This is a genomic window from Pseudomonas sp. Irchel 3E13 (assembly GCF_900187455.1).
Classification (GTDB): Bacteria; Pseudomonadota; Gammaproteobacteria; order Pseudomonadales; family Pseudomonadaceae; genus Aquipseudomonas.
Genome location: NZ_FYDX01000007.1, coordinates 113,845 through 229,187, shown reverse-complemented (window position 1 = coordinate 229,187; position 115,343 = coordinate 113,845). Strand labels below are relative to the sequence as shown.

Below are 115,343 nucleotides of genomic sequence, written 5' to 3'. Positions count from 1 at the left end.
CTCATCAGCATCAGCGCGAAGTACAGCGCCGGGCTGATCAACTGCTGTTGCAGGAGCAGGTTGAGAAAGACGATTTCGCTGAGGCCGCGAATGTTCAGCAGCAGGGTTTCCCGCCACTTGCTCGCGCCCTCGAACGAAGGTCCCGCCCAGCCCAGGCCGAGCCAGTTGCCCAGCAGTTTGCTGACGATCGGCAGCAAGAGCAGGGCGGCCAGATGTACCGCATTGAAGCCTTGCAGGACGTGATGGATGTCAATCTGGATGATGCCGAAGGTGAGGATCAGCGGAATCGCCACGCCGTTTTGCAGGCGCTTGATCCACCGCGCCGGCAGCGGCATGCGCAGCGGCAATTTGAGCCAGGCCAGGCAGCACAGGTAACCGATGCCGAAGATCAGCGCGTTGAGGCGGTAGTGCTCGGCGACGAAAAGCAGGGCCAGGAACAGCAGCCCGTAGAACCCGGGCCGGCGCAGGCCGAGGGCGTACAGCGGCAACGGCAGGCAGGCGCCGAGCAGCGGCAGGATCAGGCTCAGCGGTTGCAGGCTGCCCTTGCCCAGGCCGAACAGCAGCCAGCAGACCACGTCGATCATGATCGCCGCCTGCATCAGCCGGCGCGTGGCGGCGGGCGGGTAGTCGATATTGCTCAGGTACAGGTACAGCACCGGAATGGCGGTGATGGCGAAGACCAGGCCGAGGGCGAGCGAAGTCAGCCACGGCTGTTCGGGCAGCAGCCACGCGCCGCAGGCCAGGCCGCAGGCGAAAGGCACGAGGAAACTGGGCAGGGCGATCTTCAGGCTCTGCCGGTCGAATTTCAGCTCCACCACATCCGAGAGGATGTGCCCCAGCAGCAGGGCGAAGCTCATGCCGTAGAGGGTTTTCAGCCAGCCGGGCGCGACCAGTTCCGCGCCGCTGAGCTGCCAGTTCGGCTCGACCCAGAACAGCATCAGCAGCGGCAGGCCGAGGGTCGCCAGCAGCAACTGGCTGACGATGCTGATCAGGCCCAGGCGCCGGCCAATCTCGCTGGCGATCAGGAACAGCAACAGGGCCAGGGCCCAGAACAGCAGAATGGTCATGCCGACGTTTCCCTGTGGCGGCTGGCGGCCCAAGGGGCCAATACGAAACTGAAGGCCAGGCCGAGGCTCACGGCCAGGCCGAAATTGCTCACCGCCGGCGTGCTCGACACCGCCAGCAGGCCGAACGACAGCCAGGTGGTGGTGGCCGCCAGCAGGGTGCCGAGCAGGCTGACGGCGCTGCCGCCGATGTGCTCGTGCATGAGGATCGAGTAATCGACGCTGATGGCGGTGACCAGCAACAGGCCGAACAGGCTGAACAGGGTCAGCGGCTGGCCCAGCCAGCCGAGGCTGGCCAGGCTGCACAGCGCCGCCAGCAGCGGCAGGGCGACGATGCGCAGGGCGCCGCCGAAACCGAACGGCAGAATCAGCAGCAGGGCGATCAGCACGCAGGACAACAGCTTCAACTCGGCGGCGCTGATCTGGGTCGCGGCGAACAGGCGGTTGAGGTCGCCGAGGCGGTCCACCAGTTGCACGCCATCGAGGTCCACGACTTGCTCGCGCAGCAGGGCCGGATCGCTCAGGCCCTGAAGGCTGACGATGGCCGCCATGCCCTGGTCGTCGGCACCCAGCCAGAGCGGACGCCAGGCTTCGCCCAGCGGACCGGCCAGGACCTGATCGATATCCAGCGTCGGCAGGGCTTGCAGGTTTTTCAGTTCGTTTTCCAGCGTGGCGGGCGGCACGCCGACGTCCAGCAGCGGCTGCCAGTGTTCGGGCAGGCGGGCCAGCGCGTCGCGCACCTGTTGCTGATCGGCGGGGCTGGCGATGGCCTGGCTGAGCGCCATGTAACCCTTCAGCGTGCCGGCCTGGACTTGTTGGTCAAGGCGCGTGCCTAGTGCCTGCAAGCGCGACAGCAACTGGCCCTGGTCGGCGCCGCGCACCAGATAGAACTGGCTGGTGGGTTGGTAGCCGGTGATGCGCGCGACGTCCTTGGCCTCTTCCAGCAGACGCGGCGAGCTGCCGACCCACTGGCGGATGTCGTTGCGGGTGTCCAGGTGCCACAGGCCGCCGAGGCAGAACAGCAGCAACAGGCCGAGCAGGGCCGGGCTCGGCACCCGGCGCAGAAGTGCTTCGCGCAGGTTGACCAGCGCGGTGGCGAGGGTCAGCGGCCATTGCGCCGGTTGCAGCTCGACGCCGTTGAGCAGCGCCGGCAGCAGGCACACCGCGCTCAGGTAGGCGCCGATCAGGCCGGCGGCGGAAAAGGCGGCAATCTGGGTCAGCGCCGGGAACGGCGTGAATGCCAGCGCCAGGTAGCCGATGCAACTGGTGGCCAGGCTCAGGCTCATGCCCGGCAGGGTCAGCCGCACCGCGGGCCAACTGTGCCAGGGGCGCAGGCTCCAGCTTTTCGACAGGTAGTGCAGCGGGTAATCCACCGCCACGCCGATCAGGCTGGAGCCGAGGACGAGGGTCATCACATGCATCTGGCCGAACAGGGCGACGCAGGCGGTGGCGCCGAACAGCATGCCCACCAGCACCGGGACGAAGGCCAGCAGCGCCCGTGGCCGACGGAACGCCAGCAGCAACAGCAGAATGATGCCCAGCGTGGCGCCGCCACCGACCCAGGTCATTTCGCGCTGCGCCTGCTGCTGGCCGTCGGCGGCGTAGAGCAGGCCGCTGGCGGCGATCAGCCGGGCGCCGTGCTGGTCGGCGCGGTGGCGACCGTCGGCGAGCAGCCCGGCCACCTGCAACGGCAGTTGCATGTCGAAGGCGTTGCCTTGGGTGCGGGCACGCAGCAACACCCAGTGCTGGCCGTCGGCCTCGGCGATCAGGCTGCCGCTGGCGGTATCGAACTGGACCGCCGCCGGGCGCGGCTGGCTGTTCTGGATACGCCCGGTCAGGCCGAGCCAGTCGTCTTGGCTCGGCACCAGGCTGAAGCCGGAAAAGGGGTCGAACAGGCTTTGCACGCGCTGTTGGATAAAGGTCTGTGGCGCTTCCACCAGCGTGCGCCGGTCCGCCGCCGCGAGCATCGCCAGACGGCCTTGCAGCAATTGCGCACGCAGCGCGGCGAGGTCGGTCTGCAAACTCCACTGGACCTTTTCGAACAGGCCGCTGGCCTGCCAGTGCTCGCCCAATTGCGTGGCGAGGGCGATGGCTTTATCGCGTTCGGGATGACCGACCAGCACCAGCATCTCGCGGTTCAGCGGTTCCTGCATGCGCTGCTCGGCGCGTTTGACCAGCGGGTCTTCGGTGGCGCCGGGGACCAGGCTCATCAGGTCGGCGGACAGCGGCGCGCCGCGATGCCACTGCCAGCCCGCCAGCAGCAGGACGGTGCAGAGGATCAGCAGAAACAGTCGCGGCAGCAGGCGCTCAGTCGACAAGGTCGTGGCGCTCCGCGTCGGTCAGGCTGGCGCTGGCGCTCGAGGGCATGCGCAGCACCGTGCTGTCGCCCTGAGTCTCCTGCAACTGGATGCGCTCGACGTAGCGGCCGCCGTCGATGTCGATCTGGTTGAAGATCTGCTTGATCAGCAGCGACTTCGGCACCAGCCGCAGTTGCCAGTGCTGCGCGTCGCCTTGCAGGCTCAGCTCGAAATCCCGCTCCAGGCCGCTGCTGTCGCCTTGCAGCACGGCGAAGAACAGCTTGTTCTGCTCGGTGCCGGCGGTGCGCGTCGGCAGCATTTGCCAGCCGGACGCATCGCGGCGGGCGATGCCCTTGGCGTTGAGCCGGTAATCCTGTTGCAGCGGCGTCTGCAGCAGCCACAGCAGGCCGTGGTCGCGGGCCAGGACGAAGCGGCCCTTGCTCAGCAGCGGCTGGGGCAGGGCGCGCAGGTGTTTTTCCTGGATGAACTCGCCCTTGATCACTTCCGGCGCGCTCAATTGCGTGCGCAGGTCGTTCAGGTCGAACGCCTGGGCCAGCGCACTGGCGGTCAGCAGGCCGAGGCAGAGCAGGCTTCGCAGCAGCGGCTTCATGACAGCACCTTGTTCACGGCGTCGAGCATCACTTGCGGCGAGGCCAGTTGCATCTCGCGGCTTTCGATATGCACCGCGACCTGCACCGAGCTGGCGCGGGTCATGCGCTCGCCGGTGGCGGCGTCGCTGATCAGGTAGTTGATCTTCAGCCGGTTTTCCCACTCCACCAGGCTGGCGCGCACGTTCAGGCGCTGGCCGAACACCGCGCCGCGCACGTAGCGCAGTTGCAGGTCGATCACCGGCCAGGCGTAGCCCGAGGCGAGCATCTGCTGGTAGTTGTGGCCGAGGTGGTCGAGCAGGGCGCAGCGCGCCACTTCCAGGTATTTGACGTAATGCCCGTGCCAGACCACCAGCATGCTGTCGACGTCGAAGAACGGCACCAGCACTTCGGTGTCGACGTGCAGGACTCCCTGACTACGCATGCAGCCTCCAGTGTTGTGCGGCGATGCGTTGCAGGCACAGGCGCAGGTCACTTTCCAGCGCGCGGTCCTCGGTCACCGGGGCGAAGTCGCCGAGCAGTTGGTCGTGCATCGCCGCCAGCGCGGGCGGCAGGTCGCGGGCATCGGCTTCGCGACCGCGCAGCCAGACGCCCTGGTTGGCGGCCAGCAGGGTGGCGGCGGCGACCTGTTCGGTCAGTTCCAGCACCCGCAGCGCATCGCGGGCGGCGATGGTGCCCATGCTCACCTTGTCCTGGTTATGGCACTCGGTGGAGCGCGAGAACACGCTGGCCGGCATGGTGTTTTTCAGCGCCTCGGCGGTCCAGGCGCTGGCGCCGATCTGCACGGCCTTGAAGCCGTGGTTGAGCATGGCGCGCTCGGCGCTGGCGCCGGACAGGTTGCTCGGCAGGCCGTGGTTGTAGCGCACGTCCACCAGCAGGGCGAGCTGACGGTCGAGCAGGTCGGCGACGTTGGCCACCAGGTTTTTCAGGCTGTCCATGGCGAAGGCGATGTGCCCGCCATAGAAGTGCCCGCCGTGCAGGACGCGCTCGGCTTCGGCGTCGATGATCGGGTTGTCGTTGGCGCTGTTCAGTTCGGTTTCGATGAAGCCGCGCAGCCAGCCCAGCGAGTCGGCCAGCACGCCCAGCACATGCGGCGCGCAGCGCAGCGAGTAGCGGTCTTGCAGGCGGTGCAGCGGCGCGGTCGGCGCGTCGATGGCGAGGTCCTGGCGAATCCAGGCGGCCACTTGCATCTGGCCCGGGTGCGGCTTGGCGGCGAACAGGCGCTCGTCGAAGTGCTCCGGGTTGCCTTGCAAGGCGACCACGTTGAGCGCGGTGATGCGGGTCGCCAGTTTGAGCAGGTAGTCGGCGCGGGCGAAGGCCTGGCAGGCCAGGCCGGTCATCACCGCGGTGCCGTTCATCAGCGCCAGGGCTTCTTTCGGGCGCAGCACCAGCGGCGCCCAGCCCAGCTCGCGGTGCACGTCCGCGGCCAGGCGGCGCTCGCCGCGGAACAGCACTTCGCGCTCGCCGGAGAGCGTCGCGGCGACATACGACAGCGGCGTCAGGTCGCCGCTGGCGCCCACCGAGCCTTCTTCCGGGATCAGCGGCAGGATGTCGTGGGCGAGAAACGCCTGCAGGCGTTCCAGCAGTTCGATGCGCACCCCGGACACGCCGTGGCACAGCGACTGCAAGCGGGCGGCGAGCACGGCGCGGGTCGCCGGGGCGTCCAGCAGGCGGCCCAGTCCGCAGCCATGGAACGTGTAGAGGTGGCGTGGCAGCGCCTCGACGTGTTCCAGCGGCACGGCCACCACGCAGGAATCGCCGTAGCCGGTGGTCACGCCGTAGATCACGCCTTCCTTGTCCAGCAGGGTGTCGAGGAACTGCGCACCACGGGCGATCCGCGCGCGGTAGTCGGCGTCGGCCTGCAGGCGCGATTCGGCCTGGCGCTGGCTCACGGCCTGGATGTCTTCGATTGAAAGCGGCGACTCGCCGAACGTTACAGGCTCATGCGGATACATCGTCATCGGTCTTCCAGAAAGGGTAGAAGTTGAACCATTGCCGAGGCGCTTGCAGGCAATAGTGGCCAAGGCGGTCGGCGTAGCGTCCGGCCCAGTCGGCGATCACTTGATCGCGCTGGCCACGGCGCCATTCGATGGCCGGGGCGAAGGGTTCGAGGATCACTTGGTAACGGCCATCGCGCTTCAGGCAGAAGAACAGGTTCGTCTGGCATTTGAGCAGGCCGGCCAGCAGCCATGGGCCTTGCGGGAAGGGCGCCGGATGGCCGAGGAAATCCACCGTGACGGTGCGCCCGCCATGCAGCGGCACGCGGTCGCCGGCAATCGCCAGCCACTCGCCGCGTTCCAGGCGCTGGCTCAATTGCAGCATGATCGCCGGGTCCAGCTCGCTGACCTGGATCAGCCGCAGGTTGGTCGCCCCGGCTTCGCCCAGCAGGCGGTTGAAGCGCTCGGCGTGTTTGGTGTGAACCAGCACGTTCATGGTCACCTGTTCGCCCAGTTCGGCGAGCGCCCGGCACACTTCGAGATTGCCCAGGTGCGCGCCCACCAGCATCTGCCCGCGCTCGGCGCGCAACTGGCTGCGCAGGTTGCCGGGGTCGACGATCTCGATCTGCTCCAGGCCGAGGCGGCCGTTCCATACGTCCAGCTTGTCCAGCAGGGCATCGGCGAAGGCCATGAACTGGCCGAACACCCGACGATGGCTGGGCCGCAGTTCTGGCTGGCCGCTCCACTGCGCCAGGCGCTGCTGGTATTGCCAGGCGCTGTGGCGGGCGCGGCGGCCGAACAGGAAGAAGTACAGGACGATGCCGTAGAGAATCGGGCTGAGCAGCCGCCGGCCCAGCAGCTTGACGCCGAAGGCGGTGAGCTTCATCAGCAGGAAGCTGCCGCGTTCTTCGTGGGCGGCCCAGTGTCGCTCGCTCATGCCCGCCACCGCCGCCAGAGAATGACCGGCGCGCGCAGGAGCATGCCGAAGAACAGCTTGGTGTGCATTTTCGAGATCAGCGCGTTGTCGTGGAACAGGCGGAAATGCGAGAGGCCGTCTTGCGGGTAATGGACCTTGGTCGGCAACCAGCGCATCGGCTGGTTGCGCCACACCAGGCGGACGAGGATTTCCGGGTCGAAGTCCATGCGCCGGCCAAGGCTGACCGCGTTGATCAGGGCCAGCACCGGCGGCAGCGGGTAGACGCGAAAGCCGCACATCGAATCGGGAATGCGCAGCGACAGGCTGTTGATCCACACCCACACGTGGGTCAGGTAGCGCGCGTACAAGCGGCCTTTCGGCACGCTTTCGTCGTACTGCGGATAGCCACAGATCAGCGCTTCGGGATGGGCGCGGGACTGTTCGAGAAAGTGGCTGACATCGGCCAGGTCGTGCTGGCCGTCGGCGTCCACCTGCAGGGCGTGGCTGAAGCCCAGCCGCGCCGCTTCACGCAGGCCGGCCATGACCGCGCCGCCCTTGCCCTGATTGACGGTCAGGCTGACCAGAAACACCTGATCCTGCTCGGCGAGCTGTTGCAGCACGCGGGCGCAGGCCGGGCTGCTGGCGTCGTCCACCAGCACGCAGGGCAGGCCGGCGGCGCGCAAGTCGGCGACCACCGCCGGCACCGCGCCTTCGTGGTTGTAGACCGGGATCACCGCGCAGGGCTTATGCATCGCTGGCCTCCAGCAGGATCCGGCCGCTGGAGCACGGCGCGCCGGCGTTGCTGTAGGCGAAGTAGAGCTTGCCGCGTTCGGCGTCGAAACGCAGGGTCAGCAGCAAGCGATCGCCGGGGCGCACCAGTTGCTGGAACTTCAGCACTTCCATCCCGGCGAAGTGCCGTGGCCGGTCCAGCAGTGCCTGGCCGAGGGCGATGGCCCAATCGACCTGGACCACACCGGGCAGCACCGGGGTCTGCGGGAAATGGCCGTTGAAGTACACCAGGTCGCCGGAGATCGCCAGGTGCAGGTGGGTTTCGTCGCCCTGCTGCTCTTGCGACAGCACGTCCGGCCCGTGTGGCCGCGGCGCCTGCAACAGCGCATCGACCGTGGCCTGGGGCAGTTTGCCCTGGGCGGTGTAGGGCAGTTGTCGCAGCAGCCGCCAGCGCCGCGGCAAGGCCAGGGCTTCGCAGTGCGGGACGAGGTGCGCACGCAGGGTTTCGGTGACGGTGCGCCGGCCTTGGTTGCGCAAGGCGTGCAGGCCGGCGGCGCTGAGTTGCACCAGCGCGCCGAGGAAGGCCCGGCGTTCCTGGATCATGCCCAGGCGGGTGTCTTCGACCCACGGGTGTTCCAGCAACGCCTGTTCCAAGGTCGGCAGGGCGATGCGTTTTTCTTCCAGTTTGACGATGCGGTCCAGCCGGCCAAGCAGGCGGAAGTGCCCGCGTGCGTCGAACGACACGGCGTCGGCGCTCTGTTCCACATGGCCTTCGGGCAGGTAGGGCGACTCGATACGCAGCGCGCCTTCGTCGCTCTGGCTCAGGTGGATCCCGGCGAACGGCTGCCACAGGCTGTCGTCCTGGCGCCAGGCGATACCGCCGGTTTCCGAGCTGCCGAGGATTTCCGTCGGCCGTTGCCCGAGGCGCTCCTGCAAGGCCTGCGCGGCGCTGGCGGTGAGTTCGCCACCGGAGGAAAACACCCGGCGCACCGGGCTCAGCGCCGGCCAGTCGAGGTTGTCGCCCATGCGTTTGAGCAGCGCCGGGCTGGCGACCCAGGCGAACGCCGGGTGCTCGCGGCTGGCGCGTTGCAGGTCTTCGGGGAACGGCAGTTGCCGGCGCACGAACGGACGACCAGCGCACAGCGGCCAGAGCACGCGGAACAGCAAACCGTAGATGTGCTGGGTGGCGACGCTGCCGATGATGCAGGCCGGGCCGAGGTCGGCGCCCCAGAGGTCTTCCAGCACCCGCACTTCGGCGGCCAGTTGGCGCAGCTGCTTGTCGATGCGCTTGGGTTCACCGCTGGAGCCGGAGGTGCACAGGCTGACATGGCAGTCGCGCAGGTCCAGTTCGGCCGGCGCCAGCGGGGTGTCGAACAGCGATTGCGGGCTGTGGTCCTGCTCGCTGATCCACAGGTCGACCTGTTCGGCCCAGCGTTGGCGGGTCTGCGCCTGCAAGTCCGCGGGCAGCAAGACCCGGACCCCGGCGCGCCAGGCACCGAGCAAGGCCACGGCGAGTTGCGCGGCGTCTTCAAGGTGCACGGCGACCTGGCGAATGCCCCGGCGTTGCAGGCCCGCGGCCAGTTGCAGGGCGTGTCCCGTCAGGTCGGCGTGATCCAGCGCCGGGGCGAAGGTGACTGGCCGCGCGGCGTCAGCCGGCAGCAACAGTCGCTCAAGGTTGATCCATTTCATGAGCGTCCTCGCACACGTTGTCTTATCAGCCATTCAATGGCGAACAGCAGGCCCATCAAGCCGTAGGCGATCAGGCCGTTGTACAGGGTCCACCAGCTCAGCGGCGCCCACAGGGTCAGCGCCGCGGCGACCAGGCCGTTGGCCAGGAAGAAGCCGCTCCACACCCAGGTCACCCGGCGGGTGTAGCGGATGGCGATGTCCGGAAGCTGCGGGTCGGTCAGGCGCGCCAGGCGCTCGACGATCGGCGGCCCGAATTTCAGGCTCAGGCCGAACAGGACCAGCATGAACGCGCTGACCAGCACCGGGTACCAGCGCAGCAGCGCCGGGTCGTCCAGCACCGCCAGCAGCACACAGAAACCGATCGCCACCAGGGCCATCCAGCGTCCGCCCTGGTTGTTCGGCTGGGTCAGCGCCCGCGCCAGCCACAGTCCGCCCAACAGCAGGCCGAACTGCCACGGGGCGAAATGCTCCATGCCGAAATGCACCGCGAACGGATAAAGCAGACCGGCCAGGACCAGCCCGAGGCCGATCAGGCGCTTCATGCTTCCTGGGCGACCAGGCGGTACACGGCTTCGACCACGTCGTTGACGGTGCGCACGGCCTTGAACTCTTCGGCGGCGATTTTCTTGCCGGTCTGGCGCTTGATGTGGTCGATCAGGTCGACGGCGTCGATGCTGTCGATTTCCAGGTCCTGGTACAGGTTGGCGTCCAGGGTGATGCGCGCGGCGTCCAGTTCGAACAGTTCGACCAGCGCGTCGCGCAGGATGTTGAAGATGTCTTCGCGAGTTTGCATGGTGCGGTCTCAGGCTGCCTGTTTGGCGGTGACGAAAGCCGCAAGGCTGGCCACGCTGGTGAAATGGTTGCGGGTGTCCTTGGCGTCGGCGTCGATCTTGATGCCATAGCGCTTCTGGATGGCCAGGCCCAGTTCGAGGGCGTCGACCGAATCCAGGCCGAGGCCTTCGCCGAACAGCGTCTGGTCGTCGCCGATGTCTGCGGCGCTGATGTCTTCCAGGCCGAGGGCCTCGATGATCAACAGCTTGATGTCATTGTTCAGGTGGGTTGGATCGCTCATCTTCGGCGAGCTCCTTGATGAAGTACTGGTGCAGATGGTCGTTGAGTTTGCGCGAGGCCTGGGGTGCCGGGCCTTGGCTGGCGAAATCCTGGATGGCGATATCGGCGCCGACGCGCAGGCTGAAGTGCACCCGGCGCGGCGGTATCCGGTACCAGGGCTCGGCCTTGGTCAGGGTGCTGGGGCTGACCCGGATGGTGACCGGGGTAATGAATTGCGCACCGCGCAGGGCGATGGCCGCGGCGCCACGGTGGAAGGCCGGGGCCTCGCCGGGCACGGTGCGGGTGCCTTCGGGGAAGATGATCAGGGTCTGGCCGCTTTGCAGGGCGCCGACCGCGGCGTCGAGCATGTCCATGCTGCCGTCGTTGCTGATGTACTGCGCCGAGGACACCGGGCCGCGGGTGCACGGGTTCTGGAACAGGCTCTGCTTGACCACGCAGTTGGCCTGGCGCACCAGGCCGATGAGGAACACCACGTCGATCAGCGACGGATGGTTGGCGATGATCATCTGGCCGGGGCGGCCGAGCTTTTCCGCGCCGCTGACTTCATAGGTGAGCACGCCGCAGGCGGCCATGAACCGGATGAATCGCCAGAACAGCCAGCTTATGGTGTGGCGCGCGCGTTGCCGGTGGCGGACGCTGTCACCGGGCAGGCAGGCCAGCAGCGGAAACACCAGCAAGCGCAGGCACAGCCCGCCGACGCCGAACAGCAGGAAGCTGATGGCGGTGGCGACGAGGCGCCAGAGGTAGGCGTCCTTCGGACGGCTCAGGCCTTGCGTTGCCAGTTCCATGTGCGGCCCTTCAGCGAGTGTTGGAAAGCGGACTGGTCATCGAGCCGGCTGCGCAGCCAGCTCAAGGCGTGAGGTTCGGCGACGCCGGCGCTGCCCGATGGCGGGGCCAGGGACAGGCTCCAGTCGTCGCCCGGGGTCAGCAGCAGGCCGACGGCGTAGGCGAACGGCACATCGGTGATCCACGGGCGATAGGCTTCGGGCGGTGTTTCTTCGGCCACGATCAGCAGCACGGCGGGCGCGCCGTCGTGCAGCAGGCCGGCGGCTTCCAGCACGCCCTGCTCGAAACCGTCGTCGGCTGCGGCGATGGCGCTCATCTCGCTGCGTTCGCCGCGCAGGATCGACCACAGGCCGATCACGGCGTTGTGCACTGACAGGCTGAACTGGGTGGGCGACAGTGGTTCGCCGTTGGCGAGGTCGCTGAGGATGTCGAAGGTGCGGGGTGTCTCGCCATGGCGGGAGACGAAGACCAGCGGCAGGTCGTCCAGGCCCTCGGCCAGCGGCCAGCCCACGGCGAACGCCATGCGTGCCAGGCGGCTGAGGCGACGGCGCTGCATGGCCGGCAGGAACGACACGTCGGGTGCTTGTTCGCCGTCATCGGCGATGCTGGCGCCCTGGCTCCATTGCTGCCAGTCGCCCACCGTTTGAAGGCCCGGCGCCCAAGCGCGCCACTGGCTGATATTGAAATTGATCACGGTGTTGATTCTCGCCCTGAGGGACTTCCTTGCCGAGGGGGGACTCGGAGCAACAGCCAGCAGGGGCGACACTATCGCCGAGTGCCGCGCATTATCCGGGTGCAGTGGGTTCGTAGCAAACAAACTGTCAAATAAAATGGCTTGACTGGGACCGTCAGACCCCAGCTTGCCCGTGGTATTTCCGGGCGCGGGGCTTTCCCGACAGGCGGTGGTATCGGGTTGTCGGTCGGCTACCCCGATTCTTGAGCGTCACAGCGCTGGTCAAGTCGGTGGCGGAATCACATACTCGGACATTCCCTGATACACGGAGGTCTTTCCATGCGGCGCGTGGTGTTCAATCAGAAAGGTGGCGTGGGCAAGTCCAGCATCGCCTGCAATCTCGCGGCGGTGAGTGCCAATGAAGGCTATCGGACCCTGCTGATCGACCTGGATGCCCAGGCCAACTCCACCCAGTACCTCACCGGCCTCACCGGCGACGACATTCCCATGGGGATTGCCGACTTCTTCAAGCAGACCCTGTCTTCCGGGCCGTTTGCCAAGAAGAACAAGGTCGATATCTACGAAACGCCGTTCGACAACCTGCACGTGGTTACCGCTACCGCGGAGCTGGCCGACTTGCAGCCCAAGCTTGAGGCCAAGCACAAGATCAACAAGCTGCGTAAGTTGCTCGATGAGCTGGCCGAGGATTACGACCGGATCTACCTGGATACCCCGCCTGCGCTGAACTTTTATGCGGTGTCCGCGCTGATTGCTGCCGACCGCGTGTTGATTCCCTTCGACTGCGACAGCTTCTCGCGCCAGGCGCTGTATGGGCTGCTGGCGGAAATCGAAGAGCTGAAGGAAGACCACAACGAAGACCTGCAGGTCGAGGGGATCGTGGTCAACCAGTTCCAGCCCCGTGCGAGCCTGCCGCAGCAGATGCTTGATGAGCTGCTGGCCGAGGGCTTGCCGGTGTTGCCGGTGTACCTCAATAGCTCGGTGAAGATGCGTGAGTCACATGAGGCCAATCTGCCGCTGATTCACCTTGAGCCACGGCATAAGCTGACTCAGCAGTTTGTTGAGTTGCATTCGTTGCTTGAGGAGAACGCTTGAGAGCTGTTTTGTCCTGAAGATCGATCGCGAGCGAGCTCGCTCCTACAGGATTCTGAGCTGGTGTGACCTGTAGGAGCGAGCTTGCTCGCGATTTGCGGATGGCGCAGGGGCGCAGGTTTGTAGGAGCGAGCTTGTCGGGGCGCCGAACCGTCGCGATGTGCGGTCGGCGCTAGCTCAGGAAGAACAACTGATCTCCAGATGCTTGCCCCACTCCGGCGGCCGCTCGGCATAGGCTTCCATCCCCGGTTGTTCCTCGAACGGCCGGGTCAGCACTTCATGCAGCCGCCGCACTTCCGAGAAATCCCCGCCCTGCGCCGCTTCGATGGCGCGCTGCGCCAGGTAGTTGCGCAGGATGTACAGCGGGTTCACGGCATGCATCCGCTCGCGCCGCCCGCTGGCGTTATCGGGTTCCCGCGCCACGCGGGCCAGGTAATCCGCCGACCAGCCATCAAAGCCCGCCAAATCAATGAAATCATCCCGCACCACGTTCAGCGCCTGTTCCACCGGCTGGTCACCCAGCTTGCGGAAGAACAGCGTGTAATCCACCGCGCCGGGCTGCATCAGGCTCAGCAGGCGCTGGATCAGCACCTTGTCGTCATCTTCCGCCGTGGTCAGGCCGAGGCGGCGGCGCATCAGGTCGAGGTAGTGCGCTTCGTACAGCGGCAGGAACAACCCAAGGCTTTCCTGCAACGCCTCGACGCTGATGAACGGCGTCAGCGCCTGGGCCAGCGCGCTGAGGTTCCAGTGGGCGACCGGCACCTGGTTGCTGTAGCTGTAGCGGCCCTGGTCGTCGGAGTGGTTGCAGATGAAGCCGGCGTCGAAATCATCGAGGAAGGCGAACGGGCCGAAGTCGAAGGTGATGCCGAGGATCGACATGTTGTCGGTGTTCATCACGCCATGGCAGAAGCCGTAGGCCTGCCACTTGGCAGTCAGTTCGGCGTTGCGTTCGACGATGGTGCGGAACATCGCCAGGTAAGGCTCGTCCGCGTCGCGGCATTCCGGGAAATGCAGGTTCAGCACGTGCTCGGCGAGGATGCGCTGCTGCTCCGACTGGCGGGTGTAGTAGAAGTATTCGAAGTGGCCGAAGCGGATATGGCTCGGTGCCATGCGCAGCAGCATGGCCGCGCTTTCCTTGGTTTCGCGCCACACCGGGGTGCTCGAACCGATCACGCACAAGGCCCGGCTGCTGGGGATGCCCAGCGCGTACAGCGCTTCGGAGGCGAGGAACTCGCGGATCGACGAACGCAGCACCGCGCGGCCGTCGCCCATGCGCGAGTACGGTGTCTGGCCGGCGCCTTTGAGGTGCAGGTCCCAGGTGTCGCCGGCGTCGTTGCGCACTTCACCGAGCAACAGCCCGCGCCCGTCACCCAGGCGCGGGTTATAGGAGCCGAACTGGTGGCCGGAATAAACCATCGCCCGCGGCTCGGCTTCGGACCACAGCTTGTGGCCGCTGAAGATTTCGGCGAAGACGGGGGAATGGGCCTCGGTGGGTTCGAGGTCGAGCAGGGCCATGGCGGCCTCGCTGACGACCACCAATTGCGGGTCGTCCAGCGGCTCGGGCAGCACCGAGGTGGAGAACGCATCGCCCAGGCGGGCGAAGCGATTGTCGAAGGTCAGTTCGTCGAGGGCTTTCAACGGCCATCTCCTTGGGAAAACCTGAGCATTCTGCAAGGGTATGGCCGTTGGCGTCCAGTCAGGCGGGCTTGTTGTCCGCCGCGCCGTCGTGGTTTTCCGGTGGCGGCAGGATGGTTTTTTCCTTGGCTTCGGTCGGGACCAGCTTGTACTCCTGGCCCTGGGTGTTCTTCAGGTAGATCTCCATCTGGCGGAACGAGATGTTGATGTGCTGGCGCTTGAACTCTTTGTTGATGTAGCGGTTGATCTCGTCCAGCACCGGGTTGCGGTCGCCGAGGTCACGCACGTGCATGCGCAGTTCGTGGTCCAGGGTGCTTTCGCCGAAGTTGAGGAAGTAGACGATCGGCGCCGGCTCCTTGAGCACCCGCGGGTTTTCATTGGCCGCCTGCAACAGCAGGGTGCGCACCAGGTCCAGGTCCGAACCGTAGTCGACGCCGAGCTTGAGGGTCACCCGGGTGACCGTGTCGGTCAGCGACCAGTTGATCAACTGGCCGGTGATGAAGGTCTTGTTCGGGACGATGATGTCCTTGCGGTCGAAGTCGGTGATGGTGGTGGCGCGGATGCGGATCTTGCTCACCGTGCCCGACAGGTTGCCGATGGTGATGGTGTCGCCGATCCGTACCGGGCGCTCGAACAGGATCATGATGCCGGAGATGAAGTTGGCGAAGATCTCCTGCATGCCGAAGCCCAGGCCCACCGACAGCGCGGCCACCAGCCATTGCAGTTTGTCCCAGCTCACGCCGAGGGCCGACAGGGTCGAGACGAAACCAACCCCGGCAATCACGTAGGAGAGCAGGGTGGTGGTGGCGTAGGCGCTGCCTTGCGCCAGGTTCAGGCGTGACAGCACCAACACTTCCAGCAGCCCCGGCAGGTTGCCGGCCAGGGCGATGGTGATGCCGATGATGACCAGGGCGCCGATCAGGTCGCCGAGGCTGATTGGCACCATGCTCATGCTCGCGCCGGTGCCGCTGGTGTATTCGTACAGGGTGATGTTGTCGAGGTAGGCGAACACGCTGATCAGGTCGGCCCAGACCCAGTACAGCGCGGCGAGGAAGCCGCCGAGCAGGGCCAGGCGGATCAGGCGCAGCGACTGCTGGTTCACCTGTTCGATGTCCAGGGTCGGTTCTTCCACCACCACTTCGCCGTCCAGGCCTTCCTTGACCGCCTGGCGCTTGCTCAGCGCCCGCTGGTAGGCCAGGCGCCGCGCCGCCACGGCGAGACCGCGGACGAAGGCGGCTTCGATCACCAGCCAGAACATCAGCAGGTACAGGGTGTCGATCAGCCGGTCGGTGAGTTTCAGCGCGGTGTAGTAGTAGCCGAAGCACACGGCGACGAACAGCGCGATCGGCAGTGCGGTGAACGCCACGCCCACGGCCTTGCGGAACAGCGAGGTGTTGCGGTGGGTCGGGCTGCTCAGCAGCAGGCGGCTGAGCAGCCAGGCCATCAGTGCGTAGCAGGTCAGTACGACGCCGATGCCCAGCACGTCATCGGCCAGCGCCGACGGCTGGTGCTCGGCCACCGCCACCACGCCGACCAGGGCCAGGACCACGGTGCCGAGGCGGCGAATCCAGCTACGCAGGAACTCGACCTGCGGTTTTTCCCAGCGGAAATGCAGCTCGGCGACGCCGCCCGGGGCCAGCACCCGATAGGCGGTGTAGAACACCAGCCAGGCCTGGGCGATCTGCCAGAGCGCGGCGCCGAGGTTGGCGTTCTGGCCACGGGCGTCGATCTGCAGCGCGTAGCCGCACAGCGCCAGGAACAGGCTGACCGGCAGCGCCAGGAGGATGTTGATCAGGATTGCCTGGGGCGTATGCCATTGGCTGTCGCGCTTGAAGTGGCCGACGTCGCCGTGGACCTTGCTCAGTTGCTGATACAGGTATTTGCGCCGCCAGAGCAGCGCGCCGATCAGCAGCAGCAACGGCAGGAACAGCAGCGGGCGTTGCAGCAGGCCGTCGGCCAGTTCGTTGATCCCGGCGCCCCACGGCAGGCTCACCACCTGTTTTTGCAGGCGCTCGGGGACGCTGCGCAGCCATTCCAGGTCCAGCGGCTTGTTGCTGGGAATCCAGAACATCTGCTCGTCGAGGGTGGCGCGCAGGTTCTGCGCGGTGCTCAGCAGTTGCTTCTGGTTCAGTTGCAGGGTGATGGATTCGTTGAGCAGCGCGCTCAGTTCGCGGTTCAGCCGTTCCAGCAGGTCGGAGCGGGTGATCGCGACTTCCAGCAGGGCCTTGCGCAGGTTCGGCGTGACCTGTTCGGCCGGCTGGTTTTCCAGCAGTTTGTCGACGTACTGGCTCGGCGTGCTGATCTGTTCGCGCTGCTGGTTGACCTCGAACTGGTAGAGGCGGATGTCGGCGATCTGGTCGGCCAGGTCGCGGTCGAGCTTGAGGTGCGGCAGCGCCTGCTTCTGTTTGTAGAGGATCTTCGACAGCAGCAGGCTGCCCTTGAGCACGCTGATCTGCTCGTCGAGGGCCTGGTCGGCCTGGGTCAGGCTGTCCAGTTGCTGCTTGGCCTGGAGGTTCTGTTGGGTCAGCTCGTTGAGGCGGTCGGTGCTGCGCAGCAGGTAGTCGGAGAGCTTCAGGTTGGCGGCGCTTTCCGTCGCCAGCAGCGTGCTGCCGCCGGCCTTCTGCGCCTCGATCGACTGCTCAGTGACGGTCTGCTGCGACTGGGCCAGGCGCTTCTCGTTGATCAGCGTCTGCAGGTCCTGGATTTCCTGTTCCATGCGCGCGGCGCGTTCGATCAGCAGGTCGTGCTGGCTGTTGCCGAGGTCTTGCAGCAGGCTGTTGCCGGCCAGTTCCTGGCGGCGCAGCAGGGTCAGGGCATTGAGCGAAGCCAGCTCGGCATTGAGCTGATTGCGTTGGTCGGCGGAGAGGGCTTTACCACCTTCCTTGCCGAGCTTGAGACTGGTGTTGATCTGCTGGCTGCGGGTCTGGTTGTTGCTGATCTCGGCCTGGGCGCGCTCGGGGCGGGTCTGGGAATTGATGATCAGGCTGTTGGCTTCGGACAGCGCCTTTTGCAGTTCACCTTGCTCGGTGGTGCGCTCGGAGAGCACCTGTTCCAGCTGCGGCACGCTCATCGCGGCGTAGCGCTGGGCCACCGGGACCGACTTGCTGGCCAGCAGCCTGGCCAGTTCGCGCTGGTTCTCGGCGGTCTGCTTCGGTGCGTCGGCCAGTTGCTGCTTGAGCGCGGTCAGGCGCTTGTCGTAGTCGTCCTTGCTGGCCAGAAGCGACAGGGTCTGTTCGAGCACCTGTTGCAGCGCTTTCTGGTCGGCCTCCGGCAGTTTGCGCTCGGCGATCTTGTCGAGGCTGTGCTGGACGCTGGCGGTGGTGGGTGGCTCCGCCGCGAAGGCGAAGGAGAGAGACAGGCACAGCCCGAGCAGGGCCGCGCAGGAGAGTGTGCGCAGGGACATAGGCAGAGAATTCGTGCAACCAGGCTGGAAAGACTGAAGTTTAGAGGAACAACCCGGGGCCGGGTCGGCTACCTTCCGGGAATTTGATCCCCACTTTCTGGATCTTGTTCCCTTCCATCAGAGCAACGGTCCAGGTCGTGTTGTTCCACTCGATCTGGTCACCGACGATCGGCGCACCGCCGACCTTCTGCTGGATGAAGTGTGCCAGCGGCATTTGCGGGTCCTGGCCGTCGAGTTGCAGACCGTACAACGCGGCTACAGCCCCCAGTTCTGCGTCACCTTCGAGCACGAAGTCGCCGAAGAAGCGCAGGTCGAGGCCACGTTGCGGCGCCTGGCTGAACAGTTTTCCGAGGGCCGAAAGGTTGTGTTCGTGACCGATCACGCAGAGCAGGTCGCCGACTTCGAGCACCGTACTACCCGACGGATGGAGCAGTTGCTGGCCGCGAAACAGGGCGGCGATGCGGGTGCCTTCGGGCATTTTCAGCTCGCGCAGGGCAGCGCCGATGCACCATTTTTCCGCGCCGAGGCGGTAGACGAACAACTCCCACTCGCTGGTGATGTGCACTTCCAGGGCCGAACGCGAGATTGGCGCCGGGTCCGGCGGTACGGTCACTTTCAGCAGGCGCGCGACCCACGGCAGGCTGGTGCCCTGCACCAGCAGCGAGACCAGCACGATGAAGAACGCCAGGTTGAAGTACAGCTGGGCCTGGGGCAGGCCGGCCATCAGCGGGAACACGGCGAGAATGATCGGCACCGCGCCGCGCAGGCCAACCCAGGAAATAAAGGCTTTTTCGCGGCCATGGAAGGCCTTGAACGGCAGCAGGCCGACCAGCACCGAGAGCGGTCGGGCGAACAGGATCATCCACAGCGCCAGGGCTAGCGCCGGCAGGGCGATGGGCAGCAGGTCGTGGGGCGTGACCAGCAAGCCGAGGACCAGGAACATGCCGATCTGCGACAGCCAGGCCATGCCGTCGAGCATGTGCAGGATGCCGTGGCGGCTGCGGATCGGGCGGTTGCCCAGCACCAGGCCGAACAGGTAGACGGCAAGGAAGCCGCTGCCGTGCAGGGCGTTGGTCATGGAGAAGATCACCAGGCCGCCGGCGATCACCAGAATCGGGTAGAGGCCGCCGGCCAGGTTCATCCGGTTGACCAGTTGCAGCATCAGCCAGCCGCCGCCCAGGCCGAGCACGCCGCCGATGCCGAATTCGCGCACCAGGTGCAGCAACAGGCTCCAGTGCAGGCCGGTCTGGCCGCTGGCGATCATGTCGATGAGGGTGACGGTAAGGAACACGGCCATCGGGTCGTTGCTGCCGGACTCGATTTCCAGGGTGGCGGTGACCCGTTCGTTCAGGCCCTTGCCGCCCAGCAGCGAGAACACCGCCGCGGCGTCGGTGGAGCCGACGATGGCGCCGATCAGCAGGCCTTGCATGAGGTTCAGGTCGAATAGCCAGGCCGCGGCCATGCCGGTGAGGCCGGTGGTGATAAGCACGCCCACCGTTGCCAGCGACAATGCCGGCCAGAGTGCCACGCGGAAACTTGCCACCCGGGTGCGCAGACCACCGTCCAGCAGGATCACGGCCAGCGCCAGGTTGCCCACGAGGTAGGCGACGGGGTAGTTGTTGAAGATGATCCCGCCACCATCGACACCCGCGACCATGCCGACCGCGAGGATGATGACCAGGATAGGGATGCCCAGCCGTGACGACAGCGAGCTGACCAGAATACTTGCACCCACCAGCAAAGCGCCGATCAAGAACAGGCTGTTGATGGTGCTCGCATCCAAAGGCGTTACTCCGGGACATCGCGGGGAAGAGGACCTGACTGATAAGCAGGTCGCGTGCCAACCGATTCTAACCTGATGAATTGGCGGGCTGTAAAGCGTTTCCGCAGATGTAGAAAAGGCACCTGTGCAAGGTGCCTTGTTCTTGTGCTGCTTACACCGGCCCTATCGCTGGCAAGCCAGCTCCCTCGGGGTCAGCGAGGGATGGGGTCATCGGATTTCGCGCATGGCCTTGCCCTTGACCGGTGCGTCACCCGCCACATGGTACTTGGCGGTGCTGCGCGGCAATGGCTGGCGATTGCGGATCTTGTCGGCGATTTTCTCGGCGATCATGATCGTGGTGGCGTTGAGGTTGCCGGTGATGATGATCGGCATGATCGACGCATCGACCACCCGCAGGCCTTCCATCCCGTGCACTCGGCCCTGGCCGTCTACCACCGCCATCTCGTCGTCGCCCATCTTGCAGGAGCAGGACGGGTGGAACGCGGTTTCGGCGTGCTCGCGGATGAACTGGTCCAGTTGCTCATCGGTCTGCACGTGCTCGCCCGGGCTGATTTCGCGGCCACGGTAAGCGTCGAGCGCCGGCTGAGCCATGATTTCGCGGGTCAGGCGGATGCCGTCGCGGAATTCCTGCCAGTCCTGCTCGGTTGCCATGTAGTTGAACAGGATGCTCGGGTGCTGGCGCGGATCCTTCGACTTCAACTGGATACGGCCACGGCTCGGCGAGCGCATCGAGCCCATGTGCGCCTGGAAGCCATGTTCCTTCACGCCATTGGAGCCGTTGTAGTTAATCGCCACCGGCAGGAAGTGGTACTGGATGTTCGGCCATTCGAATTCCGGACGGGTACGAATGAAACCACCGGCCTCGAACTGGTTGCTGGCGCCGATACCGGTGCCTTTGAACAGCCACTCGGCACCGATGGCCGGCTGGTTCCACCACAACAGCGACGGGTACAGCGACACCGGCTGGGTGCAGGCGTATTGCAGGTACAGCTCCAGGTGGTCCTGAAGGTTTTCGCCGACGCCCGGCAGGTCATGGACCACCGGAATGTCGAAGCTTTCCAGCAGCGCGCGGGCGCCGACGCCGGAACGTTGCAGCAGTTGCGGCGAGGCGATGGCGCCGGAGCAGACGATGACTTCCTTGCGCGCGCGGGCTTCCACGCGCTCTTCGCTGGCGCCGACCAGGTAGGTCACGCCAACGGCGCGCTTGCCTTCGAACAGCACGCAGTCGCTCAGGGCGTGGGTGACGATGGTCAGGGTCGGGCGCTTCTTGGCGGTGTCCAGGTAACCGCGGGCGGTGCTAGAGCGACGGCCGTTCTTGGTCACGCTGCGGTCCATCGGACCGAAGCCTTCCTGCTGGTAGCCGTTGAGGTCTTCGGTGCGCGGGTAACCGGCCTGCACGCCGGCTTCGACCATGGCGTGGAACAGCGGGTTGTTGCCGGCTTTCGGCGTGGCCACGCTGACCGGGCCGTCGCCGCCGTGGTAGTCGTTCGGGCCGATGTCGCGGGTTTCCGCTTTGCGGAAATACGGCAGGCAGTCCAGGTAGGTCCAGTCTTCAAGGCCGGGCAGCTTGGCCCAGCCGTCGAAGTCCAGAGCGTTGCCGCGGATGTAGCACATGCCGTTGATCAGCGAAGAACCGCCCAGGCCCTTGCCGCGACCACATTCCATGCGGCGGCCGTCCATGTGCGGCTCGGGATCGGTCTCGTAGGCCCAGTTGTAGCGGCGGCCTTGCAGCGGGAAGGCCAGCGCGGCGGGCATCTGGGTGCGGAAGTCGGCGCGGTAGTCCGGGCCGCCGGCTTCCAGCAGCAGGACGGTGACGCCTTCGTCTTCGGTCAGGCGGGTCGCCAGGGTGTTACCGGCCGAGCCGGCACCGACGATGATGTAGTCGAAAATATGGGACATGTTCAGTTCCCTCATTGGGCAGTAGGCGGGGAGAGCGGGAGGCGCCCGGTCAGCACGGACCGGGCGCGGCTACAAAAGGGCGCTTAGAACACCGAGGTGTAGGAACCCAGCTCGACCTGTACCGACTTGATGCGGGTGTACTGGGCCAGCGAGCTGACGCCGTTTTCGCGGCCGACGCCGGATTGCTTGTAGCCACCGACCGGCATTTCCGCCGGCGACTCGCCCCAAGCGTTGATCCAGCAGATGCCGGCTTCGAGCTTGTGGATGATGCGGTGGGCGCGGCTGATGTCGTTGGTGCAGACACCGGCGGCCAGGCCGTATTCGGTGTCGTTGGCGCGACGGATCACTTCGTCTTCGGTTTCGTAGCTGAGGATGCTCATGACCGGGCCGAAGATCTCTTCCTTGACGATGGTCATGTCGTCACGGCAGTCGGTGAACACGGTCGGCGCGACGAAGGCGCCCTTGGCGAATTCGCCGTCGGTCAGACGCTCGCCGCCACACAGGACGCGGGCACCTTCTTCCTTGCCCTTGGCGATGTAGCCGAGGACGTTTTCCAGGTGCGCGAAGCTGACCAGCGGGCCGAAGTTGGTGTTCTCGTCTTCCGGGTTGCCGACGCGGATGCGGGCGACACGTTCAACGATTTTCGCTTCGAAAGCGGCCTTCAACGACGCCGGAACGAACACACGGGTGCCGTTGGTGCAGACCTGACCGGAGCTGTAGAAGTTGGCCATCATGGCGATGTCGGCGGCCTTGTCCAGGTCGGCGTCGTCGCAAATGATCAGCGGCGATTTGCCGCCCAGTTCCATGGTCACTTCCTTCAGCGAGGAGCTGGAGGCGCTGGCCATGACTTTCTTGCCGGTGACGGTGCCGCCGGTGAAGGAGACTTTCTCGATGCGCGGGTGCTCGGTCAGCCAGGTGCCGACTTCGCGGCCGCTGCCGGTGAGGACGTTGAACACACCGTCCGGCAGGCCGGCTTCGGTGTAGATCTCGGCCAGTTTCAGGGTGGTCAGCGAGGTGACTTCGCTCGGCTTGAAGATCATCGCGTTGCCGGCGGCCAGGGCCGGGGCGGATTTCCACAGGGCGATCTGGATCGGGTAGTTCCACGCGCCGATACCGACGGTGACGCCCAGCGGCTCGCGACGGGTGTAGACGAACGACGATTCGCGCAGCGGGATCTGCTCGCCTTCGATGGCCGGGACCAGGCCTGCGTAGTATTCCAGCACGTCGGCGCCGGTGACGATGTCGACGTAGCGGGTTTCCGAGTAGGACTTGCCGGTGTCCAGGGTTTCCAGGGCGGCCAGCTCGTCGTTGCGCTCGCGCAGGATGTCGACGGCGCGGCGCAGGATGCGCGAACGCTGCATGGCGGTCATCGCCGCCCAGACTTTCTGGCCACGTTCGGCGCTTTCGACGGCGCGCTCGACGTCAGCCTCGGTAGCACGTTGCACATGGGCGAGGACTTCGCCGTTGGCCGGGTTGATGGCTTCGAAAGTGGCATCGCTGCCAGCGTCGACATAACCACCATCAATGTAGAGTTTTTGCGTTTCGAAACGGGCCATAGTGTCCTCGCAAGTGCAATGTGTTTTGGCTATCCGGCGGCGACTCCCGATGTCTTTCGGGTCTTGCTGCGCGGGGTTTCAGAGGCCTGGTTCTGTACGTCCGGGCTCGTCTGTTTCGCCAGTTGTAGATCCATGTATTCGTAAGCGATTTGTTGCGCCTGGGTGGTGTCGAAGGCGTCTCCGGACAGCGCACCGCGCAGCCACAGACCGTCGATCAACGCTGCCAGGCCGCGGGCTGCGCTGCGTGCTTCGGGCAGCGGCAACACTCGGCGGAACTGGCTGCACAGGTTGGAATACAGGCGGTGATCGTTGATCCGCTGCAACCTGTGCAAGGACGGCTGGTGCATGCTGGTGGCCCAGAACGCCAACCAGGTTTTCATTGCCGGGCCATTGACCTGGCTGGCGTCGAAGTTGCCTTCGATGATCACCTGCAGGTGGGCACGCGGGCTGTCGTCCGTGAGTGCCTGGCGGCGGGCGGCGACGCCCTCGCTCAACACCGTCATCAAATATTGCATGGTCGCTGCGATCAGGCCGTTCTTGTCCTGAAAGTAGTGACTGATGATGCCATTCGACACACCGGCCAAACGGGCGATCAGCGCAATGCTGGCATCACCCATGCCGACCTGATCGATAGCCGTGAGTGTGGCTTCGATCAACTGCTGGCGGCGAATGGGTTGCATACCGACCTTGGGCATCTGGCAAATCTCCTCAGGCCTGCGAGCAGACGACAAGCGGCTGACTCGGCGAAGGCCAGTCTATTTTGTTTTGATTGAACGTTCAATCAACAAAGAATAAGCTCTGCGACAATTTGTGCCATTGACAGGATTTTGAGCCCGTCAGAAGGCACGAATTGGCACCCCGGAAAGCCGTGGAGCCCCGTAAAACATGGTGTTTCACGCGCATAGACGCACCGTTGAACAGCGTTGCCGTCCGGCCAGTGGCCGCGCGGCGCAACCCTCGAGCCGGGGTTTTCAGCCTGTTTTTCAACGCATTCGATTTGGGACCACGGTTTTTCAAGGTGCTTTTATAACACCTGACGCAATAGGGCTATTGCACCAATTGCGCGGGTGAACGGGTCGTTTCACTTTTTCTCACGCACCGCCTGGAGCATCCGTGCAATGAGTTCTGCCTCCCTGATAAAGACCCCCGTCGAGAGGGTCCGGGTCAACAGCGTGGTGTTTTTCACCTCCACCCTGCTGATCCTGTTGTTGACTGCCTTGCTGATCGCAGTTCCGGAAACCGCAGGCCACGTGCTCGGTGAGGCTCAGGCCTGGCTGTCGCGCAGCTTCGGTTGGTATTACATGCTGGTGATCGGTGGCTACCTGGTGTTCGTCATCGCCATCGCCTTTTCGTCCTACGGCAAGCTCAAACTTGGCGGCAAGGATGACAAGCCGGACTTCAGCTACGGCGCCTGGGCCGGCATGCTGTTTTCTTCCGGCATCGGCATCTCGCTGTTGTACTTCGGTGCTTCCGAGCCGCTGGATCACTACTACAATCCGCCCGAAGGTGCTTCGGCCAGCCTGCAGTCGGCCCGCGCTGGCCTGCAACTGACCTTCCTGCACTGGGGCCTGCACGGCTGGGCGATCTACGCGTTGGTCGGGTTGGCCGTGGCCTACTTCGCCTACCGTCACAACCAGCCGCTGGCCCTGCGCTCGGCGCTGTACCCGCTGGTCGGCGAGCGTTGGGTCAAGGGTGCCGCCGGACATACCGTGGACATCTTCGGCATGTTCGTGACCCTGCTGGGGCTGGTGACCAACCTGGGCATCGGTTCGATGCAGGTGTCGTCGGGTCTGGAATACCTGTTCGGCATGGAGCACAGCAACACCAACCTGCTGATCGTGATCCTGGTCATGAGCACGGTGGCGACCATCGCCGCGGTGTCGGGTGTGGAGAACGGCATCCGCCGCCTGTCCAACCTGAACATCATTCTGTTCAGCGGTCTGCTGCTGTTCGTCCTGCTCAACGGCCCGACCCTGCACCTGCTTAATAGCTTCGTGCAGAACATCGGTGACTACCTCAACGGCGCGATCCTCAAGACCTTCGACCTCTACGTCTATGAAGGCGATGCGGCCAAGTCCGAACGCTGGCTGGGTCTGTGGACCGTGTTCTATTGGGCCTGGTGGATTTCCTGGGGCCCGTTCGTCGGCATGTTCATCGCCCGGATCTCCCGCGGCCGCACCGTGCGCGAACTGGTAGCCGGTGTGCTGCTGATCCCGTTGGGCTTCACCCTGGCGTGGCTGTCGATCTTCGGTAACACCGCCCTGGACCTGGTGATGAACCACGGCGCGGTGGAGCTGGGACGAACGGCGCTGGAGCAGCCGTCGATGTCGATCTATCAACTGCTGGAGCACTTCCCGGCAGCCAAGATCGTCGTGGGCGTCGCCGTGTTCGTCGGCTTCGTGCTGTTCCTGACCCCCGCCGACTCCGGCGCGGTGATGATGGCCAACCTGTCGTGCAAAGGCGGCAGCGTCGACGAAGACGCGCCGCACTGGCTGCGTATCCTCTGGTCCGCGATCATCACCATCGTCACCGTCGGCCTGCTCTTCGCCGGCAACTTCGAGGCGATGCAGACCATGGTGGTGCTGGCCGGCCTGCCGTTCTCGGTGGTGCTGGTGGTGTTCATGTTCGGTCTGTACAAGGCCATGAAACAGGACAGCCAGGTCGAGCAGGAACAGGCCGAACTGGCCGCGCGCGGTCGTCGTGGTTTCAGCGAGCGGCTGAGCCAGCTCGACCTGCAACCGACCCAGGCGATGGTCCAGCGCTTCATGGACAAGCAGGTCAGCCCGGCGCTGAAAGACGCCGCCGAGCAACTGCGCAGCATGGGTCTGACGGTGGAGACCCGCGTCGGTCAGTCCCGTTCGTCCCTGGGCCTGCGCGTGACCATGGAAGAGGGCAACCCCTTCGTCTACGAAGTGAGCCTGGACGGTTACCTGGCCGCGCCGAACGAAGCACCGGCGGAAGGCGAGAGCGAAGTGCGCCAGCGCTTCTACCGCGCCGAGGTCTACCTGCACAACGGCAGTCAGGAATATGACCTGATGGGCTTCACGCCCGACCAGATCACCCGTGACGTGCTGGATCAGTTCGACAGCCACCGCCAGTTGCTGGGGCGGGTGTATAGCTGATCGCCGATCGCTGAAATGAAGAAAGGGCCTTGCCGGTGACGGTGAGGCCCTTTTTTTCATTTATGGCGGCGGAGGCTGTGGGACGCCGCTACCCCACCACCCGATTACGCCCGCCCTGCTTGGCCCGATAGAGGTTCTCGTCCGCTTGCTTGAGCACTTCGGCGGCGCTGTTCGCGTGCGGTCCGCGGCAGCCGACGCCGATGGACAGGGTGATGTGACCAACCCCGGTCACGGCGGTGGTCTCGATGCTGGCGCGGATCCGCTCGGCAATGGCGCAGGCCGCGCTGAGGTCGGTGTCTGGCAGCAGCAGGACGAACTCTTCGCCGCCCGCGCGGCACGCCAGGTCCCCGCTGCGGGAGTGCCGGGCGATGATCGTGGCCACCTGCTTGAGCGCGACGTCGCCGGCATCGTGGCCGTAGGTGTCGTTGACCCGTTTGAAGAAGTCGATATCCAGCTCAAGCGCCGAATAGGGCTGTTGCGACTGGTCGAACAGGGCCAGCGTGGCATCCATCGCGCGGCGGTTGGCGAGGCCGGTCATCGGGTCGCTCTGGGCTTGTTCGTGCAGCCGGCCGATTTTCTGCTGGATCAGTTGCACGCTGGTGATCAGCGCCTGGCGAATGGCCGCCGGTTCCTTGTACCAGGCATCGATCTTGCGCAACTGCTCGGTGGTCTGTGGCTGGGACAGTTGTGTGGCGCTGACCGCCAGTTGCTGCAGTGGCCGGGTGATCAGCAGGGCGCCGCCCCAGAGCAGCGCCATTCCCACGAGGCTGGCCGGGAGCAGGTCGATGATCATGTTCTTCATCAGTTGACCCAGGGTGGCCAGCGCTTGCTCACTGGGTTGCTGGGCGACCACGGCCCAGTTGGCGCTGGCCACGGGCGCGTAGCCGGCGAGCATCGGGATGCCTTTGTAGTTTTTCATCTGCATGCTGCCGCTTTCGCCGCGTAGCGCAGCATCGACGGTCTTGCTGGCGCCCAGGATTTCGCCGATGCGCGGGTCGTCGGGGTGGTGCAGCAGGCGTCGGTTTTCGTCGACGACGAAGGCGAAGGTGCCGTCATGGTGGAAGTGGCTGGAGATCAGGCCGCTCAGCACGTTGCTGGTGTGAATGTAGACCGCGCCGCCAAGTACGCCGAGGAACTTGCCGCCGGGGTCGATCAGAGGCCTTGAGATGAACACCATCAGTTTGCCGCCGGCCGACTCGTAGGCGTGGCTGATCAACGGGCGACGTTCCTTGACCGCTTGCTGCATTTCTTCGGAGCGCAGCAGGCTGCCGATGATCTTCCGGTCTTCGGGGTAGACCTGCAGCACCCTGCCGGTGTCATCGGTGATGACCACGGCATCGAAGTCTTCATCCTGAGCCTGCAGCCGCAGGGTTTCGGCGCGCAGCAGCAGGGGGTTGTCGAAGTCGCGGACCAGCAGGTGGCCGCTGTAGTCCAGGTGCGACTGGGCTGATTTCAGAAAGCCGTCGATGCTGGAGGCCACCTTGGCCGCGTAGGCGCGGTTGGCTTCGAGGGTCGACTGGATCAGCGCGTCGCGCTGCACGCCGTAGGCGACCACCAGGCTGTTGGCCAGGGTGGCCAGCGCCGAAAACAGGGCGAGGAGCAGAATCAGGCTGCGCAGATCGAGGGAGCGGAAGGTGGAGAGTCTCATTGCGTGCAGGACGTCCTGAAGAGTGGCACGCGATAAGAATAGGCGGGAATCTCCGCGGGATGTTGTTTCAGGGCCTCATCGCTGCGGTTCGGCGCCCCGAAGCGCAGCGATGAGGCTCTGCGGATCAGCCGTGGTTTTTGCCCAGCAGCGCGTGATACAGCTCGCTGTCGCCGAGAATCCCCACCACACGGTTGTCCTCTTGCAGCACCAGCTTGTTGCCGGTCTGGTAACGGATCTGCAGCGCTTCGCGCATGCCGATGTTGACGTTGACCAGCGTCGGTTTGCGGCCGAGGCCTTCCACTGCCTGGCCCGGCGCCCAGTTCTGCAGGTCGAGGCCGTTCACGCCCTGGCGGGCACCCTTGATGGTGTTGCCTTCGGCCAGGTCGAGCCAGGAATCGCCGCTCGGGTCCAGGCACACCGAGCCATTGATGCGTTTGCACTGGTCCAGCGTGCGCATCAGGCTGCGGCCGCAGAGGACGTTGAGCGGATTGGTATGAGCCACGAAGGTGCGCACGTAGTCGTCCGCCGGGTTGAGGACGATCTCTTCCGGCTTGCTGTACTGGATGATCTTGCCGTCTTTCATGATGGCGATACGGGTACCGAGCTTCAGCGCTTCGTCCAGGTCGTGGCTGACGAAAACGATGGTCTTGTTCAGCTTGTGTTGCAGTTCCAGCAACTCGTCCTGCAGACCTTGGCGGATCAGCGGATCAAGGGCGGAGAACGGTTCGTCCATCAGCAGGATGTCGGCATCCATGGCCAATGCGCGGGCGAGGCCGACGCGCTGCTGCATGCCGCCGGAGAGTTCGTCGGGCTTCTTGTTGCGCCACTGGGTCAGACCCACCAGCTCCAGCTTCTCGTCCACCAGCTTGCGCCGCTCTTTCTCCGGGCGGCCCTGCATTTCGAGGCCGAAGCTGATGTTCTCGCGCACCGTCAGCCAAGGCATCAGGGCGAACTTCTGGAACACCATGGCGATGCGCTGGGTGCGCATCATCTTCAGTTCCGCCGGGGTGCAGTGGGCGATGTCGATGTGCGAGCCTTCATGCTCGACGTACAACTTGCCACGGCTGACGGTGTTGAGGCCGTTGATGCAGCGCAGCAGGCTGGACTTGCCCGAGCCGGACAGGCCCATCAGCACGCAGATTTCGCCTTTATTGATGTCCAGGTTGGCTTTTTCCACGCCCACCACCAGCCCGGTCTTCTTGAGGATTTGCTCCCGCGTAAGGCCTTGGTCTAGCAGGCTGAGTGCCTCACGCGGTCGATTGGAGAAGATGACGTCTACGTCTTCAAAGCGAATGATGCTCATGCCTCACCCCTTACCTGTACATCGGGTTGTTTGCAGATACGGTCGAGCATGATTGCCAGCAGGACGATCGCCAGGCCCGCTTCGAAGCCCAGGGCGATATCGGCAGTGTTCAGTGCGTTGACCACGGGTTTGCCCAGGCCATCGGCCCCCACCAGCGCGGCAATCACCACCATCGACAGCGACAGCATGATGCACTGGGTGATACCGGCCGCGATGCTTGGCATCGCATGGGGCAGTTCAATACGGGACAGCAGTTGTCGGCGCGAGCAGCCAAAGGCCTTGCCGGCGTCGAGCAGTTCCTGGGGTACGTCGCGGATACCCAGGTAGGTCAGGCGGATCGGCGCGGCGATGGCGAACACCACCGTCGAAATCAGCCCGGGAACCACACCCAGACCGAACAGGGTCAGGGTCGGAATCAGGTAAACGAAGGTGGGGACCGTCTGCATCAGGTCGAGGACCGGGCGCATGGCGGTGTAGAACATCGGCTTGTGCGCGGCGACGATGCCCAGCGGCACGCCGATGGCCACGCAGACCAGGGTGGCGAACAGCACCTGGGCCAGGGTCTCCATGGTTTCCTGCCAGTAACCCAGGTTGAGGATCAGCAGGAACGACGCCACGCAAAAGGCGGTCAGCGCCCACTTTCGCTGGATCAGGTGTGCGCCCAGTGCGATCAGCCCGATGAGGACGAACGGGTTGAACCAGGTCAGTGCCCCGGTCACCCCGTGAATCATCCATTCCAGCGCCGCGGCGAAGGCATCGAAGTAATTGGCGCCGTGTTGGGTCAGCCATTCAACGAAGGCCGCGATGTGCTGGCCCAAGGGTATTTTTTGATCGATCAGCATGATAGCGAGCGTCCACCTGCAAGGATTCGAAAACTCCCCGCGGCGGTCAGTGCCGCCGCGGGGGCGTGCTTACTGCGTGAGTTTGGCCTTGGCCGCTTCCAGGCCGGGTTTGCCGTCTACGGTGGTTACGCCGGCCAGCCAGGTGTCGAGCACCTGCGGATTGTTTTTCAGCCAGGCCTTGGCGGCGGCGTCGGGTTTGGTCTTGTCGTCGAGGACGTTGCCCATCAGCGTGCTTTCCATGTCCAGGGTGAAGGACAGGTTTTTCAGCAGTTGACCGACGTTGGCGCATTCCTGGGTGTAACCCTTGCGGGTGTTGGTCAGCACGGTGGCCTTGCCGAAGTCAGGGCCGAAGAAGTCATCGCCGCCACTCAGGTACTGCATCTTGAAGCGCTTGTTCATCGGGTGCGGTTCCCAACCGAGGAACACCACATCGGTGCCGCGTCGTGCTGCGCGATCGACTTGCGACAGCATGCCGGCCTCGCTCGATTCGACCACCTTGAAACCGGCGTCTTTCAGGCCGAAGGCGTTCTTGTCGATCATGCTCTGGATGGTGCGGTTGCCGTCGTTGCCCGGCTCGATGCCGTAGATCTTGCCGTCCAGCTCCTTCTTGAATTTGGCGATATCGGCGAAGTCCTTCAGGCCTTTGTCATACAACGCCTGCGGGACCGCGAGGGTGTACTTGGCGTTTTCCAGGTTGGCTCGGACGGTTTCCACGGTGCCGGCATCGCGGTACTGCTTGATGTCGTTTTCCATGGTCGGCATCCAGTTGCCGAGGAACACGTCCATGTTCTTGCCGTCGGCCAGCGACTTGTAGGTCACCGGGACGGAGATCATGGTGGTGCGGGTCTTGTAGCCCAGCGCTTCGAGAACGGCGCTGGTCACAGCGGTGGTCACGGTGATGTCAGTCCAGCCGACATCGGAGAAGTTGACGGTGTGACACGCTTCAGGCTCGGCGGCCTGGGCCAGCGCCGGGAGGCTCAGTAGCGCGGCCAGTAACAGCGAAGGTGAACCTTTCATGAATGGACTCCTTAGTGTTTTTTTTCGGACGTCCCACGGGACCGCCGTGCTTTATGTCTGCATTCGGTCGGGCCTGGCTGCCGGGCGACAGCGGGACGAGTGCCGTGCAATCGAGTCGATACCGATCATCTACCAGCGAAAAACAAACGCCTACAGGGTGCGTCGTAACCAGTACAGGCAGGGTCGCATCCAGTGCCAATGAGGTCGCATATGGATTCATCGGCCCCGATAAACACTCTTTCGCCCCGTCTGCACCGCAAAAAAACGGCGCTTTCAGGCCGCTCGCAAGGGGCGGCGTTGCTGGACAAGAGTGAGTCGGTTGCAGACGTCAGGGGTGTTGCCAAAAGCCTGATGATGCGCGGAATCGGCGGATTGCCGCCCAGTCAGCGTAGCAGCTGTGGCCTCCGTGCCCGGGCTGCGTACGCCTGCCCAATCAGGAGGTTCGTGGCCATGGCCATCAGTGTGTTCGACCTGTTCAAGATCGGCGTCGGCCCGTCCAGTTCCCATACCGTCGGCCCCATGCGCGCTGCGGCTCTGTTCGTCCAGGGCCTGCGCGAGCGGGGTGAGCTGGAGCAGGTGCGCCGCGTCGAAGTGCGCCTCTACGGTTCGCTGTCGGCCACCGGTGTCGGCCACGGCAGCGACAACGCCGTGATCATGGGCCTGATGGGCGAATGGCCGGACGCGATCGACCCGTCGCAGATCGGCATCCGCATCGCCACCCTGCGCGAAACCGACACCCTGCTGCTCGACGGCCGCCTGCCCTTACCCTTTATCTGGCAGCGCGACATGCGCCTGCTGGACGAGAACCTGCCCTATCATCCCAACGCCATGACCCTGGTGGCCGAAGGCGCTGACGGCGAGCTGCACAGCGACACTTATTACTCGGTGGGTGGCGGCTTTGTGGTCGACGCGGCGCAGGCCGCCAGCGGTGTGCTGGACAGCGACAACACCGTGCTGCCCTACGATTTCAACAGCGCCGAGGAACTGCTCGAACGCTGCAAGCAAAACGACATGCGCGTGTCGCAATTGATGCTGGAAAACGAGAAGGTCTGGCGCAGTGAAGCGGAGATTCGCGCCGGCCTGATGAAGCTCTGGCAGGCCATGCAGGATTGCGTGGAAAGCGGCCTGAAATACGAAGGCATCCTGCCCGGCGGCCTCAATGTGAAACGCCGCGCAGCCAAGTTGCACCGCAGCCTTCAGGAGCTGGGCAAGCCCAACGTGATCGGCTCGACCCTGAGCGCGATGGAGTGGGTCAACCTCTACGCCCTGGCGGTCAACGAAGAAAACGCTGCGGGCGGGCGCATGGTTACCGCGCCCACCAACGGCGCGGCCGGGATCATTCCTGCGGTGCTGCACTACTACATGCGCTTCAGCGATGAAGTCAGCGAAGCCTGTGTGGTGGACTTCTTCCTCGCTGCTGCGGCGGTGGGCATCCTGTGCAAGAAGAACGCGTCGATTTCCGGTGCCGAAGTCGGTTGCCAGGGCGAGGTCGGCTCGGCCTGCGCGATGGCTGCGGCGGGGCTTGCGGAAGTGCTCGGCGCGACTCCGGCGCAACTGGAAAACGCCGCCGAAATCGGCCTGGAACACAACCTGGGGCTGACCTGCGATCCGGTCGGCGGGCTGGTCCAGGTGCCGTGCATCGAGCGCAACGCCATCGCCGCGGTTAAGGCGATCAACGCCGCGCAGATGGCTCTGCGAGGGGATGGTGAGCACTTCATTTCCCTCGACCGGGTGATCCGCACCATGCGCGATACCGGCGCCGACATGCACGACAAGTACAAGGAAACCTCCCGCGGCGGTCTGGCGGTCAGCGCCATCGAGTGCTGAGTGCGCTGCGCCGTTTTCGCTCACCTGCCCACGCCCGCGCCGCCTTTTGGCGCGTGGGCGAAAGGCCAGTTTTTCCTACGCTGAAAATCCCTCCGTACTACCTCAGGTGACACTCTTTCGTGTCGCTTCTGGGCAACTTTCCCGCCAGTGCTACCGAACTGCTCACCACGCCTGCCGATGAGCCCTGGACCGGCCCTTTCCGTTCACTGGAGCGGCTGGTCGAGGGCGCTTTTTAGACGTGTCGCGACGTCGTTTTCAGGATTTATTGAATAGCTGTTCAATTTCAGGCATGGCATTTGCGTTGAGATTGGCAAAGCCCCTGCATTCGAACCGGGGCAAATACAAAAAGCCCGTGCCTGAGGCGCAACCTGCATTGTGTGAGGAGAGATCGCGATGACGTCGTACAACTCCGGGGCCCAACCCCAAACCCGCACGCCCCAATCCATCGGTTTCCTGCTGTTGGACAACTTCACGCTGATTTCCCTGGCATCCGCCGTTGAACCGCTGCGCATGGCCAACCAGTTGTCCGGCCGCGAGCTGTATCGCTGGCATACCCTGAGCGTGGATGGCGGCCAGGTCTGGGCCAGCGACGGTCTGCAGATCACCCCCGATGCAGCGATGCACAAGGCGCCGCCGATGGACACCGTGATCGTCTGCGGCGGCATCGGCATCCAGCGCACCGTGACCCGTGAACACGTCACCTGGCTGCAGAGCCAGGCCCGCCAGTCGCGCCGCCTCGGCGCGGTGTGCACCGGCAGTTGGGCGCTGGCCTGTGCCGGCCTGCTCGATGGTTTCGATTGCAGCGTGCACTGGGAATGTCTGGCGGCGATGCAGGAAGCCTTCCCGCGGGTGAGCATGAGCACCCGCCTGTTCACCCTCGACCGTAACCGCTTCACCAGCTCCGGTGGCACCGCGCCGCTGGACATGATGCTGCACCTGATCAGCCGCGATCACGGCCGCGAACTGTCGGCGGCGATTTCGGAAATGTTTGTCTACGAGCGCATCCGCAACGAACAGGATCACCAGCGTGTGCCGCTCAAGCACATGCTCGGCACCAACCAGCCGAAGCTGCAGGAAATCGTCGCGCTGATGGAAGCCAACCTTGAAGAGCCAATCGACCTGGACGAACTGGCGGTGTACGTCTCGGTATCGCGGCGCCAGCTCGAACGGCTGTTCCAGAAATACCTGCACTGCTCGCCGTCGCGCTACTACCTCAAGCTGCGCCTGATCCGCGCGCGGCAACTGCTCAAGCAGACGCCGATGTCGATCATCGAAGTGGCGTCGGTGTGCGGGTTCGTCTCCACGCCGCACTTCTCCAAGTGCTACCGCGAGTACTTCGGCATTCCGCCGCGGGATGAGCGCGTGGGTTCCAATACGGCCCAGCAGGTGGCGATGATGCCGATCCCGCAGGCGCTGGTGCTCTCGCCGCTGGCGGGGCCGATGGCGGCGTTGAGTCAGGCGCGGAACGAGTCGACGTTTGCGAGTGTGAGGTTGTAAGAGCGAGCTTGCTCGCGATTCTCTTGGGGCCGCTGGCCCCATCGCGAGCAAGCTCGCTCCTACAGGTCTGGAGTGGCTTGTGGAGCGACTTCGATTACCGATGAGCCGCCTTGAACTCCGCCAGCGCCGGCAACAACTGCTTTTCAATCGCCTGACGTACCGCCGGCAAGATCGTCGCGCTGCCGGTGTACATCTGCTCGACCATTCCTTTCAGCGCCTTGGCCTGTGGCTCGCTCAGCCCGCGCACCGCGTGCTCGCACGCCTGTTCGGCGCTGACCCCGGAAGGCGTTTCGAAACCGAGGGCGCGCAGGTGCCCAACCAAGTCGTCCTGATCAATCAAATCCGCGTGCATCATGGCGTTAGTCCTTGTGGCAGGTGAGATCGTGGATCGATTCTGGAAGCGCTCGGCGAGCGCGGCAAGGGCAGATTGTCGCGATGGCCGCATTACCTATGAACAGGTCGTTTTCGGCAATATTGCGTGACGCGGGAGTGTGCACACTGAGGCCATGCACAGGTTGAGGGCGGTTTGGTCACCGGTCTTCTGGCAGCAGGTAATTTGCTCACTCTTCGCCCCGGACGCGTCACGGCTATCCGGGGCTGTTTTTTTGGGCGGTTGAAACCAGAGGAACTCAGCCCGGCAGCCCGATCACCCGCCCGACAAACTCCGCCGCCGGCAGATCCGCCTGCTCCGCGACGATCCCCCGCAACCGCTCCACCACCTCCTCGGCAAAGGGCGCCGATTTCGGCCCCGCCAGGTCCACATGCAGCAGCATCTGTTCATTGGCCGCCAGCGCCGGCTCGAAGCCTTCACGGTGCAGGCTGTGATAGAGGTGCAGGCGCTTGCGGTCGAAGCCGATCACTTGCGTGTTCACCCACACCGGCGTCCCCAGCTTCACCTCATGCAGGTAGTTCAGGTGGCATTCCAGGGTGAACAGCGAATGCCCCGTGGCATCGCGGTTGGCGCCGTCCAGGCCGATGCGCTCCATGAACGCATCGGTGGCGTAGCTGAAGATCAGCAGGTAGAAGGCATCGCGCAGATGCCCGTTGTAATCCACCCAGTCTTCCAGCACCGGGGTCTGGTAAGTCAGCAAGGCAGGCATCGCGTTTCTCCGGGTCAGTCGCTGAACGTCATGCCGTGGCGGGCCTTGGTGGTTTTTACCGCGTCCAGCACCGCCAGCAGGCAGTCATCACGATAGCGCTCCAGCGAGGCAATGCTGCGCTCGCCGCGCTGGTCGGTGGTGCCATCCACCACGGCGTCGATCAGTTCATCGGTCAGCGCCGGGGCGGGCAGGTAGGTCCACGGCAGTTGTAGCGCCGGGCCGAACTGCGCCATGAAGTGGCGCATGCCAGCATCGCCACCGGCCAGGGTGTAGGTCAGGAAAGTACCCATGAACGACCAGCGCAGACCAGCGCCGAAGCGGATCGCGTCGTCGATCTCGCCGGTGGTGGCCACGCCATCGTTGACCAGGTGCAGCGCCTCGCGCCACAGCGCTTCGAGCAGGCGGTCGGCGATGAACCCGGGGACTTCCTTGCGCACGTGCAACGGTTGCATGCCGAGGGCGCTGTAGACCTGTTTTGCTGCTTCGATAGCCTCGGGCGCGGTGTTCCGGCCGCCGACGATTTCCACCAGCGGCAGCAGGTACACCGGGTTGAACGGATGGCCGACCACGCAGCGCTCGGGATGGATGGACGACTCGTAGAACTCGCTGGGCAACAGCCCCGAGGTGCTGGAGGCGATCAGTGCATCGGGCTTGGCTGCGGCGCTGATCTGGCCGTGCAGGTCGAGCTTGAGCTCCAGCCGCTCCGGCGCGCTTTCCTGGATGAAATCGGCGTCGCGCACGCATTCCTCAATGGTCGCCACGAAACGCAGCCGCTCCTGCGAGGCGCCGGGCGCCAGGCCTTGTTTCTCCAGCGCAGGCCAGGCGTTGGCGATGCGTTTGCGCAGAGCCTGCTCGGCGCCGGGCGCCGGATCCCAGGCCACTACGTCGAGGCCGTTGGCCAGCGCGCGGGCGACCCAGCCGCTGCCGATCACGCCGCTGCCGAGGGCGGCGAAGGTTTTGATTTCAGTGATAAAGCGCATGTGGGGCTCCTGTGGATCAGCGACGGGTCAGGTTCATTTTGGCGCGGCCTTCGGCGGGGGTCAGAACCCGCGCGCCCAGGCGGTGAAGGATCTCGGCGGCGCGCTCCACCAGTTGGCCGTTGCTGGCCAGCACGCCTTTCTCCAGCCACAGGTTGTCTTCCAGGCCGACCCGCACGTTGCCGCCCAGCAGCACCGCCTGTGCGGCCATCGGCATTTGCATGCGACCGATGCCGAACCCGGCCCAGGTCGCGCCTGGCGGCAGGTTGTCGACCATGGCTTTCATGGTGGTGGTGTCCGCCGGCGCGCCCCACGGGATGCCCAGGCAAAGCTGGAACAGCGGGTCGTCCAGCAGGCCTTCCTTGATCATCTGCTTGGCGAACCACAGGTGGCCGGTGTCGAAGATTTCCAGCTCGGCTTTCACGCCCAGTTCGGTGATGCGCTTGGCGCCGGCGCGCAGTTGGCTCGGGGTGGAAACATAGATGCTGTTGCCGTCGCCGAAGTTGAGGGTGCCGCAGTCCAGGGTGCAGATTTCCGGCAGCAATGCTTCGACGTGGGCCAGACGCTCCAGTGGGCCGATGAGGTCGGTGCCGGGGCCGAATTCCATGGGCATTTCGCCGGGGCCGATCTCCAGGTCGCCGCCCATGCCGGCGGTGAGGTTGACGATGATGTCCACGTCGGATTCGCGGATGCGCTCCATCACTTCGCGGTAGAGCGCCACATCGCGGCTGAAGCGGCCGGTCTCGGGATCGCGGACGTGGCAGTGAACCACGGTGGCGCCGGCCTTGGCGGCTTCCACCGCGGCGGCGGCGATCTGCTTCGGCGTGACCGGGACCAGGTGGCTTTTGCTGGCGGTGTCGCCGGCGCCGGTGAGGGCGCAGGTGATGATGACGTCGTGGTTCATTGCGGGGTTCCTTGGGGCGTGTCTGTCTGGTTCGTGGCCTGGGTGGGCGACGAAAAATCATGGGTATCGCGTAGCACTTCTGTAGGAGCGAGCGTGCTCGCGATGGCTGTGTCGCGGGCTCTGTGAGGGCCTCATCGCGAGCAAGCTCGCTCCTGCAGGGAAGGACGGCGGGGTCTCAGTTGGCGGTGAGCTTGAGGTTCTCAGCGGCGGGTTGCCCGTCCAGCGTGGTCACCCCTTCAAGCCAGCGGGCCTTGTCCTCGGGATGGTCCTTGAGCCACTGCCGCGCCGACTCCAGCGCGTCCTTGTGGTCCAGCAGCGGTTGCATCATCCGGCTCTCGGCTTCGGCGCTGAAGGTCAGGTTGCTCAGCAGGCGGCTGACGTTCGGGCAGCGGCTGGCGTAGTCCGGCGCGGTGACGGTCCACACCGTGGCGCGGCCTTCATCCGGGCCCAGGGCGTCTTCGCTGCCGCTCAGGTAGGCCATGTCGACATTCACGTTCATCGGATGCGGCGCCCAGCCGAAGAACACCACGGCTTCCTTGCGCCGCACGGCGCGATCGACCGCCGCGAGCATGCCGGCCTCGCTGGACTCCACCAGCTGGAATTTGCCCAGGCCGAACTGGTTCTTGGCGATCATCGCCTTGATCTGGGTATTGGCCCCGGAACCCGGCTCGATGCCGTAGATCTTGCCGCCCAATTCCTTCTGGAATTTCTGGATGTCGGCAAAGGTTTTCAGGCCCTTGTCGGCCAGGTATTTCGGCACGGCAAGGGTGGCGCGGGCGTCGTTCAGGCTGGGGGTGTCGAGCACCTTGACCTGGCCTGCGTCGACGAACGGGGTGATGGTCTGGGTCATGATCGGGTTCCAGTAGCCCAGGAACAGGTCCAGTCGCTGGTCACGGATACCGGCGAAGATGATCTGTTGCGAGGCACTGGTCTGTTTGGTCTGGTAGCCGAGGCCGTCCAGCAGCACCTGGGTCATGGCGCTGGTGGCCATCACGTCGGTCCAGTTGACGACGCCCAGGCGGACGTTCTTGCAGACGGCCGGCTCGGCGGCCAGTGCGTTGGTGCTGAGGATTGCGGTACCGACGAGCATCAGCAGCGATCTGTACATGGTGGCTCCTCCAACGGCAGTTCTAATTGTTATAGGGATGCGGCTTCTGCGAGCCGTGGTGCTCAAATTACGCGGGCTTCAGCGTAGAAAATCGCACTGTGGCGACCGGCGCTTGCACAGCGGCGACCTGCGCGGTATTAACCGCACTTCCCTGGCTGTCGAGTCGCCACCATGTCCCAGGATTTCCACTTTCTGCTGTTGCCCGGATTCTCCGCGCTGGGTTTCATTTCGGCGCTGGAGCCGCTGCGGGTGGCCAACCGTTTCCGCGCCGGGCTGTATCGCTGGCGGGTGCTGAGCCTGGACGGCGGGGCGGTGCTGGCGAGCAACGGCATGTCGGTCAACGCCGACGGTCCGCTGGAGCCGCTGGGCAAAGGCGCGACGCTGCTGGTGGTGGCGGGTTTCGAGCCGCTGCAGAGCTACGGCCCGACGCTGGCGCACTGGTTGCGCAAGCTCGATCACGACGGCGTGGTGCTCGGTGGCATCGACACCGGCACGCTGGTGCTGGCCGAAGCCGGGCTGCTCGACGGCCACCGTGTGACCTTGCACTGGGAGGCGCTGGACGCGTTCAAGGAGCGGTATCCGCGTTTGGAGGCGACGCAGGAGCTGTTCGAAGTGGACCGCCGCCGCATCACCTCGGCGGGCGGCACCGCGTCCATTGACCTGATGCTCGACCTGATCGCCCAGGCCCATGGCGCCGAGCTGGCGATTCAGGTGTCCGAACAGTTCGTGCTCGGGCGCATCCGCCCGCGCCAGGACCACCAGCGCATGCAGATCGCCTCGCGTTACGGCATCAGCAACAGCAAGCTGGTGCAGGTGATCGGCGCGATGGAGCGCAATACCGAGGTGCCGCTGAACACCCTCGACCTGGCCGGGTCGGTGCAGGTCAGCCGGCGCCAACTGGAGCGGCTGTTCCGCCTGTACCTGAACGACACGCCCAGCGGCTTTTACCTGCGCTTGCGCCTGGACAAGGCGCGGCAACTGCTGCGCCAGACCGAGATGAGCGTGCTGGAGGTGAGCATCGCCTGCGGCTTCGACTCACCGTCGTATTTCACCCGCAGTTATCGGGCGCGGTTTCAGCGGTGCCCGCGGGAGGACCGGCGGGCTGTCAGTGGTGGGTGATCTACAGCCCGTCCTGCAACAACTTCAGCGGCAAAGCAAAGCCTTTGAACAGCGGCTGGGTGAACGGGTTGTTGGCTTTCTCCGTACTGATGCGGTAACGCATGCTGCCGTCCGGCGCGGAGAAACTGAGGTCCACGCTGGTGCTGGTGGTGCCGTTCAGTCGCGCCTGGCTCAGCAGTCGATAAAGCGACCAGGGCCCGCGATAGACCAGGCCGCTGCTGCTACCGCCAGCATTGACGAGGCTCATGCGGCTTTCGTTGTTGGGGGCCAGGGTGTTGGGCCATATCAGCGCCGTGCTGGTCGTCGGGCCATGGTTGTAGGTGACCAGTTGTCCTTCGACGCTGAGCGAGCTGCTGCGTTTGTTGGGCGCCAGGCCCAAGGGCTCGATATAGAACTGCACGCCGAGTAACCCGCGACTGTTGAAGAAGGCATCGCGGATGCGATCGGCCGACTCCAGCCGGGTTTGCACGTCGGCCCGCACCAGGTAGCCGCCGAGGCGCTCGGAGTAGAGGGCCTCCAGGTTTTCTTCGAGAAACAGGTTGAGGTACTCCACGCGGAATTGCTGTAGCCGACCCTGTGGACCGAAGAACGCGGTGAAGTCTTCCAGCGAAACCTCCTCCCGGCTGGTGGGGTTGAATGGATAGCGATCAGCCAGCCGCTCGCGGTAGAAGCGATGGATGTCGCTATCCCAGCGCCGCTCCAGCTCGCGCAGCGCTTCCACCAGAATCACCCGCGAGGACTCATTGGCCAGCTTGGCCACCTGGCGGTTCATCGGCTCGGGCAGGCCAGCGGCAACTCGCTGCAGGTTGGCGATGGGGTCGGGGCCTTTCAGCGAGAAGCGCTCCACAACCATGGCGAGCGCAGCCTTACCGCGGTCGGGACTGTCGTGCACCAAGCGGACCTTTTCCTGCACGCTGCCAATTGCCAGCATCGTTTCCTCCAGGTAGGACGCTCGTTCTCCCCGGGCTTCAAGCAGTTGGGTCAATGGCGTGAAGGCGCGCACGATTTCCAGGGTCATTGGTGTCTGAGTGGCATCAGCACTGACCTCGGCCACCTGATCAGTCAGTGTCGCAGCCTTATCGATCAGATTCGCCGTGCCGCTGGCGGGAACGGGTCTGACGCCAAACTCACTGTTATCGCGCACTGTTTCGACCAGGCGGCGCAGCGGATCGGCCGGGCCTGTGATACTGCCCAGGATGCTGACGGCGTCGGTGATGTCGTGGAAGTCGCGGACCTCTAGCTGGCTGAGGTTGCGCCGCCAGGTGTCGACGTAGGCGCGGCTGTAGATCGCGCGGATTCGCTCGGCCAGGATGGTTTTATCAGCCTGCGAATAATCAATTCCGCCGCGCTCGCCCAAGGCCCATTGGTCGACCATCGCCAGCTCGGTGAGGCCCTCGTTGTGTTGGGCGAAGTAGCTGCGATAGCCACTGGCGGTCAGCAGGGCATCGATGCGTCCGTCGGAAGAAAGAGACTCCCCTTCAGGCCCCTCCACCGTTTCCGGCTCGGTCTGGTAGACGATATCGAAGGCCGGGCCGATTTCATTGCGCAGATCCAAGGGCGAACGCAGGGACGCACCGGCCTCCTGGCGCATGGTCATGTACACCCGCTCTGGCAAGGGAATCTGCTGCAGGTGCCGCTGAACCACGGCAACCCGATCGTGATAGTTCGGGAGCTGTGTGTCGGCGTACTTCATGGCGTATTCCAGATGCCGCATCAATGCGCGCTGGGTACCGTCGTTGCCCGGGAACGCTCGCTGCCAGTAGGCCGCCATCCATCCTTCCACCACCGGCGCGCGGCGATTGGGGCGGTCTTCGATCATTCGGTAAACACGCAGGGCCGCCAGTTGAGCGTCACCCTCGATGTCGGCACCGTCCAGTGCTTCCATGACGCCGCTGGCCAATGCCGGCAGAAAACGTTGAGAGAGTAACGCCAGGTAGGCTTCGTCTACCTTGGGGCCTATCGCTCGGCCCTGATACAGGCCCATGTTTGCTACAAGTGGCCAGGCATCGCGGTAGTCGCCATAGACGGCGACCGCGTTGCTGATCTGGTCCAGTGGCTGCAACAGGTTGTATCCGGTTGGGTCCAGCGTGCCGTCGATGGCGCTGGCGCTGAAGTCGCGGCTGCGCTCCATGACACTCGAGGCCTTGTCGCGATTGACGGTGTAATAGTGGTGCCAGCCGCCGATGATCATCAGGCTGCCCAGCGAGGCAATGCCGAAATGCAGGGCGAGGGCGTGTTTCTTCTGTCTCAGGACACGAGGGTTGTCGCCGGCCAGGCCTGATTCGGGATAGATGACGCGCTGGAACAGTTGCTGGGCAAAATAGACCATTGCCCGCCCGCTGGGGTGCATCGCGTTGGCCGACTCGCGCAGGCCGTAAGTCTTGGCCGCCGATGTCACGAAGGCGTTATTGAGCACACCTTGCTGATACACCGAAGAGAAGAACACGCCGCGTGGCAAGGATGGCGTGGCGAAGCGATCACTGCCCATCACATCCGCAAGGAAGTCCAGCAGCACCGAGCGCAGACCGGACATCTGCCGCACCAGCGAGTACAGGGACTCGCGCTGCGACATTTCGCCGACATCCGCCATGGCGTCGAAGACCTGCTCGTTCAGGCGGTCGAGGAAGCTGTCGTAGCGCACGCCCAGCTCCTCGAGCCACGCGTCGTAGTCTCGTACCGAATCCAGGGTGAAGGTGAAGCCGAAAATATCCTCGCGAGCCGACTTGGGCAGGCGGGCGAACAAGGGCTCGAAGCCTTCGAGCAGGTCGAACTTGCTGAGCACGACATACAGCGGCGGGCGCGTGCCCAGTTCGCGGCTGAGTTCGATCAGTCTTGCCCGCAGCAACATGGCCAGGGCTTTGCGGTCGCTGGGTTTCTGGTTCAGCAAGGTCACCAGGCTGACCATCAGGACGACGCCATTCAGCGGCCGGCGGCTGCGATTGCGCCCAAGCCAGCTGACGAAGCTGTTCCACAGGCGCGAATGGAGGTCTTCCGGCAACCCGGCGGTGGCGCGTCGCAGCGAGGTATCCCGGTCGACAGGGGCCGGGTCCGGTACGTCCTTTTCTTGCGGGTTTGCTGCAACCCGCGGCTGGCTGATGATCTCGCCAGGAGGGTCGATAAGCACCGCCTGGTCGCCGATGCACCAGTCAATCGGGTAGAGCCTGTCCGGGTCTTCCTGTGTGCGCCAACTTCCCGCTTTCATCTCTCCCGTCAGGGAGAAGCTCGGGTTGGAGCGGTTGACGAAGCTGGTCTTGCCCGAGTTTTCCTGCCCGAGAACCAGGTACCAGGGCATCTGGTACAAGGCATTGCGGCCTTTGAGGTTGGATTGGAGCAGTGCAAGGCTGCGGTCGAGGTCGCGTTCCTGCGCTTCGATGTAGCGCAGGCAGCTATCGGTCTGCACTTCCTGATCATGTTTGCGTTCCGCCTCCAATAGCCGAGTGTGCCGACGCAGGTGAAGCGCCCAACCCAGCAACGGAATCACCAGCAACACGATCGTGGCCAGGAACCTCGCGGTCAGGTTGCCGAGGGGCTGCCGCTCGGCAACGGTCCACAGCGGGCCGAGCCACCAGATGGCAATCACGGCCATTGCCAGGGCCAGCAGCATGAGCGGCATGCCGGGCTTGACCCAGCGCAGAACGGGCCGGCCGTATTGTTGCAAGTTGGACCAGATGTTCCTCAAGGCAATGCTCCTGTTCAATTCTTGTGTTCTTCGCCAGCCGGCGCGTGCCGCACCAGCAACGCGTAGAGTTCCGGTTCCCACGCCCGGGTGGAGGCGCTGTTCATGACGCTGTGGGCTCGGGCATACAAACCTTCTGCGAGCCAGGCCAGCCCACGGGAGGCGAGCAGTTCGGCCGCGATGGCCATGACATGACAGCCATGTCTCACATCGGCCTTGTGCTGCTGGAGTGCTTCCAGGCGCCGCAGCATCGACTCCACGCCTGTGGAGTCGAGCAGCGCATTCAGTTCGTCTCGCAGTGCCGGGTATTCCAGGCCGGAGCCGGTTTCGCTGTTCTGCGCGGCACCGCTCAGCCAGGCTTGGGTGTCGTCATCGATGAAGGGGCGGCCATCGGCGAATTCCAGCGTGGTCAAGGCCGGCAGGCGGGTCACGAAGCGTTCGCTGGCCTGGCGTATGGCCTCGGCTACCCGTGGCATGTCCAGCTTGCGAGCGGTGCCGGCGGACAGGAAGCTGCCGCGGAGCCAGTACGGTGACGAGGCAACGCTGCGTTCGATCTGTTGCAAGAGGGTCGGGCCGACGCTGTTGGTTGTCAGGGCTTCGGCGTAGCTGTCGGCAACATCCCGTGGGACAGCCATCAATTCTGTGCGGTTGTCCTTGGTCGCCGAGGGCACCTGTGTCAGGTGTGACCACAGGGCGAACCGGCGCAAGAGATAGCCGGTCGGGTCGTAGGCATCCTGCTGATTAATGATCTCGGCGGCCGAAACCAGTGAACGGCGATTCTCCCGTCCATTGCCCGGATTGGACTGCAGGGGAACGAGGAGCGTATCGGCCAGCGCCTCGCTTCTGGAGGGCAGGTAGACGGGGTGTTCGGCCAGTTCCGGGGCGCGGTTGGATTCGGTGTGCTGTCGCAGTTTGCTTTCCAGTCTGCTTAGCTCCGGAACATCCAGCCCGGCCAGAGAGGCATTTGCCTGGAGGTTGTCGAGTGCCTGCTGGCCCGCCTTGAAGAAATCTTCGGCGTAGCCTTTGCGGTCCAGCCTGGGCAGGGCCTCGCTCAGTCGCTCCAGATATTGCTCAACCAGGCGACGCTTGCTTGAGTAACCTGCGGCGCCCGGCTTGGGGTGACCTGTTTCCCAATATTTCTCCACCATGCCGGCCAGTACGCCTGCGGCTTCGGCCCAGCCCCGCCAACTGTTCGTTCGCAGGTGTACCGTTATCAGGTGGCCGGCGATGCGAAAGTGTTTGCAGTGGTTGCTCAGGTACTGCCGGGCACTCTGGTCAACGAGGTTCCAATCGATGGCCCGTTCCTGCAGGCCGCCGAGCTTGATCATTTCATGATCGATGTCCTGGAACAGCGGGTTCTCTTCATCGAACGTACCCGCAGGCTGGCGCTCATCCAGCGGCGTCAGCAGCGCCTTGAGGTCGAGCGGGGGAAGCTGCCTCACCACTGACACGCCTCGCGTTGTCTCGACATCTGTTCGGCCAGCGCGCTGGCATCGAAACGCATGCCATCGAACGGACCGTGATTGCTCTCGACTTGCAGCAGTTGCGCTGGACGGGTCAGGTGCCGCAACTGCTCGATGGCCACCAGCCCACGGCCGGCGTCGCTAACCGTGCCGTCTTCCAGCACTTGCCAGGGACGGGTAGGCGTAATCGGTGTGCCATCCAGCAGAAGCCTGATGGTGATGTGGTTCACCGGCAGTGGGTCGGCGCTCAGCAACTGCAGCCGGGATATGTTCGACAGGCAACTGATCGCCAGATAGGTTTCGGCGGCAGTACCGCTCAGCGCGGGTGCGGAAATCACCACTTTGTTCTGCCCAGGCAGGGCATCCGCGCTACGGGTGATCCTCGAGACGGTCTCCTCCGGGCGCCTTCCTGCCTCATTGGCGTTGACCAGGCGCGTGATGTGTGGCGCCTGTACCACCGGCTCGGCAACGGACGCGGTTGCCGGAGGTTGCTGTGGCGGATAAGTGGGTGGCGTTTCGGCTATGGCATCGAAGCAGGCGAGGCGCTCCAGCGCGGAGGTGATTCGGGTGCAGTCAGGTCCTGCTGCCGTGGCGGGCTCACTGCTATCGCAGCCAGCCAGAATCACCGCCGCCAGCACTGTCAGTCTCATCAGCTTCATGTGAGGGAACCCTTCCGTTCGGAAGTCAGGCCGCCGGCCTGGAGCTGTTCAGGCAGAAGTGGCGTCAACGTTGCCGCGAACGCACCATCGGCCCAGCTCAGTTCCGCATGCTGGATTTTTTCCCCGCGAGACAGTCGTTGCAGTACGGCCAGTGACAAGGGGGGGAGCAACTCGCCATCGATGATCGCATCGAGCATGCGCGCTCCATTTCGATGCCGCGCACAACGTGTCCGCAGCTCAATCCGTGCGGCATCGGTGATTGTCAGCGTGGCTTGGTGGCGTTGCTGAAGCTGCTGTTCCAGCCGTTGCAGGCGGCCATCGATGATCTCGGCGAGCACGTCTTCGTTCAGGTAGCCATACGGAACGATCTGCATACGGGCCAGCAATGCCGGTTTGAAAAAGCCCATGAGCCGCTGGCGCAGCACATCGCCTTCCAGGTCTTGCAGTGACTCATCGTCCTGATCGAAGCCCAGGTTGGAGGTCAGGAAGAACAGCACGTTCTGACAGTCGATGCGCCGGCCCTCGCCATCGTTCAGCTCGCCCTTGTCGAAGGCCTGGTAGAACAGGTCGAGCACTTCCGGATGGGCTTTTTCCACCTCATCGAGCAGCACCACCGAATAGGGTTGCTTGCGAATGGCTTCGGTGAGAACGCCCCCCTCGCCATAGCCGACATAGCCAGGCGGAGCACCCAGCAGGCGAGATACGGTGAATTTCTCCTGGTACTCGGACATGTTGATGGTGGTCAGGAACTGTTCACCACCGAAGAGCACGTTCGCCACCGCCAGGGCGGTTTCCGTCTTGCCGACGCCACTGGGGCCCACCAGCAGGAAGGCGCCCATCGGCGTGCCTGGGCGGCGCAGGTCTGCCAGCGCGGTGAGCAGGCGTCGGTGCAGGATTCCAAGGGCAGCGTCCTGGCCTTTGATGCGGTTTTTCAGGTTCGACGGCAAGCTTTCCAGACGCGCCATCTGGTCGCTGTTGATAGTGGTCGCCGGAATACCCGTCCAGTCGGCAATCACCTGGGCTATCTGTTCAGCGCCGACATCGGCGTGCACCAAGGCGCCTGTACGCTGGAGCTCGCTCAACTGTGCGACCTTTTCGGCCAGCACCCGGGTAACAGCCTCGTCGTCGTTGCCAGCTCGCAGGCCGACGATTTCGTCCACCAGTGCTTTCTGTTGTTCCCATGCCTGGCGCAGTTGCCCGGTGTTATCCAGCATGCCCTCGCGGGCGGTGGCCAGCGCTTCCAGCCGGCCCGGGGTGATCGCTCGGCCAGCCTTGCCGTCGCGTATCAGTTGGGCGGATTCGGCGTCGATCTGTCGGAGTTCGTTCTCCAGTGCGTTGAGTCGCCTTGGCGGTTCGGCCAGCGCAGACGCGACGCGGGCACAGGCGGTGTCGAGCACGTCGATGGCCTTGTCCGGCAACTGCCGTCCAGAGAGGTAGCGGCTCGACAGGGCGGCGGCGGCTTGCAGCGCGTCATCGCCGATGAACACTTGATGCGATGCTTCGTAGACGGGGCGCAAGCCACGCAGAATGTGCACGGCCTGCTCAGGGGTGGGTGACTCCAGCTTGACCAACTGGAAGCGACGGGTCAGGGCGGGGTCCTTCTCGAAGTATTTCTTGTACTCCGACCAGGTCGTAGCGGCGATGGTACGCAGCTCGCCTCGTGCGAGCGCCGGCTTCAGCAGGTTTGCCGCGTCGCTGCCGCCGGCGAGGTTGCCGGCGCCGATCAGGGTGTGGGCCTCATCGATGAACAGGACGATCGGCCGGGCGGCGCCCTTGACCTCGTCGATGACCGCCTTCAGGCGTTTTTCGAACTCACCCTTCACGGCAGCGCCTGCCTGCAGGGCACCCAGGTCCAGCCCCCACAGTTCGACCCTGCGCAGCGGCTCGGGCACGCGGCCCTGCACGATCCGCAAGGCGAGGCCTTCTACCACCGCGCTCTTGCCGACGCCCGCATCGCCCACCACGATGGGGTTGTTCTTGCGCCGGCGCGAAAGGATATCGATCATCAGATCCATCTCGGCATCGCGGCACAGCACCGGGTCCATGCGTCCTTCGCGCGCCTGGGCGGTGAAGTTGTGGCCGAACCTGGCCAGTGCACTGTCGTCGCCTGACGTTGCTGCCGATGCCTGCGGTTGCGCCGCGGCCTGCAGCGTTTCCGCCGAGGCTGCCAACTGCGCCGCAAAGCGTTTGCGCAGTGATTCGCGGTTGACCGCGTCGAGCAGGCGGATGGCCGCCAGAGGCAGGTAGCGTGCGGGACTGAGCAAGGCCGCCAGGAAGACCGCGCCGCTGCGTATGTGCGGTTGCCCCAGCTCTACCGAACTGAGCAGCCAGGCATCTTGTAAAACCTCGACAAGAAGAGGGGAGAAGGACGGGTACTGGCTGCGGCCTGAATCACGGTCTTCGAAGCCGCTGGACAGGGCATGCCGCACGGCATCGACATCAAGACCTGCGCCGGCGATCGTGACGCGGACGTCGCAGGCAGGCTGTCCGAGGAATGCCGTCAGCAAATGCATAACGGTCACTTCCGCGCCGCCCTGGTCGATGCACAGGTTTCCTGCTTCTTCCAGCGCCTGCCGGCAGCAGGGACTGAGACGTTCTAATAGCGCAGCCGGATCAACCGTGATCATTTGTGTAGTTCACCTTTAGATAAGCAGGAAGTACTTCCTTGTTGCGCGGCAGCCCATTCTGTGGGGCGTACCGGTTGTCCCGAGTGTCACTTGGTTTCTATTGAAAAAGTGCATCGAAACTAGAGGTGCGCAACGACCTGAAAAGAAAGCATTAAAGTTAATTACTTGTATATAGGAATATTCCGATAGGGCTTTGTAAGCTTTCTTCTAGTTTGTTACTTAAAATTTGAAGGCATTTCCTCGTGATAATGAGGAAATTTCCTATTTTATTGCTGTTTGGCCTTGTTCTAGTCTTGGCGCTGTTTTGAATTGAGGCGAGTTCGTTGGCGTTGCTCCGGCAGTGGTGCGGAGCGAAATGGTCAATCTATTCATGAGCTAGATGATTTCTATGTGACTCGATGAGCTCATCGGAGCGCCGCGTTTCATCGCATGCATGTGCGGGTATTTCGATGAGCGCCAACTAATAAGCGAACTTCCGGAGAAGTAGTTCATGGCAAATAAAAAAGGCTCGGTCGCCCCCAAGGAGCGAATCAATATCACCTATGTTCCCGCCACCAATGGTGAGCAGGAAGAAGTGGAACTCCCTTTGCGGTTGCTGGTGGCGGGGGACTTTATCGGGCGAGAGGAAGACAGTGCGCTCGAAGACCGAATTCCGGTTCGTATCGACAAGGACACGTTCAACAGTGTCATGGCTGAACAATGCATCGGCCTCAAGGAAAGTGTCTCCAGCACACTTTCAGACAGTGCGGATGACTCGCTGGATATCGATCTGACCTTCCATTCCATTGATGACTTCGGCCCTGACGCCGTCGCCCGCCAGATTCCTGAACTGAACAAGTTGCTCGAATTGCGCGAGGCGCTGGTCGCTCTCAAGGGGCCTCTTGGCAATGTCCCGGAATTTCGCAAGCAACTGCAGGCCATGTTGGGTGATGAAGCTGCGCGCGGCCAGCTTGCCAAGGAGCTGGAAGCAGTGCTCGGCGAAAGCGTGAGCTGATCCGGTTCTGTCCGGCCCGAATGGGCTGGCGAGCAATTCATCCATTCATTTTTCAAAGGATATGAGCATGACCGAAGCGCAATCCGCCCCTGTCGAGCAACAACGTTCCAATCATGAAGGTGGCCTGCTGGCCCAGATTCTTGCTCAGACGCGAATCGAGCCAAGCCAGGAGGGCTATGCCGTTGCCGAGCGCGGTGTAGCTGCTTTCATCGCCGAAATGCTCAAGTCGTCTGATCAGCAACGGCCGATCAACAAGCAGTTGGTCGACCAGATGCTGGCGCAGATCGACGCCAGAATCGGCAAGCAAATGGACGTGGTCCTGCATCATCCGAGGTTCCAGGCGCTGGAGTCGAGCTGGCGTGGTCTCAAGTTCCTCATCGACCGTACGGACTTCCGCGAAAACACGATCATCGACCTGCTGCACGTGACCAAACCGGAGTTGCTGGAAGACTTCGAGAGCGCCAGCGATATCACCCGCAGTGGCCTTTATCGACACGTCTACACCTCTGGCTACGGCCAGTTTGGCGGTCTGCCGGTCGGGTGCATGGTCAGCAACTACACCTTCGGGCCGTCGGCTCCGGACATCAAGCTGCTCGGCTACGTCGCCTCTGTCGGCGCGATGGCCCATGCGCCATTCCTTGGTGCCGTCGGACCGGAAATGTTCAATCTGGAATCGTTCCAGGAACTGTCGAACCTCAAGGAAGTGAAGGACATTTTCGATGGGCCACGCTTTACCAAGTGGCGCGGCCTGCGCGATTCCGAGGATGCGCGTTATCTGGGGCTGACCATGCCGCGCTTCCTGCTGCGCCAGCCTTACGATCCACTCGAGAACCCGGCTCGCAGTTTTGACTATCGCGAGACCATCGACGGCGATCACCACAACTACCTTTGGGGTAACACCTCGTTTGCGCTGGCCGGTCGCATCGTCGACAGCTTTGCCAAATATCGTTGGTGCCCGAACATCATCGGTCCGCAGTCGGGCGGCACCGTAGATGACCTGCCGGTTCATCTCTACGAGTCCCTCGGCCAGCTTCAGGCCAAGATCCCCACCGAAGTACTGGTCTCTGACCGGCGCGAGTTCGAGCTGTCCAGCGAAGGCTTCATTCCGCTGACCATGCGCAAAGACAGCGACAACGCGGCCTTCTTCTCGGCCAACTCGGTGCAGCGCCCCAAAGTGTTCGCCAAGACGCCCGAAGGCCAGGCGGCGCAGACGAACTACATGCTCGGCACGCAGTTGCCCTACATGATGATCATCAACCGGCTGGCCCACTACCTCAAGGTGCTCCAGCGCGAGCAGATCGGTAGCTGGAAAGAGCGTCCGGACCTGGAGCGGGAACTCAACAACTGGATTCGGCAATACGTCGCCGACCAGGAAAGCCCGTCTTCCGATGTGCGCAGCCGTCGACCTCTGCGCGCGGCGAAAATCGCGGTGCAGGACGTCGAGGGTAATCCGGGTTGGTATCAGGTATCGCTCTCGGTCCGTCCGCACTTCAAGTACATGGGCGCCAACTTCGAGCTCTCGCTTGTCGGTCGGCTCGACAAGGAATGACGGTGAATTTGACCGTATCGCCCTCGCCAGGTCTGGGAAGTCTGTTTCAGCGGCTCGACCCGGACCTGCCGCCTAGGCGCTTGCGCACCCGGCAGGCATTGGCGTCCGAGCGAATTCTGGCCATCAAGAACAACCTGGAACAGTTGCTCAACGCTCGTCAGGGTGGCTCGCAGAGCTGCCCTGGCTTGGGGTTGCCTGACATGAATGATGCCACTGCGGGCCAGTTGGAACTGAGAAACCAGATCTGCCAGAACATCCGGGAAATGATCGCTCTCTATGAGCCTCGCGTCCGGGTGCTGGACGTTCGCATGCTTGCTGCGGCCGAGCAGCCGCTGGGCCTGTGCTTTCGCCTGCATTGTCAGATCCCGGTTGCGGAGGCATCCGAGCAGGTCGAGATAGACCTGCTGGTTCATCAGCGGCAACAACGGATTCAGGTGTTGTGAAGACAATGACCGGGGAGGCGGGATGCCACTGAAGAGCAAGTTTCGGGAGGAGCTGGATTACCTGCGTCGACTCGGTCGAGTGTTCTCGCGAAACAATCCGCAACTGGCCCGGTTTCTGGGAGACGAGGCCACCGACCCGGATGTCGAGCGGCTGCTGGAGGGCTTCGCTTTCCTGACAGCCAAGCTGCGGCTGAAAATCGACGATGACTTTCCCGAGCTGACGCATCCTCTGTTGCAACTGCTGTGGCCGAACTATCTGCGCTCGCTTCCCAGCACCACCATCATGCAGTTTCCGCCCGTGGACCGGTCCATCACCGTCCGCCAGCGCATCGCCAAGGGCGCGCGTATCCGCTCGCGCAGCGTCGACGGTGTGGAGTGTGAGTTCCGCACCTGCGCGAACGTCGATGTCTATCCGTTGCAGATCAGTGAAATCAGCGATGCGCATTCGCTGGAGAAATCGACGGTCCGCGTGGACCTCATCACCCTGAGTGGAAATCCGCCAAGTACCTACGACTGCGACCGCCTGGATTTCTACCTGAGCGGCAGCGACTACACCGCCATGACGTTGTACCTGTGGCTGTCCAGATACCTGGCCGATGTGCGTATGGAATGCGACGGCGTGGTCAGGCACATCCCTGCCAGCCAGATTGTTTTCCCGGGGTTCAGTCCGGACGAAGCCTTGCTGCCCTATCCGAAGAACGCCCTGGACGGATACCGCATCCTGCAGGAGTACTTCCTTTTTCCTCGCCGCTATTTTTTCTTCGGGCTCGCTGGGCTGCGCGCCCTTTGGCCCACCACCAGCACCGAACGTATCCGCCTGGAGTTCCGCTTTACCCGTCCCATGCCGGACAATGTGCGGGTGCAGACGGGTGACATGGCGCTGTACTGCGCGCCCGCGGTCAACCTCTTCGAGCATGACGCCGAACCGGTAAGGCTGACCGGAAAGACCCTCGACCATCGCGTGCGGCCAGCAGGCCAGCGACCTGATGCCTATGAGATATTCAGCATCGATCGCGTCGACGGCTGGAAGAGCGAAGCCTCCGGTCAGCCTGGCGCCTGGTTGCGAACCTACCAACCGTTCGAGTCCCTTCGCCATCAGATCGACTTCGAGCAGGGGCGGACCGTCCTTTACTACCGCACCCGGATCGAGTCTTCGCTGATGAGCGCCGGTGTCGAGCACCGGGTGTCGTTCGTGCGCAGCGACGAACAACGCTACATCGGGCGGGAAGAGACCGTTTCTTTCGCCCTGACCTGCAGCAATCGCGACCTGCCGCAGGCATTGGCGGTGGGCGACATCTGCATACGCACGCCGGGCATGCCCACCTTCGTAGCCTGCCGCAACCTGACCCCGCCAACCCCTTCGTACCGACCGGTGCTGGAAGGTGATTTGCTGTGGACCCTTATATCCAACCTGTCGCCGACCTACCTGTCACTACTGTCGGCCGAGCCCTTGAAGGCCGTTATCCGCGCCTATGATTTCGCCGCCCACCATGACGTCCAGCGCGCACGCTCCACACAGATGCGCCTGGGCGCTTTGCTGGAGGTGCAGACCGCTCCAATCGATCGCATGTTCAAGGCACTCCCCATCCGCGGATTGCGCACCGTGGTCAAGCTCGATCAGGACGGGTTCTCCTGCGAGGGCGATCTGTATCTCTTTGGCACGGTGCTGAGCCACTTCCTCTCCGTGTACGCCAGCATTTCCTCCTTCCATGTGCTGGAGGCCATCAACGTCAAGAATCAGGAGCACTACGCATGGTCGATGCGCAGCGGAACCCAGCCCCTGATTTGAATGACGTCTTGCTTGGCGAGGCCAGAAGTCATGACTTCTTCTGCCTGCTCGAGCGCCTGCATGGGTTGCATGGTGATGATCTGGAGTCTGCCGAGGCCTATGCGGCCGATCAGCAGCGCATTCGCCTGAGCAATTTTGCCGGCGTCGGATTCCCGGCCTCGGATGTTTTCCTGGCGCAGCGTCTGGAGGGGAATCTGCCGCATCAGTACCTTGTGCAGGCGACCTTCTTCGGTATGCACGGCCCCGATTCCCCGCTGCCGTCGTACTACCTCGAACGCCTGGCTTACGAGGCGGGGCAGGGTGAAGGTATCCGTCCTGCCTTCTTCGATTTTTTCAACCACCGTCTGCTGACCCTGCTTCACCAGGCCTGGCGTAAATACCGCCACTACATCCGCTTCCGTCCGGGCGCGAGTGACCGACTTTCACAGCGTCTCTTCGCCCTGGTGGGACTCAAGGATGATGCCATTCGCGGCGCCACGCCCATCGCCTGGAGTCGCCTGCTCAGCTTCGCCGGTGCCGTGGTTCACCGCAGCCGCTCGCCTGCCATGGTAACGGGGCTCATTGCTCACTGCTTTGACCTGCCGGACGTCAGCATCCGCGACTTCGAACTGCGCTATTCCGACATCGCCGTGGACGACCGCACACAGCTTGGGCTGCGCAACGGGCAATTGGACGAAAGCTTTCGCCTCGGCGATAGCGTCCGAACCCGTCACTGCAAATTCACCATCGTCATCCACACCCTGTCGGAGGCACGTTTTCGCGAGTTCCTGCCCAACGGCGAGAACTTCGAACGGTTACGCATGCTGGTCGCCTATCTGCTGCGCGACCAGACCCCTTGCGATCTTGAGCTGGGGCTGTGCGAGCACGAAATCCCCGCCTTCAACCTGGGGCACGACACCGGCTGCCAGCTTGGCTGGACCAGTTTTCTCGAGCAGCCGCACCTGCGCACGCCTCCCCCTGTTCGACTCACGGTACGCACATGACTGTAGATAACGCCGTTCGGCGCCTGTCCCTGGTGGTAGACAACCCCCAGGTGCTCCAGCAAGGCAGCAAGCCTGGCCATGTCTTCGTTGCCGAAGGCGGCACCATCGGATCGCAGAACGCCAACTGGACACTGCGCGATCGCGACGGTGGGGTCAGTCTCCTGCATTGCGAGATTCTCCTCGAGGATGGCTATTTCCTGGTTATCGATCGCTGCGGTGCCACCACCGTCAATGACCAGACACAACCGCTCGGTACCAATGCCTGCGCCAGATTGAGCAATGGCGACAGGCTGCACATCGGCCCGTACCGGATCTCCGTTGACCTGGGAGAGGACCTTCACCCTTCGGGCGATGCCGAGCTTCATTCCGGCGACCTTGGATATCTGCCCATGGACTTTCTGGAGGCCTTGCCCAGCGCTGAGCCGCATGAGGTCGATAGCGAATATCGACAGCAATCAGGTTGGGCCGAGTTCCAGGCGCTCGGAGCCCCCCAAGGGCCTCAAGGCCTGCTCGATCCTCTCGAGGCCCTCGACGTCGTCCACGACGGCTCAACTGCCAACCTCGATCCAAGTCACTACGGACAGACGCCGCTGGCCGCCCAGGCCGACGTCGCGAGCACCCGATCCGAAGCCATCTACGGCGCCCCCATGCATGCCCCAGGAGAACCCAACATGTCGGTACAGGACATTCAGCCCGCCGCCGCCCGAGAGTGGATTCAACGGCAGTTTTCCAGCAACGCAGAGCCTGTCAGCCTGGTCGAGCCCTTGGTGGAGGGTATTGGCGCGCCGGTCGGAGCGATCGATGAGACGGAGGCCTACGCGCTGCTAAACGAGTCGGGGCGTGCGCTCGGAGCGTTGATTCGCGGCCTGTGCGCCCTGAATGCTCCTCAGGCTGACGATCAGCAAAGAATCTCCCTGGCCGGGCGCACGCTGCAGCCCATCGAAGACAACCCTCTGCGTCTGGGACAAAACTACCCGGACACCGTGCGAGCGCTGTTTTCCACCGAACGCAGCGTTGTCCACCTGTCACCCGCGGCTGCGGTGGAGGAGTCACTGGAGCAGATTCGCCGACAGCAGGTTGCGACACACAAGGCCATCACCGCCGGGCTCGCCGCGCTCTTGCAGGCGTTCTCACCCGAACAGTTGGAGCAGAGATTCCAGCGCTATCGCCCTGCACGCAGCGGGCAGCCGCAGACTACCGACTGGGCGTGGCAAATGTACGGGCACTATTACGACGAACTGACCTCCGGCCGGCAGCAAGGCTTCGACAAGCTGTTCTGGGAAGTTTTCGAGCAGGCCTTCGATCAGGCGCTGCGCGCGGAGGCATGATGAGGCACGCCATTGCGCTCCTGCTGGCCTCGGCCGCGCTTGTCGGCTGCAGCACCGTGGGCAACGTGCTCACAAAAACGGGCCAGGTGCTGATGAGTCCGTCCATCCAGGTCGGTGCTGCGCAGGACCAACCTTCGCAGGTCGCTCTGAGCTTGTATGCCAGCCCGGACGTCAACCCCAACTCGCTTAGCTACCCGGCTGCCGCGCCTGTCGACGAAGCGGAACCAGCGCCATGGGACCAGGAAGAGCAGGGGCCTTTCGCGGTCAATTTTCGCAGTGCGAGCAAGGACGACCTGATCGAGCATCTGCGTGCACTGCTCGGTCATTTCGAGAGCGAGCGAACGAGCGCCTTCACCACCCTCGCTGTGCGTCAGCGCCTGGCCATTCCCGGCCTGGTCGTAGACGAGCACGCGCCACCCCTGACCCTTGGCAAATCACAGCCCGAAACCCTGTTCGCCGGCACCACGACCGCGCGATGGCCACTCCCCTCGAACTGGGTGCTGCGCCAAGCGCCGGTGCTGTCCAACCGTGAAGGTGGCGTCGGGGCTTCCGCCATGGGTAGCCCAGACCTGGGCCAGTACGGCCGTGAACCGGTCCTGGCTCAGGCGGCCGAAGTGCGTGCTCCACCGAACAACGCCACGCCCGTTGGCTTTCGCGTATTGCAGTTGAAGGACGACTCCATGCTCGAAAACGCCGACCCTGAATTGCTCCGCAACACGCCCGAAAAAGTATTGGGCAGCACCCTCCTGGCCTCGGACGACTACATCCTCACGCCTGGCCAGTTCAAGTTCATCGAGTTCGCCGACGTCGACGAAAAGGCTCGCTACATCGCGGTGGTGGCGGATTTTCACGACCCCAATGCGGAGCGTTGGCACGACGTTTTTCGCATCGAGCCTCGCGGTCGCAAATACCCGCTCATGGTGATGCTGCAAGGCAGCCGTGTTGCGCTCACCGATGAAAGCTACCGCTCCGCGCCAGCCCCTGGCGACGCCTCCTCTCCTGCGAGAACTTACCGATGACCACCCGCAATCCCGTCGTCTGGGGCGAAGGACTCTTCGTCAAACCCCAGCATTTCCAGCAGACCACTCGGTATCTGGAGCACTGCATCAATGCCCGCAGTGGTAGCCGGTACTGGTACGGCTTCACCGAACTGGAGCTGAACCAGGAGTTTCTCGCCTTCGGCAAGATCGCCATCATTCGCGCCCGGGGTGTCATGCCGGACGGTACGTTGTTCGACATCCCGCATGACCAGCCGCCGCCGGATCCTCTGACCATCCCCGACGCCAGCGCGGCCAACCAGACGGTCTATCTCACGCTGCCGTTGCGTTCGGACGGCACCGGCCAGGTGCGCTGGCCTGACAGCTATGGCAATACCCGCTATCTCCTGAACTCGGAAGATGTCCGTGACACTCACAGTCACCAGGGCAATCACGCCCCGCTGGACCTGGCCGTGCCCAACTTGCAGTTGGCACTCGAGCGCGATGATCGCAGTGCCTTCACCAGCCTGGCCCTGAGCCGTATTCTGGATCTGCGGCCCGACGGCAGTCTGCTGATGGACGCTGGGTTCTACATCACCGGTCTGCACCTCCATGCTATTCGTCCACTGGCGCATTTCATGGAGGAAATCTCTTCGCTGATGCACGAGCGGGCCAAGAGCATCGCTCAACGCATCGGTTCGCCCGGTCAGTCCGGGGTGGCGGATTTCACTGATTTCAGCCTCCTGCAGGCCCTTAATCGTTGGCAGCACCAATTCCGCCATCTGGCCCGGGATCCCGACGTGCGCCCCGTAGATGCCTATCTGGCCTGCGGGCAGGCCAGCGGTGAGCTAGCCACCTGCATCGACGGCTCGCGCCTTGCGCCCGAGTTCCCTGCCTATCAGCACGACAACCCGAAAAACACCTTCCTGATGCTGGAGCAAACCCTGCGCCGCCTGCTTGGCACCGTGCTGCAGCCGCGCGCCGTATCGCTTCCGTTGGTCAAGCAGGCGCACGGCATTCTCACCGCGCAGATCAACGATGGCAGCCTGATGGAAAGTGCCGATTTCATCCTCGCCGTGCATGCCCGAATGCCGCTGGAGAAGATGCGCCACTTGTTCCTGCAGCAGGCCAAGGTGGCTTCCCAGCAAACCCTGCTCGACCTCATCCGCCTGCAACTGCCAGGCATCCCGCTCAGTCCGCTGCCCGTGGCGCCCAGACACCTGCCGTTCCACGCCGGCTTCACCTATTTCCAGCTCGATCGCACCGCAGGCAACTGGCAGAAGATGATGCCCAAGGGCGCTGACAGCTTCGGTTTCCACATCAGCGGTGATTTCCCGGAACTGCAACTGCAGTTCTGGGCGATCCGGAGTCAATGACATGAGCACTTCAACCCAGACCGGCAACGACCTGCACGAGGCTCCCGAGTCGTCAGCGCCTGGGCGGGCGCGGGACGACTTGCAGCGTTCTGCGGCAGCCGAGAGCATTCAGGACAAGAACAGGCTGCTCTTCGAATCCTCGAGCAATACCGACCAGGACACTGACCTGCAATTCCAGTTGCGCGGTCACAGCCTCAACCCGCTGATTGATGCAGCCCAGCCAATGCTCGGCCTGGTGATACGCCTGCGTCGGCTTGACCGCTGCGAGGACATACCTGCGCTCTATTCCACGGTTCGCGACCAGATTACTGCGCTCTCCGAGGAAGTCCGTCAGCGGGGTTACGACGGCGCCACGCAACTGGCCTACCGCTACGCACTCTGTGCCTTCATCGACGAAGCCGTGATGGCCACCGAGTGGGGGCGCTCCTCTCTATGGCGGGAGCGCTCGCTGCTCAGCTATCACCACAACGAAACCTGGGGCGGCGAGAAGTTCTTTACCGTCCTCGCGCGCATGCAGATAGACCCGGCTCGCTACCGTGACGTGCTGGAGTTCAAGTACCTCTGCCTGTGCCTGGGTTTCCAGGGCAAGTACGGCCAGCAGCACAACAACAAAGAGGTCCTCAACGGCGTCATTGGCAAGCTGCATCGAATCCTCCGCACACAGCGCGGTGACAGTCCCGAGCGCCTGACCGACCCGCCGGACAACGTGGCGTCCCGTCGCTATCGCCTGGCACGGCAATGGCCGGTGTGGGCGCCTTGGGCCATTGCCGGTGTGGTCCTGGCCGCGGCCTATCTCTACTTCTCAATCAGTCTGGGGAGCACCACCGAAGAGGTGCTCAAGTCCCTGGACTTCATCCTCAAGTCCTGACGTTCGAGCAGCTCAGCAATGCTCATGAGCGTGAAGTAACGCTTGCTTCACACCCCTTGCCATCACCGATGGCGCCATGGCCCACAAGGCCTTTACATCAACGAAACAAGGAGGCTATCCATGCCGACTCCTGCTTTTATCAGCATCCAGGGCAAAACCCAGGGCCACATTACCCAAGGCGCATTTACCGCCGACTCCGTGGGTAACGTCTATCAGGAAGGTCACGAGGACCAGATCCTGGTCCAGGAAATCGAGCACCTGATCAACACCCCGACCGATCCGCAAAGCGGTCAGCCTGCCGGTCAGCGCGTACACGGACCTTTCACGTTCACTGCGGCGCTGAACAAGGCGACACCGATGTTGTACCAGGCACTGGCCACCGGCGAGACACTGCCGGAGGTGGAAGTGAAGTGGTACCGCACCTCCACCGAGGGGCTCCAGGAGCACTTCTTCACTACCCGCCTTGAAGACGCCACCATCGTCAGCATCAACACCCGGTTGCCCCACGCCCAAGACACTCAAATGGCCGGGTACACCCAACTGGTCAAGGTCTCAATGGCCTACCGCAAGATCACCTGGACCCATGTCATCTCCGGTACCGAGTCCTCGGACGATTGGCGCAAACCTCAGGAAGCCTGATTAGCAGGTACACCTGGCGACCGGCGCGTTAGTGCGCCGGTCGTTTCCTCTCGCACAAGGAGTAGTGGCCCGACACAGGGCTGACGAGGACTTTCCATGCCCGCCCAATCCGACCTGCGCTTCACCTTCACCGCCGGCCCTGACGACTTCGAAGTCGTCGAGTTCCACCTCACCGAAGGCCTGTCCGAAACCTTCCGCCTCGAAGTCGACCTGAGCTGCGCCAACCCCGCCGTCAACTTTGGCCAGGTCCTCGACCGTCCGGCGCTGCTCACCCTCTGGCAAAGCGGCCAGCCCGTGCGCTATGTGCACGGCTCGGTCAGTTCGTTCCAACAAGGCGAGACCGGCTTTCGCCGCACCCGCTACCGCGCTGTCGTCGAACCGCGCCTGGCCCGCCTGCGACTGGCCTCGGACTGGCGCATTTTCCAGACCCTCACCGTGCCCGACATCGCCACCGCGATGCTGAAGAAACACGCCCTCGCTCTGGACTACGAACAACGCATAACCAACGCCCATGAAACCCGCGAATACTGCGTGCAGGCCGGCGACACCGACTACCACTTCGTCGAACGCATCATGCGCGAGGAAGGCTTTTTCTACGGTTTCCTGCACAGCGCCGAAGGCCACCGCCTGGTCCATTGCGACCGACTGTGGATCTTCGGCAAGCAACCCGGCCAGCCGGTCGAGTACAACCCCAGGCCCGGCGGCGACCGGCCGGGCCCGGCGCTGCACACCTTCACCTACACCGAAAACGTGCGCAGCGCCCGCCAGACCCAGCGCGACTACAGCTTCAAGAACCCGTTGTACAACCAGCAAACCCGGCGCGAAGCCACCGATCTGGAGCACCAGGCCAAGAGCTACGAACGCTACGACTATCCCGGCCGCTACAAGGGCGAAGTGGGCGAGGCCTTCACCCGTGATCGCCTGCGCGGACTGCGCGGCGAGGCCTGCCAGGTCATCACCGAGGGTGACGATGCGCGCCTGGTGCCGGGCATCTACTTCGACCTCGTTGGCCACCCGCGTGAAGACCTGAATCGCGGCTGGCGCCCAATACGTCTGGAGCACCGCGGCAAGCAATACGTCAGCCAGGGCGAGGACAGCGCCGACGCTGCCCAGGGCACCCACTACAACTGCGTCGCTATCCTGGTGCCGGACGATGCCGAATGGCGCGCCGAGGCCTTGCCCAAACCACGCATCGATGGGCCGCAGCCGGCGAAAGTGGTCGGTCCGCCGGGTGAAGAAATCTACTGCGACGAATTCGGCCGGGTGAAGGTGCAGTTCCCGTGGGACCGCGAGGGTAACGAGGACGAACACAGCTCCTGCTGGATCCGCGTGTCGCAGAACATCGCCGGTGCGCTTTGGGGTCATATGGCGATTCCACGTATTGGCCAGGAAGTGATCGTCAGCAACTTCGACGGAGACCCGGACCAACCGGTTATCACCGGCCGGGGCTTCAATGCCCTGCAGCGTCCGCCCTACGAATTGCCGGCACACAAAACGCGCATGACCCTGAAGAGCCAGACCCACAAGGGCAATGGCTTTAACGAGCTGCGTTTCGAGGATGAAGCGGGGCAGGAAGAGGTGTTCATCCATGCCCAGAAGGACCAGAACAATGTGGTCAAGAATGACGAAACCACCTTTGTCGGGCATGACCGCAGTGAAGACATTCAAAACGATGAGCGTCTCAAGGTCGGACATGATCGCCATGACGCCATAGCCAATGATGACCGTGCAGACATCGGACGCGATCAACTCACCACCGTTGGCAACGACCAGACAGTGGTCATCAAGCGAACCCAGCAGATTTCGATAACCCAGGATCGAATCGAAGAAATCGGCAACAGCCGGGTCGACACGATTGCCGCCAACCACACCGCCAGCGTTGGTGGCCATGTCGAGTTGACGATTCAGGGATACCACCAATTGCAGGCTGCACAGGCCATCCGCAATCACACGAAAGAATACGAATGTTCCGCGGACACGATTCGCTGGAGCACGCCAGGCGGCGTGCTCACGCTTGATGCCGGTGGTCTCCGGTTCAATGGGGCAGCGGTCATTTACAAGGCCGACGCTATCGATCTGGTCAACTCCGGTGGGGGCTCTGCGAATGATCTGGCGGGACTCGCGAACACAGGCGAACCGATCTGCGTCGGTTGCTGGCTGAAGGCGGCCTCCGAGCATCAAGCATTGGTGAAGCTATGAACACAGTGGAAGACCAAATCCTGAACCAGCTCGATGCGCTTGGGCCGACAGCACATCTTCTGGCCGTATGCGACATCGCGGGACTCGATGGGGAATTGCGCGACGCCGTGCATGAGCGTTTTGCGGGAAACGCCTTGCCCTTGCTGCAAGAGCCGGCCTTGCACGCGTTACACCCTCACAGTCCACTGTTATTAAAGGCCGCATCTGCCAACAGCAAAGGACACACCGTGCTGGCCGGAGCCTTCACTGGCAGGCTGCGCAACGCACTGCACGGTTGGATAATCAGCACCGTTGCTCCCGAGCGTCTCGTCGAGCACCTGGCACAAGCTCTCGTGGCCCGCGGCCCGGATGGCGCCGCCTATCTGTTGCGTTACTACGACCCTTGGGTGTTGGCAGTGCTCTATCAGCAAGCTCCGCCGCACTGGTGGCGCGAGCTCATCACGCCGATTGCCTCATGGTGGATTCCCAAGTCCGACACCAAAATTCAGCTCTGGGCCCGGATCTCCGGCTTGGGCGCGGCCCATGCCAAGCCGCTGTCGCCATTGATGATCGACCAGCCACTCTGGCAGGCCCTGACGGGTGATCCGCTGCCTCATCGCCTGTTGCGCACGGTGGAGACCCAGGCTCCGGATCTGCTCGACAACCCCTGCCGGGGCGTGCGGTTGGCACGCGTCGAAGCGCTGGTGAACAGCGCGCGCGAGGCCGGGTTGTCCACGCACGACGATCTTCACGACTACGTCTTCCTTTCCCTGACTAAAGGTGCGGCAAGCCTGGCGGCCGACCGCAATTGGCTGTTCGCCATGCGCGCGGTGGTTGCGGGTAAAGGTCGTCTTGGCGATCTGTACCTCGCTTCTTGCCACCAGGCGTAGTCAAACAAACGAGAGCACTCCCCATGTCCAAACCTTCCCGCTCCTTGAGCGACCTGCTCACCATCAGCCGCGAGGCCTCCAACCGAAACAGCAGCAATGAGCCTGACGGTCCTTGTGTCAGTTGCAAGCGCACCCTCACGATCTTGCCACTGCGCTACAGCGTGATGTCCGGCCTGGACCGGGCCATCGTCGAAAAGCTGGCTCCGATGCTACCCCCTCACCTGGGCAAGCGCCTGGCGCCCTCGCTTGCTCACAGCCGCTACGCCATACGCAGCCTGCGCGAGGGTTACGTCTACGTGTTCGTCAAGCGCACGGGCAAGGACTACGTGTGCGAAGCCACCTACCGGGCGCACGACAGCGGTTTGCTGGAGCCCGTGCTGCCCCTCTATCCAGGCACTCCGGTGGGTGGTGTCCTGGCGCTGGGAGGATGGACCCTGACCGTAGCGGATCCGGAAGATGTGGACGAAGCGCGGCTGTTGTCCACACCGGATCCACTCAGTGCCGACATGCTCGAGCGTCACCTGAGCAGCAACCGCTACCGTGACCGTCTGCAGAAGTTTGACCTGCGCACGCTCGCCAACAGTTGTGGAGTGTTCGACGACGTCATTACCCCGTCGCATGTCGACAGCCTCGTCGCGGAGTTTCGGGTTGTCGGTGATGTCGCCGCGAGGGCCATGCTGGAGAAACAGGCATTCCCGCCCTTTCGCAGCGCACTTGCCCCTGGAGACGTACCCAGGGACATGGATTCCATCTACCGCAACGCGCTGGAGCGCCTGATGGACGGAGGCGGTGTCGCCGTTGTCCTCGATGACCCGATTGGCATCGTTCAGGAACTGAATGCCTGGCGCAATGACGCCATCGAGATGAATCTGCCCTGGCTCAAGACCGTCGATGCGCAAGGCATCAGCAATGAGCGCCGGTATGTGGTTGCAGAGGCGCTGGACGACGTGAAGATGGCCATGCAACTGGGGTATGTCGAGAAGGCCGTCGAGAAGGCTGCTCGCCAGGACCGGGAGGCCAAGGGCCGCGCCATGATGCACCAGGCCCGTTTCGGGACCAATTATGCAACGCTGGAAAGACGCGAGCCGTATGACCCGGAGCGCGTAAGAAGCCAGGCAGAGTCCGAAAAGGAGTCGGCCTTCAAGCCGTACCAGGACAGGCTGGACTGGAAAGCCAAGGAGCGGATTCAGGCCGAGTTCGCCAGGGTTGATCGCAAGGCCCAGGAGGAAATGGACAGACGCGGGGACGATCACCTCGCCTGGCTGGACAGCGAGATGCTGGAGCACGCGCTCGACGTCTACGACCGTCATCAACCGGTCTGGGGGCAGGCGTTCGCGAGCCAGATTGCCTTGTGCCTGCTCGGCATGAATGCAAGCAGCAAGGGCGCAGCGAAACTGGCGTCGTGGTGGTCGGACACCGACATCAGCAAACGCAATCTGGCCTGGCGTGCCTTGACGCGTAATAACATCGACATCGCAAGGGAAGCCCGGGCGGCATTTGCCACTGCAAAAGTCGCGGCCAACGACCTGACTGTCGATAACCTCGTCACCGAGCTGGGTGCTGCCAGTGCCTGGTTTCAGAGAGTCGTCGATCTTTTGATCAAGGTGGATGCAGCCGTTCAAATGGCGATCGTGGCTGGTGGCTCTCGCTGGTTCGATCCGCAGCGGCTCCCCCTGACGCTGTCGCTTTTCGCGTCCCTTCACGAATATATGCTGAAGCTACTACCGGTTAACGCGACGAACCGCCTGCTGTTGAGCCCGATGCTCGGTTTCGTGCACGCCATGCTGGGAGAGGTGACGACCCGTCTACGGCTGAGCGAACTGGCGGCAGCCGGGCTGACGGCCAATCCCAACCGGGTTTCGGGTCAGGTGAACGCCCATATCGCCCGGGTGCGCGACTCCGTGATGCGGGAGTTTCAGAACTCTGGAAAGGGAGTCTTTCACCAACTGCGTGGCGGCACACTGCTGGCGTTGCTCGAAGGCATCATTCTCGGCGTGAAGATCTCGAAAATGGACGAGGGTGAAAAGGAATACCTGGAGTTCAAGGCGGCACTCCTGATTACCACGGCTGCAACAGTCGAGCTGACGGCACTGGGGGTGCAAATGGTTGCGAACCGGTATGCGTCGACGGGGGTTTTGGGGCGTGGGAGTGCGGTCACGCTCGGGGGGTTGCGGTTGGTGGGGGGGAGTTTGGCGAGTGTTGGTGGGGCCATGCTTGCTTTTATTGATTTTGAAGATAGCAGTAAGGCATTTGAAAAAGATTACAACATTCTTAGTGGCGCTTACTTTGCCCGAGGCAGCGTATCGCTGGGGGTGTCCGTTCTTGCGGGGGCGGCATCCATTTCGTCTACGGGTCCGTTATTACGTTTTATCTTCGGACAAAATAGCAATTTGAAAATAATCTCAGCAATAGAAGGTCTGGCCGGCTCCAAGTACGCGCCAATAATACTCAGGCTGATTGGTATTGGCAGCATAGTTACTTTGGGGATAAGCGTGGCGATGATTTATCTATATCCTGATGACATGGAAGAGTGGTGCTGGCATAGCTGTCTCAAGAAATGGAAATCGGGTGTCTTATTGAAACCATTCAAAGACCAGGAAACAGAGTTGCAAAAACTGTATGAAGCACTTGAGGCATTGACCTGAATGTACTGGATCGAATGGATGCTCTGGCATATCCAGACATCGCCTCATGAAAGTGAGCAATGGCAAGATAAACTTAGGAAGATTCAAGCCGCTGAGGGTATGGGAAAAGGAAGAGATAATTTCCTCGGGATTCCCTATCGGGCAAGCGAAACCCCATCTGGTGAAGGGTCGATTTATGAAGTTAATGAAAGATATATTGAGCTTATTGCTGGGGAGTCACAAGAGCGCCGAGGGCTGATTACGTATATTTCTATTATTATTGGCGGTTTTTTATTTAAGCTTGTTAGTTTTGCGATTATTACAAACACTGTCTGGTTTACCGGCATTCATCCCTCGCTAAAAACCCCAGCAACTGCAGGAGGGTTTGCGCTCGGTATATTTATGCTTTTTCTGACAGGTATTTTTTTTTACGTAACAGCCCGTTACGCACGTACTTTAATAACCCTCGAAAACTTCGTTCAACGCCGAATGTTGATCCGCTTCAATCGCGTAACGCGCCAAGTCTATCTGCACCGGCCTCGATTCGCTGGTGGCGTGACCGTTTTTGCCTGGGAGCAGGTATCTGCCGAGGCCGTGGTGGGTGAAGAGGAATCAGCCAACATAGGCAGAAAGCTCATCCTGTCGTGGGGCCCCAGCATGCCCGACCTCCCTCATCTGCATGTTGTTTTCGTGGGCAAGCGCGCCGACGGAACCAGCGATATCGTCAACTTGTGGGAATTCATACGCCGCTATATGGAAGAGGGCCCGCAATCGGTGCCCGTACCGAAAAAAATGCTGAGCAAGGTGCCATGGCCGTGGCTGTCAGTAATGGCGTCCTTGAGCTTTTTCAGGCCGCTGTGGCGTGCCGGTATGCGTTGGCAGGTTGCCTGCTGGGTGGCACTGACTTCTCCGGCTTTTGCGCTACATGCCGTAGGCCACTGGATATCGCTGCTGCTGTGCTGGGAACCTCGCTGGCCTCGCATCATCCGCGAAGCGGGCCTACCAGGAAAGCCAGTTCCGCCTTTATCTACTGCTGCTGACTGGCCACCATTGCCCGAGGTGGGGGCCGCAGGAGGAAAACCACGGCCCGCCCGCCGACCCGCGAAGAGCGATGCGCAATTGGGCGAACAAGCGTCGCAAGTGACAGGGCAGAGTATGTCTGAAGCTGCCTCCGATCTTGAGTCAGACGCTCGTCGAAAAGAGCTGAAATGAGCGAAACCTTGAGCCTTCATACGAGGTTTGACGAGCTGGGAGTCGAATGGCTATTGAAATCATTCAAGGATCAGGACATGGAGCTGCAAAAACTCTATGAGGCACTTGAAGAGGAGCTCTGAATGTATTGGATTGAATGGATGTTGTGGTACATACAGACCTCTCGCCTCGACAGTGAAATGTGGCAGGAAGAAAAAGAAAAATACCTGGCTGAAAAACTTGCTGGAAAATACAAACACGAAGACGACTTGCCCGGAATTCGAGACCGGGTCAGTGACGCTCCGTGCGCGCAAGGATCGATTTATGAATTTAATGAAACCTATATTGAGGTCGTGGCAGGGGAATCACAGGAGCGTCGAGGGATCATTACCTATGTCTCCCTTGCGACCATTTACTTTCTGTTCGGCTTAGCTGGCACTGCCATATTGCTCAATAAAGTTTGGTTTACTGGCACCCATCACTCTCTAAAGGTGCCGGCAACAACTAGTGACTTTGTATTAGGGGTTTTCGTAGCACTTCTGGCGGCAGCGTCATTTTACGCGGTCATCCGGTATGCACGTATTTTCATAAATCTTGAAAACTTCGTCCAACGCCGAATGTTGATCCGTTTCAATCGGCTCACGCGTCAGGTCTATCTGCACCGGCCTCGATTCGCGGGGGGCATTACCGTTTTGGACTGGGAGAAGGTAATCGTTGACGCGGGAGTAGGCCACGAGGAAGGCGCTCACACAGGCACAAAACTCATTCTTTTATGGGAGCCTTCCATGCCCGACCACCCTTACCTCCATATGGTCTTCGTTGGAAAACGCGCCGATGGCACCAGCGATATGGTCAATCTCTGGGAATTCATTCGCCGTTACATGGAGGAAGGTCCGCAATCGGTGCCCGCACCGAAGAAGTTGCTCGGCAAGGTGCCATGGCCGTGGCTGTCGGTAATGGCGCCCCTGAGCTTTTTCAGGCCGCTGTGGCGTGCCGGTATGCGTTGGCAGGTCGCCTGCATTGTGGCGCTGACCTCTCCGGCTCTGGCATTGCATGCCGTGGGCCACTGGATATCGCTGCTGCTGTGTTGGGAGCCCCGCTGGCCGCGCATCATCCGAGAGGCCGGGCTGCCCGGAAAACCAGTTCCGCAACTATCTACCGCTGCTGACTGGCCACCACTGCCCAAAGTGGAGCCCGCCGGGAAAAAACCACGACGTGCCCGCAGACCCGCGAAGAGCAATGCGCAATCGGGCGAGCAAGCGTCGCAAGAGGCAGGTCAGAGCACGTCAGAGTCTATGTCCGGCCTTGAGCCAGATGCTCATCGCCAGGAGTTGAAATGAGCCGACCTTTCATTGTTCTCGGCGACACCAGTAGCCATGGTGGCACGGTACAGACTGCAACCACCGGTTTCACCGCCAATGGCATTGCCGTGGCAGGGCATGGCGACACACTTGAGTGTCCCCTGCACGGGAGGGTTGCCATCGAGGCGGCAGGACGCGGGATGCGAGCCAATGGCAAGACACCCGCGCGAGACAGTGACACTGTTTCCTGCGGGGCCAGCCTGATCGCTTCTCAGAAGGGCATCAGGTGGCAGGGATGATGGCTCTGCTCAGCGTCGGCCAAACATCAGCGCACCCGCACTTTTCCACGCTTCATGCTGATACTTGTTCAGGGCCGCAGGCGGGGTCAGGTCATGCTTCTTGCCTTGCGCGGTGATGGTCTGCGGCGACACCAGGTGCACTTCGCAGCCGTCCAGCAACTGCAGCAGGCCTTCCATCTTGAAGGTCACCGGGCCGCCGGCGAAGTCGCCTTTCTTGCCACGCTTCTTGATCGCCACGTGGGTGATGCCGTGCTCGTTCACGAAGGCCTGGACGCGGGCGGCGAATGCTTTCACCTGGGCGGCGTCTTCGTCGTCGTCCAGGGCAATTTTCTTGGTCGCGACGGGCTGGTGCAGCGGTAGGCCGCCGTCGAGGCTGGCGACGGCCAGCAGGGCCTCGCTGCCCTTGAGTTCGATACCGCAGATTTTCATGTCGTGCTCAATCGGAAGTGGGCAGGCCGAGGGACTGCAGATACTCGGAACGGTCATCGTTGCGCTGGGCGATGCAGGTGTTTTGCGCCGCCTCGAAGGCCTTGCCGGCGGGGATGTCGTAGGTTTCGACACGGCAGTCGGCATCGCGCAGTTGCTTCCAGATTGCCTCGGCATCGTTCAGGCGCTTGCTCAGCTCGGCGATTTTCGTGGCCTTGCCCGCGTATTGCTCCTTGATGCGGTCCTGCAGGTCGGCGAAGGCCGCCTCGAGTTCACGTTCGGAACTGGTGCGGCTGAAATGCGCGCACTCGTAGTTCTGCTGATCGGTCTCGACGTTGTCGCATGGCGTGCTTTCTTCTTCGCTGGCGTGGGCGCCAACGGCAAGGGTGGCCAGCATCAGCCAGACCATCGATTTCATCTGCGGCATCCTCCCAAAGGAACATGGGCAGGGATTCTCGCTCAGCGCCACGGCAAAGAACAGCGCCTCTCCATGAAGGTTTGCAGTTGTTGATAATGATTGTCGGCTTTCACGGGTATCGCCGGCGATTATGCCGGCGACTGCTGCGATGTACGGCTGTTCAGCCGCGCGGGCATCCCTCGAGCAAACCGTTACAGGTGTGCACCGTCGATCAGAGCGCCAGCCGCGCAATGAACTGGCTGGCGTTGCCGCCGAGCTTGTCCAGCACGGCTTCGCGCACCTGGCGGTAGACCCCGGTATTGAGCACGGCCAGTTGCGCCGAGCGGTACACCTGGACTTCGTGCTGTCGGTAGGTGAAAAACAGGATTTTGTAGCGCAGCGCGTTGTGCACGAACTGCATGCAGTTCAGCAGCATCGACACGTTGCCCTCCGCCGTTTGCGAGCACGGCAGGATCTGGAACATGCCCAGCCAGCCGTGGTCGCTGTGGCGCTCGAACAGCGCCAGGGCCTGCGGCTGTTTTTTCAGCGCCGCGAAGGTCTTCTTCAGCACCGGCGCGAAGCCGGCGCCGCCCACCGCGGACTCGATGATGTCGAGGGCCACTTGATCCATGGTGAAGGCATCGTGCTTGGGCACGTAGTGCTCGATCGAGCTGTTGGAGACGGTCCAGCCCAGTTTGCCCAGCCCTTCGGTATAGAAGCGGAACCACGCTTCGCGCTGCTGCGTCTTGTCGAATGCCGCGCTCGCGGCCAGTTGCATGAGCAGCGTGCTGTTGAGCACATCTTCGCGGTTCTGCGGGCTCAAGCCGGAGACAAAGGACACCACGCTGTGCCCGGCGATGTTGGCGCTATCGCTGTCGGTAGCGGAAATGGCGCTGGCAGGAACTGTCTCGGCTTGTCGCAGCAGTGCGTCGGTATCCGGCAGCGACAGCGAGGCGATGAAATCGAGCGTTTGGTCAGGTTGGGTCATCACGAACTCCATTGAAGTGGTCAGCGCCGCCGATACTGGCGGCAGCCCGACCCTTGCTGGCAGATGGACACCCTTCACGCCCGGCCTGCCTTTCCCGGCCGGCTCGCGACGCTTTGTCGCGCTTTGACGCTTTCGGCAATTCCCCTGTCGTTTTTGCACCGGGGCGACAATCCCCCGAGGCATATGCTGGCTCCAATAGCGCCGGCAGACGATTCGGCGCGGGAATACCAAAAAAGGGGACTGCCTGATGAGCCCGGCCGAATTACACGCAGACAGCATCGTTATCGACGGGCTGATCATCGCCAAATGGAACCGCGAACTGTTCGAGGACATGCGCAAAGGTGGCCTGACCGCGGCCAACTGCACCGTGTCGGTATGGGAAGGCTTCAAGGCCACGGTCGACCAGATCGCCGCCAGCCAGAAGCTGATCCGCGAGAACGGCGACCTGGTCATGCCGGTGCGCACCACCGCTGACATCCGCAAGGCCAAGGAACTGGGCAAGACCGGCATCCTCTTCGGCTTCCAGAACGCCCACGCATTCGAAGACCAGATCGCCTACGTCGACGTGTTCAAGCAGTTGGGCGTGGGCATCGTGCAGATGTGCTACAACACCCAGAACCTGGTGGGCACCGGCTGCTACGAGCGTGACGGCGGGCTGTCGGGCTTCGGTCGCGAGATCGTCGCCGAGATGAACCGCGTCGGCATCATGTGCGACCTGTCCCACGTCGGCTCCAAGACCAGCGAGGAAGTCATCCTCGAATCGAAAAAACCGGTCTGCTATTCCCACTGCCTGCCTTCGGGCCTCAAGGAACACCCGCGCAACAAGTCCGACGCAGAACTGAAGTTCATCGCCGACCACGGCGGCTTCGTCGGCGTGACCATGTTCGCGCCCTTCCTGGCCAAGGGCATCGATTCGACCATCGACGACTATGCCGAAGCCATCGAATACACCATGAATATCGTTGGTGAAGACGCCATCGGTATCGGTACCGACTTCACCCAGGGCCATGGCCAGGACTTCTTCGAGTACCTGACCCACGACAAGGGCTACGCCCGTCGCCTGACCAACTTCGGCAAGATCATCAACCCGCTGGGCATCCGCACCGTGGGCGAGTTCCCCAACCTCACCGAGACCCTGCTCAAGCGCGGCCATTCCGAGCGCGTGGTGCGCAAGATCATGGGCGAAAACTGGGTCAATGTCCTCAAGGACGTTTGGGGCGAGTGAATACCTCTGGAGTCTCGCGAGCACGCCGATAGCTGCGTCAGGTCCTCACGATAAGCTCGCCGTACCTCGGTACTGTCTCGCTTCTCGTTCCGGTCCTTCCTTGCTCTCGACGCGCTCGCAAGCCTCCAAAGGCATTCACAGCGGCTTTTTATCAAAAAGCAAAGCCAAAGCGGCTTTGCAGCTCGAATACCTAATTTTCTGGAGTTGAGTTTCCATGGCCAAGATCGCCCCGCAATTGCCAATCGAAGTCGACAGCGAGACCGGTGTCTGGACCAGCGACGCCCTGCCGATGCTCTACGTGCCACGGCATTTCTTCGTCAACAACCACATGGGCATCGAGGAAGTGCTGGGCGCTGAAGCCTACGCCGAGATCCTCTACAAGGCCGGCTACAAGTCCGCCTGGCACTGGTGCGAGAAAGAAGCCGAATGCCACGGCCTGGAAGGCGTGGCGGTGTTCGAGCACTACATGAAGCGCCTGTCCCAGCGCGGCTGGGGCCTGTTCAAGATCCAGGACATCGACCTGGAAACAGGCACCGCCAGCGTCAAGCTCGAGCACTCCGCGTTCGTCTACGTCTACGGCAAGGTCGGGCGCAAGGTCGACTACATGTTCACCGGCTGGTTCGCCGGGGCCATGGACCAGATCCTCGCCGCCCGCGGCAGTTCGATCCGCACCGTCGCCGAGCAGGTCTACGGCGGTTCTGAAGAAGGCCACGACGACGGCCTGTTCATCGTCAAGCCGTTGTAAGTCGGGGAGTCCGCGCCATGGCATTCGAAGCTATGTTCCAGCCGATCCAGATCGGCAAACTGACCATCCGCAACCGTGTGCTCAGCACCGCGCACGCCGAGGTGTATGCCACCGACGGCGGCATGACCACCGACCGCTATGTGAAGTACTACGAAGAGAAGGCCAAGGGCGGCATCGGCATGGCCATTTGCGGCGGCTCTTCAGTGGTCGCCATCGACAGCCCGCAGGAATGGTGGGCGTCGGTGAACCTGTCCACCGACCGCATCATCCCGCACTTCCAGAACCTCGCCGACGCCATGCACAAGCATGGCGCCAAGATCATGATCCAGATTACCCACATGGGCCGTCGCTCGCGGTGGGACGGCTTCAACTGGCCGACCCTGATGTCGCCGTCGGGCATCCGCGAACCGGTGCACCGCGCCACCTGCAAGACCATCGAGCCAGAGGAAATCTGGCGGGTGATCGGCAACTACGCGCAAGCGGCGCGCCGCGCGAAGGCCGGCGGCCTGGACGGCGTGGAGCTGTCGGCGGTGCACCAGCACATGATCGACCAGTTCTGGAGCCCGCGCGTCAACAAGCGTACCGACGAATGGGGCGGCACCTTCGAAGGCCGCATGAAGTTCGGCCTGGAAGTGCTCAAGGCCGTTCGCGCCGAGGTTGGCCCGGATTTCTGCGTCGGCATGCGCATCTGTGGTGACGAATTCCACCCCGATGGCCTCAGCCACGAGGACATGAAGCAGATCGCCCAGTACTACGACGCCACCGGCATGGTGGACTTCTTCGGCGTGATCGGCTCGGGCTGCGACACCCACAACACCCTGGCCAACGTCATCCCGAACATGAGCTATCCGCCGGAGCCGTTCCTGCACCTGGCGGCGGGCATCAAGGAGGTGGTGAAAGTCCCGGTGCTGCACGCGCAGAACATCAAGGACCCGAATCAGGCCACGCGCATCCTTGAAGGCGGTTACGTCGACATGGTCGGCATGACCCGCGCGCACATCGCCGACCCGCACCTGATCGCCAAGATCAAGATGGGCCAGATCGACCAGATCAAACAGTGCGTCGGTGCCAACTACTGCATCGACCGCCAGTACCAGGGCCTGGATGTGCTGTGCATCCAGAACGCCGCGACCTCCCGTGAATACATGGGCGTGCCGCATATCATCGAGAAATCCACCGGGGCGAAACGCAAGGTGGTGATCGTCGGTGCCGGCCCGGCGGGCATGGAAGCGGCGCGGGTTGCCGCCGAGCGTGGCCACGACGTGACCCTGTTCGAGAAAAAAGACCAGATCGGCGGGCAGATCACCACTGCCTCCAAGGCGCCGCAGCGTGACCAGATCGCCGGCATCACCCGCTGGTATCAACTGGAACTGGCGCGGCTGAAAGTCGACCTGCGCCTGGGCACCGCGGCGGATGCCGACACCATCATGGACCTGCGCCCGGACATCGTGGTGCTGGCGGTGGGCGGCCATCCTTTCGTCGAGCAGAACGAACACTGGGGCGCCGCCGAAGGGCTGGTGGTCAGCAGTTGGGACGTGCTCGACGGCAAGGTCGCGCCGGGCAAGAACGTGCTGGTCTACGACACCATTTGCGAGTTCACCGGCATGTCGGTGGCCGACTTCCTCGCCGACAAAGGCAGCCAGGTCGAGATCGTCACCGACGACATCAAGCCGGGCGTGGCGATCGGCGGAACCTCGTTCCCCACCTACTACCGCAGCATGTACCCCAAGGAAGTGATCATGACCGGCGACCTGATGCTGGAAAAGGTCTACCGCGAGGGCGACAAGCTGGTGGCGGTCCTGGAGAACGAGTACACCGGCGCCAAGGAAGAGCGGGTGGTCGACCAGGTGGTGATCGAGAACGGCGTGCGGCCTGACGAGGCGCTGTATTACGGGCTGAAAGAGGGTTCGCGGAACAAGGGCCAGATCGACGTCGAAGCCCTGTTCGCCATCCAGCCGCAGCCGATCCTCAGCCAGCCGGGCGAAGGCTACTTGCTGTACCGCATCGGCGACTGTGTGGCCCAGCGCAATACCCATGCGGCGATCTATGACGCCTTGCGGCTCTGCAAGGACTTCTGATCGGGCGCGGGAGCGGGCTGTTCGGGGGGCGCGTTGCGGCCCATCGCGAGCAAGCTCGCTCCTACAGATAATCGGTGCGCCGCAGTTCTTGCAGGAGCGAGCTTGCTCGCGATGAGGCCGGCCCCATGCAACCACTCCAGTGGGAGCTTCCCATGCTGAACGTTCTTCTTCCCATCCTGCTGTTCGCCGCGCTCGGCCTGGCCGTGCTCGGCGCCGTGCGGCGGGTGCGCATGTGGCGCCAGGGGCGACCGTCGCAGGTCAACCTGCTGGCCGGCCTGCTGGCCATGCCGCGGCGCTATCTGGTCGATCTCCACCATGTGGTGGAGCGCGACAAGTACATGTCGAAAACCCACGTGGCTACCGCTGGCGGCTTCGTCCTGTCCGCCGTGCTGGCCATCGTCGTGCACGGTTTCGGCCTGCATAACCGCATCCTCGGCTACGCGCTGCTGGCCGCCACCGTGGTGATGTTCTGCGGTGCGCTGTTCGTCTTCAAACGCCGGCTCAACCCGCCCGCGCGCCTGTCGAAAGGCCCGTGGATGCGCCTGCCGAAAAGCCTGCTGGTGTTCTCCACCACCTTCTTCATCGCCACCCTGCCGGTGGCCGGCATCCTGCCGGAAGGTTTCGGCGGCTGGTTCGTCGTTGCCCTGCTCGGGCTGGGCGTGGTCTGGGGCGTGTCCGAGCTGTTCTTCGGCATGACCTGGGGCGGGCCGATGAAACACGCCTTCGCCGGCGCCCTGCACCTGGCCTGGCACCGCCGCGCCGAACGCTTCGGCGGCGGTCGCTCCACCGGCCTCAAGCCGCTGGACCTGGAAGACCGCAGCGCGCCGCTCGGCGTGGAAAAACCCAAGGACTTCACCTGGAACCAGTTGCTCGGCTTCGACGCCTGCGTGCAATGCGGCAAGTGCGAGGCCATGTGCCCGGCCTTCGCCGCCGGCCAGCCGCTGAACCCGAAAAAGCTCATCCAGGACATGGTCATCGGCCTGGCCGGTGGCACCGACGCGCAGTTCGCCGGCAGCCCTTATCCGGGCAAACCCATCGGCGAGCACGGCGGCAACCCGCACCAGCCGATCGTCAACGGCCTGGTGGACGCCGAGACGCTGTGGTCCTGCACCACCTGCCGCGCCTGCGTCGAGGAATGCCCGATGATGATCGAGCACGTCGATGCCATCGTCGACATGCGCCGTTACCTGACCCTGGAAAAAGGCGCCACGCCGAACAAGGGCGCCGAAGTGCTGGACAACCTGATCGCCACCGATAACCCCGGCGGCTTCAACCCCGGCGGGCGGATGAACTGGGCCGCCGACCTCAACCTCACGCTGCTGTCCGAGGTGAAGAGCACCGACGTGCTGTTCTGGGTCGGCGACGGCGCCTTCGACATGCGCAACCAGCGCACCCTGCGCGCGCTGGTCAAGGTGCTCAAGGCCGCCAACGTGGACTTCGCCGTGCTCGGCCTGGAAGAGCGCGACAGCGGTGACGTGGCCCGCCGCCTGGGCGACGAGGCGACCTTCCAGCAACTGGCCAGACGCAATATCCAGACGATGGGCAAGTACCGTTTCCAGCGCATCGTCACCTGCGACCCACATAGCTTCCATGTGTTGAAAAACGAATACGGCGCCTTCGGCGGCGACTATCAGGTGCAGCACCACAGCACCTACATCGCCGAACTGCTCGCCGCCGGCAAACTCAACCTCGATGCGCACAAAGGCGGCAGCGTGACGTATCACGACCCGTGCTACCTCGGTCGCTACAACGGCGAATACGAGGCGCCGCGCCAGGTGCTGCGCGCCCTCGGCATCGAGGTCAAGGAAATGGAACGTTCCGGCTTCCGCTCGCGCTGCTGTGGCGGCGGCGGCGGCGCGCCGATCACCGACATTCCCGGCAAACAGCGGATCCCCGACATGCGCATGGACGACATCCGCGAGACCGGCGCTGAAGTGGTGGCGGTGGGTTGTCCACAATGCACCGCGATGCTCGAAGGCGTGGTCGAGCCCCGTCCGCTGATCAAGGACCTGGCCGAACTGGTGGCCGACGCCCTGATGGAAACCGAGGCACCGAGCAAACCGGCCGTGAACAAACGTGAACCCGCGGAGGTGCACTGATGAGCGACATTATCCGCCGCGACCCCCGCGCCGAATGGATCGCCCGTAACCGCCTGCACCCGCTGCACGCGGCCATGCAGGTGCAACAGACCACCTGGATGGGGCCCAACGGCGTCATCCGCAAGAATCCCCATGCGCTGGGCTTTATCGGCCCCAACGGTCTCAAGCGGATCGACCGCAGCGGCGCCCAGCAGGGCGGCACCAGCGGCAAACGCAGCGCCGCCGCCGAAGTACAGTTGCCGCTGCATCAGGTGCCGGCGCCGGCGTTCTACATCGCCGTGGTCCCGGACATGGTCGGCGGCCGCCTGAGCAGCCACGACCGCGACCTGCTCGGCCTGGCCCACAGCCTCGCCGGCAGCGACGGCGCGGTGCTGGCGGTGGTGTTCGGCGAGCACAAGGAGAGCAACTTCACCGGCAACGGCGTCGATCGCCTGCTGGTCATCGACGGCGACGGATTCCAGGGGTATGCACCGGAGCAACGAATCCAGGGCCTGCGGGCTGTGGATAACCAGCTCGGCCCCCGGCATTGGCTGCTGCCGGACAGCCGCACCGGCGGCGGCGAACTGGGCCGGCGCTTTGCCGCGGCCCTGGGCGAACGCCCGGCCACGCGGGTCTGGCAGGTCAAGGACGGCGTGTGCAGCGGCCGCGCCGGTGCCGGCCAGCAGGACCTGGTGCGTACGCTGCCGCGGTTGATCCTGGCGTCGGCCGAATGCGCGGAGCCGGTCAGCGAAACCCGTCACGAAGCCCTGCCGGTGGAGTTGTCCACAGGCGTGGCGCGCAGCCTTTCTCGCATCGAAGACCTCGGCCCGGTAGCCGTGGACCCGGCGGCGATTGCCATGGCCGAAGCCGAATTCATCGTTTCGGGCGGCAATGGCGTCAAGGACTGGGCGCTGTTCCACCGTGCCACGGTCGCACTCGGCGCCACCGAAGGCGCCTCGCGGGTGGCGGTGGACGACGGCTTCATGCCGCGCAACCGCCAGGTCGGCGCCACCGGCACCTGGGTCACCGCGCGGGTTTACGTGGCGGTGGGCATTTCCGGAGCGATCCAGCACCTGCAAGGCATCGGCGCTTGCGACAAGGTGGTGGCCATCAACATGGACCCGGGCTGCGACATGATCAAACGTGCCGATCTATCAGTGATCGGCGACAGCGCGGCAATCCTCCAGGCGCTGATCGAGGCTGTGGAAAACTTCCGCAACGGCGCGCAACGCGACGCGGCATAAGGGCAGGGGACAGTTATGAACACGAAGGTCATCAGCCTGGTTTCGGTCGGCGCCCACCCCCTCTCGGGACGCAGCCGCCGCGCCGAACAGGACGCCCGCGCCGTGGAACTGGGCCTGCAACTGGCAGGCGAAGGGCTGCAGGTGCTGCACGCCGGCGACCCGCACGAAGACGCCTTGCGCGCCTATCTCGGCATGGGCCTGGCGCAACTGGATGTGCTCGAACAGCCGGCCGGCGCTGACGTGCTCGGCGTGTTGGGCGATTACTTGCGCGATGCCGGTGCACAACTGGTGCTGACCGGCAGCCAGGCGGAAACCGGCGAAGGCTCGGGCATGCTCCCGTATCTGCTGGCCGAGCGTTTGGGCTGGCCGCTGGTGGTGGGCCTGGCCGAGGTGGAATCCATCGACAACGGCACCGCCCAGGTGCTGCAGGCGTTGCCGCGTGGTCAGCGGCGCCGGCTCAAAGTGCGCCTGCCGTTTCTCGCCTCTGTGGATAACGCTGCGCCCAAACCCCGGCAGGCTGCATTCGGCCCGGCTCGGCGGGGTGTGTTGGCGGCGCGTGAAGTGGCGATTGTCGAGGACGAACTGCTCGCCAGTGCCGAACTGCAACCGGCCAAACCCCGGCCCAAGCGGCTCAAGGTGATCAAGGCGAAGAGCGGCGCCGACCGCATGAAAGCCGCGACGGCCAAGGCCAGCGGGGGCGGCGGGCAGGTGCTCAAGGATGTCAGCCCGCAGGCGGGGGCCGAGGCGATCCTCAAGTTGTTGGTGGAAGAGGGCGTGCTGCGCTGACGGGTTGTGCACAGAGACTGTTGGCCTGGCTGTGGATAAAGTGTTTGCTGTCGGCTGGAGGCCTTGCGGGGCGTGGCTTTCAGAGTTTTGATCGAATTTTGATCAATTTTCTGCTGCGGGCAGGCAGTGCGCGATCGCGAGCAAGCTCGCTCCTACAATGCCCTGTAGGAGCGAGCTTGCTCGCGATTCGGCCCCCCCCAAAATACGTGGGTGGTACGTCTCGGCCCTGTTGAATCCTCTCGCAGACAAAAACCAGCACTTGCCCACAATCCTTGTTAGCGCCTCTGTGGATAAACTGTTCCGTATCAAGATAAATTCTTTAAATACAATAACTTGTCGTTTTTGATCAAAAAACAACCAAACCCCGCCTTTCTCTCTCCGAATCCCCGCTAAAGCCCCAAAAACCGCAGCGTTGGTGAGTTATCCACTCCTGCTCCTCAGGCGGGAAAAGTTCCACACAATCTCTGTTGGCCTGCTTGTGGATAAGGTGTTCGCCAACCGCTACACGCCTTGAATTCAAAGGCTTGTAGCGTTTTGATCAAAAAACGACCAAATCACGCCTGTGAACAAAATCCAGCAAAATCGCAGTTTTCCACAGCGGTTGCCCACAATTGCTGTGGGTCGTCCTGTGGATAAAGTGTTTGCGAAGGGCGTTCTTCCTAATGAATACGGGCGTTTTTCGTGGGTGTTCAAAAAACAACCAGCGAATGCGGGGCTGCTACCTGATAAATCTGTCAGTAGCGGCGTAATCGTGGATGGGGTTAGCGTGGCGCCATAGGGTTCAACGGCGTCGGGGATCTTGTCATGGCTGCCCACAAAACCGTTCAAACGTGCTTGCTGGCAACCGATGGCAAACAAACGCCCCTCGCCGAATTCGCCGGCGCGGCACTCCGGCGTGCGAGCTACAGCCCCTATGGCCATCAGAGCGCCAGCGCGCCGCTGGCAAGCGGTACCGGCTTCAATGGTCAGCTCAGGGAGCCGCAGGGCTGGTATCACCTGGGCAACGGGCACCGAATTTACAGCCCGGTGCTGAGGCGTTTTCACAGCCCTGACTATTTGAGCCCATTCAGCGACGGTGGATTGAACCTTTATAGCTATTGCCTCGGCGACCCGATCAACTACACCGACCCTACCGGGCGGGCCGTGAACTGGCTGGGAAGAAACCCGTTCCACAGCCTGTTATTGAACGTGAGCTTGCTGGTGGCCAACGTCGTGGCCTCTGTCCTCGTGCCACCTGCCGGCCTCACCTTGTGGTCAGCGCGTCTCAGTATGGTCGGGGCGACAACGGGTATCGTGGGGGCCAGTATGCAGTTGGGCGGAGCTGAGTCGGGCAAAGCGGTCTCGATTGTCGGCACCTTCGCGTCGATGGCAGGGGTTGCCATGCGCGCGGGGCTTGGTGTTCAAACGCTTTACCAGACCCGTGCCACTCTACGGCCGGATCTTGGCAATCGACTGAAAAACATGTTCTTGGGTGGTTACAAGGCGCCTCCTGCTCCTTCGGTGGTTCAGCCGGTAGCCTCACCACCAGCCTCACCCCCCATCTCACCCGGTTCGGCTATCAGTCGCCCCCTTTCTCCCGGCTCGTTAAATTCGCTTTCGAGCCATGCAAGCACGGTGAAGCACGCGCCGGTCACGCCGTCGGATGTAAGCCCTGGCAGCTTTACCTCTAACGGATTGTCAGAGACGACCTCCTCAATCAGGACGAGTATCCGCACATGGGTAATCTAGATTTTGATTCGCGCCGGACTCTCCTTCTTGCCGTTGACCGTAGTCAAAGCGTATTGGCCGAAAGAGCACCCGACGGCACCCGCCGCATTGCTTACAGCCCTTATGGCAGCCAGCAGGCCGGCGTTCAGGCGCGATCGCACCTCGGTTTCAACGGCGAGCTGCGGGAGCGACCACAAGGCTGGTATCACCTGGGCAATGGCCACCGGATCTACAACCCGGTGTTGATGCGCTTTCACAGCCCGGACCGGCTCAGCCCGTTTGCCGAGGGTGGTTTGAATCCGTATGCCTATTGCCTTGGCGATCCGGTGAATTACGTCGATCCGACCGGCCGTGCCGCTAGCTGGGAGCACGTTCTGACGGGCGTGACTATCGCGATGGGGTTGGTGCTGGGGGCTAAAGCGGTGTTCCTCCCGAAGATCGCGAAGATGGCGACCAAGAGAAAGATTGACCGGTTGATGAGGTACTTCACGGCCAAGCCGCCGATTCTCGGTTCTTCCCTGGGCGGCCTTGACCGCATCAATGCCTTGATCGGGATCGGCGGTGCGCCTCTGGGCTTTACAGGGGTCGGTCTGGGTTCAAATGAACACCCTTCGGAGGGCATGCAAGCGCTCTCGACAGCGCTCATGAGCGTCAGCGCTGTCTTGGGCGTGCAACAGATCCTCGGGCGGGCGCTGGTGCAGCTCTATCCGGTCGTTCCCCAGTCGCCAGGCTTGGCGACGGCAGCCAGGTGGATTCATGGCAAGCACAAAGTGGAGGCGGCTAAAGGTGGCAACGCCGTACGTGCAATAGCGGAAGGCGTAACGGTCTCTGGACCGAGGGGGACAAGACGTCCCGGTAATGCTGCTCCCCCCCCCAGTGTGAGCACCACGCCGTTACCCCCTCTCCCAGAGCCATTTAACCGTAATGGCACTTATCGCCAGGCCAGGCGCGGTCGTGACCGCGAAGTGAGCGAAGATACAAGGCTGTGACAAGGGCCATGCCTCGATGGTGACCGAAGACACCGCGGGGCCAGCCCTCGTCGTTCCCGTGTTACACCGAAACATCCTTCAAATAAGGCGCCGGCTCAGCCCCCAGGTTTGCCAGCACGCGCTGGCTGTACCAGTCGATGAAGTTCACCACGCCAAACTCGTAGGTCTTCGAGTACGGCCCTGGCTGGTAGGCGGTGGAGTTGATGCCGCGCTGGTTTTCTTCGGCCAGGCGACGGTCCTGGTCGTTGGTGGCGTCCCACACTTCACGCATGCGTTGCGGGTCGTAGTCCACGCCTTCGACGGCGTCCTTGTGCACCAGCCACTTGGTGGTGACCTTGGTTTCCTGGGCGCTGATCGGCCACACGGTGAAGACGATCATGTGATCGCCCATGCAGTGGTTCCACGAATGCGGCAGGTGCAGGATGCGCATCGAGCCGAGGTCGGGGTTCTGGATGCGGCCCATGAGTTTCTGGCAGGCCTGCTTGCCGTCCATCGTCATGGACACGGTGCCTTTGAGCAGCGGCATGCGCACGATGCGGTTACGCAGGCCATGGCTCTTGTGCAGGTACGGAATTTTCTCGGCGTCCCAGGCGGCGGCGGAAGCGGCCACATGGTCCTTGAACGACTGGGTGGCACGCGGGTCGTTGGTGTCGTCCCACTCCAGCAGGGTGTTGAGCAGTTCCGGGTGCGAACCGCTGCAGTGGTAGCACTCGCGGTTGTTTTCCAGCACCAGTTTCCAGTTGGCCTTTTCCATCAGGGTGGTCTGCACCGCCACCTTGGTGTTCTCCATGTCGTACGGTTCCATGTAGTGCGCCAGGGTGGCGAGGAACTCGTCGATGGCCGGCGGGTTTTGCGCCAGGCTGATGAAGATGTAGCCGCCGGCGACCTTCACATGCACGGGCTTGAGCCCGTACTGCTTCATGTCGAAGTCGGTGCCCATTTCGGTGCCGGCGAACAGCAGGCGGCCGTCCAGCTCATAAGTCCACTGGTGGTACGGGCAGACCAGCTTCGCCACCTTGCCCTTTTCACTGGTGCACAGGCGCGAGCCGCGGTGCCGGCAGACGTTGTGGAAAGCGTGGACCTGACCCTCGGCGCCGCGCACCACCATGATCGGGTTCTTGCCGATTTCCAGGGTGAGGAAGTTGCCCTTGGCCGGAATCTCGCAAGTCATGCCGGCGATCAGCCATTCCTTGTGGAAGATCTCCTGCATGTCGATCTGGAACACGCGCTCGTCGGTATAGAACGGTTGTGGCAGAGAGTAGGTGCGCTCGCGTTTCTGCAGCATCTCGGCGGTGGCCTTGCGTGCGGGTTCCAGCGGGTCGCCCAGGCTCAGGGTGGTGGTAGCGTCCATCGTGTCGGTCCTCATGGCCTGTTCGGCCGGCGAAAGTGGCTAATCGTTGTTATGCGACGCAAGGCAATGACGGCGGGATCATTTGCGACGGAGTGTGCGTCCGGGCACGCCACGAACCATATCCATGGGCGACATGGCCGAATCCGTTTCCGACGAGCAAGCCCTTGTCGCTGGGGGCTGGTCGCGATAAGCACGCCGATGTCGTGAATGGGTAAGTGGGACGCTCGCGGCTTGCGCATTATCTTCGCCATAGAGCCGCAGTCGGCCGTGGAGACGAAGAGCATGTCCAATCCCTTTCTGAATCCGGTGACCACCCAGACCTGGGCCAACGGTCGCCATATCGTGCGTTGCGTCAAAGTGATCCAGGAAACCTGGGACGTACGCACCTTCTGCTTCATGGCCGACCAGCCGATCATGTTCTTCTTCAAGCCGGGCCAGTTCGTCACCCTGGAGCTGGAAATCGAAGGCCAGCCGGTGATGCGTTCCTACACCATCTCCAGCTCGCCGTCGGTGCCCTACAGTTTCTCGGTCACCATCAAGCGCGTGCCCGGCGGCAAGGTTTCCAACTACCTGCACGACACCCTGCACGAAGGCCAGGAGCTGGCGGTGCACGGGCCGGTCGGGCTGTTCAACGCCATCGACTTCCCCAGCCCGAAAGTGCTCTACCTCAGCGGTGGCGTCGGCATCACCCCGGTGATGTCCATGGCCCGCTGGTTCTACGACACCAACGCCAATGTCGACATGGTCTTCGTCCACAGCGCCCGCTCGCCGAAAGACATCATTTACCACCGCGAGCTGGAGCACATGGCGTCGCGGATCGACAACTTCAGCCTGCACATCATTTGCGAGAAGCATGGCCTGGGCGAACCCTGGGCCGGCTATCGCGGCTACCTGAACCACAAGCTGATGGAACTGATCGCCCCGGACTTCATGGAGCGCGAGATCTTCTGCTGTGGCCCGACGCCGTACATGACCGCGGTCAAGCGCCTGCTTGAAGCCGCCGGCTACGACATGCGCCGGTATCACGAGGAGTCGTTCGGCGCGACCCCGCCGGAAGCCAAGGCCGACGCGGTGGAGCATGCCGAACAGGCCGCCGAAGCCGCGGAAGAAGTGGAAGCCAGCGACCTGCACCTGGTGGAGTTCACCGCCACCGGCAAGAGCAGCCGCATCGCCCCCGGCGAAACAGTGCACGCCGCGGCGGCGAAGGTCGGGCTGATGATTCCCAAGGCCTGTGGCATGGGCATCTGCGGCACCTGCAAGGTGCTCAAGCTGGGCGGCGAAGTGGAGATGGAGCACAACGGCGGCATCACCGACGAGGACGTGGCCGAGGGCTACATCCTGTCGTGCTGCAGCGTGCCGAAAGGGGATGTGCGGATCGAGTATTGAGGTCCGGCGTCACGAATGGAGCTGGCGCTCGATCCACAACGCCAGCAACGCAAAGCCCGCGAGCGCCAGCCCGCGGGCTTTTTCATTCAAGCGCCAACTCGCCAGCACCGCGTAGGAATGGGTCGCCATGGAAGCGACCATCGCCAGCGCACCCAGCAGCACCGCCAGGCTGCCCAGTCCCGGATAGAACCGCTCGCCCACCAGGCGCAGGCTGACCACGGTATCCACCGCCGGAATGGCCGAGGCCATCAGCGCGCCCAGCGACATCAGCCAGAGCCCCGGCAGTGCGATGCCGAGGTAATGCGGCGTGCCTTTGCTGGCGAGCGGCGTGAGGCTGATCTGCCAGAGCGCCGCCGCTACCGCCTGAATCGCGAACGCCGACCAGGAAAACTGCAACTGACGCTGCGCCGTGTCCGCTTCCAGCAACAACACCGCGCCCATCGTCAGCAGGCTGAACACCAACGCCAGCAACGGCGCGAGGACGGCCTGCACGCGGTACAGCAACCCCGGGCCGATAAACCCGATCAGCGTCGCCAGCATCAATGCCATGGCCTGCCAGTTGATGGGCGTGCCGGGCAGCAGGTGAATCGCCACGCGGAAGAGGGTTTCCAGGTTCAGCACATGGAGCAGCAGGGCGATCGGCAGCAGCAGGATCGCGCTGCGCAAGGACCGGCACAGGACGGGAACGAGGCTGCCGAGCAACACGGCGGGGATGATCGCCAGCAGCGATTGCCAGAGCGACAGGCCTTGCAGCGGACCGAGAAAGCCGATCGCGAGGGGCACGGGCAGGAAGTGGGTGGAGAACCAGAAGGAGGCGGTCTGACAGGGTGCGCGATGCGTGCTGTCGGAAGATTCTTGGAGCAGGCTGGCTTGAGCCTTGTTCATGGGCGATCCGGCGTTCGGAGGAGGTCTGGACGCCGAGAGGTTAGGGACTGGTCGGAATGTTAACAGGGGGAAATTGCATCAAATCATGCGAGGGGAGAAGGGGCGGATGACGGCGGAATAAGGGGTTTCCGGGGGATTCAGGCGGGGTTTGTAGGAAGTGGGATTGTTGCGGTGTGGTGGTGGCGTTGCTGGGTGTAGGTGAAGTAGGTCAGGGCGGAATGTTGTAGGTGGATTCGTGGTGGTGCCGTCCAGATTGCGGGTGGCGTGGTTCTACAGGGATGTGCGAAGCCTTCAGGGGCGGCGTACCGCCCCCAAGGCCAGGATCAGATCCTGAAGCGACCCACCAGGTTGTTCAGGTCCACCGCCAGGCGCGACAGCTCGGCGCTGGCTGCGCTGGTCTGGTGTGCACCAGTGGCCGATTGCACCGACAGGTCGTTGATGTTCACCAGGTTGCGGTCCACTTCGCGGGCGACCTGGGCCTGCTCTTCGGCGGCGCTGGCGATCACTAGGTTGCGCTCATTGATCTGCGCCACCGCGCCGGTGATGGTTTCCAGCGCCATGCCGGCGCCACGGGCGATGCTCAAGGTCGACTCGGCGCGCTCGGTGCTGTTGCGCATCGAGCTGACGGCCTGTTCGGTGCCGCCCTGGATGCTGCCGATCATCCGCTCGATCTCGGCGGTGGACTGCTGGGTGCGGTGGGCGAGGGCGCGGACTTCATCAGCAACTACCGCGAAACCACGGCCGGCTTCACCGGCACGCGCCGCTTCGATGGCCGCGTTGAGGGCCAGCAGGTTGGTCTGGTCGGCCAGGCCGCGGATCACGTCCAGCACCTTGCCGATATCGCGGGATTGTTCGGCCAGGTTGCCCACCAGCACCGAGGTGCTCTGCACATCGTTGCTCATGCGCTCGATGGCGCTGACGGTTTCCATGACCAGGTCACGGCCGTCGCCGGCGGAGCGGGTGGCTTCCTGCGACGCTTCGGAGGTGCTCACCGCGTTGCGCGCCACTTCCTCGACGGCGCTGGTCATCTCGGTCACCGCGGTGGCCGCCTGCTCGATTTCGTTGTTCTGCTGTTGCAGGCCGCGGGCGCTTTCCTCGGTGACGCTGTTCAGCTCCTCAGCCGCCGACGCCAGTTGCGTGGCCGAGCCGGAAATCTGCTGCAGGGTGTCGCGCAACTGTTCCTGCATCTGAGCGATGGCGCGTTGCAGGCGTGCCGCCTCGTCTTTGCCCTCCGGGTGGATGACGTGGGTCAGGTTGCCTTCGGCAATCTTCTCGGCCACGCCCAGCACGTCTTCAATCGGCTTGACGATGCTGCGGGTCAGCAGCACGGCGCAGAGGAAGGTCAGCACCGTCGCGGCGACCAGCAGGGCGATCACCAGACTGAAGGCCATTTCGTACTGGTCGGTGGCGGCCTGGTTGAAGTCGCGGGTCTGCTCGGTGTTGATCTTGATCAGCTTGTCCAGGAGCGCGGTGACCTGCTCCATGTTCTGCAGCAGCTCGCGGTTGATCATGTCGCGCAGAGCCGGCAGGTCGCCGCTCTGCGACAACTGGCGCATGCGGGTTTCGAGTTGGCGGTACTGGCCGAGCACCTGCACGTACTGGTTGTACGTGGCGCGCTCTTCATCGGCGGCAATCAGCGGCTCGTAGATCTTGCGCTGGGCATCGATCTGCTCGTTGCGCTGGTCGAGTTGGGTGAGGGTGGTCTGCAGCAGGTCCGGCTCGCGGTTGATCATCAGGCGGTAGGACAGGGTGCGCAGGCGCAGGGTCATCAGGCTGATCTGGTCCAGGCTCTTGATGCTCGGCACCGTGACGCTTTCGATGTTCGCGCCGGCCTCGCGGATCTTGCTCATCTGGTTGAGGGCAAAGATGCCCAGGGTCAGCATCAGCGCGCCGATCAGCGCGAACCCCAGCAGTGCTCGCGGGGCAATATTCATGTTGCGTAGGGACATGGGTCGGATCCGAGTCAAGAGGGGACGCGATCCATGCGCCTGTTTTGGAGGAGTACCACTTGCCTATCGGTAAACGCGCGCTGGACTTGAGGCTTTGTCCGACAAAATATGAGCCGCCTATCGTGTTTCATGTAGGCGTTGTCCGACCAAATGCGGGAACCGGATGACCTATATCAGGTCAATGTGCACCAACGCGGGGCTCTGGCCCCGATATCTCTGGCGGGCATGTCGAGATTTCTTTATCGTGTGCGCCCCCCGCAACCACCCCCGAGAAGGCAATCATGTTGGACACCACTCTGAGTCAACTGGAACAACTGGTCGGCGAGCTGCTGCAAAAGAATCAGCAACTGGCCGAGCGCAATGCACAACTGGACACCGAGCTGAGCCAGGCCAAGGACGAGAACGAAAGCCTGCAACTGAGCCTGATGGAACAGGAAGACAAGAACGGCGCCACCACCGCACGCCTGCAGGCGCTGATCGAGCGTGCCAGCGCGGGTGCTGTTAGCGCATGAACGAGACCGCGCAGACGATCAATGTCGTCTCGATCATGGGCAACGACTACTCGATCAAGGCCCCCGAAGGCCAGGAGCACGTGCTCCACGAGGCGGTCCGGATGCTCAAGGCTTCCCTGGCCGATACCAAGCGCAATTACCCGTCGCTGATCGGTGACAAGTTGCTGGTTCTCGCGGCCCTGAACCTGTGCTCGCGACAGATCGAACTGCAGCAGTCGCACCAGCAGGCCCTCGACCGTTATCAAGAGCAAGTCAGCGCCACGGTCGACGCCATCTCCCAGGCCATCGTCAACAGTTGATCGCCTTGTGTGGGAGCGTTCCGGCTCCCACACCTACATCCCTTTCCCTCGTTTTTTTCAGCCAGACCTTACATTCGTGAGGGGTATTGTGCTGCTCGTATGGAATTATTGGATACCAATGTGTATACAATTGGCCTGTCATTTGCAGTACAGGTCTTATTTCTCCGAGGGAACTCCATGCACTTCTGGCGGCGCAGTATCCAGTGGCAACTGATCACAAGCATGGGCGCAGCCCTGTTGGTGAGCATTCTGATCGTGGTCGGTATCTACACGGTGGCGGTCAACCGGTTGACCGAGCGTTACCTGGTCGACACGGCATTGCCGGCCAGCATTGAGGCGATTCGTAACGACATCGAGCGGATGCTCAGCCGGCCCCTGACCGCGGCCGCCGACATTGCCCACAACACCTATCTGCGCGACTGGCTCGCCGCTGGCGAGGAGCCTGCCGGGGCGCCGGCAGTGGTCGAGTACCTGGAAATCATGCGCGAGAAGAACCAGGCCTTCACGTCGGTGTTCGTCTCTACCGACACCAACCACTACTACAACGAGAAGGGCCTGGACCGGACCCTGAGTCGCAACAGTCCGGCGGATAAATGGTTCTTCGGATTCGTCGACAGTGGCAACAATCGCATGCTCAACATCGATACCGATGGCGCCACCGGTGAGCTGGCGCTGTTCATCGACTACCGGATCGAGAAGGCCGGCAAGCTGGTGGGCATCGGCGGGCTTGGCCTGCGCATGACCGAGATGTCCGAGCTGATCCACAACTTCAGCTTCGGCGAGCGCGGGCGGGTGATGCTGGTGCGCGGCGACGGCCTGATCCAGGTGCATCCGCAGAACGAGCATGGCGGCAAGCGGCAGTTGTCCGAGCAGATCGGCGAGGCCGCGGCGCAGGCGATCCTGGCGAAAACCGATGGCTTGCAGAGCAGCCGCTTCGAGCGTGACGGCGAGCGCTACCTGGCCTTGAGCCTGCCGCTGCGCGACCTGAACTGGCGTCTGGTGGCCGAGGTGCCGGAGTCGCAGATTTACGGACAGATGCATGACGCGGTCTGGCTTACCTCATTGATCGGCGGCGCCGTTGCCTTGCTCTCGCTGCTGTTGGTGGTGCTGCTGGCGCGGGGCATCGCGCGGCCGATTCGCCAGGTGACCGACGCGCTGATCGCCATTGGCGATGGCGGCGGCGACCTCAGCCACCGCCTCGACGAAAGCCGCCGCGACGAACTGGGCGATCTGGCCCGGGGCTTCAACCGCTTCCTCGATGGCCAGCGCAACCTGATCGGCGAAGTCCTGCGCACCAGCGAGCAGTTGCGCAAGGCGGTCGGGCAGGTGATCCATGTGGTGGTCAGCACCGCTGATCGCTCGCTCAAGCAGCAGGAAATGACCGAAATGGTCGCCACTGCCGTTCACCAGATGGGCCTGACCGTACAGGAAATCGCGCAGAACGCCGGCGACGCGGCGCACGCCTCGCAGACAGCCCGCGACGAAGCCTTGCAGGCGCGAGACGTGGTGCAGCGCTCGATTGCGCATATCGAAGGGATGTCCGGCGAGATCGGCACGGCGGCGGATGCGGTGAGTGAACTGGCCGAGGAAGTGGCGTCCATCGACAAGGTGCTGGCGGTGATCCGCAGCATTTCCGAACAGACCAACCTGCTGGCGCTCAATGCCGCCATCGAGGCGGCGCGGGCCGGGGAAATGGGTCGTGGCTTTGCTGTGGTGGCGGATGAAGTCCGCACCCTGGCGCAGCGCACCCAGGTTTCGACCGGGGAAATCCAGCAGATGATCCAGCGCCTCAAACAAGGCACCGGCACCGCGGTGGCCTCGATGCATGCCGGGCAGACGGCGACGGGGACGGGGGTCGAGTCGAGTCAGCTCACGGGTGATTCATTGACCACCATCACCGGGCAGGTGGAGCGCATCAGCGACATGAACCTGCAGGTGGCGACGGCGACCGAAGAACAGTCGGCGGTGACCGAGGAGATCAACCGCAACGTGCAGGGGATTTCCGATCTGGCGCGGACGACGGCGACGGAAGTGGAGGCGTGCCGGAAGGATTGCGAGGCGTTGCAGCGGTTGGCCGATGATCTGGCCAAGCAGATGGGTGGGTTCAGGCTCTAGATTGCAGGGGCCCTTCGCGACGATCCGTCGCGAAGGGCTGCACATCATCAGACGCCCATCACCGCCCGAATATCCGCCGCCAACTCCCGCACCCGCGCCTCTTCGGTATCCCACGAGCACATGAACCGCGCCCCGCCGCTGCCGATGAAGGTGTAGAACCGCCAGCCTTTATTCCGCAGCTTTTCCAGCGCCGGCTCCGGCATCTGCAGGAATACGCCGTTGGCTTCCACCGGGAACATCAGTTCCACCCCCGGCACGTCCGCCACCAGGCTGCTGAGCAATTGCGCGCAGTGGTTGGCATGGACGCCGTGGCGCAGCCAGGCGCCGTTCTCCAGCAGGCCGACCCACGGCGCCGAGAGGAAGCGCATTTTCGACGCCAGTTGCCCGGCCTGTTTGCAGCGGTAGTCGAAGTCTTCGGCCAGCTTGTGGTTGAAGAACAGGATCGCCTCACCGACCGCCATGCCGTTCTTGGTGCCGCCGAAGCACAGCACGTCGATCCCGGCTTTCCAGGTCAGCTCGGCCGGCGAGCAGCCGAGGAAGGCGCAGGCGTTGGCGAAGCGCGCGCCGTCCATGTGCAGGTTCAGGCCCAGTTCCTTGCAGGTTTCGCTGATCGCCTTGAGTTCTTCGGGGCGGTAAACGCTGCCGACTTCGGTGGCCTGGGTGATGGTCACCACGCGTGGCTTGGGGTAGTGGATGTCCTGGCGCTTGAGCGCCACTTCGCGGATCGATTCCGGGGTCAGCTTGCCGTTCTCGCTGCGCGCGGTGAGCAGCTTGGAGCCGTTGGAAAAGAACTCCGGCGCGCCGCATTCGTCGGTCTCGACGTGGGCGGTCTCGGAGCAGATCACGCTGTGGTAGCTCTGGCACAACGACGACAGCGCCAGAGAGTTGGCCGCGGTGCCGTTGAAGGCGAAGAACACTTCGCAGTCGGTTTCGAACAACTGGCGGAAATGGTCGGAAGCGCGGGCCGTCCACTGGTCGTCGCCGTAGGCGCGTTCATGGCCGTGATTGGCCTTTTCCATGGCGGCCCAGGCCTCGGGGCAGATCCCGGAATAGTTGTCGCTGGCGAATTGTTGGCTTTGTTCTGTCATGGCGCGAGTCCTGTGAGCGAGGCAGGGGAGCACTCTAAAGCATCGATTGCGAGGTTGCCTATACAACCTGGATTCTGTGTCGTTTTTAGCGGCCTCATCGCTGGCAAGCCAGCCCCCACAGGGTGCGTTGTGGGCGCTGGCTTGCCAGCGATGGGGCCCTTGGCCGCACGACTATCGCAAACAAGACAAAACAATGTCGTAAACGCACCTTTCCGTGGCGTGCGCAGGCATCTGGCCTGCGGGGCCCGGCCATACCATCGCTGCAAAGGATGCCGTCGATGCCACGGCGCCCGCCTACACGACCTATGCCGCTGCCGGGAGAGATGCGATGTTCAGCAAGCAAGACCAGATTCAAGGTTATGACGATGCACTGCTGGCGGCGATGAATGCCGAAGAGCAACGTCAGGAAGATCACATCGAGCTGATCGCTTCCGAAAACTACACTAGCAAGCGGGTGATGCAGGCCCAGGGCAGCGGCCTGACCAACAAGTACGCCGAGGGCTATCCGGGCAAGCGCTACTACGGCGGTTGCGAACACGTCGACAAGGTCGAGGCGCTGGCCATCGAGCGCGCCAAGCAACTGTTCGGCGCCGACTACGCCAACGTCCAGCCGCACTCCGGTTCTTCCGCCAACAGCGCCGTCTACCTGGCCCTGCTGCAAGCCGGCGACACCATCCTCGGCATGAGCCTGGCCCACGGCGGTCACCTGACCCACGGCGCCAAAGTGTCGTCCTCGGGCAAGCTGTACAACGCCGTTCAATACGGCATCGACACCAACACCGGCCTGATCGATTACGACGAAGTCGAGCGCCTGGCCGTCGAGCACCAGCCGAAGATGATCGTTGCCGGCTTCTCTGCTTACTCCAAGACCCTCGATTTCCCACGCTTCCGCGCCATCGCCGACAAGGTCGGTGCGCTGCTGTTCGTCGACATGGCCCACGTCGCTGGCCTGGTTGCCGCCGGCCTGTACCCGAACCCGCTGCCGTTCGCCGACGTGGTCACCACCACCACCCACAAGACCCTGCGCGGTCCGCGTGGTGGCCTGATCCTGGCCAAGGCCAACGAAGAGATCGAGAAAAAGCTCAACGCCGCAGTGTTCCCCGGCGCGCAAGGCGGCCCGCTGATGCACGTCATCGCCGGCAAGGCCGTGTGCTTCAAGGAAGCGCAGGAGCCTGGCTTCAAGACTTACCAGCAGCAGGTCATCGATAACGCCCAAGCCATGGCTGGCGTGTTCATCACGCGTGGCTACGATGTAGTGTCCGGCGGCACCGACAACCACCTGTTCCTGGTCAGCCTGATCCGTCAGGGCCTGACCGGCAAAGAGGCCGATGCCGCCCTTGGCCGCGCCCATATCACCGTCAACAAGAACGCCGTGCCGAACGACCCGCAATCGCCGTTCGTGACCTCGGGCCTGCGTATCGGCACCCCGGCCGTCACCACCCGCGGCTTCAAGGTCGCCCAGTGTGTGGAACTGGCTGGCTGGATCTGCGACATCCTCGACAACCTCGGCGACGCCGATGTGGAAGCCGATGTGGCGCGCAACGTGTCGGCACTGTGTGCGGACTTCCCGGTTTACCGCTGAGCGGAGTAACAGACCATGCAACGCTATTCGGGCTTCGGCCTCTTCAAACACTCCCTCAGCCACCACGAAAACTGGCAGCGCATGTGGCGCACGCCGACCCCGAAAAAGGTCTATGACGTGATCATCGTCGGCGGTGGCGGCCATGGCCTGGCCACGGCCTACTACCTGGCCAAGGAACACGGCATCACCAACGTCGCGGTGGTCGAGAAAGGCTGGCTGGGCGGCGGCAACACCGCCCGCAACACCACCATCGTTCGCTCCAACTACCTGTGGGATGAATCGGCGCACCTCTACGAGCACGCGATGAAACTCTGGGAAGGTCTGTCGCAGGACATCAACTACAACGTGATGTTCTCCCAGCGCGGCGTCTACAACCTGTGCCACACCCTGCAGGACATGCGTGACTCCGAGCGTCGGGTCAGCGCCAACCGCCTCAACGGCGTCGACGGCGAGCTGCTCAACGCCAAGCAGGTCAGCGACGAGATTCCGTACCTCGACTGCTCGAAGAACACCCGTTACCCGATCATTGGCGCCACCGTGCAACGGCGCGGCGGCGTGGCCCGTCACGACGCCGTGGCCTGGGGCTTCGCCCGTGCCGCCGACGCCCTGGGCGTGGACCTGATCCAGCAGACCGAGGTCATCGGTTTCCGCAAGGAAAACGGCGCCGTCATCGGCGTCGAAACCAACAAGGGCTTCATCGGCGCCAAGCGCGTCGGCGTGGTCACCGCCGGTAACTCCGGGCACATGGCACGCCTGGCCGGCTTCCGCCTGCCGGTGGAATCGCACCCGCTGCAAGCGCTGGTGTCCGAGCCGATCAAGCCGATCATCGACAGCGTGATCATGTCCAACGCCGTGCACGGCTACATCAGCCAGTCGGACAAGGGCGACCTGGTCATCGGCGCCGGTATCGACGGCTGGGTCGGCTACGGCCAGCGCGGCTCGTACCCGGTCATCGAACACACCCTGCAAGCGATCGTCGAGATGTTCCCGATCCTCTCCCGCGTGCGCATGAACCGTCAGTGGGGCGGCATCGTCGACACCACCCCCGATGCCTGCCCGATCATCTCCAAGACCCCGGTCAAGAACATGTTCTTCAACTGCGGCTGGGGCACCGGCGGCTTCAAGGCGACCCCGGGTTCGGGCAACGTCTTCGCCGCGAGCCTGGCCAAGGGCGAAATGCACCCGCTGGCCAAACCGTTTTCCATCGACCGTTTCCACAACGGCGCCCTGATCGACGAACACGGCGCAGCCGCCGTCGCCCACTAACAGGAGAAATCATCATGTTGCACATCTTCTGTCCACACTGCGGCGAACTGCGCTCCGAGGAAGAATTCCACGCGGCCGGCCAGGCTCACATCCCGCGTCCGCTGGACCCGAACGCCTGCACCGACGAACAGTGGGGCGACTACATGTTCTTCCGCGACAACCCGCGCGGCCTGCACCACGAGCTGTGGATCCACGCCGCCGGCTGCCGCCAGTACTTCAATGCCACGCGCGACACCGTGACCTACGAGATTTTGGAAACCTACAAGATCGGCAGCAAGCCACAAGTCACCGGTAAAGGCACCGCCCCGCAGTTGGTCGCCAACGGCCAGGGAGAAAAGGTATGAGCCAGGTTTATCGCCTTTCCAGCGGCGGTCGCATCGACCGCAGCACCGTCTTGAACTTCACCTTCAACGGCCAGACCTACCAGGGCTATGCCGGCGACAGCCTGGCCGCCGCGCTGCTGGCCAACGGCGTCGACATCATCGGCCGCAGCTTCAAGTACTCGCGTCCCCGCGGGATCATCGCCGCCGGCTCCGAAGAGCCCAACGCCATCCTGCAGATCGGCGCCAGCGAAGCCACCCAGATCCCCAACGTGCGGGCTACCCAGCAGGCGCTGTATGCGGGCCTGGTGGCGACCAGCACCAACGGCTGGCCGAGCGTGAACAACGACGTCATGGGCATTCTCGGCAAGGTCGGCGGCAAGCTGATGCCGCCGGGCTTCTACTACAAGACGTTCATGTACCCGCAGTCGTTCTGGATGACCTACGAGAAGTACATCCGTAAAGCCGCCGGCCTTGGCCGAGCGCCGCTGCAGAACGACCCGGACACCTACGACTACATGAACCAGCACTGCGACGTGCTGGTGGTGGGCGCCGGCCCTGCCGGCCTGGCCGCAGCCCTCGCTGCCGCGCGCAGCGGGGCGCGGGTGATCCTCGCCGATGAACAGGAAGAATTCGGCGGCAGCCTGCTGGACAGCCGCGAAAGCCTCGACGGCAAGCCGGCGACCGACTGGGTCGCCGCGGTGGTCGCCGAGCTGAAGAGCCTGTCGGAAGTCACCTTGCTGCCGCGCGCCACGGTCAACGGCTACCACGACCACAACTTCCTGACGATCCACGAACGCCTCACTGACCACCTCGGTGACCGAGCGCCGATCGGCCAGGTGCGCCAGCGCATGCACCGCGTCCGCGCCAAGCGCGTGGTGCTGGCGACCGGCGCTCACGAGCGTCCGCTGGTGTACGGCAACAACGACGTGCCGGGCAACATGCTCGCCGGCGCCGTCTCCACCTACGTGCGGCGCTACGGCGTGGCGCCGGGCCGCAAGCTGGTGCTGTCGACCAACAACGACCACGCCTACCGCGTGGCCCTCGACTGGCACGACGCCGGCCTGCAAGTGGTCGCCGTCGCCGATGCGCGGCACAACCCGCGCGGTTCGCTGGTGGAAGAAGCCCGCGCCAAAGGCATCCGCATCCTGACCTCCAGCGCCGTGGTCGAGTCCCGTGGCAGCAAGCGCGTCACCGGTGCGCGGGTCGCGGCCATCGACGTCAAGGCCCACACCGTCACCAGCCCCGGCGAATGGCTGGAGTGCGATCTGGTTGCCACCTCCGGCGGCTACAGCCCGGTGGTCCACCTGGCCTCGCACCTGGGTGGCAAGCCGGTCTGGCGTGAAGACATCCTCGGCTTCGTGCCGGGTGAAGCACCGCAGAAGCGCGTGTGCGTGGGCGGCATCAACGGCGTGTTCGCCCTCGGTGATGCCCTGGCCGACGGTTTCGAAGGCGGCGCCCGCGCCGTGACCGAAGCCGGCTTCAAGGCCGGAGCCGCTACCCTGCCAAAAGCCCTGGTGCGCCAGGAAGAAGCGACCCTGGCGCTGTTCCAGGTGCCGCACGACAAAAACACCGCGCGGGCGCCGAAGCAATTCGTCGACCAGCAGAACGACGTCACCGCCGCCGCCATCGAACTGGCGACCCGCGAAGGCTTCGAGTCGGTCGAGCACGTCAAGCGCTACACCGCGCTGGGCTTCGGCACCGACCAGGGCAAGCTGGGCAACGTCAACGGCCTGGCCATCGCCGCCCGTTCGCTGGGCATCGGCATCCCGGAAATGGGCACCACCATGTTCCGCCCCAACTACACGCCGATCACCTTCGGCGCCGTGGCGGGCCGGCATTGCGGTCACCTGTTCGAGCCTGTGCGCTTCACCGCGCTGCATGCCTGGCATGTGAAGAACGGCGCCGAGTTCGAAGACGTCGGCCAGTGGAAACGGCCGTGGTACTTCCCGCGTGCCGGCGAAGACATCCACGCCGCCGTGGCCCGTGAATGCAAGGCCGTGCGCGACAGCGTGGGCCTGCTGGACGCCTCGACCCTGGGCAAGATCGACATCCAGGGCCCGGATGCCCGTGAATTCCTCAACCGCATCTACACCAACGCCTGGACCAAGCTCGACGTGGGCAAGGCCCGCTACGGCCTGATGTGCAAGGAAGACGGCATGGTCTTCGACGACGGCGTGACCGCCTGCGTCGGCGACAACCACTTCATCATGACCACCACCACCGGCGGCGCGGCCCGCGTGCTGCAGTGGCTGGAGATCTACCAGCAGACCGAATGGCCGGACCTGAAGGTGTACTTCACCTCGGTCACCGACCACTGGGCGACCCTGACCCTGTCGGGCCCGAACAGCCGCAAGCTGCTGGCCGAGGTCAGCGATATCGACCTGGACAAGGATTCCTTCCCGTTCATGAGCTGGAAGGAAGGCCAGGTCGGCGGCGTGCCGGCGCGGGTGTTCCGTATCTCCTTCACCGGCGAGCTGTCGTACGAAGTGAACATCCAGGCCAACTACGCCATGGGCGTCCTGGAAAAAATCGTCGAGGCCGGCAAGCAATACAACCTGACCCCGTATGGCACCGAGACCATGCACGTCCTGCGGGCCGAGAAGGGCTTCATCATCGTCGGTCAGGACACTGACGGCTCGATGACCCCGGACGACCTCAACATGAGCTGGTGCGTGGGCCGCAACAAGCCGTACTCGTGGATCGGCCTGCGTGGCATGAACCGCGAAGACTGCGTGCGCGAGAACCGCAAGCAACTGGTGGGCCTCAAGCCGGTCGACCCGACTAAATGGCTGCCGGAAGGCGCGCAACTGGTGTTCGACCCGAAACAGTCGATCCCGGTGGCGATGGTCGGCCACGTCACCTCCAGCTACGCCGCCAACTCGCTGGGTTATTCCTTCGCCATGGGTGTGGTCAAGGGTGGCCTCAAGCGCATCGGCGAGCGGGTGTATTCGCCCCAGGCGGATGGCAGCGTGATCGAGGCGGAAATCTGCTCCTCGGTGTTCTTCGATCCGAAGGGTGAGCGGCAGAACGTTTGAGGCTTCGCGAGCAAGCTCGCTCCTACAAGAGCGGCTCGTTCCTCTGTAGGAGCGAGCTTGCTCGCGATGGGCTGCACAGCAGCCCCAAACCGGTTTCCAGAATTCAGGCAGGTATAAAAAGATGAGCGCCATCAACGTCTACGAGCAACGCCCCGGCAACGACGCCAAGGCCGAGTCGCCGCTGCACCACGCCGACCTGTCCAGCCTGGTCGGCAAGGGTCGCAAGAACGCCGGGGTCACCCTGCGCGAGAAACAATTCCTCGGTCACCTGACCCTGCGTGGCAACGGTCACGACCCGGCCTTCGCCGGCGGTGTGTTCAAGGCCATCGGCCTGGAACTGCCGGTCGCCCTGACCGTGGTCGCCAACGGCGACATGTCGCTGCAATGGCTCGGCCCGGACGAATGGCTGCTGATCGTGCCCGGTGGCCAGGAAGTCCCGGTGGAAAACGCCCTGCGCGAAGCGCTGGCTGACCAGCACATCCAGATCGTCAACGTCAGCGGCGGCCAGACCCTGCTGGAGCTGAGCGGTCCTAACGTGCGCGACGTGCTGATGAAGTCCACCAGCTACGACGTGCACCCGAACAACTTCCCGGTGGGCAAGGCGGTCGGCACGGTCTTCGCCAAGTCCCAACTGGTGATCCGCCGTACCGGCGAGGAAACCTGGGAACTGCTGATCCGTCGCAGCTTCTCCGACTACTGGTGGCTGTGGCTGCAGGACGCTTCCGCCGAATACGGCCTGGCCATCCAGGCCTGAGCCCCGCACAGGAGAGTCGTCATGAGCCGTGCCCCGGACACCTGGATCCTCACCGCCGACTGCCCGAGCCTGCTCGGCACGGTGGATGCGGTCACCCGCTTCCTCTATGAGCAGCGTTGCTACGTCACCGAGCACCACTCGTTCGATGACCGGCTCTCCGGCCGCTTCTTCATCCGCGTGGAGTTCCGCCAGCCCGACGACTTCGACGAGACCGGCTTTCGCGCCGGCCTCGCCGAGCGCGGCGAAGCGTTCGGCATGCTGTTCGAACTGACCGCGCCGAACCACCGGCCCAAGGTGGTGATCATGGTCTCCAAGGCCGACCACTGCCTGAACGACCTGCTTTATCGCCAGCGCATCGGACAGTTGTCGATGGACGTGGTCGCGGTGATTTCCAACCACCCTGACCTGGAGCCGCTGGCCGAGTGGCACCACATTCCGTATCACCATTTCCCGCTCGATCCCCACGACAAGCCAGCGCAGGAGCGCAAGGTGGTGCAGGTGATCGAAGAGTCCGGCGCCGAGCTGGTGATCCTCGCCCGCTACATGCAGGTGCTGTCGCCGGAGCTGTGCCGGCGCCTGGATGGCTGGGCGATCAACATCCACCACTCGCTGCTGCCCGGTTTCAAGGGCGCCAAGCCGTATCACCAGGCCTACAACAAGGGCGTGAAGATGGTCGGTGCCACCGCGCACTACATCAACAACGACCTCGATGAAGGCCCGATCATCGCCCAGGGTGTCGAGGTGGTGGATCACAGCCATTACCCCGAAGACCTGATTGCCAAGGGGCGGGATATCGAGTGCCTGACTTTGGCACGGGCGGTTGGTTATCACATTGAGCGGCGGGTGTTTCTGAACGCCAATCGGACAGTCGTTCTCTAAATCATCGCGAGCAAGCTCGCTCCTACAGGGTCACCATTGCCTTGTAGGAGCGAGCTTGCTCGCGATTTGCCTTTCTGAAACCGACAAAAATCCTGCCGCCCACAGATAACTCGCTGTCGCATCCAGCCCCTGCATTTGCGCCAACCGGGCCCACAATTCCCCCATTCCAGTAACACATGCCGCCCATGGACGGTGGCGCTGCAACCAACGCTGTATAACTACAAATCAAGCGAGGTAAGAGCATGTCTGGCAATCGTGGAGTGGTGTATCTCGGCTCCGGAAAGGTCGAGGTGCAGAAAATCGACTACCCGAAAATGCAAGACCCGCGCGGTCGCAAGATCGAACACGGCGTCATCCTCAAAGTGGTCTCCACCAATATTTGCGGCTCCGACCAGCACATGGTTCGCGGTCGCACCACTGCCCAGGTCGGCCTGGTCCTGGGCCATGAAATCACCGGCCAGGTGGTCGAGAAGGGCAGTGACGTCGAGAACCTGAAGATCGGCGATCTGGTGTCCGTCCCGTTCAACGTGGCCTGCGGCCGCTGCCGTTCCTGCAAAGAACAACACACCGGCGTCTGCCTGACCGTCAACCCGGCCCGCGCCGGTGGCGCCTACGGCTACGTCGACATGGGCGACTGGACCGGCGGCCAGGCCGAGTACGTGCTGGTGCCTTACGCCGACTTCAACCTGCTGAAACTGCCCGATCGCGACAAGGCCATGGAGAAGATCCGTGACCTGACCTGCCTCTCCGACATCCTGCCGACCGGCTACCACGGCGCGGTCACCGCGGGCGTTGGTCCAGGCAGCACGGTGTACGTGGCCGGTGCCGGTCCGGTGGGCCTCGCGGCGGCCGCGTCGGCGCGCCTGCTGGGTGCGGCGGTGGTGATCGTTGGTGACGTCAACCCGGTGCGTCTGGTGCATGCCAAGGCCCAGGGCTTCGAAGTCGTCGATTTGTCCAAGGACACCCCGTTGCACGAACAGATTGTCGACATCCTCGGCGAGCCGGAAGTCGATTGCGCGGTGGACGCGGTGGGCTTCGAAGCCCGCGGTCACGGCCATGCCGGCGCCAAGGCGGAAGCGCCGGCGACCGTGCTCAACTCGTTGATGCAGGTGGTTCGCGTGGCGGGCAAGATCGGTATTCCCGGCCTGTACGTCACCGAAGATCCGGGTGCGATTGACGCGGCGGCGAAGATCGGCAGCCTGAGCATCCGCTTCGGCCTGGGCTGGGCCAAATCCCACAGCTTCCACACCGGCCAGACCCCGGTGATGAAATACAACCGTGCGCTGATGCAGGCCATCATGTGGGACCGCATCAACATCGCTGAAGTGGTGGGCGTGCAGGTCATCAGCCTCGACCAGGCGCCGGAAGGCTACGGCGAGTTCGATGCCGGTGTGCCGAAGAAGTTTGTGATCGATCCGCACAAGATGTTCAGTGCGGCGTAAGCAGAAATGAAGAAGGGGCCGTGATTGGCCCCTTCTTCTTTGAGTACGTCACCGCCAAACCTGTAGGAGCGGCTGTCCCTCAGTCCGACAGCTTCGGCAAGCACTCATCCAGCCGCTTGTACAACGCACTCTCCACCGGCCAGTTGCGCAGCAACCGCGCGCGGTCCTTGGCGAAGGCCGGGGCGAAGCTCATCTGGGTCACGTGCTGGCTCATGGCGTCCAGGTCGATCAGCGCCCAGTCCCCGTCTTTCCAGAACAGGTTGTAGGCCTTGAGGTCGCCGTGGCTGATTCGCTCGTGGATCAGTTGCGCCAGCAGCCGTTGCAGCGCGTCCAGTTGCTCGGCTGGCACGTCGCCGTTTTCCACATACGGCGCGAAGGCGGTCATCAGGTCCGGGCCGTCGAGCAACTCGGTCACCAGATACGCCTTGCCGCGAAGCCCCAGCCAGCGGGTTTCCAGCACCGCGAGCGGCTTGGGCGTGGCGAAGCCGAGGAATTCCAGGCGGTGCCCTTCGATCCACGAATGCCAGGCCCGGCTCGGGCGCCAGAAGCGCTTGAACCAGTGGGCGGTGTCCTTGATGTTGTAGCGCTTGATCACCAGCGGCCGACCCTGCACTTCAACCCGCGCCACGCTGGCCGCACCGCCGGTCTTGTACAGGTGGCCGGCGTCGATCAGCGCGTCGGCGTTGTCCAGCACCGGCAGCATCGCCGCCTGCTCACCACGGACGATGGCGCGCAGGCGGGAGGCGCCGCGTTCGACGCTGAACAGCGTGCAGTCGCGGCCGGCCTTGTCCAGATAGTCTTTCAGGCGCCAGTGGCGCACTTTGTCGATCTGTTTTTGCAGGGCTTCCAGCGGCAGGGCGTGCTCGCTGTTGGCCAGCAGGTAATGCACCAGCAGTTCTTCGATGAACGGTTCCAGGCGCTTGGGCAACTGGGCGAAGAACACGCCGAGGTTCTGTAGTACCTGTTCGCGTGACAGCGGCTGGCCCGGGGTTTGTGCCTTGATGCCGCCGCCGTCGATCACGTGCAGTTGGCCGTTGTGGCGCAGCAGGTTGTCGAGGTGCAGATCGTCCTGCCAGAGCCCTTTGGCGTGTAGGTGCGCCACGGCGGCGAGGGCTTCGCCGAGGACCAGGCTTTGCTCGTCGCTCAGCGGAGTTTGCCCTTCGACGTCGGCCCAGGCGTCGCCGAGGCTGGTGGACCCTTCGAGGTATTCGAACAGCAGCCAGCCGCCTTCACCTTCGCGCAGGCCATCCGCGAGCAACAGCGGAGTGGTCACGCCGTTGTCCGCCAGCAGGCGCACGCCAGACAGCTCGCGCTGGAAGTGGCGGGCCGCATTGCCGCCCACCAGTAGCTTGGCCAGCACCGGCTTGCCGCGCCACACGCCGGCACCGACATAACGTTGTCCCGGCAGTACGCGCAGCAGGGTGAGCAGTTGCAACTCGGCGCTGCCAGCGGCATCGGCCAGGGTGATGCTCAACGGCAGTTGCGGGCTGCGCCCGGCATCCTTGAGTTCGGACAAACGCATCAGCGGGCCTCTTTGTGACGACGACGACGCACCAGGCGTTGCAGCCAGGTGTGTACCAATGGGCTGTCGCCCGGTTGATCCAGGTAAGCCGACAGCAACAGGCGGATGTCGGCCTCGCTCCACACCGGCGCGCGGCGCAGCAGCGGCTCCAGGTCCTTGATCCGGTCACGCTGGCCGAACAGCAGCGGGCGGGTTTTTTCCAGGTCGATCAGTTGCGCCTGCCAACCCTCGCCGCGTTCGCGCAGGAAGATGTGCTTGGGATAGAAGCAGCCATGCACCTGGCGGGCGGCGTGCAGCGTGCGGGCCAGTTGGCCGCAGGCGCGGAGGATGCCCTGGCGCTGGGCGAGGGCCAGTTGCGGCCATTGGCCGAGCAGGCTGTCGAGGTCGCTCCAGTCGTCCAGCGCGCGGGTCATCAGGATCGCCCGGCGTTTGCCGTTCACTTTGCGCTCGCCGTAGTACACCGCCTGCAAGGCGGGGATGTGCAGTTTCTGGTAGCGGCTGATATTGCGGAATTCGCGGGCGAAAGTGGGTTCGCCGAACGGGCTGTGCAGGGTGTGGGTCAGGTAATCGCTCTGGCGCTTGAGGTAGTAGCCCTTGCCCTCCAGCTCCAGGCGGAACACGCTGCTCCAGCCGCCGCGGCCGGTATTGGGCTCGTCCACGGCGTCCAGTTGCAGTGCCCAGAGCGGGTCGAAGCCGTTCAGGCCATGACGTTCGAGCAGCGCCGTGTCGGCACTGGCCAGGAAATCACTCATTCGCGTCCCTCGAAAAACTTCACGATATGCCGGACGCGTTTCTTGTCCGATGCATTCAACCGGTTGCGGTTGCGGTACAGCAGGTAGAAACGCAGGCGCTGGGTCGCCGACAGGTGGTATTTGGCCACTTTGTCCAGGCACGCCAGGTCTTTGGTGATCCGGTAGCGCAGCATGAAACCCCACCAGAAGTCGCCGGTGGGACAGTCGATGAAGAATAGCGTGCCCTGGTCGTCCACCAGCAGGTTGCGCCACTTCAGGTCGTTATGGGTGAAGTGGTGGTCATGCATGATCCGCGTGTGGCGGGCCAGTTGCTGGCTGATGTTGTCGACCCAGCGACGGTCGGCCAGGCGCGGGTCATTGCGCTCGGCGAGCACCGAGAGGTCTTCGGTGCGCGGTAGTTCGCGGGTGATCATCGCGCCGCGACCAAAACTCAGGCCGTTGCGCTCCAGGCCGCAGGCCACCACTTCGGCGGTGGGAATCTGCCATTTGGCGAACTGCTTGAGGTTCTGCCACTCGGCCTTGATCCGCGGCCGCCCGAGGTAGCGGCGCAGGCCCTTGCCGGCGCCGGTGTAGCGTTTGACGTAGTAGTTGACCCCGTCACGCTGCACGCGGATCACTTCGCTCAGCGGGTCGCGGGTCAGGCGTTCGCCCTGCAGGGCGAAGACCGCTTCGATACTGCCGAAATCATGCGCCAGGGCCGAGTATTTCGGCTCCAGTGTCCAACCCGCCATCAGAGCGCGTCCCCATACCGTTGCTTACGCTCGTAGAGCTTCTGTGCCTTGCCGTCCAGCCAGGCCAGGAGGCCGGCGTGTTCGGCGAGAATCTGCCGCAGTGGCTGCTGGAAATAGCCGCGCAGGAAGCGCAGCTTGTCGCGCCGCGTCAGGCCGATGTCCAGCGCCGAGAAATACAGGGCGGCGAGGTCTTTGTCGCGCCAGCGGCGGGTGATTGTCGCCCGGGTCTGGGCGCGGTGCAGGTCGATGACCGACAGTTTGAAATCATCCGCCGTCACCGGACGATCGGTGTGCAGCAGGAAGTGGCAGATATAGCAGTCGCGGTGGTTGACCCCGGCGCGGTGCATGCCGCCGGTCATCTTCGCCACTTCGGCGATCAGCGCGCGTTTCAGGCGCGGCGGCGGCGGCTGCTTGACCCAGTCGATGCTGAAGTCTTCCAGGCTGACAGTGGGCGCCAGTTCCTCGGTGACGATGAACGAATGCTGGGTCGCCGGGTTGCTGCCGCGTTCGCCGTAGGCCACCGCGGTCATGGTCGGCACGCCCACTTCGTGCAGGCGCTGGATGGCCTTCCACTCCTGGCCGGCGCCGAGCACCGGGAGCTTGGCGGTGAGCAGGTTCTTGACGATCTCGCCCCAGCCGATGCCACGGTGGATCTTGACGAAATAGCCACGGCCCTCGATTTCGGTACGCAGGGTGCGGCGGCCTTCCAGCTCGCGGTAGACCTCGCCTTGCAGCGCCTCGACGGCGTCGAAGGCGTCGCGTCCGGCCCAGAGCCGTTTGAAGGTCTCGTTCAGTACAAGTTTCATGCGCGCTCCTGCGCGAGGATCACGTCGGCGGCATGCTGCGGCATGCTGTACAGATCGGCGGTGTCGGCGAAGGCCAGGCCATTGCGACCCCAGTCGGCGCGGGCCGCATCGTCTTCGAGCATGCGTTGCAGGTAGCGGTTGAGCTGGTCCTGTTCGAACGGTTCGTCCAGCACCAGGCCGCTGTCGGCCTCGGCGATGTAGTGGGCGTAGCCGCAAACGGCCGTGACCAGCACCGGCAGGCCGGCCACCAGCGCTTCGAGCAGCACCGTGCCGGTGTTCTCGTTGTAGGCGGGGTGGATCAGCAGGTCGGCGCCGAGCAGGAAACGCGGGATGTCGCTGCGGCCCTTGAGGAACTGCACCTGGTCATTGAGGCCCAGGGCGGTGCTCTGCAACTGGAACACCTTGGGGTCGTCCTGGCCGATGACCATCAGCCGGGTGCGCTTGCGCAGGGCCGAGGGCAGGGCGGCGAGGGCCTTGAGGCTGCGGTCGACGCCCTTGGTCTTGAAGCCGGAACCGATCTGCACCAGCAGCAATTCGTCGTCTTTCAGGTCGAACTCGCGGCGGAATTCGGCGCGGATCTCGGCGGCATTGGCCGGGGCCCGGCGGTCCTGGGAAATGCCCGGCGGCAGCAGGTGGAAGCGCTCGGCCTGGGTGCCGTAGTGCTTCACGAACAGCGGCTGCTGGACTTCGGAAATCATCAGGATTTCGGTGCGGGCGTTCTTGTCGAACACCGCGCGCTCGTATTCGGCGAAGTGCCGGTAGCGGCCCCAGCGCCGGTACAGGCCGCCGCGCAGGGTCTGGGCCTTGTCTTCGAAGCAGCCGTCGGCGGCGTAGTAGACGTCCAGGCCCGGCATCTTGTTGAAACCGATCAGGCGGTCCACCGGGCGCTTGGCCAGGTCTGCTTCCATCCAGGCGCTGAGTTTCTCGTTGCGCCGATGGTTGAACAGCGCCTTGACCGGCGCCACCAGCACCTCGAAGCCGGGCGGCACGTCGCCTTCCCAGATCAGGGTGTAGACGCGGATCTGATGCCCGCGCTGCTGGCACTCCAGGGCGATGCGCATGAAGTCACGCTGCAGGCCACCGAAGGGGAAATACTTGTAGAGCACGAAAGCCAGTTGCATCAACGAACATCCTCAACCCGCAGCAGCTCGCCCAACTGGCGTGCCACACGTTCGGGATTCAGGCGAGTGAAGCACAGCGGCCACTCACGTTTGAGATCGAACCGGCGCAGTTCCTCGGCGCTCGGCTTGTAGGTGCACTTTTTGCGCAGGCAGGGCGCGCACGGGAAGTCGCTGGCGACATGGACCTGGGATTTCCCGTAGGCCCCGGTCAGGCCCGGGTTGGTCGGGCCGAACAGCGACAGGGTCGGCACGTCCAGCGCCGCCGCGAGGTGGCCGAGGCCGGTATCGACCGCCACGCAGGCCTTGGCCGAGGCCAGCACCCGGCCCACCCCGGCAAGGTTCAATTTGGGCAGTACCTGGGCGTTCTTCAAGCCCTGGGCGATCCGCTCGGCCCGGGCCTTCTCCGCCGGGTTGCCCCACGGCAGGCAGATTTGCAGGCCGGCGCGGCCGAGCCGCTCGGCCAACTGGCGCCAATACAGCTCGGGCCAGTGCTTGGTGTCCCAGGTGGTGCCGTGCAGGAACACCACGTAAGGCGCGACGCCCACTTGCTCCAGGCGGCTGCGGTCCAGGCCGTAGTCGCCGATGCCTTCGGGCAGGTCGTAGCCCAGGGCGAGGGCGAACAACTGGCGCACCCGTTCAACGGCGTGCTGACCGGTGGCAACCGACAGACGGCGGTCATAGAAGCGGCTGGAAAAACCCTCGCGGGCCGAATAGCGGTCCAGGCCCGCCACCGGCGTCTTCTTCACGTAGCGGGTCAGCCAGGCGCTCTTGACCAGCCCTTGGGCGTCGATCACCAGGTCGTACTTGCGCTCGCGAATGCGCTTCTTGAACTGGCGCCATTCGCCGCTCTTGAAGGTTTGCCAGAGGTTCTTGCGCCAGCGGCGGATCGCCACCGGGATCACCTGGTCCACCGCCGGGTGCCAGGTGGGAATCTCGGCGAAGCCTTCTTCCACCACCCAGTCGAAGGTGATGCCGGGGATAGCGTGCGCCGCGTCGGTGAGCGCCGGCAGGGCGTGGATCACGTCGCCCAGCGAGGATGTCTTGATCAGCAGGACCCGCACTTAATCGACCTCTGCGCTGACGTCGACCAGCGACGGGCCGTTGAGCTGCTGCAGCGCCGCGGACACCGCATCGGGCTCCAACTGGCGCAGGCAGTTGTAATGGCCGAAGCGGCAGGTGCGGTCGAAGCAGGGGCTGCATTCCAGGCCCAGGCGCACCACTTCGACCTGATCGGCCAGCGGTGGCGTGAAGCCGGGGGACGTGGAGCCGTAGACCGCCACCAGCGGGCGGTTCAGCGCCGCGGCGACGTGCATCAGGCCGGAGTCGTTGGAGACCACGGCGTCGGCGCAGGAGAGCAGGTCGATGGCCTCGGCCAGCGAGGTTTCGCCGGCGAGGTTATAGGATTCTTCACGCAAGCCCGGGATGAGTCGGTCGCGGATCTGCTCGCCCACCGGATGGTCGTTCTTCGAGCCGAACAGCCAGACCTGCCAGCCTTCGCGGATCTTCAGCTCGGCGACCTTGGCGTAGTGTTCCGCCGGCCATTTCTTGGCTTCGCCGAACTCGGCACCCGGACACAGCGCCAGCACCGGACGGTCCAGCTCCAGGCCGAACTTGGCCAGCGCGGCCTCGCGGCTGGCGGCCTCGATGCTCAGGCTCGGACGTGGATACGGTTGCGGCAGGTCGCTGCCGTCGGGGAAGGCGAGGGCCATGAAGCGCTCGATCATCAACGGGTAGCGGGCCTTGTCCAGGCGCCGCACGTCATTGAGCAGGCCATAGCGGAACTCGCCGCGCCAGCCGGTGCGCTGCGGGATCCCGGCGAAGAACGGCACCAGCGCCGACTTCAGCGAGTTGGGCAGCAGGATCGCCTGATCGTACTGGCCGACCAGGGATTTGCCGATGCGCCGGCGCGTGGCCAGCTCCAGCGCGCCGTGGCCGAGCGGGAAGCTCAAGGCCTGGCGGACTTCGGGCATACGCTCGAGGATCGGCCGGCTCCATTCGGGGGCCAGCACATCGATCACGCAATCGGCGTGACGCTGCTTCAGGACCTGGAACAGCGTTTGCGCCATCACCATGTCGCCCACCCAACTGGGCCCGATTATCAAAATTCTCATGCTTTATCCAGAAACGATCAGGGAGGCTGCAGCCTGTTTAAAACAGCCTGGCCTCCCTTCTTTATATTCAGGCTAGGTCCATCAGTGTACGCCACCGATCCAGAGCTGGCCTCCTGCCAGCCGGATCTGCCCATTCAACTGAGCCCCAGTTCGCTCCAGATCCGCCGTACTTCCTGGCGTTCACTGACGAATTGCCCCGCGTCGATCACCCCGGCCTGTTTCTGCAAGGCCTGGCGGTGCGCCGCCGAGCGGAACGCCTTGTACACCTCGCGCAGCAGCACCGCATCGCTGGCGGGCATCAGCCCGGCTTCTTCAAGACCTTCGAGAATGCGGATGTTGTCGGTGTAGCGCAGCAATGCCGGATGGCTGTGGGACCAGGCGAGCGCGGCGTATTGCACCATAAATTCAATATCGACGATACCACCGGCATCCTGCTTGATATCGAAGGGAACGCCGGCGTCATAGGCATTGGCCGCGGTGCCGGCGGCGGTGGATTTGGTCCCCAGGTTGTCGCGCATCTTGGCGCGCATCTCGCTGACTTCGGTACGCAGCCCGGCCAGGTCGCGCTGCTTGCCCAGCACCCGCGCCCGCACGTCTTCGAAGGCCGCGCCCACTTGCGGGCAACCCACCAGCACGCGGGCGCGGACCAGGGCCTGGTGTTCCCAGGTCCAGGCCTCGTTCTGCTGGTAGCGCTCGAAGGCGCCGACCGAGCTGACCAGCAAGCCCGAGGCCCCGGACGGCCGCAGGCGCATGTCGACGTCATACAGTTGCCCGGAGTTGGTCTGGGTGGTCAGCAGGTGAATGATGCGCTGGCCCAGGCGGGTGAAGAACTGCGCGCTGTCGATCGGCTTGTCGCCGTCGGTTTCCGCCTGCGGGTCGCCGTCGTGGATGAACACCAGGTCGAGGTCCGAGCCATGGCCCAGTTCGAGGCCGCCCATTTTGCCGTAGCCGACGATGATGAAACCCGGGTCGCACGGGCTGCCGTCGCTGCGCTGGGGCCGGCCGTGGCGGGCGACGGTCTGGCGCCAGGCCAGGGCCAGCACTTGATTGAGAATGGCTTCGGCCAGCCAGGTCAGGTAGTCGCTGACTTTCATCAGCGGCAGGCTGCCGGCGATTTCCGAGGCGGCGACGCGCAGGCTGTGGGCCAGCTTGAAGTGCCGCAGCGCTTCCATCTGCTGTTCGAGGTCGTCCTCGGGAATGCGGGTCAGGCGCTCGCGCAGTTCGGCGGCCAGTTCCGGTGCCTTCGGCGGGCTGAACAGGCGGCCTTCATTGAGCAGTTCGTCCAGCAACAGCGGGAAGCGGGCGATCTGCTCGGCGATCCACGGGCTGGCCGCGCACAGGGTCAGCAGGCGACGCAGGGCGCCGGGGTTTTCGGTGAGCAGCACCAGATAGGCCGAGCGCCGCGCCACGGCTTCCACCAGTGGCAGCACCCGTTCCAGCACCAGGTCGGGGTCGTCATGCTCGACCGCCTGGGCCAGCAGGCGCGGAATGAAGGAGTCCAGGCGCTCGCGGCTGAGGCGCTGCATGGAGCGCAGGTTCGGGCTGGCGCGCAGGCCGGCGAGGTGTTTCAGGGCCTTGGCGGCGTCGCGGAACCCGGCGTCCTGCAACTGGCGGCAGGCGGCTTCTTCGTCCTGGGCTTCTTCCCAGAGCGGCAGCCATTCGCCGCCGACGACCACTTCGCCTTCGCCCTCTTCGTCGTCCGGGTCGGCAATGACCTGGCGGAAATGCCAGTCGATGCGTCCGCGCCAGTGCATCAGTTGGGCGTGGAAGGCCTCCCAGTCAGGGAAGCCGAGCATGAACGCGATCCGCGCGCGGTCGAGGTCGCCGTCGGGCAGCATCTGGGTCTGGCGGTCGGCGATGGCCTGGATGGCGTGTTCGGTGTAACGCAGGAATTCATAGCCTTCGCGCAGCTCGCTGACCACCGCCGGCGGCAGGTAGCCCTGGCCTTCGAGGGTCGCCAGCACCTTGAGCAACGGCCGCTGTTGCAGGCTCAGGTCGCGGCCGCCGTGGATCAACTGGAAGGCCTGGGCGATGAACTCGACTTCGCGGATGCCGCCGGCCCCGAGCTTGATGTTCCCGGACATGCCCTTGCGCCGGACTTCCTGCTGGATCAACTGCTTCATGGTGCGCAGCGCTTCGATCGCCGAGAAGTCCAGGTAGCGCCTATAGACGAAGGGCCGCAGCATTTCCTGCAACTGGTTGCCGGCGACCTGGTCGCCCGCCACCACCCGCGCCTTGATCATGGCGTAGCGTTCCCAGTCGCGGCCCTGGTCCTGGTAGTACTGCTCCAGCGCATTGAAGCTGAGCACCAGCGCGCCGGATGAACCGTAAGGCCGCAGGCGCATGTCGACGCGGAATACGAAGCCGTCGACGGTAATCGGGTCCAGTGCCTTGATCAGCCGCTGGCCGAGGCGGGTGAAGAACTCTTGGTTGTCCAGTGAGCGCTTCACGCCTTCGGTCTCGCCGCCCTCGGGGTAGGCGAAGATCAGGTCGATGTCCGACGACAGGTTCAGCTCCACCGCGCCCAGCTTGCCCATGCCCAGCACTACCATCTGTTGCGGCTGGCCGCTGCGGTGGCCGGTCGGCGTGCCGAATTGCTGGCACAGGCGCGGGTAGAGCCATTGGTAGGCCTGGTCGATGGCGGCGTCGGCCATATCGGAAAGGTCGCGGCAGGTCTGCACCAGATCGGCCTGGCGGGTCAGGTCGCGCCAGATGATCCGCACCTGATGACGGGTGCGCTGGCGGCGCAGGGTGCGCGCCAGTTCATCTTCGGTGGTCGCGGCCTGGGCGGCGGCGGCCAGTTGCGCGCACAGCTCGCCGGGGGCAAAGGGGCGATCAAGCTCGCCGCTGGCGGCGAGGTCGAGGAGCATGGCCGGGTCGCGCTGGCTGTGTTCAAGAACGAATTCGCTGGCCGCGGCGACCCGGGCGAACCCGGCCCAGCGCTCGGCGGTCCAACTCTCCAGGCTCAGGCCTTCACTGGCGGCGACGGCGCTGCGCAGCGCCTGTTCGTTGCTGATGGACAGTGGTTTGAGGGTTTCGGGCAGTTCGACCAGCGACGGCAGGCTCATGGTCTATCCTTGATCGGCGGGAAAACGCAGGCAGTGGCGGGGCAGAAGTCGTATGCCCCGGGTATGACTGTCGTACAAAAGTTTGAAATAGCGGCAATTGCGTATTTATTGGCAGAAACCATCACGGCAAGCCTTTTCTCAACCGGTTTTTCGTCGCCGGTATCGTTTTATCTCACAAGCCGAATGCTTTCGGCTGATGGGGTAAATGTAGTTTTACTACTGCTTTTTTCAGTTGAAGGCATGTAATGACGAACGATTTGTAGTAAAACTACACGCCGCCGGGACTACCTCCGGTAATCCAAGAATTCATGTCGTCTGCCCAAAAGGCCAGTCGCAAACTTCAGGCAACCGATTCTGGTAGCCTTTCCGCCCTGGAGCAAGCCATGCAAGACCTCGATCCCGTCGAAACCCAGGAATGGCTGGACGCCTTGGAGTCGGTTCTCGACAAAGAAGGCGAAGACCGCGCTCACTACCTGATGACCCGTATGGGCGAGCTGGCAACCCGTAGCGGTTCGCAGCTCCCGTACGCAATCACCACGCCATACCGCAACACCATTCCCGTTACCCACGAAGCACGCATGCCTGGCGACCTGTTCATGGAACGCCGCATTCGCTCGCTGGTACGCTGGAACGCCTTGGCGATGGTAATGCGCACCAACCTGAAAGACTCGGATCTGGGTGGCCACATCTCCAGCTTCGCTTCCAGCGCCACGCTGTATGACATCGGCTTCAACTACTTCTTCCAGGCTCCGACCGAAGAGCACGGCGGCGACCTGATCTTCTTCCAGGGCCACGCCTCGCCTGGCGTCTACGCTCGCGCCTTCATGGAAGGCCGCATCAGCGAAGACCAGATGAACAACTTCCGTCAGGAAGTCGATGGCAACGGTCTGTCGTCCTACCCGCACCCATGGCTGATGCCTGATTTCTGGCAGTTCCCGACCGTTTCCATGGGTCTGGGTCCGATCCAGGCGATCTACCAGGCGCGCTTCATGAAGTACCTGGAAGCCCGCGGCTACATCCCTGCCGGCAAGCAGAAAGTCTGGTGCTACATGGGCGACGGCGAGTGCGACGAGCCGGAATCCCTGGGCGCAATCTCCCTGGCTGGCCGCGAGAAGCTGGACAACCTGATCTTCGTCATCAACTGCAACCTGCAGCGCCTCGACGGCCCGGTTCGCGGCAACGGCAAGATCATCCAGGAACTCGAAGGCGTGTTCCGTGGCGGTGGCTGGAACGTCAACAAAGTCGTCTGGGGCCGTTTCTGGGACCCACTGCTGGCCAAGGACACCGACGGTATCCTGCAGCGCCGCATGGACGAAGTCATCGACGGCGAGTACCAGAACTACAAGGCCAAGGACGGCGCGTTCGTCCGTGAGCACTTCTTCAACACGCCAGAACTCAAGGCCATGGTCGCTGACCTGTCCGACGACGAGATCTGGAAGCTCAACCGTGGTGGTCACGACCCGTACAAGGTCTATGCGGCCTACCACCAGGCGGTCAACCACAAAGACCAGCCAACCGTCATCCTGGCCAAGACCATCAAGGGTTACGGCACCGGTGCTGGCGAAGCCAAGAACACCGCGCACAACACCAAGAAGGTCGACGTCGACAGCCTGCGTCACTTCCGTGACCGCTTCGACATCCCGGTCAAGGACGAAGACCTGGAAAACCTGCCGTTCTTCAAACCTGAAGAAGGCAGCGCCGAAGCCCGTTACCTGGCCGAGCGTCGCTCCGCACTGGGTGGCTTCGTGCCTCAGCGTCGCGCCAAGAGCATCAGTATCCCGACCCCGCCACTGGAAACCCTGAAGGCGATCCTGGACGGTTCGGGCGACCGCGAAATCTCCACCACCATGGCCTTCGTGCGGATCCTCGCGCAGCTGGTCAAGGACAAGGAAATCGGTCAGCGCATCGTTCCGATCATCCCGGACGAAGCCCGTACCTTTGGTATGGAAGGCATGTTCCGCCAGTTGGGCATCTACTCGTCCGTCGGCCAGCTCTACGAGCCAGTCGATAAAGACCAGGTGATGTTCTACCGCGAGGACAAGAAGGGCCAGATCCTCGAAGAAGGCATCAACGAAGCGGGCGCCATGTCCTCCTTCATCGCTGCCGGTACTTCGTACAGCACTCACAACCAGCCGATGCTGCCGTTCTACATCTTCTACTCGATGTTCGGCTTCCAGCGTATCGGTGACCTGGCATGGGCAGCCGGCGACAGCCGCACCCGTGGCTTCCTGATCGGCGGTACCGCCGGCCGTACCACCCTCAACGGTGAAGGCCTGCAGCACGAAGACGGTCATAGCCACATGCTGGCCGCGACCATCCCGAACTGCCGCACCTATGATCCAACCTACGGCTACGAGCTGGCGGTGATCATCCAGGACGGCATGAAGAAGATGACCGAAGAGCAACAGGACGTCTTCTACTACATCACCGTGATGAACGAAGCCTACACCCAGCCAGCCATTCCGGCCGGTGTCGAGGAAGGCATCATCAAGGGCATGTACCTGCTCGAAGAAGATACCCGCGACGCGGCGCACCACGTTCAACTGCTGGGCTCGGGCACCATCCTGCGCGAAGTCCGTGAAGCGGCGAAGATCCTGCGTGAAGAGTTCAACATCGGCGCTGACGTGTGGAGCGTTACCAGCTTCAACGAACTGCGTCGCGACGGCCTGGCAGTAGAGCGCAGCAACCGTCTCAAGCCAGGTCAGAAACCACAGGTTACCTACGTCGAAGAATGCCTGAGCGGCCGTAAAGGTCCGGTCATTGCGTCCACCGACTACATGAAGCTGTTCGCCGAGCAGATTCGTCAGTGGGTACCGAGCAAAGAGTTCAAAGTCCTGGGTACTGATGGCTACGGCCGCAGCGACAGCCGCAAGAAACTGCGTCACTTCTTCGAAGTCGACCGCAACTTCGTGGTGCTGGCTGCACTGGAAGCCCTGGCTGACCGTGGCGAGATCGAACCGAAGGTGGTGGCTGACGCCATCGTCAAGTTCGGCATCGACCCGGACAAGCGCAACCCACTGGACTGCTGAGGAGTATTTTTAAGTGAGCGAACTCATTCGCGTACCTGACATCGGCAGCGGTGAAGGTGAAATCATCGAGCTGTTCGTCAAGGTCGGTGACCGTATCGAGGCCGACCAGAGCCTGCTGACCCTGGAGTCCGACAAGGCCTCCATGGAGATCCCCGCGCCGAAGGCCGGTGTGGTCAAGTCGCTGAAGGTCAAGCTGGGCGACCGCCTGAAAGAAGGCGACGAGTTGCTGGAACTGGAAGTCGAGGGTGCCGCTGCCGCGGCGCCTGAGGCTCCGGCCGCTGCTGCTCCGGCTGCCGCGCCTGCCGCTGCACCGGCTGCTGAAGCTGCTCCGGCAGCGGCTGCCGCACCGGCAACCGCCACCGTTCAGGACATCCACGTTCCGGATATCGGTTCGTCGGGCAAGGCCAAGATCATCGAAGTGCTGGTCAAGGCTGGCGATACCGTCAGCGCCGACCAGTCGCTGATCACCCTGGAATCGGACAAGGCCAGCATGGAGATTCCATCTCCTGCCGCTGGCGTGGTCGAAGCCGTGATCGCCAAGCTGGACGACGAAGTCGGTACAGGCGACCTGATCCTCAAGCTGAAAATCGCCGGCGCCGCGCCTGCCGCGGCTCCGGCTCCGGCCGCAGCACCTGCGCCGGCTGCCAAGGCTGAGGCCGCTCCGGCTGCCGCTGCTGCTCCGGCACCGGCTGCCGCAGCACCTGCTGCCGCGCCTGTTGCCGCCAGCGGTGCCAAAGTTCACGCCGGCCCAGCCGTGCGTCAACTGGCCCGCGAGTTCGGCGTCGAGCTGAACGCTGTCGCAGCCACCGGCCCGCATGGCCGTGTGCTGAAAGAAGACGTGCAGGTTTACGTCAAAGCCATGATGCAGAAGGCCAAGGAAGCACCGGCCGCAGGTGGCGCAACCGGTGGCGCGGGCATCCCGCCGATCCCGGTCGTGGACTTCAGCAAGTTCGGTGAAGTCGAAGAAGTGGCAATGACCCGCCTGATGCAGGTCGGCGCTGCCAACCTGCACCGCAGCTGGCTGAACGTGCCGCACGTGACGCAATTCGACTCGGCCGATATCACCGAGCTGGAAGCGTTCCGTATCGCGCAGAAAGCCGTGGCCGAGAAGGCTGGCGTCAAGCTGACCGTTCTGCCGCTGCTGCTCAAGGCCTCTGCTCACCTGCTCAAGGAACTGCCGGACTTCAACAGTTCGCTGGCGCCAAGCGGCAAAGCGATCATCCGCAAGAAGTACGTGAACATCGGCTTCGCCGTGGACACCCCGGATGGCCTGCTGGTCCCTGTGATCAAGAACGTCGATCAGAAGAGCCTGCTGCAACTGGCTGCCGAAGCTGCGGCCCTGGCCGAAAAAGCCCGGACCAAAAAGCTGTCTGCCGACGACATGCAAGGCGCTTGCTTCACCATCTCCAGCCTCGGCCACATTGGCGGCACCGGCTTCACGCCGATCGTCAACGCGCCGGAAGTGGCGATCCTCGGTGTTTCCAAGGCCACCATCCAGCCAGTCTGGGACGGCAAAGCCTTCCAGCCGAAGCTGATGCTGCCACTGTCGCTGTCCTACGATCACCGTGTGATCAACGGCGCAGCCGCCGCGCGCTTCACCAAGCGCCTGAGCGACCTGCTGGGCGACATCCGCACCATCCTGCTGTAACCGTTGTTCACCTGTCTCCCTCTGCCGGGGGAGACAGGCCCGCTTTCGAGCTGCCACGCTCGTACCTCAACCCCGTCTCTGACGGGGCTTTTTTTGTCTTCGAAAAAACGGTTCAGCGCCCCGGCCCGCCTGGCGTTTACCGGTAGCGGGGCTGAAGAAAAACGCCGCCATGCCGACATAGATCAAGACGCCAGCCAACCTATTACTTGTCAGCCTCTGGCGCATGATGCAACCTTGCCCAAGCGTGCATAGCAGCAATGTGCCAAGCCCGTGCCATCAGTCTTTTTCGAGCGAGCTTCCCATGAAAAGCCAAACCGATGCTGCCAGCCGTCCGGCGGCCGAGGTAGTGACGCAGTTACCGGTGCCATCACGGCTCGGCATGCTGCGTTTCGAGCGGCTGAACGAAGCTAGCTGGGCGATGCTTTACCTCGATCCGGGCTGCGAACGGCAGTTCGGTCTGCCGGCGGTGGAGCTGTGTGCCCTGGTCGGTTCGCCCTACGCCAGCCTCATGGCGCCGGAGGCGCGCTACAAGCTGCATGACGCCATCGACGCGCAGTTGGCGGTCGGCAATCACTACCTGAGCCGCTACACCCTGCACACCAGCCACGGCCCGCTGAATCTGCTGGAAGTGGGCGAAGCCTACCGGCAGCACAATCGCCAGTTGCTGCGCGGCTACCTGCTGGTGCTGGACGACCAGCCCGGCGAGATGACCGAACTCAGCGCCGACGACCTGGAAACCCGCAACAGCCGCCTGCAGATCGCCCTCAAGCTGAACCAGCAGGCGCAGCAGGAACAACTTGAACACCTGGAGCGAGTGCGTGCCCAGCAGGACCTGATCCTGCACCTGGCCCGGCACCGCTACAGCGCCAGCAATTCGCTGCAGGAAGCCGCCGAGCTGATCACCCGCAGCGCGTGCGAGATCTACAACATCGATTGCGCCAGCATCTGGTACCTGGAAGGCCAGCGCCTGGAGCCGATTTCCGCGTTCTACCGCGAGACCCGCGAGTACCGCCTGCCTGAGGCGATCGACGCCGGCCTGTTTCCGGATTACCTGGAGGCGCTGCACACCAGCCGCGCGATCGATGCGCACAACGCCAGCCATGACCCGCGCACCCGTGATATCACCGAGAGCCTGCGCCCGCGCGACATCATCGCCATGCTCGATGCCAGTATCCGCATCGACGGCCAGGTGGTCGGCGTGCTGTGCCTCGAACACGGCGGCAGCCCGCGGGCCTGGCAGACCGACGAGATCGCCTTCGCCGGCGAGCTGGCGGACCAGTTCGCCCAGGTCATCAACAACCACAACCGACGCACCGCCACCAACGCCCTGTACCTGTTCCAGCGCGCGGTGGAGCAGAGCGCCAACGCCTTTCTGCTGGTCAACCGCGACGGCGTGGTCGAGTACGTCAACCCGAGCTTTACCGCGATCACCCAGTACAGCTCCGAGGAGGTCCAGGGGCATCGGCTGTCCGAGCTGTCGGCGCTGGAAAATCTCAGCGAATTGCTCTTCGACGATTCCAGCTTGGCCATGGGCAATAGCTGGCAGGGCGAG

91 protein-coding genes and 2 pseudogenes (2 of these 93 only partly in view) are annotated in these 115,343 nt (G+C 63.5%); 45 read left to right on the top strand and 48 right to left on the bottom strand.

Going from position 1 to position 115,343, the window contains the following annotated elements; genetic code table 11:
- The 13 genes in view from CKW37_RS14005 to CKW37_RS13945 are tightly spaced (at most 9 nt apart) and all read right to left on the bottom strand, a layout consistent with a single transcriptional unit that may run on beyond the window.
- Positions 1-1,067 carry the 5' portion of a sodium:proton antiporter gene (locus CKW37_RS14005; RefSeq protein WP_095156303.1) on the bottom strand. 94 nt of this gene lie to the left of the window's left edge, so 1,067 of the gene's 1,161 nt are visible here — the first part of the coding sequence; it begins with the start codon at positions 1,065-1,067; the stop codon falls past the left edge of the window.
- Positions 1,064-3,382, bottom strand: coding sequence for an MMPL family transporter (locus CKW37_RS14000; protein ID WP_095156302.1), 2,319 nt, complete (start codon positions 3,380-3,382; stop codon positions 1,064-1,066). Before CKW37_RS14000 ends, CKW37_RS14005 begins: the two co-directional genes overlap by 4 nt.
- Positions 3,372-3,971 (bottom strand): outer membrane lipoprotein carrier protein LolA, encoded by a 600-nt coding sequence (locus CKW37_RS13995; protein WP_095156301.1) that lies wholly within the window; start codon positions 3,969-3,971, stop codon positions 3,372-3,374. Before CKW37_RS13995 ends, CKW37_RS14000 begins: the two co-directional genes overlap by 11 nt.
- Entirely contained in the window at positions 3,968-4,393 is a 426-nt protein-coding gene (locus tag CKW37_RS13990; RefSeq protein ID WP_095156300.1) for a thioesterase family protein, read from the bottom strand. The genes CKW37_RS13995 and CKW37_RS13990 overlap by 4 nt, the downstream gene beginning before the upstream one ends.
- On the bottom strand, positions 4,386-5,930 hold the full coding sequence (gene hutH, locus CKW37_RS13985) for a histidine ammonia-lyase (protein WP_371864288.1): 1,545 nt from the start codon (positions 5,928-5,930) through the stop codon (positions 4,386-4,388). Before hutH ends, CKW37_RS13990 begins: the two co-directional genes overlap by 8 nt.
- Positions 5,911-6,843 carry a glycosyl transferase gene (locus tag CKW37_RS13980; RefSeq protein ID WP_095156298.1) on the bottom strand — a complete coding sequence of 311 codons (933 nt, stop codon included), beginning with the start codon at positions 6,841-6,843 and terminating at the stop codon, positions 5,911-5,913. The genes hutH and CKW37_RS13980 overlap by 20 nt, the downstream gene beginning before the upstream one ends.
- On the bottom strand, positions 6,840-7,574 hold the full coding sequence (locus CKW37_RS13975) for a glycosyltransferase family 2 protein (protein WP_095156297.1): 735 nt from the start codon (positions 7,572-7,574) through the stop codon (positions 6,840-6,842). The genes CKW37_RS13980 and CKW37_RS13975 overlap by 4 nt, the downstream gene beginning before the upstream one ends.
- Positions 7,567-9,240, bottom strand: coding sequence for an acyl-CoA synthetase family protein (locus CKW37_RS13970; RefSeq protein WP_095156296.1), 1,674 nt, complete (start codon positions 9,238-9,240; stop codon positions 7,567-7,569). Before CKW37_RS13970 ends, CKW37_RS13975 begins: the two co-directional genes overlap by 8 nt.
- On the bottom strand, positions 9,237-9,782 hold the full coding sequence (locus CKW37_RS13965) for a hypothetical protein (RefSeq protein ID WP_095156295.1): 546 nt from the start codon (positions 9,780-9,782) through the stop codon (positions 9,237-9,239). Before CKW37_RS13965 ends, CKW37_RS13970 begins: the two co-directional genes overlap by 4 nt.
- Positions 9,779-10,033 carry an acyl carrier protein gene (locus tag CKW37_RS13960; protein ID WP_095156294.1) on the bottom strand — a complete coding sequence of 85 codons (255 nt, stop codon included), beginning with the start codon at positions 10,031-10,033 and terminating at the stop codon, positions 9,779-9,781. The genes CKW37_RS13965 and CKW37_RS13960 overlap by 4 nt, the downstream gene beginning before the upstream one ends.
- Before the next feature lie 9 nt (positions 10,034-10,042).
- Positions 10,043-10,312, bottom strand: a complete 270-nt coding sequence (locus CKW37_RS13955) for a phosphopantetheine-binding protein (protein WP_095156293.1) — start codon at positions 10,310-10,312, stop codon at positions 10,043-10,045.
- A complete protein-coding gene (locus CKW37_RS13950; RefSeq protein ID WP_095156292.1) occupies positions 10,284-11,099 on the bottom strand; it encodes a 1-acyl-sn-glycerol-3-phosphate acyltransferase in 816 nt (271 codons plus the stop codon). The genes CKW37_RS13955 and CKW37_RS13950 overlap by 29 nt, the downstream gene beginning before the upstream one ends.
- Positions 11,075-11,791 carry a beta-ketoacyl synthase chain length factor gene (locus CKW37_RS13945; protein WP_095156291.1) on the bottom strand — a complete coding sequence of 239 codons (717 nt, stop codon included), beginning with the start codon at positions 11,789-11,791 and terminating at the stop codon, positions 11,075-11,077. Before CKW37_RS13945 ends, CKW37_RS13950 begins: the two co-directional genes overlap by 25 nt.
- A gap of 318 nt (positions 11,792-12,109) precedes the next feature.
- Between CKW37_RS13945 and CKW37_RS13940 the strand changes: the two genes are divergently transcribed.
- Positions 12,110-12,883, top strand: a complete 774-nt coding sequence (locus CKW37_RS13940) for a ParA family protein (protein ID WP_095156290.1) — start codon at positions 12,110-12,112, stop codon at positions 12,881-12,883.
- Positions 12,884-13,057: 174 nt separating this feature from the next.
- Here the strand turns inward: CKW37_RS13940 and selO are convergent, their stop codons facing one another.
- From selO to betI, 6 genes are all read right to left on the bottom strand, one after another.
- The gene (selO, locus tag CKW37_RS13935; protein WP_095156289.1) at positions 13,058-14,518 is read right to left on the bottom strand and encodes a protein adenylyltransferase SelO; all 1,461 of its coding nucleotides are present in this window, start codon (positions 14,516-14,518) and stop codon (positions 13,058-13,060) included.
- Between the two features lie 58 nt (positions 14,519-14,576).
- Positions 14,577-17,918 (bottom strand): mechanosensitive channel MscK, encoded by a 3,342-nt coding sequence (mscK, locus tag CKW37_RS13930; protein ID WP_095156288.1) that lies wholly within the window; start codon positions 17,916-17,918, stop codon positions 14,577-14,579.
- A gap of 40 nt (positions 17,919-17,958) precedes the next feature.
- Positions 17,959-19,701: a potassium/proton antiporter gene (locus tag CKW37_RS13925; protein WP_095156287.1), complete on the bottom strand. Its 1,743-nt coding sequence runs from the start codon at positions 19,699-19,701 to the stop codon at positions 17,959-17,961.
- 207 nt (positions 19,702-19,908) lie between these two features.
- Positions 19,909-21,600, bottom strand: a complete 1,692-nt coding sequence (gene betA, locus CKW37_RS13920) for a choline dehydrogenase (protein WP_095156286.1) — start codon at positions 21,598-21,600, stop codon at positions 19,909-19,911.
- 83 nt (positions 21,601-21,683) lie between these two features.
- Positions 21,684-23,156, bottom strand: coding sequence for a betaine-aldehyde dehydrogenase (gene betB / locus CKW37_RS13915; RefSeq protein WP_095156285.1), 1,473 nt, complete (start codon positions 23,154-23,156; stop codon positions 21,684-21,686).
- A 29-nt stretch (positions 23,157-23,185) separates the two neighbouring features.
- Entirely contained in the window at positions 23,186-23,851 is a 666-nt protein-coding gene (betI, locus tag CKW37_RS13910; protein WP_095156284.1) for a transcriptional regulator BetI, read from the bottom strand.
- 480 nt (positions 23,852-24,331) lie between these two features.
- On the opposite strand from betI, the gene CKW37_RS13905 reads away from it, so the two are divergent.
- On the top strand, positions 24,332-26,278 hold the full coding sequence (locus CKW37_RS13905; RefSeq protein WP_256587760.1) for a BCCT family transporter: 1,947 nt from the start codon (positions 24,332-24,334) through the stop codon (positions 26,276-26,278).
- 88 nt (positions 26,279-26,366) lie between these two features.
- Here the strand turns inward: CKW37_RS13905 and CKW37_RS13900 are convergent, their stop codons facing one another.
- The 4 genes from CKW37_RS13900 to CKW37_RS13885 all read right to left on the bottom strand — a co-directional run bounded on the left by CKW37_RS13900 (position 26,367) and on the right by CKW37_RS13885 (position 31,088).
- Positions 26,367-27,926, bottom strand: a complete 1,560-nt coding sequence (locus CKW37_RS13900; protein WP_095156282.1) for a sensor domain-containing diguanylate cyclase — start codon at positions 27,924-27,926, stop codon at positions 26,367-26,369.
- A 124-nt stretch (positions 27,927-28,050) separates the two neighbouring features.
- Positions 28,051-29,229, bottom strand: coding sequence for a choline ABC transporter ATP-binding protein (gene choV / locus CKW37_RS13895; RefSeq protein ID WP_095156281.1), 1,179 nt, complete (start codon positions 29,227-29,229; stop codon positions 28,051-28,053).
- Positions 29,226-30,074, bottom strand: coding sequence for a choline ABC transporter permease subunit (gene choW / locus CKW37_RS13890; protein ID WP_175652826.1), 849 nt, complete (start codon positions 30,072-30,074; stop codon positions 29,226-29,228). Before choW ends, choV begins: the two co-directional genes overlap by 4 nt.
- 66 nt (positions 30,075-30,140) lie before the next feature.
- The gene (locus CKW37_RS13885; RefSeq protein WP_095156279.1) at positions 30,141-31,088 is read right to left on the bottom strand and encodes a choline ABC transporter substrate-binding protein; all 948 of its coding nucleotides are present in this window, start codon (positions 31,086-31,088) and stop codon (positions 30,141-30,143) included.
- Between the two features lie 450 nt (positions 31,089-31,538).
- Here CKW37_RS13885 and CKW37_RS13880 point away from each other — a divergent pair, with 450 nt between their 5' ends.
- Together CKW37_RS13880 and CKW37_RS13875 are read left to right on the top strand one after the other, a co-directional pair.
- Entirely contained in the window at positions 31,539-32,915 is a 1,377-nt protein-coding gene (locus tag CKW37_RS13880) for an L-serine ammonia-lyase (protein ID WP_095156278.1), read from the top strand.
- Between the two features lie 393 nt (positions 32,916-33,308).
- Positions 33,309-34,412: a GlxA family transcriptional regulator gene (locus CKW37_RS13875; protein WP_095156277.1), complete on the top strand. Its 1,104-nt coding sequence runs from the start codon at positions 33,309-33,311 to the stop codon at positions 34,410-34,412.
- 94 nt (positions 34,413-34,506) lie between these two features.
- Here CKW37_RS13875 and CKW37_RS13870 read toward each other — a convergent pair whose 3' ends face one another.
- The 5 genes from CKW37_RS13870 to choX all read right to left on the bottom strand — a co-directional run bounded on the left by CKW37_RS13870 (position 34,507) and on the right by choX (position 38,501).
- Positions 34,507-34,767 (bottom strand): hypothetical protein, encoded by a 261-nt coding sequence (locus CKW37_RS13870; protein ID WP_095156276.1) that lies wholly within the window; start codon positions 34,765-34,767, stop codon positions 34,507-34,509.
- A 274-nt stretch (positions 34,768-35,041) separates the two neighbouring features.
- Positions 35,042-35,512, bottom strand: a complete 471-nt coding sequence (locus tag CKW37_RS13865) for a thioesterase family protein (protein ID WP_095156275.1) — start codon at positions 35,510-35,512, stop codon at positions 35,042-35,044.
- A 14-nt stretch (positions 35,513-35,526) separates the two neighbouring features.
- Positions 35,527-36,492, bottom strand: coding sequence for an L-carnitine dehydrogenase (locus CKW37_RS13860; RefSeq protein WP_095156274.1), 966 nt, complete (start codon positions 36,490-36,492; stop codon positions 35,527-35,529).
- Between the two features lie 16 nt (positions 36,493-36,508).
- Positions 36,509-37,393, bottom strand: a complete 885-nt coding sequence (locus CKW37_RS13855) for a 3-keto-5-aminohexanoate cleavage protein (RefSeq protein WP_095156273.1) — start codon at positions 37,391-37,393, stop codon at positions 36,509-36,511.
- A gap of 175 nt (positions 37,394-37,568) precedes the next feature.
- Positions 37,569-38,501: a choline ABC transporter substrate-binding protein gene (choX, locus tag CKW37_RS13850; RefSeq protein WP_095156272.1), complete on the bottom strand. Its 933-nt coding sequence runs from the start codon at positions 38,499-38,501 to the stop codon at positions 37,569-37,571.
- Positions 38,502-38,672: 171 nt separating this feature from the next.
- On the opposite strand from choX, the gene CKW37_RS13845 reads away from it, so the two are divergent.
- Complete coding sequence (locus CKW37_RS13845) at positions 38,673-39,620, top strand: GlxA family transcriptional regulator (protein ID WP_095156271.1); 948 nt, start codon at positions 38,673-38,675, stop codon at positions 39,618-39,620.
- A 1-nt stretch (position 39,621) separates the two neighbouring features.
- On the opposite strand, the gene tssM is transcribed toward CKW37_RS13845, so the two are convergent.
- Genes tssM through tssH form a run of 4 tightly spaced genes read right to left on the bottom strand, consistent with a single transcriptional unit; the run spans position 39,622 to position 48,045 of the window.
- Positions 39,622-43,299, bottom strand: a complete 3,678-nt coding sequence (tssM, locus tag CKW37_RS13840; protein ID WP_095156270.1) for a type VI secretion system membrane subunit TssM — start codon at positions 43,297-43,299, stop codon at positions 39,622-39,624.
- Between the two features lie 14 nt (positions 43,300-43,313).
- Positions 43,314-44,738, bottom strand: a complete 1,425-nt coding sequence (gene tssA, locus CKW37_RS13835) for a type VI secretion system protein TssA (RefSeq protein ID WP_095156269.1) — start codon at positions 44,736-44,738, stop codon at positions 43,314-43,316.
- Positions 44,735-45,418, bottom strand: a complete 684-nt coding sequence (vasI, locus tag CKW37_RS13830; protein WP_256587752.1) for a type VI secretion system-associated protein VasI — start codon at positions 45,416-45,418, stop codon at positions 44,735-44,737. Before vasI ends, tssA begins: the two co-directional genes overlap by 4 nt.
- Positions 45,415-48,045 (bottom strand): type VI secretion system ATPase TssH, encoded by a 2,631-nt coding sequence (gene tssH, locus CKW37_RS13825; RefSeq protein ID WP_095156268.1) that lies wholly within the window; start codon positions 48,043-48,045, stop codon positions 45,415-45,417. The genes vasI and tssH overlap by 4 nt, the downstream gene beginning before the upstream one ends.
- 490 nt (positions 48,046-48,535) lie before the next feature.
- On the opposite strand from tssH, the gene tssB reads away from it, so the two are divergent.
- From tssB to CKW37_RS13745, 17 genes are all read left to right on the top strand, one after another.
- Positions 48,536-49,039: a type VI secretion system contractile sheath small subunit gene (tssB, locus tag CKW37_RS13820; protein WP_095156267.1), complete on the top strand. Its 504-nt coding sequence runs from the start codon at positions 48,536-48,538 to the stop codon at positions 49,037-49,039.
- Between the two features lie 67 nt (positions 49,040-49,106).
- Entirely contained in the window at positions 49,107-50,588 is a 1,482-nt protein-coding gene (gene tssC / locus CKW37_RS13815; RefSeq protein ID WP_095156266.1) for a type VI secretion system contractile sheath large subunit, read from the top strand.
- Between the two features lie 2 nt (positions 50,589-50,590).
- A complete protein-coding gene (tssE, locus tag CKW37_RS13810) occupies positions 50,591-51,031 on the top strand; it encodes a type VI secretion system baseplate subunit TssE (RefSeq protein ID WP_256587751.1) in 441 nt (146 codons plus the stop codon).
- Between the two features lie 22 nt (positions 51,032-51,053).
- Positions 51,054-52,820 (top strand): type VI secretion system baseplate subunit TssF, encoded by a 1,767-nt coding sequence (tssF, locus tag CKW37_RS13805; protein WP_095156264.1) that lies wholly within the window; start codon positions 51,054-51,056, stop codon positions 52,818-52,820.
- Positions 52,784-53,803, top strand: coding sequence for a type VI secretion system baseplate subunit TssG (tssG, locus tag CKW37_RS13800; RefSeq protein ID WP_095156263.1), 1,020 nt, complete (start codon positions 52,784-52,786; stop codon positions 53,801-53,803). The genes tssF and tssG overlap by 37 nt, the downstream gene beginning before the upstream one ends.
- Positions 53,800-55,131, top strand: a complete 1,332-nt coding sequence (tagH, locus tag CKW37_RS13795) for a type VI secretion system-associated FHA domain protein TagH (RefSeq protein WP_095156262.1) — start codon at positions 53,800-53,802, stop codon at positions 55,129-55,131. Before tssG ends, tagH begins: the two co-directional genes overlap by 4 nt.
- The gene (gene tssJ / locus CKW37_RS13790) at positions 55,131-56,150 is read left to right on the top strand and encodes a type VI secretion system lipoprotein TssJ (RefSeq protein ID WP_159985259.1); all 1,020 of its coding nucleotides are present in this window, start codon (positions 55,131-55,133) and stop codon (positions 56,148-56,150) included. Before tagH ends, tssJ begins: the two co-directional genes overlap by 1 nt.
- Entirely contained in the window at positions 56,147-57,484 is a 1,338-nt protein-coding gene (gene tssK, locus CKW37_RS13785) for a type VI secretion system baseplate subunit TssK (RefSeq protein WP_095156260.1), read from the top strand. Before tssJ ends, tssK begins: the two co-directional genes overlap by 4 nt.
- A gap of 1 nt (position 57,485) precedes the next feature.
- Positions 57,486-58,352, top strand: coding sequence for a type IVB secretion system protein IcmH/DotU (gene icmH, locus CKW37_RS13780; protein WP_095156259.1), 867 nt, complete (start codon positions 57,486-57,488; stop codon positions 58,350-58,352).
- Positions 58,353-58,472: 120 nt separating this feature from the next.
- Positions 58,473-58,991 (top strand): Hcp family type VI secretion system effector, encoded by a 519-nt coding sequence (locus tag CKW37_RS13775; protein ID WP_095156258.1) that lies wholly within the window; start codon positions 58,473-58,475, stop codon positions 58,989-58,991.
- Positions 58,992-59,087: 96 nt separating this feature from the next.
- Positions 59,088-61,190: a type VI secretion system Vgr family protein gene (locus CKW37_RS13770; RefSeq protein WP_095156257.1), complete on the top strand. Its 2,103-nt coding sequence runs from the start codon at positions 59,088-59,090 to the stop codon at positions 61,188-61,190.
- A complete protein-coding gene (locus CKW37_RS13765; RefSeq protein ID WP_095156256.1) occupies positions 61,187-62,059 on the top strand; it encodes a DUF4123 domain-containing protein in 873 nt (290 codons plus the stop codon). The genes CKW37_RS13770 and CKW37_RS13765 overlap by 4 nt, the downstream gene beginning before the upstream one ends.
- Before the next feature lie 23 nt (positions 62,060-62,082).
- Positions 62,083-64,704: a T6SS effector BTH_I2691 family protein gene (locus CKW37_RS13760; protein WP_095156255.1), complete on the top strand. Its 2,622-nt coding sequence runs from the start codon at positions 62,083-62,085 to the stop codon at positions 64,702-64,704.
- Complete coding sequence (locus CKW37_RS32440; RefSeq protein WP_143501994.1) at positions 64,705-65,895, top strand: DUF6708 domain-containing protein; 1,191 nt, start codon at positions 64,705-64,707, stop codon at positions 65,893-65,895.
- Positions 65,892-66,017 (top strand): hypothetical protein, encoded by a 126-nt coding sequence (locus CKW37_RS33245; protein ID WP_256587750.1) that lies wholly within the window; start codon positions 65,892-65,894, stop codon positions 66,015-66,017. Before CKW37_RS32440 ends, CKW37_RS33245 begins: the two co-directional genes overlap by 4 nt.
- A complete protein-coding gene (locus tag CKW37_RS13750; protein WP_095156253.1) occupies positions 66,018-67,214 on the top strand; it encodes a DUF6708 domain-containing protein in 1,197 nt (398 codons plus the stop codon).
- Entirely contained in the window at positions 67,211-67,474 is a 264-nt protein-coding gene (locus CKW37_RS13745; RefSeq protein ID WP_095156252.1) for a PAAR domain-containing protein, read from the top strand. The genes CKW37_RS13750 and CKW37_RS13745 overlap by 4 nt, the downstream gene beginning before the upstream one ends.
- Before the next feature lie 9 nt (positions 67,475-67,483).
- Here CKW37_RS13745 and CKW37_RS13740 read toward each other — a convergent pair whose 3' ends face one another.
- From CKW37_RS13740 to CKW37_RS13730, 3 genes are all read right to left on the bottom strand, one after another.
- The gene (locus CKW37_RS13740; RefSeq protein ID WP_095156251.1) at positions 67,484-67,903 is read right to left on the bottom strand and encodes a DUF3010 family protein; all 420 of its coding nucleotides are present in this window, start codon (positions 67,901-67,903) and stop codon (positions 67,484-67,486) included.
- Between the two features lie 7 nt (positions 67,904-67,910).
- Complete coding sequence (locus CKW37_RS13735; RefSeq protein ID WP_095156250.1) at positions 67,911-68,318, bottom strand: lysozyme inhibitor LprI family protein; 408 nt, start codon at positions 68,316-68,318, stop codon at positions 67,911-67,913.
- Positions 68,319-68,529: 211 nt separating this feature from the next.
- Positions 68,530-69,285 (bottom strand): hypothetical protein, encoded by a 756-nt coding sequence (locus CKW37_RS13730; RefSeq protein ID WP_095156249.1) that lies wholly within the window; start codon positions 69,283-69,285, stop codon positions 68,530-68,532.
- Between the two features lie 247 nt (positions 69,286-69,532).
- On the opposite strand from CKW37_RS13730, the gene CKW37_RS13725 reads away from it, so the two are divergent.
- From CKW37_RS13725 to CKW37_RS13690, 8 genes are all read left to right on the top strand, one after another.
- Entirely contained in the window at positions 69,533-70,510 is a 978-nt protein-coding gene (locus CKW37_RS13725) for a dipeptidase (RefSeq protein ID WP_095156248.1), read from the top strand.
- A 214-nt stretch (positions 70,511-70,724) separates the two neighbouring features.
- The gene (locus CKW37_RS13720) at positions 70,725-71,255 is read left to right on the top strand and encodes a DUF5943 domain-containing protein (protein WP_095156247.1); all 531 of its coding nucleotides are present in this window, start codon (positions 70,725-70,727) and stop codon (positions 71,253-71,255) included.
- A 17-nt stretch (positions 71,256-71,272) separates the two neighbouring features.
- Positions 71,273-73,333: a dimethylglycine demethylation protein DgcA gene (gene dgcA / locus CKW37_RS13715; RefSeq protein ID WP_095156246.1), complete on the top strand. Its 2,061-nt coding sequence runs from the start codon at positions 71,273-71,275 to the stop codon at positions 73,331-73,333.
- Between the two features lie 152 nt (positions 73,334-73,485).
- Complete coding sequence (dgcB, locus tag CKW37_RS13710) at positions 73,486-75,432, top strand: dimethylglycine demethylation protein DgcB (protein WP_095156245.1); 1,947 nt, start codon at positions 73,486-73,488, stop codon at positions 75,430-75,432.
- Entirely contained in the window at positions 75,432-76,655 is a 1,224-nt protein-coding gene (locus tag CKW37_RS13705) for an electron transfer flavoprotein subunit alpha/FixB family protein (RefSeq protein WP_095156244.1), read from the top strand. Before dgcB ends, CKW37_RS13705 begins: the two co-directional genes overlap by 1 nt.
- 15 nt (positions 76,656-76,670) lie before the next feature.
- Positions 76,671-77,441, top strand: coding sequence for an electron transfer flavoprotein subunit beta (locus CKW37_RS13700; RefSeq protein ID WP_095156243.1), 771 nt, complete (start codon positions 76,671-76,673; stop codon positions 77,439-77,441).
- An 804-nt stretch (positions 77,442-78,245) separates the two neighbouring features.
- Positions 78,246-79,169: an RHS repeat-associated core domain-containing protein gene (locus tag CKW37_RS13695; RefSeq protein ID WP_095156242.1), complete on the top strand. Its 924-nt coding sequence runs from the start codon at positions 78,246-78,248 to the stop codon at positions 79,167-79,169.
- A complete protein-coding gene (locus CKW37_RS13690) occupies positions 79,157-80,137 on the top strand; it encodes an RHS repeat-associated core domain-containing protein (RefSeq protein WP_095156241.1) in 981 nt (326 codons plus the stop codon). The genes CKW37_RS13695 and CKW37_RS13690 overlap by 13 nt, the downstream gene beginning before the upstream one ends.
- Before the next feature lie 61 nt (positions 80,138-80,198).
- Here the strand turns inward: CKW37_RS13690 and gbcA are convergent, their stop codons facing one another.
- A complete protein-coding gene (gene gbcA / locus CKW37_RS13685) occupies positions 80,199-81,488 on the bottom strand; it encodes a glycine-betaine demethylase subunit GbcA (protein WP_095156240.1) in 1,290 nt (429 codons plus the stop codon).
- A 282-nt stretch (positions 81,489-81,770) separates the two neighbouring features.
- Here gbcA and gbcB point away from each other — a divergent pair, with 282 nt between their 5' ends.
- Positions 81,771-82,874: a glycine-betaine demethylase subunit GbcB gene (gbcB, locus tag CKW37_RS13675; RefSeq protein WP_095156239.1), complete on the top strand. Its 1,104-nt coding sequence runs from the start codon at positions 81,771-81,773 to the stop codon at positions 82,872-82,874.
- Between the two features lie 9 nt (positions 82,875-82,883).
- Here the strand turns inward: gbcB and CKW37_RS13670 are convergent, their stop codons facing one another.
- The 3 genes and pseudogenes from CKW37_RS13670 to CKW37_RS33640 form a co-directional block, all read right to left on the bottom strand.
- Entirely contained in the window at positions 82,884-83,759 is an 876-nt protein-coding gene (locus CKW37_RS13670; protein ID WP_095156238.1) for a hypothetical protein, read from the bottom strand.
- A gap of 323 nt (positions 83,760-84,082) precedes the next feature.
- Entirely contained in the window at positions 84,083-84,946 is an 864-nt protein-coding gene (locus CKW37_RS33645; protein ID WP_371864292.1) for a methyl-accepting chemotaxis protein, read from the bottom strand.
- Positions 84,938-85,693 (bottom strand): annotated as a pseudogene (locus CKW37_RS33640) (MCP four helix bundle domain-containing protein); the annotation flags it as partial. The gene CKW37_RS33645 and the pseudogene CKW37_RS33640, both read right to left, overlap by 9 nt.
- 296 nt (positions 85,694-85,989) lie before the next feature.
- Between CKW37_RS33640 and CKW37_RS13660 the strand changes: the two are divergent.
- The 4 genes and pseudogenes from CKW37_RS13660 to CKW37_RS33630 all read left to right on the top strand — a co-directional run bounded on the left by CKW37_RS13660 (position 85,990) and on the right by CKW37_RS33630 (position 88,634).
- A complete protein-coding gene (locus CKW37_RS13660) occupies positions 85,990-86,220 on the top strand; it encodes a hypothetical protein (protein ID WP_095156236.1) in 231 nt (76 codons plus the stop codon).
- A complete protein-coding gene (locus CKW37_RS13655; RefSeq protein ID WP_095156235.1) occupies positions 86,217-86,519 on the top strand; it encodes a cell division protein ZapA in 303 nt (100 codons plus the stop codon). Before CKW37_RS13660 ends, CKW37_RS13655 begins: the two co-directional genes overlap by 4 nt.
- Before the next feature lie 99 nt (positions 86,520-86,618).
- Positions 86,619-87,767, top strand: a pseudogene (locus tag CKW37_RS33635) (cache domain-containing protein); the annotation flags it as partial.
- A 129-nt stretch (positions 87,768-87,896) separates the two neighbouring features.
- On the top strand, positions 87,897-88,634 hold the full coding sequence (locus CKW37_RS33630; RefSeq protein WP_371864291.1) for a methyl-accepting chemotaxis protein: 738 nt from the start codon (positions 87,897-87,899) through the stop codon (positions 88,632-88,634).
- Positions 88,635-88,681: 47 nt separating this feature from the next.
- Here the strand turns inward: CKW37_RS33630 and CKW37_RS13645 are convergent, their stop codons facing one another.
- Positions 88,682-89,722 (bottom strand): low specificity L-threonine aldolase, encoded by a 1,041-nt coding sequence (locus CKW37_RS13645; RefSeq protein ID WP_095156233.1) that lies wholly within the window; start codon positions 89,720-89,722, stop codon positions 88,682-88,684.
- Between the two features lie 328 nt (positions 89,723-90,050).
- On the opposite strand from CKW37_RS13645, the gene CKW37_RS13640 reads away from it, so the two are divergent.
- From CKW37_RS13640 to fdhA, 7 genes are all read left to right on the top strand, one after another.
- The gene (locus CKW37_RS13640) at positions 90,051-91,304 is read left to right on the top strand and encodes a serine hydroxymethyltransferase (protein ID WP_095156232.1); all 1,254 of its coding nucleotides are present in this window, start codon (positions 90,051-90,053) and stop codon (positions 91,302-91,304) included.
- Between the two features lie 15 nt (positions 91,305-91,319).
- Positions 91,320-92,570, top strand: a complete 1,251-nt coding sequence (locus CKW37_RS13635; protein ID WP_095156231.1) for a sarcosine oxidase subunit beta — start codon at positions 91,320-91,322, stop codon at positions 92,568-92,570.
- A gap of 14 nt (positions 92,571-92,584) precedes the next feature.
- Complete coding sequence (locus tag CKW37_RS13630; RefSeq protein ID WP_095156230.1) at positions 92,585-92,914, top strand: sarcosine oxidase subunit delta; 330 nt, start codon at positions 92,585-92,587, stop codon at positions 92,912-92,914.
- Entirely contained in the window at positions 92,911-95,928 is a 3,018-nt protein-coding gene (locus tag CKW37_RS13625) for a sarcosine oxidase subunit alpha (protein WP_095156229.1), read from the top strand. The genes CKW37_RS13630 and CKW37_RS13625 overlap by 4 nt, the downstream gene beginning before the upstream one ends.
- Before the next feature lie 121 nt (positions 95,929-96,049).
- Positions 96,050-96,682 carry a sarcosine oxidase subunit gamma gene (locus CKW37_RS13620; RefSeq protein WP_095156228.1) on the top strand — a complete coding sequence of 211 codons (633 nt, stop codon included), beginning with the start codon at positions 96,050-96,052 and terminating at the stop codon, positions 96,680-96,682.
- A 21-nt stretch (positions 96,683-96,703) separates the two neighbouring features.
- Positions 96,704-97,561, top strand: a complete 858-nt coding sequence (purU, locus tag CKW37_RS13615; RefSeq protein WP_095156227.1) for a formyltetrahydrofolate deformylase — start codon at positions 96,704-96,706, stop codon at positions 97,559-97,561.
- A 242-nt stretch (positions 97,562-97,803) separates the two neighbouring features.
- Positions 97,804-99,003 carry a formaldehyde dehydrogenase, glutathione-independent gene (gene fdhA, locus CKW37_RS13610; RefSeq protein WP_095156226.1) on the top strand — a complete coding sequence of 400 codons (1,200 nt, stop codon included), beginning with the start codon at positions 97,804-97,806 and terminating at the stop codon, positions 99,001-99,003.
- A gap of 79 nt (positions 99,004-99,082) precedes the next feature.
- Here fdhA and CKW37_RS13605 read toward each other — a convergent pair whose 3' ends face one another.
- From CKW37_RS13605 to glnE, 8 genes are all read right to left on the bottom strand, one after another.
- Positions 99,083-100,525, bottom strand: a complete 1,443-nt coding sequence (locus CKW37_RS13605; RefSeq protein WP_095156225.1) for a lipopolysaccharide kinase InaA family protein — start codon at positions 100,523-100,525, stop codon at positions 99,083-99,085.
- Entirely contained in the window at positions 100,525-101,277 is a 753-nt protein-coding gene (locus CKW37_RS13600; protein ID WP_095156224.1) for a lipopolysaccharide kinase InaA family protein, read from the bottom strand. Before CKW37_RS13600 ends, CKW37_RS13605 begins: the two co-directional genes overlap by 1 nt.
- Entirely contained in the window at positions 101,274-102,008 is a 735-nt protein-coding gene (locus CKW37_RS13595) for a lipopolysaccharide kinase InaA family protein (protein WP_095156223.1), read from the bottom strand. The genes CKW37_RS13600 and CKW37_RS13595 overlap by 4 nt, the downstream gene beginning before the upstream one ends.
- Positions 102,008-102,814 carry a lipopolysaccharide core heptose(I) kinase RfaP gene (rfaP, locus tag CKW37_RS13590; protein ID WP_095156222.1) on the bottom strand — a complete coding sequence of 269 codons (807 nt, stop codon included), beginning with the start codon at positions 102,812-102,814 and terminating at the stop codon, positions 102,008-102,010. Before rfaP ends, CKW37_RS13595 begins: the two co-directional genes overlap by 1 nt.
- Positions 102,811-103,935 carry a glycosyltransferase family 4 protein gene (locus CKW37_RS13585; RefSeq protein ID WP_095156221.1) on the bottom strand — a complete coding sequence of 375 codons (1,125 nt, stop codon included), beginning with the start codon at positions 103,933-103,935 and terminating at the stop codon, positions 102,811-102,813. Before CKW37_RS13585 ends, rfaP begins: the two co-directional genes overlap by 4 nt.
- Complete coding sequence (gene waaC / locus CKW37_RS13580; RefSeq protein WP_095156220.1) at positions 103,935-104,996, bottom strand: lipopolysaccharide heptosyltransferase I; 1,062 nt, start codon at positions 104,994-104,996, stop codon at positions 103,935-103,937. Before waaC ends, CKW37_RS13585 begins: the two co-directional genes overlap by 1 nt.
- On the bottom strand, positions 104,997-106,046 hold the full coding sequence (waaF, locus tag CKW37_RS13575; RefSeq protein ID WP_095156219.1) for a lipopolysaccharide heptosyltransferase II: 1,050 nt from the start codon (positions 106,044-106,046) through the stop codon (positions 104,997-104,999). It abuts the gene before it with no gap.
- A 134-nt stretch (positions 106,047-106,180) separates the two neighbouring features.
- Positions 106,181-109,114 (bottom strand): bifunctional [glutamate--ammonia ligase]-adenylyl-L-tyrosine phosphorylase/[glutamate--ammonia-ligase] adenylyltransferase, encoded by a 2,934-nt coding sequence (gene glnE / locus CKW37_RS13570; RefSeq protein WP_095156218.1) that lies wholly within the window; start codon positions 109,112-109,114, stop codon positions 106,181-106,183.
- 383 nt (positions 109,115-109,497) lie between these two features.
- On the opposite strand from glnE, the gene aceE reads away from it, so the two are divergent.
- The 3 genes from aceE to CKW37_RS13555 all read left to right on the top strand — a co-directional run.
- Entirely contained in the window at positions 109,498-112,143 is a 2,646-nt protein-coding gene (gene aceE / locus CKW37_RS13565; protein ID WP_095156217.1) for a pyruvate dehydrogenase (acetyl-transferring), homodimeric type, read from the top strand.
- A 13-nt stretch (positions 112,144-112,156) separates the two neighbouring features.
- Positions 112,157-113,791: a dihydrolipoyllysine-residue acetyltransferase gene (gene aceF / locus CKW37_RS13560; protein WP_095156216.1), complete on the top strand. Its 1,635-nt coding sequence runs from the start codon at positions 112,157-112,159 to the stop codon at positions 113,789-113,791.
- A gap of 301 nt (positions 113,792-114,092) precedes the next feature.
- Positions 114,093-115,343, top strand: the 5' end (the start) of a protein-coding gene (locus tag CKW37_RS13555; RefSeq protein ID WP_095156215.1) for a bifunctional diguanylate cyclase/phosphodiesterase. Its footprint extends 1,440 nt past the window's final position; the window shows 1,251 of its 2,691 coding nt (coding positions 1-1,251); its start codon is at positions 114,093-114,095; its stop codon lies off the right edge, out of view.

Excerpts from the sequence above, each read along its gene's own strand:
- CKW37_RS13995 (WP_095156301.1), bottom strand. The coding sequence starts at position 3,971 with ATGAAGCCGCTGCTGCGAAGCCTGCTCTGCCTCGGCCTGCTGACCGCC.
- CKW37_RS13990 (WP_095156300.1), bottom strand. The coding sequence starts at position 4,393 with ATGCGTAGTCAGGGAGTCCTGCACGTCGACACCGAAGTGCTGGTGCCG.
- hutH (WP_371864288.1), bottom strand. The coding sequence starts at position 5,930 with ATGACGATGTATCCGCATGAGCCTGTAACGTTCGGCGAGTCGCCGCTT.
- CKW37_RS13980 (WP_095156298.1), bottom strand. The coding sequence starts at position 6,843 with ATGAGCGAGCGACACTGGGCCGCCCACGAAGAACGCGGCAGCTTCCTG.
- CKW37_RS13975 (WP_095156297.1), bottom strand. The coding sequence starts at position 7,574 with ATGCATAAGCCCTGCGCGGTGATCCCGGTCTACAACCACGAAGGCGCG.
- CKW37_RS13970 (WP_095156296.1), bottom strand. The coding sequence starts at position 9,240 with ATGAAATGGATCAACCTTGAGCGACTGTTGCTGCCGGCTGACGCCGCG.
- CKW37_RS13965 (WP_095156295.1), bottom strand. The coding sequence starts at position 9,782 with ATGAAGCGCCTGATCGGCCTCGGGCTGGTCCTGGCCGGTCTGCTTTAT.
- CKW37_RS13960 (WP_095156294.1), bottom strand. The coding sequence starts at position 10,033 with ATGCAAACTCGCGAAGACATCTTCAACATCCTGCGCGACGCGCTGGTC.
- CKW37_RS13955 (WP_095156293.1), bottom strand. The coding sequence starts at position 10,312 with ATGAGCGATCCAACCCACCTGAACAATGACATCAAGCTGTTGATCATC.
- CKW37_RS13950 (WP_095156292.1), bottom strand. The coding sequence starts at position 11,099 with ATGGAACTGGCAACGCAAGGCCTGAGCCGTCCGAAGGACGCCTACCTC.
- CKW37_RS13940 (WP_095156290.1), top strand. The coding sequence starts at position 12,110 with ATGCGGCGCGTGGTGTTCAATCAGAAAGGTGGCGTGGGCAAGTCCAGC.
- mscK (WP_095156288.1), bottom strand. The coding sequence starts at position 17,918 with ATGTCCCTGCGCACACTCTCCTGCGCGGCCCTGCTCGGGCTGTGCCTG.
- betA (WP_095156286.1), bottom strand. The coding sequence starts at position 21,600 with ATGTCCCATATTTTCGACTACATCATCGTCGGTGCCGGCTCGGCCGGT.
- betB (WP_095156285.1), bottom strand. The coding sequence starts at position 23,156 with ATGGCCCGTTTCGAAACGCAAAAACTCTACATTGATGGTGGTTATGTC.
- betI (WP_095156284.1), bottom strand. The coding sequence starts at position 23,851 with ATGCCCAAGGTCGGTATGCAACCCATTCGCCGCCAGCAGTTGATCGAA.
- CKW37_RS13900 (WP_095156282.1), bottom strand. The coding sequence starts at position 27,926 with ATGAGACTCTCCACCTTCCGCTCCCTCGATCTGCGCAGCCTGATTCTG.
- choV (WP_095156281.1), bottom strand. The coding sequence starts at position 29,229 with ATGAGCATCATTCGCTTTGAAGACGTAGACGTCATCTTCTCCAATCGA.
- CKW37_RS13885 (WP_095156279.1), bottom strand. The coding sequence starts at position 31,088 with ATGAAAGGTTCACCTTCGCTGTTACTGGCCGCGCTACTGAGCCTCCCG.
- CKW37_RS13880 (WP_095156278.1), top strand. The coding sequence starts at position 31,539 with ATGGCCATCAGTGTGTTCGACCTGTTCAAGATCGGCGTCGGCCCGTCC.
- CKW37_RS13875 (WP_095156277.1), top strand. The coding sequence starts at position 33,309 with ATGACGTCGTACAACTCCGGGGCCCAACCCCAAACCCGCACGCCCCAA.
- CKW37_RS13870 (WP_095156276.1), bottom strand. The coding sequence starts at position 34,767 with ATGATGCACGCGGATTTGATTGATCAGGACGACTTGGTTGGGCACCTG.
- CKW37_RS13865 (WP_095156275.1), bottom strand. The coding sequence starts at position 35,512 with ATGCCTGCCTTGCTGACTTACCAGACCCCGGTGCTGGAAGACTGGGTG.
- CKW37_RS13860 (WP_095156274.1), bottom strand. The coding sequence starts at position 36,492 with ATGCGCTTTATCACTGAAATCAAAACCTTCGCCGCCCTCGGCAGCGGC.
- CKW37_RS13855 (WP_095156273.1), bottom strand. The coding sequence starts at position 37,393 with ATGAACCACGACGTCATCATCACCTGCGCCCTCACCGGCGCCGGCGAC.
- choX (WP_095156272.1), bottom strand. The coding sequence starts at position 38,501 with ATGTACAGATCGCTGCTGATGCTCGTCGGTACCGCAATCCTCAGCACC.
- CKW37_RS13845 (WP_095156271.1), top strand. The coding sequence starts at position 38,673 with ATGTCCCAGGATTTCCACTTTCTGCTGTTGCCCGGATTCTCCGCGCTG.
- vasI (WP_256587752.1), bottom strand. The coding sequence starts at position 45,418 with ATGAAGCTGATGAGACTGACAGTGCTGGCGGCGGTGATTCTGGCTGGC.
- tssH (WP_095156268.1), bottom strand. The coding sequence starts at position 48,045 with ATGATCACGGTTGATCCGGCTGCGCTATTAGAACGTCTCAGTCCCTGC.
- tssB (WP_095156267.1), top strand. The coding sequence starts at position 48,536 with ATGGCAAATAAAAAAGGCTCGGTCGCCCCCAAGGAGCGAATCAATATC.
- tssC (WP_095156266.1), top strand. The coding sequence starts at position 49,107 with ATGACCGAAGCGCAATCCGCCCCTGTCGAGCAACAACGTTCCAATCAT.
- tssF (WP_095156264.1), top strand. The coding sequence starts at position 51,054 with ATGCCACTGAAGAGCAAGTTTCGGGAGGAGCTGGATTACCTGCGTCGA.
- tssG (WP_095156263.1), top strand. The coding sequence starts at position 52,784 with ATGGTCGATGCGCAGCGGAACCCAGCCCCTGATTTGAATGACGTCTTG.
- tagH (WP_095156262.1), top strand. The coding sequence starts at position 53,800 with ATGACTGTAGATAACGCCGTTCGGCGCCTGTCCCTGGTGGTAGACAAC.
- tssJ (WP_159985259.1), top strand. The coding sequence starts at position 55,131 with ATGAGGCACGCCATTGCGCTCCTGCTGGCCTCGGCCGCGCTTGTCGGC.
- tssK (WP_095156260.1), top strand. The coding sequence starts at position 56,147 with ATGACCACCCGCAATCCCGTCGTCTGGGGCGAAGGACTCTTCGTCAAA.
- icmH (WP_095156259.1), top strand. The coding sequence starts at position 57,486 with ATGAGCACTTCAACCCAGACCGGCAACGACCTGCACGAGGCTCCCGAG.
- CKW37_RS13775 (WP_095156258.1), top strand. The coding sequence starts at position 58,473 with ATGCCGACTCCTGCTTTTATCAGCATCCAGGGCAAAACCCAGGGCCAC.
- CKW37_RS13770 (WP_095156257.1), top strand. The coding sequence starts at position 59,088 with ATGCCCGCCCAATCCGACCTGCGCTTCACCTTCACCGCCGGCCCTGAC.
- CKW37_RS13765 (WP_095156256.1), top strand. The coding sequence starts at position 61,187 with ATGAACACAGTGGAAGACCAAATCCTGAACCAGCTCGATGCGCTTGGG.
- CKW37_RS13760 (WP_095156255.1), top strand. The coding sequence starts at position 62,083 with ATGTCCAAACCTTCCCGCTCCTTGAGCGACCTGCTCACCATCAGCCGC.
- CKW37_RS32440 (WP_143501994.1), top strand. The coding sequence starts at position 64,705 with ATGTACTGGATCGAATGGATGCTCTGGCATATCCAGACATCGCCTCAT.
- CKW37_RS33245 (WP_256587750.1), top strand. The coding sequence starts at position 65,892 with ATGAGCGAAACCTTGAGCCTTCATACGAGGTTTGACGAGCTGGGAGTC.
- CKW37_RS13750 (WP_095156253.1), top strand. The coding sequence starts at position 66,018 with ATGTATTGGATTGAATGGATGTTGTGGTACATACAGACCTCTCGCCTC.
- CKW37_RS13745 (WP_095156252.1), top strand. The coding sequence starts at position 67,211 with ATGAGCCGACCTTTCATTGTTCTCGGCGACACCAGTAGCCATGGTGGC.
- CKW37_RS13740 (WP_095156251.1), bottom strand. The coding sequence starts at position 67,903 with ATGAAAATCTGCGGTATCGAACTCAAGGGCAGCGAGGCCCTGCTGGCC.
- CKW37_RS13735 (WP_095156250.1), bottom strand. The coding sequence starts at position 68,318 with ATGAAATCGATGGTCTGGCTGATGCTGGCCACCCTTGCCGTTGGCGCC.
- CKW37_RS13730 (WP_095156249.1), bottom strand. The coding sequence starts at position 69,285 with ATGACCCAACCTGACCAAACGCTCGATTTCATCGCCTCGCTGTCGCTG.
- CKW37_RS13725 (WP_095156248.1), top strand. The coding sequence starts at position 69,533 with ATGAGCCCGGCCGAATTACACGCAGACAGCATCGTTATCGACGGGCTG.
- CKW37_RS13720 (WP_095156247.1), top strand. The coding sequence starts at position 70,725 with ATGGCCAAGATCGCCCCGCAATTGCCAATCGAAGTCGACAGCGAGACC.
- dgcA (WP_095156246.1), top strand. The coding sequence starts at position 71,273 with ATGGCATTCGAAGCTATGTTCCAGCCGATCCAGATCGGCAAACTGACC.
- dgcB (WP_095156245.1), top strand. The coding sequence starts at position 73,486 with ATGCTGAACGTTCTTCTTCCCATCCTGCTGTTCGCCGCGCTCGGCCTG.
- CKW37_RS13705 (WP_095156244.1), top strand. The coding sequence starts at position 75,432 with ATGAGCGACATTATCCGCCGCGACCCCCGCGCCGAATGGATCGCCCGT.
- CKW37_RS13700 (WP_095156243.1), top strand. The coding sequence starts at position 76,671 with ATGAACACGAAGGTCATCAGCCTGGTTTCGGTCGGCGCCCACCCCCTC.
- CKW37_RS13695 (WP_095156242.1), top strand. The coding sequence starts at position 78,246 with ATGGCTGCCCACAAAACCGTTCAAACGTGCTTGCTGGCAACCGATGGC.
- CKW37_RS13690 (WP_095156241.1), top strand. The coding sequence starts at position 79,157 with ATGGGTAATCTAGATTTTGATTCGCGCCGGACTCTCCTTCTTGCCGTT.
- gbcA (WP_095156240.1), bottom strand. The coding sequence starts at position 81,488 with ATGGACGCTACCACCACCCTGAGCCTGGGCGACCCGCTGGAACCCGCA.
- gbcB (WP_095156239.1), top strand. The coding sequence starts at position 81,771 with ATGTCCAATCCCTTTCTGAATCCGGTGACCACCCAGACCTGGGCCAAC.
- CKW37_RS13670 (WP_095156238.1), bottom strand. The coding sequence starts at position 83,759 with ATGAACAAGGCTCAAGCCAGCCTGCTCCAAGAATCTTCCGACAGCACG.
- CKW37_RS33645 (WP_371864292.1), bottom strand. The coding sequence starts at position 84,946 with ATGCAGGAACAGTTGCGCGACACCCTGCAGCAGATTTCCGGCTCGGCC.
- CKW37_RS13660 (WP_095156236.1), top strand. The coding sequence starts at position 85,990 with ATGTTGGACACCACTCTGAGTCAACTGGAACAACTGGTCGGCGAGCTG.
- CKW37_RS13655 (WP_095156235.1), top strand. The coding sequence starts at position 86,217 with ATGAACGAGACCGCGCAGACGATCAATGTCGTCTCGATCATGGGCAAC.
- CKW37_RS33630 (WP_371864291.1), top strand. The coding sequence starts at position 87,897 with ATGACCGAAATGGTCGCCACTGCCGTTCACCAGATGGGCCTGACCGTA.
- CKW37_RS13645 (WP_095156233.1), bottom strand. The coding sequence starts at position 89,722 with ATGACAGAACAAAGCCAACAATTCGCCAGCGACAACTATTCCGGGATC.
- CKW37_RS13640 (WP_095156232.1), top strand. The coding sequence starts at position 90,051 with ATGTTCAGCAAGCAAGACCAGATTCAAGGTTATGACGATGCACTGCTG.
- CKW37_RS13635 (WP_095156231.1), top strand. The coding sequence starts at position 91,320 with ATGCAACGCTATTCGGGCTTCGGCCTCTTCAAACACTCCCTCAGCCAC.
- CKW37_RS13630 (WP_095156230.1), top strand. The coding sequence starts at position 92,585 with ATGTTGCACATCTTCTGTCCACACTGCGGCGAACTGCGCTCCGAGGAA.
- CKW37_RS13625 (WP_095156229.1), top strand. The coding sequence starts at position 92,911 with ATGAGCCAGGTTTATCGCCTTTCCAGCGGCGGTCGCATCGACCGCAGC.
- CKW37_RS13620 (WP_095156228.1), top strand. The coding sequence starts at position 96,050 with ATGAGCGCCATCAACGTCTACGAGCAACGCCCCGGCAACGACGCCAAG.
- purU (WP_095156227.1), top strand. The coding sequence starts at position 96,704 with ATGAGCCGTGCCCCGGACACCTGGATCCTCACCGCCGACTGCCCGAGC.
- fdhA (WP_095156226.1), top strand. The coding sequence starts at position 97,804 with ATGTCTGGCAATCGTGGAGTGGTGTATCTCGGCTCCGGAAAGGTCGAG.
- CKW37_RS13605 (WP_095156225.1), bottom strand. The coding sequence starts at position 100,525 with ATGCGTTTGTCCGAACTCAAGGATGCCGGGCGCAGCCCGCAACTGCCG.
- CKW37_RS13600 (WP_095156224.1), bottom strand. The coding sequence starts at position 101,277 with ATGAGTGATTTCCTGGCCAGTGCCGACACGGCGCTGCTCGAACGTCAT.
- CKW37_RS13595 (WP_095156223.1), bottom strand. The coding sequence starts at position 102,008 with ATGGCGGGTTGGACACTGGAGCCGAAATACTCGGCCCTGGCGCATGAT.
- rfaP (WP_095156222.1), bottom strand. The coding sequence starts at position 102,814 with ATGAAACTTGTACTGAACGAGACCTTCAAACGGCTCTGGGCCGGACGC.
- CKW37_RS13585 (WP_095156221.1), bottom strand. The coding sequence starts at position 103,935 with ATGCAACTGGCTTTCGTGCTCTACAAGTATTTCCCCTTCGGTGGCCTG.
- waaF (WP_095156219.1), bottom strand. The coding sequence starts at position 106,046 with ATGAGAATTTTGATAATCGGGCCCAGTTGGGTGGGCGACATGGTGATG.
- glnE (WP_095156218.1), bottom strand. The coding sequence starts at position 109,114 with ATGAGCCTGCCGTCGCTGGTCGAACTGCCCGAAACCCTCAAACCACTG.
- aceE (WP_095156217.1), top strand. The coding sequence starts at position 109,498 with ATGCAAGACCTCGATCCCGTCGAAACCCAGGAATGGCTGGACGCCTTG.